Genomic DNA, 91,425 nt, shown 5'->3' on the forward strand with positions numbered 1-91,425 from the left:
AAGTTTCGCGGGTACGACCAAAGCCTGCTTGCATTCCGGCTAATGCTTGTAGTTCTAGGGCTACGTGTTCCACAATATGACCCATCATCGTGCCTTCGCGCACACGCATTAAAAAACCACCACGACAGCCAGGGGAGCAATAGTGACCCTCCAGACTAGGCAGTGCCTCAACTAATCCTTCGTAAAAGTCAGGGATTTCATTCGAGGGCGTCTCGGCAAGGTTTTCTAAATCGAGGCGCATGACGATCAACTTGTGGCGTCGAATGCTCCAATAGTTGGGGCCGCGTAAGGTCTGGATCTTGAGGATTCTCATGGGAATAGGTAGATGGAGATTCGGAACCAAATTTCTAGTTTCTTACTGAATTTGACCGCTAAACTGTTCATGGTAAACAGTTTTTTGTACTTAGATTGTATTTTTTTGACTTTTTTTACGTTTCATGAAGAAACTAGCGGTCAATTCAGTGTAACCTTAGCTACAGTCATCCGTCAGCTGATGCGGTACGCAGCGGGTAAAACAATGCGCTGGTACAGGTGAAAGCGATCGCCATGACTAAGGATATGTAGCCGTAAATTGTGTATTGTCAGGGGTTCAGTTGCTCCTACATGTGGCTCATTTGTGTGGGTCACCTCTGTGGGGTCAATAATTGTGACACTGCCTTTGCCCATAACTTGTAACCAGCCGTCGCGTTCAAACATAGCACAGGTATCTTCATCAATACCAATGCCCATGCGATCTGGATGAGCGGAGAGTGCGCTCAAAAGCCGCACCATGCGATTGCGATTGTGAAAGTGCTGGTCAACAATTATTTCTGGGATAAATCCCAATCCTGTAGCCATATCTACTAGGGAACGATTGGGTGATTCACCGCTACCGCCCCCTGCGATCATATGATGACCCATTACTGCTGCCCCTGCACTCGTTCCGGCTAAGGTCAGTTGCCCAGACCTTACCCGTTGCCGGATAATATCCATCGCTGGTGTATCTGACAGAACGCCACAGAGACGCAATTGGTCCCCTCCTGTTAAAAATACCCCAGTACAGGCTTCTAGAGATGCTTGAATAAACGTGGCTTCACACTGTTCTCGTTCGCGAATGTCTAAAAGCTCAACTTTATTCGCACCCATTTCTTCAAAAATGCGGATGTAGCGTCCGCCGATGATGCTGGGTTCGCGAGAGGCAGAGGGAATTATTGTAATATAGGCATCACTAGCACCAGCACGACCAAAAAAAGTCCGCAGGATCTCGCGTCCATGAACCTTGTCTTCTGCGCCTCCGATTACCAGAACGGCGGTTTTAGTTGCTTGGGGTGTCCTCATTTCCAGCGATTTAGCTTGTAATTGCTGCATTGTGTTTCTCCTGTCAACAACTTCAGGCAAATTAAATATGCCTGATTTTTCCTATAGCGCCTTCTCAATCGGGACAAATCGGTGCAGCCACCGAAGTTGTTAACTTGATCGGAATATTTAATTCAAATGGTAGATGTGACAATATTTAAACATAAATTAAGTGATTAGAAAAACTATCGTTCTCAATCAGGATCTATAAGATTTCCGGTACTTTTAGATACTAGAGATCAAGTTTAAGTGTGTTGTCAACTACATTACTCTTGTGTATCTCCAGACCATCCAATTTAAGAATAGTGTCCTCCAATACGAAATACTGTGCGCTTTGATATAGTTACGCTATTTCCTGACTGTTTTACCTCTGTACTAAGTTCTGGGTTGCTGGCTAAAGCCCTAGCAAAACAGATTGCACAAGTGCATTTGGTTAACCCACGGGACTTTACCACAGATAAGCACCGGAAAGTTGATGATGAACCCTACGGCGGTGGCGTGGGGATGCTGATGAAGCCAGAACCTATTTTCGCTGCTGTGGAGTCCCTGCCGATTCTACCCCGACGAGAGGTGATTTTAATGAGTCCTCAAGGACAAACAATTAACCAACCTTTGCTTAGAGAATTAGCAATGGGTTACGACCAATTGGTAGTCATTTGTGGTCATTATGAAGGTGTAGATGAGCGGGTGCTACATTTAGTTACCCGTGAGGTATCTTTAGGTGATTTTATTCTGACTGGCGGAGAAATACCAGCTATGGCTTTGATTAATGGTGTAGTACGCCTTCTACCTGGAACTGTCGGCAAAGCCGAATCCCTCAAAGTAGAAAGTTTTGAAGAAGGTTTGTTGGACTATCCCCAATATACCCGTCCTCCTGTGTTTCGTGGTTTAAAAGTTCCTGATGTTTTGCTCAGTGGTAATCATGCTGAAATTGCCAAATGGCGTTACGAACAACAAATTCAACGAACTCGCAAACGCCGCCCTGATTTGCTTTCTGACTAAATCCTGTACAGACGCCCCGGCGGGGCGTCTCTACCAAAATCCAAAATCTTAAATCATTATGAATATCCGCATTGGTAACGGCTACGATATCCACAGACTAGTGAGCGATCGCCCATTAATTCTGGGTGGAGTTAATATTCCCCACTCCTTGGGCTTGTTAGGACACAGTGACGCTGACGTTCTTACCCACGCGATTATGGATGCCATGCTGGGCGCACTATCCCTGGGCGATATCGGACATTATTTTCCTCCCTCAGATCCCCAATGGGCAGGAGCAGATAGTTTAATGCTACTTAATAAAGTACACCAACTAATTCACGAGCAAGGTTGGCAAATAAATAATATTGACTCAGTAGTAGTAGCAGAACGTCCAAAACTGAAACCGCATATCGAGAACATGCGCTCAAAATTAGCAAGTGTTTTGCAATTACAACCAAATCAAATTGGTATCAAAGCTACTACTAACGAAAAATTAGGTCCCGTCGGACAAGAAGAAGGAATTTGTGCTTACGCCGTTGTTTTGCTATTGAAAGAATAAATGAACCCCCCAACCCCCCTTTTTAAGGGGGGCTAGTAACAGATCATCATCAAGTTAATGAATAAATTATGAACACCCAAGCATTAGAAAAAACTGTCTATCGCATTGAGCCGGAAGTTGTCATTTTAGACAGCGATGAAATGATAGTTTTGTTGGTTCAAGCACAAGTTGCTCCAAAAAAACAAGGAGACACATCTGAAGTCATATCCTGGTTACAAGCTGGTAATGGAGCGATTCCCTTCGTCATGTTTATTGACTTAGAAAAAATTCAAATTTTCAAATGGGACAGCCCTAATTTATCAGAACCAGCTTGTGTCCTGAATACCGTTGATGTACTTACTCCTTATGGTCTTAAACTACCCGATCAATGGATATCTAACCGCTTCCTTGGCTCTCGTTCACAATCGTGGTTGAGTGACTTAGGCCATCACTGGAAGCTAGAAAAACCACCAGCAGAAGAACAGATAGCAGCTATCGGTTTGTTACCACTACTTAAAGATGGTTCAGTTCAACCTGAAGTAGAAATAAGGATTAATAGTAAATTAAAATACATTGTTTTGAGATATTATTACCCGCGTCTTGATGATTTTTAATTTGCATGATATTGTACGTTGAAACTAACTTCCTGATGAGTATTGCTACAGGACGCGATTCTCAAGCTAATATCTTGTTGTTAAATACACCAGAATCAGTTCATATAGCAATACCCAGCATTTGCTACATGGAAGCTTTGTCGGTATTGGAAGCCGACCGGAAGTCTCGCCTCCGTTTTCAAAATGAAGTGGACATTAGAATTAATGATGCACAGAGAAATCTGACTTCACAGTACGCTCAATCTCTTTTTTCCCACTTACAACAGGTTCGTGATGAAAATGAGCGATTACTTAAGGAGGTTGAGAAACTGCTCTTAGAAACTCTCAACCATCTGGCAACAAAAGCTGAGATGATTGGCTTAAATGCCGATATGGTTCAGGCAAGCTTGCAGCAAAATATCACGGCTGATTTAACAGATAATTTGATTTCGAACTGCATCCTAAACCATGCTAGCTTACATCCTACAGAAGTAAAGGTGTTTTTGAGTGGAAATACCAACGACTTTGGCAAGCGAGAAGTGCAAAGTGCTTTACAAGAGGTTGGGATAAATCATTATTTTGCTAGTACACAAGCATTCCTAGCTTGGTTAGTTAATAACAACCCAATTATAAATTAGGATGAAAATAAATGGTTAATAGCAGCAAAAATATAACTTGGTGGGATAGAGCAATGCAAGCAACAAATTTAGAAGATATAGATCGTCCTGATTTTGTAGCATTAGACAAAGATGAGCAAGTGATTCTCATTGCTGAAGTCAAAGGTTTTCCCTTCAATTTTAAAGAAGACAAAGCCAAGTATTATGCTAGATTACGACTTATTGATTTTTTGCAAGCAGCAAAAGCTTTGATTCCTTATGCGATGCTTGTTGATGTGGAAAAAATTCTGATTTTTCAATGGGATGGCAAAAATTTGTCCGAACCAATTCTGTGCCTTAATACTGCTGATGTGTTGAGTCATTACGAACCAAAATTCAGTAGCAAACAGATATATAGACTTTATCTTAGAACGTTGACAGAAGCTTGGTTGCGTGACTTAGCTTATCATTGGAAGTCGGAAGTACCGCCTTTTACAAAAGAGATAGCAGAAATTGGTTTGTTACAGCTATTATCCGAGGGAACAACCAAGTTTTAGGTAAAAGTGGTGATACTTTACGTAGAAACTAATTTTTTGATGGGCATTGCTAAAGGGCAAGATTCGCTCTTCAGCTATATTTACTAAAAAATATTAGAGCTAGTCATTATATATATATACAGCCCGTAAATTAATTTACGGGCTAATAGCATAAGTCTGTTAAAAAAGACTATAATTAAGTAATAAATACTAGGAAAACCGACTTGATATATTAGCTAGACAAGCTTTGTGCTTAGATGAATGAAATAATCTTGATAAATAAGGAGAGAAAACAATGGTTAATAGTAACAAACAAACCCTAACTTGGTGGGAAATTAGAGATATACAAGCTCAAGACTTAGAAGATGTAGATCGACCTGAAGTTGTGGCAGTAGACAAAGATGAGCAAGTTGTTCTCCTAGCTAAAGTTCAAGGTTTTCCATTTAATTTTCAAGAACCAAAAGCCAAAAAACATGCTACTTTGCGACTTATTAATTTCTTGCAAGCTGCAAATGATAAGATTCCCTATGCGATGCTTGTTGATCTGGAAAATATTTTGATTTTTCAATGGGATGGTAACAATTTGTCAGAACCAATCATTTGCCTTAATACTGCTGATGTGCTGAGTCATTACGAACCAGAATTCCGTAACAAAAAGATATATAGTCTTTACCTCACAGGACTGATAGAGGCTTGGATAAGTGATTGTTGTTATCACTGGAAGTTAACAAACCCACCAGCATCAAGAGAAATGTCACAAATCGGTTTGTTGCAGCAACTAGAAGGCGGTTATACTGAACCTTAGGAAATGATTGACGGTGATACTATACGTTGAGACTAATTTTTTAATGGGTATTGCTAAAGGGCAAGATCCGCAAGCAGAAAATTTACTACGAAATACGCCTTCATCAGTGCGCCTAGTAATACCCAGTATTTGTTTTGTAGAAGCTCTGACAACATTAGATCAAGAAGAAAAATATAACCAAGATTTTATCCGCAGGTTAGACATTCAAATAAATGAGGCAGGGCGAGTTCAATCTGACCAAAATGCAAAATTAATAGTTAATATTTTGAAGCAATCAAAAGTTAGCTTGCTTGACAGAATAAATGACATTAAACAGCAATTTGCAACAGCTTTTAACCAACTTACTAGTAAAGCAGAAATGATTACATTAAATCCAGATATTCTTCAGGAAAGCTTAGCTAGAAATATACTAACAAAACACACTATAGATAAATTAATTTTAGAGTGCATAATCTACCATGCACGCTCATATCCTCATGAAGTAAAGGTATTTCTAAGTAGTAATTCCAAAGAGTTCGGTCAACCAGAAGTCACAGAAATATTAACAAATGTTAACGTAGAGTACTTCAGTAAGACCAAAAACTTTATCGGTTGGTTACAATCTCAATCACGTTAATTGCTTCACCTCTGCGGGGGTAGGTCACATCGACGAACTGAAAATCGTAAAATATTCAAATAATTAAGTGATAAGCGTCACATTAGGATTTATGAAATTTGGTATTTCTCCCAAAATTTTACACCGGAGTTGGATTTTTGCATTACTAGCGTTTTGGATCGTGATCGCTCTCAACGGCTGCAACCCCAGTCAGTTTAAAGCCAAAGCTGCTCAAGTACCGCAAATGGTACAAACCATTCTCAGCGATCCCAAAACCTTTAACTCCGCCCTCAGCCAAGAGTCGCCGAATGTCTTTGGCTTAATTACCGAAGGGTTAACCACCCAAAACCCAATCACAGGTAAAGATGAGCCAGCTTTAGCAGAATCTTGGCAAATTTCTAATGATAAGTTAAAAATTGTTTTCACCTTACGTCCAAATTTGAAATGGTCTGACGGGCAGCCACTAACAGTAGATGATGTAGTATTTACTTATAATGATATATACCTCAATGAAGCCATTCCTACTGATGCCAGAGACGTTTTGCGGATTGGTGAAAGTCGAAAGCTACCGAGTGTGAGAAAACTCGATGAGCGTCGGGTTGAATTTACAACTCCAGAACCTTTTGCCCCATTTTTGGAAGTCACCGGATTGCCAATTTTTCCGGCTCATACTTTAAAAGAATCCATCACAACAAAAGACTCAGAAGGGAAGCCCTTGTTTTTGAGTAAGTGGGGTGTCGATACTCCTCCTGAGCAAATTATTGTTAATGGTGCATATAAAATAGAGCGTTACAACACTAGTCAGCGTGTAATCTTCCGGCGCAACCCTTACTACTGGCGTAAAGGACCTCAAGGCGAATCCCAACCTTATATTGAACGAATTGTTTGGCAAATTGTCGAAAATACAGAAACTTCATTGCTGCAATTTCGTTCCGGAAGTTTGGATGCTGAAGCGGTAACGCCGGAATACTTTTCTTTGCTCAAGAAGCAAGAAGAGCAAGGTAATTTCAAAATTTACAACGGTGGTCCCACAGCTAACAGAACGTTTCTGATGTTCAATTTAAATAAAGGTAAAAGAAACGGAAGGCCGCTAGTTGATCCAATCAAATCGCGTTGGTTTAATACTGTGGAATTTAGGCAAGCTGTAGCCTATGCCATTGACCGCCAAACCATACTTAATAACATTTTTCGTGGCTTAGGAACAGCGCAAAATTCACCAATTGCTGTGCAAAGCCCTTATTACCTTTCCCCCAAAGAAGGGCTAAAAGTCTACGATTACAATCAACAAAAAGCCAAGGAACTGCTACTGAAAGCAGGATTTAAATACAACGATAGAAATCAGCTAGTAGATGCGGAAGGAAACCGTGTTCGCTTCACTTTGTTTACCAATTCAGGTAATAGAATCCGCGAGGCAATGGGAGCACAGGTTAAACAAGATTTAGGTAACATTGGCATTCAAGTAGATTTCACCCCATTAGCATGGAGTACTTACACTGATAGGCTTTCTAACACTTTAGATTGGGAAGCTGGTTTGATGGGTTTGGGTGGCGGTTTAGAACCTAATGGTGGAGCTAACGTCTGGAATCCTGAAGGCGGATTGCACATGTTTAATCAGAAACCCCAAGCAGGACAAAAGCCGATAGAAGGTAGGGAAGTGGCTCCTTGGGAAGCCCAAATCGGTAAACTTTACATTCAAGGCGCACGGGAGTTAGATAAAGCAAAGCGCAAATTAATTTATGCCGAAACTCAGCGGATTACTCAAGAATATTTACCATTTATTCACATGGTTGCTCCCTATTCCATGTCAGCAGTACGCGATCGCTTTGAGAAAATCAAATATTCTGCTCTTGGCGGTGCATTCTGGAACATTTATGAAGTCAAACTAACTGAGCAGTAAAAGATTATTCCATATCATCAAGAAAGTCTCCTAATGGACAACTAGGAGACTCAAAAATACTCTTTTGCGATCGCAGCAATCACCAGCAAACCTTAATCAAATTATGTCTTGACAAAATGTCATAAATAATAAACTCAAGCTGTTGGATTACGAAAACCGTTGGACAGAATTAGAAGCCGCAGATAATCCTTTTGCCACTGTAGTAATGGCACATTTAAAAACACAACAGACAAGTAAAAAACCTCAACAACGCAAAACCTGGAAGTTTAGCTTGATTCGCCGACTTTACGAATTAGGCTTTCAACAACAGGATATTCGTAACCTTTATCGATTTATTGATTGGGTTATGATCTTACCAAAAGCATTGGAAGTACAGTTTTGGCAAGAGTTCAAACAATTCGAGCAGGAGCGTAGTATGAGCTATATTACCACAGGCGAACGCATTGGCTACGAGCGTGGAAAACAAGAACTCGTTCAAAGGCTATTACAAAAACGGGTGGGAGAATTACCACAACAAGTGCGACAAAGCATCCAAACCCTATCCTTAAATCAGTTAGAGGCACTTGGCGAGGCGTTGTTAGACTTTACAAAGCTTGAGGATTTGCTGAACTGGTTAGACGCCAATCAACCAGAGTAGCAATTTATTCTTCAATTGAACCACAGATAGACACAAATGAACACCGATGAAATATCTGTGTTCATCTGTGGTTCTATTAATAAAGTCCAAATTTTTGCAAGAAGTATAGTATTTCAGTCCCATGTTTTCCGCTCTCTTCCATTTTCGCAGTCGTTGGCTTTCGGTTGTGTGGACGTTAACTTTTGTGTTGAGTTGTCAGCTTGTTTTTACTAGTTGCAACCCAGCAAAGTTAAAAACTGAAGCAGCATCAGTCTCTCAAATAGTGCTATCCACCCTCCAAGATCCAAAAACCTTTAATCCCACTTTTAACCAAGAATTTCCCAATATTTTTCTGTTTGCTTTTGACGGGTTAGTTAGAGAAAACGGGGTAACGGGTGCGATTGAGCCAGCTTTGGCTGAGTCATGGCAGTTTTCTGTTGATAAAAAACGAATTGTTTTTACTTTGCGCGATCGCCTACAATGGTCTGATGGTGAACCACTTACAGCCGATGATGTTGTTTTCACCTTTAGGGATGTGATTTTTAACAAAAAAGTTCCCACAGATTTTAAAGATGGTTTGAAAATTGGTGTGAAGGGAGCTTTTCCTCAAGTGAATAAACTTGATGAGAGACGTGTAGAGTTTATTTTACCAGAGCGTTTTGCTCCGTTTTTGCCAACTATAGCTATGCCTGATGGTATTTCTATTTTACCACAACATATTTTAGGTGAATCGCTAAAATCTCTTGATTCCCAAGGAAATCCTCTATTTGTTTCTACTTGGGCAACAGATACAGACCCCGCAAAAATTATTGTTAATGGAGCATATAAAATTGAGAGTTATATAGCAGGGCAACGCCTAATTTTTCGTCGTAATCCTTACTACTGGCGAAAAGATGATCAAGGTAATCAACTACCTTATATTGAGCGAATTATTTGGGAATTTGTTGAAAATACAGATACACAATTACTCAAGTTTCGCTCTACAGATTTGGATGTGATGGGAGATGCACGTCCGCTACGTCCAGAGTATTTTTCTTTATTAAAACGAGAAGAAAAGCGCGGGAATTTCAAAGTATACAATGGTGGTCCTTGGTCGGGAACTACTTATATTACTTTTAATTTAAATAAAGCTAGGAATGATAAGAATCAACCGATTGTCGATCCCATTAAGTCTCGCTGGTTTAATAATTTAGCTTTTAGACAAGCAGTCGCTTATGCTATTAACCGGGAACGAATACTTACCAATATTTTTCGCGGTATTGGTGTAGTGCAAAATTCTCCAATTTCTGTACAAAGTCCTTATTATCAAAAAGAGGGATTAAAGGTTTATAATTATGTCCCCAATAAGTCCAAGGAATTACTGTTAAAAGCAGGATTTAAATATGATAGCCGTGGACAACTCTTGGATAATGAAGGAAACCGCGTTCGCTTTACTTTGCTAACTAATGCTGGTAATAAAGTCCGCGAAGGCATGGGAGCGCAAATTCAAGAAGATTTGGGTAAAATTGGTATTAAAGTTGATTTTAACGCGATTAATTTCGGTGTTCTGGTTGACAAAACTTCAACTACACGCGATTGGGATTGTCATTTGATTGGCTTTACAGGCGGGATTGAACCTCATAGCGGCGCAAATTTGTGGACGAGTCGGGGTGGTTCTCACACTTTTAATCTCGCCCCTCAACCAGGACAACCACCAATTACAGGATGGGAAGCTAGCGAATGGGAGCAAGAAATTGATCGTCTGTTTACTGCAGGCACTCAAGAAGTTGATGAAAATAAGCGTAAAGCAATTTATGGAAAATTTCAGCAGATTGTGCAAGAGCAGTTACCTGTGATTCACTTGGTTAATGACCAAGCTTTAATGGCTGTGCGCGATCGCGTTCAAGGATTAAAATATTCTGGTTTGCCTAGTTGGGGTTTATGGAACATTCCAGAACTTAAAATTGTAGAAGATTAAGCCATCAGATGCATCGCTGTGACTCAAACTGAATCTCTTCCTCATTTACTAGAAGCTGTAGCTCGGGGTGAAATATCGACCGAGGCAGCCCTTGACAAAATTAAACATTTAGCTTATGAACCTGTAGGGGAGTTTGCTAAGATCGATCATCATCGTCAGTTGAGAACTGGATTCCCAGAAGTAATTTGGGGCCCTGGTAAAACTCCGGATCAAATTGCGCAAATTATTGCAGTGATGCGCCAGCGTAATTCTGTGGTAATGGCAACACGCATAGAACCAGCAGTTTATGCTGCTCTACAACCGAAAGTTGAAGGTTTAAGCTATTACGAGGTAGCACGAATTTGTGCGATCGCTCCCCCGACAATCGAACCACAATATCCTGGTAGCATTGGCATTCTTTCTGCTGGTACTGCTGATTTACCCGTAGCTGAAGAAGCGGCTGTGGTTGCAGAACTTTCTGGTTTCCGCGTCCAACGTTTGTGGGATGTGGGCGTGGCAGGAATTCACCGCTTGCTTAACAACCGCCATGTGATTGAATCAGCATCGGTGTTGATTGTTGTCGCGGGAATGGAAGGTGCTTTACCTAGCGTAGTTGCGGGTTTGGCTGATTGTCCCGTGATTGCCGTTCCTACCAGCATTGGTTATGGCGCAAGTTTTGGAGGGTTAGCACCCCTCTTGACAATGCTCAACTCTTGTGCTGCTGGTGTGGGGGTTGTGAATATCGATAATGGTTTTGGTGCAGCAGTGTTGGCGGGGCAAATTCTGCGCACAGCCGCGAAATTGCGGATGGCATGAGCGGAATTTTCAGGTTATCACGGTGATGTCATGCGATCGAGAAGTTAAAAATGAAACTTTGGGTTATGCTGGCTGCATTTATCGTCAGCTTCTTGTTGACAATTCTTACATCATCTAATTTTGTGCTTGGTGCTAATGCGACGGTAGTAGCTCAACAGATTACCGATCCTAACATTATCGGTCAGATGCAAAAAGCCTTCAACCACTTTGTACAAACAGGTCAAGTTTGGGCGCTCTTGATTGGATTATGTATTGGTTATATGATTCGGAATCTGACAAGTTACGGTTAACGTAGAGACGCTCCGCCGGGGCGTCTGTACAGAAGTATCATTAATGTTACCTCCGTGTCAGAGCGTCCCCGTGTTCCCATCTTCCCTCACAATTATGACTAAACAAACTTGGAGTCAGCGATTTGAATCAGCACTACATCCTACCATTGCTCGGTTTAATGCTAGTATTAATTTTGACATCGAATTAATTGAATACGACCTCACTGGCTCCCAAGCTCATGCCCAGATGCTGGCTCATTGCGGTATAATTTCTCTAGAAGAAGGAGATATTTTAGTTACCGGGTTGGAACAAATTCGCTCTGAGTATCAACAAGGTGAATTTAATCCGGGTGTTGAGGCGGAAGATGTACATTTTGCCGTGGAACGCCGTCTTGTGGAAATTGTTGGAGATGTAGGTAAAAAATTACACACTGCTCGTTCTCGCAATGACCAAGTAGGTACTGATACTAGACTTTACCTACGTGACCAAATTCAACAAATCAAGAGTCAGCTACGGCAATTTCAACATGTTTTAGTAGGTATAGCCCAGCAACATATCGAAACTTTAATTCCTGGTTATACTCACTTACAACGCGCCCAGCCTTTGAGTTTAGCTCACCATCTCCTGGCTTACTTTCACATGGCGCAACGAGATTGGGAACGTTTAGGTGATGTTCAAAGCCGAGTGAATATTTCTCCACTGGGGTGCGGTGCTTTGGCGGGAACTACTTTCCCCATTGACCGCCATTATACAGCAAACCTCTTGCAATTTGAGCAAGTTTATGCTAATAGCCTTGATGGGGTGAGCGATCGCGACTTTGCGATTGAATTCTGTTGTTCTGCTAGCATCATCATGGTTCACCTCAGCCGTTTTTCTGAAGAAATCATTCTTTGGTCATCTGAAGAATTCGGCTTTGTTACCCTTAAAGATAGCTGCGCCACTGGTTCAAGCATCATGCCCCAAAAGAAAAACCCCGATGTTCCAGAATTGGTGCGGGGTAAAACTGGAAGGGTATTTGGTCATCTTCAAGCGCTGTTAGTCATCATGAAGGGGCTACCCTTGGCATATAATAAAGACCTACAAGAAGATAAAGAAGGTCTATTTGATAGTGTCAACACAGTCAAAGCTTGTTTAGAAGCAATGACTATTTTGTTGCAAGAAGGTTTGGAATTTCGCACCCACCGCTTGGCTGAAGCAGTCACGCAAGATTTTGCCAACGCCACCGATGTGGCAGATTATCTCGCAGCGCGGGGTGTACCCTTTCGCGAAGCATATAACCTTGTCGGCAAAGTGGTAAAAACTTGTATTGCTACAGGTAAACTCCTTAAAGATTTAAGCATTCAGGAGTGGAAACAACTCCACCCAGCCTTTGCGGAAGATATTTACGAGGCTATATCACCTCGTTCTGTAGTTGCTTGCCGTAATAGTTATGGCGGTACTGGTTTTGCGCAAGTAGAACAAGCACTACTTGCAGCACAAGAACTGATGAAAAGGTATTGATCAGTTGCAAGAAACCCGGTTTTTTGAAAAAACCGGGTTTCTCATCGTATGGACGTACATTTGTACGCTCATAATCTATGGCACCCCATGAGAGCAAAAATTTGAGCAGGCAATCTACTCAGCATCAACTGCTGCTGCGCCTTCATCTTCTTCACTCTTAGGCGGTCTTTGTTGGAATCTTCTCTGCATACGCCCTGTTGTGGTACGTTTACGAAACTTCCGGGCGTATGCCTGGTTCCGTAGCGCCTTTTCTTTTTTCGGGTTACGGCGCTTAGCCATGTTCACCTCATTTAATAAACAACAAAAAAGTAACTAGGTATATTACTCAAGCAATATCAGCTATCGATGCTATTTACATAGCGATCGCCTAGTACAGCTATTTACATATTTTAGACAGCAATCTAGTATACTGCATCCAAATTTGGTATGTCAACGGCAAATCAAAATTCTAAGAGCTAAAAATCTCAGATTAAGTTTGACTAAATAGACATATTAGTATAGTGTATGTAGATTGTGTGCCAAAAATTTTCCCTCACTAACATTAACGTATAATTTAAAACTAAAGATTTAGTAAATGTACGGTTGTAGGAAGTTGGGAATTGTCCAATCTAAAAAAGATATTTAAAGGTGAAACATTATTGCTTTCTTTACTGTGGCTGTCCAATCAACACGTAGCTTATGGCGCTTTGGACAAACTGTACTGGGTATTATTTTTCGTCATCCCGTCCCTGGCACAAGTATCATCCCGATTTTACCAGATGGTCGAATTGTGCTCATCCGGAGACGAGACAACGGTCGCTGGGCGTTACCTGGAGGGATGGTAGACTGGGGAGAAGACGTCGAGAATACAGTTCGGCGCGAATTAATTGAAGAAACAGGACTAGATTTGGTCAAAATCCAGCGTCTAGTTGGTGTTTACTCTGCACCAGATCGCGATCCCAGAATCCATTCGATTTGTATTGTGGTAGAAGCACAAGTGCAGGGAACGATGGAGGTTCAGGATACAATGGAAGTAATGGAAATCCAGGCTTTTCCTCTCAACTGTCTACCTCAAGAGCAGATGGCTCATGACCATAATCGGCAGTTGGAAGATTACTTAAAGGGTTTGACAACACTAGCGTAAGATGATTTTGGGAATGGGAAATGGTTAATTGCTAATTGTTAATTGTTAAAAACCATTCCCCATTTTCCAATTTAAAATCTGCTACAGTTAACTTTATAAATTCAAATGGATGCGCTATTCCGTAATCGGATAAAGCTATCACAGGGGCAATTATTTTGGAGTGAAGTTGGAGAAGGCACACCAGTAGTTTTCTTGCATGGTGCTTGGGGTGATAGCAGTCAATGGGTATCGATCATGGACTTGCTTGCCTCAGACTTTCATTGCTTTGCACCAGATTTATTTGGGTATGGCGAGTCAGAAAAACCTGACATTCACTACTCAATTGATTTGCAAATGGAAAGTATAGCTGAGTTTCTTGCCCTGTTGAAGCTAGAGAAAGTTTTTATTGTCGGACATTCATTAGGCGGTTGGATTGCCGCCAGCTATGCTTTAAAGTATCCAAGAAAAACTCATGGTGTAGTATTAATAGCGCCAGAAGGTGTAGAAATTGAAGGAAAAGACAAGCACAGACAGAAAATGCAGCTTTTGCTGAAAATTTCACCCCTCGTATTTAAAATACTGCGCCGACTCCGCCCAATCACTAAAATCCTCAAATTAGACGCCAAAATTGAACAAAATTGGCAATTTCGCAGGTTAATGCTGCAACATCCTGTAGGTTGCCAACTACTATTTCAACGCCAACAGCCAGAAATAGAAGCAGAGTTACTGCACAAAGAGTTGTACTCCATAAAAGTTCCGGTTCTTATTCTACAAGGTGGACTAGATACACCAGAAGCTATAGCTATGAGTCAAGCTTACGCTCAAAATATTCCCCATGCGTCACTCAAAACGATCGCTCATGCAAAAGGTGACTTACCAGAATCTTGTGCTGCACTTGTCGCTGACGATATTCGGGACTTTATCAAGATTTAGGAGTCAGGAGATAGGAATAGGAGTCGTAACTATTTCTCGTATTTATATTCCATCACACAGAGTGCGATCGCGCGGTTCTAGCTTTTGGTTAGTATTTGTATAATCGCGCACCCAATCGCAACTCTTTTTCAGTAGAACATTAAGTTCCGAGGTTAATTTTAAGTCTTTGAGGTTCCAAAGTTTTACTGCCCCATCAACACTAGTTGAAGCAAGGCTATTACCATCAGGACTGAAACTGACTAACATTACCCGATCTTTATGCTCTTCTAGTGTAGTAAGTAATTGACCATCGCGATTCCAGAACTTAATAGTTGCATCTGAACTACCAGTGACTGTGATTGGAATTATCGTGGGCGTAACCAACCATGAAATTAGATGCATGGTTGGATTAGAGCCGGAGACAAAGCCATGCCCTCTAGTTGCTCAAGAAGGTACTCCTTTATCTCCAACACTTGGAGCTTCTCCCAATCCTGCTATCAGTTTCATTACTCTTCCTGATGCTACTTGGTATGAGGGGCAGATTATCAATGGCAAGCCCAATGGTTTAGGAGTGGCGGCTTAACCCCAACGGCGATTACTATCAAGGAGAGTTTATTGATGGTAAAAAGCACGGCAAAGGTTTATGTATCTATGCCACTGGTTATCGCTACAAAGGAGAGTATCGCAATAATCAACCCAACGGTAGAGGCGTAATGCTTTTTCCTAATGGTATGCGTCAAGAAGGAATTTGGGTAAATGGAGCTTGGATTGGTAGCTAATTGCTCAGTGAAGAGTTAGCGATCGCATTCCCAAAAATATTAAATTAGGCTCCACAATCAAACTGTTTGCAATCTTAGGAAACTGGGATTGCAAATAGTTTATCAGTAAAGTGCGATCGCCTCCAGTAATCGCAACATTACTCTCAGGAAAATCCTGCCACCACGCTGCAACAAAATCTTTAATTCCCGCAAGCAAAGTATAAATCACCCCACTTTGCATCGCCTCTTGAGTATTCACAGCATATCGCCGAGGAAGCTGCTCAGGTAAATCAACAGAAGGTAATTGCCCAGTTTTTCCTGCCAAAGTAGCAAATTGCAAACCCAATCCCGGTAAAATCGCTCCTCCAACCAAATTATCGTTACAATCAGCACCTGTAAAAGTAAGTGCTGTTCCCGCATCAATCACCAACATCGGAAAACCCCAAACCTGCCCAGCACCCCACAAAGCTAAAGCTCTGTCAATACCCAAAGTCGGATATAAACCCGACAAAGGCACATTATTTAAAGTAGCAATACGCACATTTAAATAACTTTGCCACACAGCAGTTTCACTAGGAACCACCGAAGCCAAAACGAGAGGTAGGGGGGATATTAGGCTTTGTAGATTTTCATCCCAATTTTCCTTATAGTTGTCACACATCTCTACCCCCCAACCCCCCTTAGGAAGGGGGGCAGGAAAGGATCTTGTGTAGTTAATAACTGATCGCAAATCCTCAACAGTTCGACACCCAGCCAATTGCCGCACAACATCAGCAGAAAGATAACTCGTATCCCAAGCACAACATAACCCTTCCCCAACAAACAAACCCCAATGCAGCCGAGAATTCCCAATCATCAACCCCAACCACATCTCCTCTCTGTGTTCTCTGCGCCTCTGCGGTTCCATTTAATCCTCTTAAACCCAACTATAAGTTTTTTAACAAAAATTTACAAACAAAACGTGCCACAATAACAATAGGGGAAAAAATACTCAGATAAGGAGGGGAGTCATGGTAGCGCTCACCGAAAAAACCAAAAAAAGACTTACCATACAAACTGCCGACATTGCCGCAGAAACAACAACCATTCGCTCACTCGACTGGGATCGCGATCGCTTTGACATCGAATTCGGTTTACAAAACGGTACAACATACAACTCATTTCTCATTCGTGGTGAGCAGACAGCACTAGTAGATACCTCCCACGAAAAGTTCCGCCAACTATACCTAGACACCCTTACCAATCTCATCAACCCAGAAGAAATAGACTACTTAATTATCAGCCACACAGAACCAGACCACAGCGGTTTAGTTAAAGATATCCTACAACTTGCACCAGAAATCACCGTTGTCGGCTCTAAGGTGGCAATTCAGTTTTTAGAGAACATGGTGCATCAGCCATTTAAACGTAAAATTGTTAAAAATGGCGATCGCCTAGACTTGGGAAAAGGACACGAACTAGAATTCGTGATTGCTCCCAATTTACACTGGCCCGATACCATGTTCAGCTTCGACCACAAAACTCAAACTCTCTTCACCTGTGACGCATTCGGGTTACACTATTGCTCGGATAGCACCTTTGACGAAGACCTCAAAGCGATCGAAGCAGACTTTGAATTTTACTACGAATGCTTAATGGCTCCCAATGCCAAGTCAGTACTTTCTGCCCTCAAGCGCATGGCAGAATTAGAAAAAATCGACATGATAGCCACCGGTCATGGACCATTATTATACCACAATGTGGAAGAATTGACCGCACGCTATCGGACTTGGAGCCAAACACAAGCGAAAGCAGAAACCACAGTAGGGATATTTTACGTTTCCGATTACGGTTACAGCAATCGTTTGGCACAGGCAATTGCTAGCGGTATTACCAAAACAGGCGTGGCGGTAGAAATGGCAGACTTGCGTTTTGCCGTAGATTTACAAGAATTGCGGGAACTTGTCGGTCGCTGTAATGGTATAGTAATAGGGATGTACCCAGCTAATGGTGTAGGTGCGCAAGCGGCGATCGACACAGTATTAGGATCTGCCAAAGAAAAGCAAGCAATAGGGATATTTGAATCAGGTGGTGAAAATGACGAACCAGTTGATCCACTACTGAATAAATTCCGGAGTTTAGGTTTAACACCAGCCTTTGCACCAATCAAGATTAAAGAAACACCAGGAGAAAACATCTTTAAGCAGTGTGAAGAAGCAGGTACAGACTTAGCGCAATGGGTAACACGCGATCGCAGCATCAAACAAATGAAATCTCTTGGTGCTGACTTAGACAAAGCACTGGGAAGAATCAGCGGGGGATTATACATTATAACAGCCAAAAAAGGTGATGTATCCAGCGCGATGTTAGCATCTTGGGTAAGTCAAGCCAGCTTCAAACCCTTGGGAGTATCAATTGCCGTAGCAAAAGATAGAGCAATTGAATCACTAATGCAAGTAGGCGATCGTTTTGTCCTCAACGTGTTAGAAGAAGGGAAATACCAAAACTTAATGAAACACTTCCTCAAACGTTTCGCCCCAGGTGCGGATCGATTTGAAGGAGTGAGAACCCAGCCTGCAGAAAATGGTGCGCCCATCCTCGCCGATGCTTTAGCATACATAGAGTGTGAAGTTGCAAGTAGAATGGATGCTGGGGATCACTGGATTGTTTTCAGCACAGTCTATGCTGGAAAAGTTTCTAAGCCAGATGCCCTCACCGCAGTACACCATCGTAAAGTTGGTAACCACTATTAAGATAGAGAATTGCTAATGGCTAATTGTTAATTGTTAATTGTTTTCAGCCATTAGCTATTAACCATTAACCATTAACCAGTCTTCCATTAACCATGTCATCCACAAAACCCCGCGACGTTCAGGTACTCCCCATTGGTACTGATACAACAGTACTACGTTCTCGCAGTTGGACGCGGCTTAGGTTTGAAATCGAGTATGCTCTTGCCAAGGGTACAACTGCTAACTGTTATATAATTCAGGGAGATAAAACTGCCCTGATCGATCCTCCAGGGGAAACGTTTACAGAAATTTATCTGGCAGCATTGCAGCAACGGTTTGATATCAAAGCGATTGATTACGTGATTCTTGGGCACGTCAATCCTAACCGGGCAGCAACTCTCAAGGCTTTGTTAGAAATTGCGCCCCAAATCACTTTTGTTTGTTCTAATCCAGGGGCGATTAATTTGCGTGGCGCACTGGAAAACCCAGATTTACCAATTCTCGTGATGCGGGGAGAGGAAAATCTTGATTTAGGTAAGGGTCATAATTTACAATTTGTTCCGACGCCTAATCCTCGTTATCCAGATCTACTTTGTACCTACGATCCACAAACGGAAATTCTCTACACAGATAAGCTGTTTGGAGCGCATATCTGTGGAGATCAAGTTTTTGATGAAGGTTGGGAAATATTTAGCGAAGACAGACGCTATTATTATGATTGCTTGATGGCTCCCCATGCACGTCAAGTGGAAACGGCGCTAGAAAAGCTTTCGGATCTGGCGGTGAGAATGTATGCTACTGGACATGGACCTTTGGTAAGGTATGGGTTAATTGAACTGACAAAAGCTTACTATCAATGGAGTCAGCAGCAAACTTCTCAAGATACGACAGTGGCGCTGATTTATGCTTCGGCGTATGGAAATACGGCAACTTTAGCAGGAGCGATCGCTCGTGGTATCACTAAAGCAGGTGTTGCGGTAGAATCAATTAACTGTGAGGTAGCAGATCCTGAAGAAATTCGTGCTGCGGTAGAGAAAGCAGCAGGGTTTGTGATAGGTTCTCCTACTTTGGGTGGGCATGCACCCACTCCAGTGCAAACAGCTTTAGGTATTGTTCTTTCTACTGCTGCTAACACCAAACTCGCTGGTGTGTTTGGTTCGTTTGGTTGGAGTGGCGAAGCGGTGGATTTGATTGAAGGGAAGTTGAAGGATGCTGGGTATAAGTTTGGTTTTGATTCGATTCGTGTGAAGTTTAAACCGAACGATGCTACTTTGCAAATGTGTGAAGAAGCGGGAACAGACTTTGCTCAAGCGCTGAAAAAAGCGAAGAAAGTACGTGCGCCTCTACAACCTGCAACTAGTGTAGAACAAGCTGTGGGTAGAGTTGTTGGTTCGCTGTGTGTTGTGACAGCAAAGCAAGACGATATATCTAGTGCGATGTTGGCTTCTTGGGTTTCTCAGGCAAGTTTTAATCCTCCTGGTTTAACTATTGCTGTTGCGAAGGATCGCGCTCTGGAATCGTTGATGCATTCGGAGAATAAGTTTGTTCTCAACATTCTCCAGGAAGGTAATCATTTGGGTTTGATGAAGCACTTCCTCAAACCTTTTGCACCAGGGCAAGATAGATTTACCGAAGTTGCTGCGGAAACAGCCGATAACGGTTCTCCTATACTTAATGATGCTTTAGCTTACCTGGAGTGTACCGTAAAATCACGGATGGAAAGCGGCGACCATTGGTTGGTTTATGCCACGGTGGATAATGGCAAAGTTCTCAATCAGGATGGTGTAACTGCTGTGCATCATCGCAAGTCAGGCAATCATTATTAGTAGAGGTGGAGGGCTTTACGCCCCTACTGGAGAAAATTTAAACGGGGAACAAGGTAAGATAATTATCATCTTTATGAATATCGAACTTTGTTCATCATGGCGCAGCAAAACTAAATTATGTCAGTGATTAAATATACGAGAAAGCAAGCTTATGTTACCACTTCCCAAATAGCGATCGCCTTAGTCTGTCTTTATTCACCTTTGTTAGTAATAAATGCTACTTGGGCAAAGGTGACTGAGACACAAATTAGCTCTCAGGTTCAGCAGTTTAAGAACCCCCAACAGCGTTCTAGTGCGATAGATTATTTGGCAAGTGTGGGTAAACCTGCAGTGCCTGCCTTAATTACAGCTTTGCAGGATAGCGATGCCCAAGTGCGTTCTAGCGCAGCTATAACTCTTGGTAAAATTGGATCGGTGGCAAGTGAGGCTGTACCAGCGTTAATGCGGTTGGCAGATGATAAAGATGCTACAGTAGGTTCGCAGGCATTTCAAGCGATCGCGAAGATAGACAAGAAAGCCTTTGTTCCTCTACTTGTAGAAGGGTTGAATAGTGACAAGTCATGGCAACGCTATAGCGCTGCCCATGCTTTACGCGCTATGGGAAAAAATGCTGCACCTGCTGTACCTGCATTGATTCAAAAGTTAGAGGATGAAGATGTTTGGCTGCGCGTGAATGTTGCCACGGCTTTAGGTAGAATAGGTGTTGCATCTAAACCTGCTGTACCTCGGTTAGTTAACCTTTTGCAAGATAAAGATGTAACTGTTCGTCACAGTGCAGCTTATGCTTTGGGTGAGATTGCTTTGAGTTTGCAAGAGAATATTAGTCAGTTACCGACAAAAGAATTGGATATTCTTGTCACAAATTTGGAAAAAGCAATGAAAGTGGTACAAAACCCTTCACTAAAATTCCGGGAATACGCAATTACTTCTGTTAGCGATCCTCTGGCTATGTTGAAGAAGGAAAGATTGAGCAGATAAAGTTAGTGAGTTGACTTAGTTGGAAAGCATTTTGAAAATTTCACGCTTGACTTGAATGAGAAGCTCACGCACTTGATTTGCTTGCTCTGGGTTACCACTTCGAGCAATGAGTGTGACAGCGGTAGTTAAATCTGTTAATGCATTCCGTAACTCGATAAGTTCAGAGGATTTATCTGTGTTGCCGGGATTGTCTACAGGGTTTTTGTGTTGGTGGCGATCGCTTAATAATTGCCTGCCACTATCTGTTATAGTGTAAACTCGCTTACCTTCGATTTGCTCACTAGTAAGATAGCCTCCTTCTTCTAATAACTGGAGTGTAGGATACACCGAGCCTGGGCTAAGGCGACGAAAACCGCCATCACGAGTTTCTAATTCTTTGATTAGCTCATACCCGTGCCGAGGGCATTCAGATAGTAACCCCAGCAGAATAAATTTGATGTCACCCCGACGTGTACGAGGTTCTTCTCCCCTTCCTCTACCAAATCTTCCTCGCTCAAACCTCTCACTAGGAAAGAATTGATTGTCAAAATTTGCTCCCTCCCATGCTGGTGGATGGGAGTGGTGATGAAATTGCTTAAACATGTTAGCTCCGAATGATTTTAGTTTTCGGACATATCGCGATATATCGTTATTTTTAATATAACGCGATATATCGGAATTGACAACCGACTCCGGAAAATGAGGAAAACAAAGGATATGATTTGAGTGTGCGATCGCTCTTGAGCAAACTCAACCAAAGTACTGGAGCCATCTTTCCTCTGGTGTTAGACTGGTAGTTGAGAGCAAAAAGACCGATGGAAAAAGCAATTGACGAGTTTTACCCAAAGTTGGAAACACCAATCAAATACATTAGCTGCGCGGAGGGGTAGGTGTACAAATTCACATAGCGCAGAAAAGAGCCTCAATGGTATACACAGCAAGATTTTCATCCATTCCAGAGGGAATTCTCATCCGCGCAAATCCAGAAACGCTTGCTATATAAGGATTTCCATCGTTGAGAATTTCTTGACAGCTACCATTCGAGTGGCTATACTAGCGATTAAAGCGCCAGCCGCGCAACCGAACCTTGAAAAGTTAATACAGCAAGCTTTCCAAGCCCCAGCGGTTCCATTCAACATAAATCCCTATTAGGGATTGAAACTGCTAATTGCGACAGTTGGACAAAGACCAGATCTCGTTCCATTCAACATAAATCCCTATTAGGGATTGAAACTAGTGAAGTAGCGCTAGATGAATTAGATAATAACTGTTCCATTCAACATAAATCCCTATTAGGGATTGAAACGAGGCAGAAATATTACTCCATGCTTGCGCTGACGAACGGTAAAGCCACCAGCCACTTATTCATGAGAGTTTTATAATGGTAGCAGCTATCATAGATTGCAATAACTATTATGGCTTGGATATGAATTTAGAGCTAGATGCATTTCGTAAAACAGTTGAGCATATTGCTTTGGTGCAACGATTATTACTATCAGCCCAGATAGAGCTTGCTCGACGCATTACAACTCATGATCAAAGCAAGTTGCATTCTCCCGAATGGGAGATGTATCGAGAAATGACTCATAAACTTGAAAGTGTAACTTATGGCTCTGATGAGTATGAAGCTCTGCGTAGAGAAATGCTAGACAGTGCATTGGGGCATCATTTTGCTCACAATCGTCATCATCCCGAGCATTTTGAAAACGGCATCAACGGGATGAACTTATTTGATATTTTAGAAATGCTAATTGACTGGATGGCAGCCACTAAACATCGTGCCGATAGCGACATTGCCAAAAGTATTGAAATTAATTGCAAGCGATTTGGCATTTCTCCTCAGCTTGAGCAAATCATGAGGAATACATTGCCATGGATAGAAGACGAATTTTTTGCTCTAAAAACTCAGGCTGATATTACGCACAGTCGCTACCCTACGCAAAAAGCAAAGTAGTTCAAATACAAACTTCAGTTCCGTTGCTGATGATCGCTAATATGGAACCAGCGCAAATTCCAATACTGCTGTATTCACCCTATGAACCGCTTCTCCTATCCCATCGCTCAATCAGATCCACCCCTACCACCAGCACAAATTCTCCCGACGATGTATGATCTACCAAGTGAATACCCGGAGGAACCTGGTTTGCCAGATGAATTTCATGACCTTCAACCGCTACTACTGAGTTTGACTCTGCGCTTGTTCAACTATAATCGAGATCAGTTCTTCACAGGTACAGATTTAAATTTGTACTATGATGTAGCGCATACTTTATGGCACAAACGACCTGATTGGTTTCTCGCTGTGGGTGTACCACGGTTATACCCAGGAGGCGATTTGCGGCGTAGTTATGTAACATGGATTGAAGGAAAAAATCCCTTTGTTGTTGTCGAACTTCTCTCACCGGGTACGCAAAAAGAAGATCTTGGTCCTTATGCTGAAGAAGAAGCAGAAGCGGTAGAATCATCTCCACCGAGCAAGAGTGCAGAATCGCCATCCCCAGAAGAAAACCATACGCACTTAACAAAAAGTACTCCGCCCACGAAGTGGGAAGTATATGAGCAAGTGTTAAGAGTTCCATACTACATTGTATTTAGCCGCTACACAAATCGCGTGCGGTTTTTTCAACTCGAAGGAGCGCATTACAATGAAGTGGCGCTCGATAGAGAAAATCCCCGCATCTGGATTCCAGAGTTGGAAATTGGCTTAGGGTTGTGGTTTGGAGAATTATTTGGAATTACCAGACTCTGGCTGCGGTGGTATGATTCTCAAGGTATTTGGATTCCAACTGATGCTGAAGAACAACGAGAAGAGAAAGAACTCGCGCAAAACCAATTGCTACAGATAGTGCGCAATTTACTATCCTCAGGGATGTCAATTGCACAAGTCAGCCAAGTGACTGGATTATCCGAAACTGAGTTGCAAAATTTGCTTTAATCTAGCAGCAATACAGGCTCTCGGCTACACACCATGTTGCTGAAACCATGCCTGAAGCTTTTGCCAGCCATCAAGTGCTTCTTTCTCGCGGTAGGAAGGGCGATAATCGGCAAAAAAGGCATGAGGTGCATCTGGGTAGACGATGATTTCGGATTTGCTACTGCCAGACTTTAGACGCGCACGCATTTGCTCCACCGTATCAAGGGGAATGCCTGTATCCTTGCCGCCGTAGAGTCCGAGAACGGGGACTTTCAGTGTAGAGGCAATATCAATCGGATGTTTGGGTGTCAGTGGCGTGGTATCGCCCACCAGACGTCCATACCACGCTACCCCTGCCTTAACCTTTGGATTATGTGCAGCGTACAGCCAAGTAATGCGCCCACCCCAACAGAAGCCTGTAATTCCTAACTTACCTGCATTACCTTTGGCTGACTTCACGCCCCAATCCACCGTTGTATCAATATCGGATAGCACTTGAGCATCCGGCACTTTAGCTACTACTTGACGAATTTCTTCAATACTGCTTAACTTTGAGACATCGCCCTGACGCACGAACAATTCCGGAGCGATCGCTAAATATCCTAATTTAGCAAAGCGACGGCAGATATCCTGAATGTGTTCGTGTACACCAAATATTTCTTGAATTACCAGAATAATCGGCAAATTGCCACTTTTTGTTGGCATCGCTCTGTAAGCGGGAATTTCCCCATCTTTAACAGGAATTTTCACCGCACCCGCAACCAATCCTTTAGCATCAGTGTTGATGACTTGGGCAGAAATTGGTTCCACTGCTAGGGCAAAACCCGTTGCCAGGGTAGCCGTTGTGATAAATTGGCGGCGCGTTATCTCTTTCATCTTCCAGGTATCAGGGAGATCAAATATTTTTTAGATTATCTAACAATTAGTTTTACACAACTTTATTTACACTGTTATGAAAATTTGAAGCAGAATATGCGATCGCCAGAATTAACATTGATTAAATTTTAACGCCATTGTCCGAGCGGTCAAAACAGATTGTCTTGTGGGTTGAACCATCTAACTGATGTGCGATGTCGCTGTGAAGTTTTACATTGATGCAAGTCCTAGAAACCGTTCACAACTAACAAGTTGTGTCAGAGACATTTGTCAAATCCAATTTTCCATAAACAATAGTAAAGTAGAGCTATAACGCAGGAGTATTTTGCAAACAAATTGCGATCTCGCTATAACCAGCTGGTTTTGCACTAAATCATGCAAACATGAGCAAAGTCATCGCCAACCGCGTTCTACTAATCCTATCAATACCTCTCGGTTTCATAGTTGCGCTTATAACCTTTTTTACCACAGCGCTGCTGACAAGTAGCATTTTCCTACTCGTCATATCCGCAATCCTGGCGATATTACTGATAACAGGTGGGCTTTCCTTACTGATATCTAGGAAAGCTTGTCGTCGGTGGCGTTTATATTGGGGTGTAACTAGCAGCATAACACTGCTGATTTCTGGATTGTTTGCTAACCAGTTGTTCCGCCCCTTCAACCTGCCCTATCGTCCCAAAGTGCAAACTCCGGACATCCGCTTTTGGGTACTCTCTACGGGATCGCGCATAGCCTACACTCATGTGCCAGCAGTGGGTACACCGAAATCAACTCCTGTAATTTTCCTTCATGGTGGTCCTGGTGGCGACAGTACCACTGAACATCGTAAGGTCTTTGGTCGCTTAGCACAAGATGGCTTTGATGTCTATCTCTACGACCAAGTTGGTAGTGGACTCTCACAACGGTTGACAGACGTGCGAAATTATACTGTTAAGCGCCATGTAGCGGATTTAGAAGCGATTCGTCAGCAAATTGGTGCTGAGCGAGTAATTTTAATTGGTCACTCTTGGGGGAGTAAACTGGCAGCGCACTACATTGTAGCGCATCCAGAACGGGTGACACGAGTAGTTTTCTCTTCACCTCTAGCTGTGTGGCAACCTGGACTAAGAGAGTTAGGCGATAGCAATGACGGTTTGAAACCAGAATACGAAGCTCAATTAGAAAAATCTATTCTCCACCTCTATTTCCATCCTCGCTGGATTGTTCTTAACATCTTACTACAGATCAACTCAGAGGCAGCACATAACTTTGCTGGCGATCGCGAAATGGATAGCTGGTTAGATGCTTTAAACGAGTTGACTTTACCCAGTGCTTTTTGTAACCACGCTGTTCCAGTGAATATTCCCATAAACGGCAGCGGCTTCTATGCTTTCTCGGGCAGTTTGCGAGACTCCTCCCGAACTACTGATATCCGCCCAGCTTTAAAGCAAAATCGAACACCTGCCTTGATTTTACGTGGGGAGTGTGATTATCTCTCGTGGCAGAATGCCCACCAGTATCAACGGATTCTGCCTCATGCTACCCTGTTGCATCTGAAAAAAGCTGGTCATGCAGCTTACATTGAGCAACCAAAGCTATATTATACAGCAGTGAGAGCATTTTTGCTTGACCTACCTCTACCTATGTCAAGGAAAGATTTTCGTTAAAATACTGCAATGTATCTAAAGAACAAGCTACTGAGCGCTGATTTGGCTAAGCCAGAAAACGATTGCTGCTACCTTCCAACCAAGTTAGTAGTTTTACTTTAGTAAGGAAGCAGCCCGGTTTTCTTGCGGCTAACTTTCATCGTAGCTTGGACGGTACCAAAGTAGTTAACTACGTACAATGGGCTAGTATTGAAGCAAGTAGAGCAATTCACCACAATCCAGACATCTCTAACGCTTTTGCTAGTTATCAAGAGCTTGGTGTCAGCATGGATCTTCGCTACTACGAAACTGCTTTCACTCACAGACAATCGGCTAAGCAAATGTACTCTCACCTATACGTGATTGATTTCACTATAAATCCCTAGATATCTCCGCTCGCACATCTGGTGGTATCGCTCTCACTCTTGCGATAACTGCTGGGGGTGACTCCCGTGAATTCTCGAAAATATTTGCCCAAATGACTTTGACTGTTAAAACCGCACTGGAGGGCAATCTCTGAGATCGCCAGCTTTGACTTTTTTAACAACTGCTTCGCTCGTTCTACTCGTTGCTGAAGTAAATACTGGTGAGGCGAAATTCCCATCGATTGCTTGAATAGACGGCTAAAGTGAAATTGACTAACCCCCGCTAAATTAGCTAAATCAGCTAACTTAATTTCTTGATCCAGATAGGCGTTGATATACTCTGAAACTTGCAAGATCTTGCGATCGCCTAATCCCCCTTTATACACCGCGACGCGAGGCTGAGTGGTGGAATACTCGCGCAACAGATTTACAGCGAGAACATTCGCCAACGATTCTATATAGAGCCTTCCCACCCAACCACTTCTGTTATGCAATTCTGAGCGGAGGAGTATCAACGGTTGCTCAAGCTGGGGATCGCGAACGCGAAATTCTGTTAAGAGTTCAATGCGATCAGCGTCAAGTTCGATTGCTTCTTGCGCCACTTGTTGAAGGAACTGGTGAGGCAGTTGAATTGCAGCGAGGTAAAATCGCGATCGCACCTGAAGAACAAGGAGCTTGTCTTTGGTATCCTGCGGAAGTAGAAATTTTTAACGAGCAATTTGAACAAATGTTGGTGGAAATTGTTTCGATTTTCTCTCACTTTGCTGGTGAGGAATCGGGTAAACGCTTTGAGCATCTCATCCAAAAAATCAGTAATAACGAACCCAAACAAACCCATTGCGAAGTGTTTTTTATCGGCTTGAAACCGTCGGCACGGGGAAAAGGAATAGGAAAGATTTTGTTACAACCTGTTCTTGATTATGCTGATACAAAACAAGTTGGTTGTTATCTTGTCTCTTCTAATCCCCGTAATATCTCATTTTACGAACGACATGGTTTTCAGAAATTATGCCCAATTGAAATTAGCAATTCCTACTCAATGACAGGGATGTGGCGCGATGAGTGCTAATTAGTAGATGTAAAATATTCCATAGATACCCGACTTCTTCAAGAAGTCGGGTATCTATATCAAATTGCTTGACTGATGAGCAAAAATACTACTTGTATTGCCCCGACAACAAAACCCAAGATACCACCTAAATTAACGATCGCCTGCAATTCATTTTTCACAATTCCTTCAATTGCCCCTTCTAAATCTGCTGGTGAAGTTGACTTGACGCGATCAACAATTACTTGATCGATTGACAAAATCGGAATTGTTTCCGCGACAATTTTCTCTAAATCTTTTTCCAAATACCGCTCCAAAATTAAAGCCAATTCTTGACTCACAACTTCTAAAGAAGCACTAACAACAGGTGAGTGACTCAGGCGTTCAAGTAGCAACAAAGCAATATGATCCCAGTCCACAGATTCACTGAATCCTTGGAGTAAATCGCTACCACGAGTTTGGATATAATGACGGACACTATCCCTCGTCGTCTTGCGTAACTGCCGTACTGTTCCAATAGGTAAATTTTGTAAAGATAAATCTTGCAAAAATCTTTTAATGCGATCGCGCACTTGCAAATCTTGAATCAATTCCCGCAAGCGGGCATTGGTAGCATCTTTTTCATCCAAACAATAAGTCCGCAACCGAGTCAAAGTATTGCGTAAGCCTAACAAATTTGCTACCACCCAATAAGTACCACTGCTTTTTTCCCGAAAGCTTTCATCTATAGTCTGAATCGTGCGATCTGTCAAGAAATCAACGATCGCACTCCGAAGCACATCTGGTGGTATAACTACTTCTAAAAGCCAACCAGCAAGGCGACTGGCTTGTTCTTCAGTCAATTGAAATTCTAGCAATACCTGGTCAAAAACTTGATTGATTTGCGCTTCCAAAAAGTCCTCACGCTGGGCTAACACCTTGAGCAGCCGAGGTAACGATTCGCCTAACAAATCCCGTAAAATTCCTGATAGAATTTTGGCAGTTTTCTGCTCCTTGTCTGATTTAAGTTGGTCGATCGCCAATTGTAATAACCAGAGAATTGTGCCTTGCACTCGTTCTGTTTGCAAGAGTCGCCGCGCTAAATTTTGTAATTCCTCTGGTGTCAGCAGCGACTGCATGATTGTCTTAGAAACATTTTTAGCCAGACGTTCCTGGCTGCGGGGAATCAATCCAGGGGTAAAGGGAACTCTTCGTCCACCGATGTAAATTGCTTGGTAAGGACGAAACAACATTTTGATGGCTATATCGTTAGTGAAATAGCCAATAACTCCACCCACAACGGGGGGTGAGATATAAAGCCAAAGATGAGACCAATCCATTGGATGCGTGGATTTTTGATTTTGGATGACAGTTGACAGTTGACGGTTAACGGTTAACTGTTAACTATTTTCAATCTAAAATCTAAAATCTAAAGTTTATGTACTACTAGCACTCCCATCATACCGTTTGCAATGGGGTAATGTGTAGCAGTCGCAAAACCAACTTGACGAGCTATCTCCACTTGCTCTATACCTGTGGGAAAACGATCTAAGCTGGGACTAATATAGGCGTATTCTTCCTTTACACCCATTTGATGAGCAATGGGAACAACAAGATTGTCTAAATACCATTGCTGAAAGGCGCGAAGTTGTGGATTGCCGGGACGATGGAAGTCTAAAATAGCAGCTTTGGCATCTTTTTTCAGGACGCGGTGTATCTCCTGGAGACTGCGCTGAATATCTTTAACATTTCTTAATCCATAACCCATCGTCGCCGCGTCGAATTTGTTGTCTGTAAACGGTAAATCTAGCACGTCGGCTTCTACCCAAGTTATAGAAGGTTTGGGGTACTGGCTTTCTTGACGAACTCTAGCGATGGCTAACTGCCCTGGCGAAAAATCTACTCCATACACATGTCCTGTTGCTCCCACTCGCCTTGCGGTGCGCAATGACAAATCACCACTACCACAACATAAATCCAGGCAAATATCTCCTGGTTTGGCTTGGCTCCATTTTACCGTCATTTCCTTCCAAATCCGGTGTTGTCCCAAGCTTAACCAATCATTCAACTGATCGTACACAGGAGCAATCCGGTCAAAAATAGCGCGAATTTCGTTAGTCATGATCGAGTCAGGGGTAGAGACGCCCCGTCGGGGCGTCTGTACAGTGGGGCGTTGGTACAAAACTATTTAACTGCTTGATGGTAACAAGTGCAAGTAAGTGCGATCGCCACTTGTTGGGCTGATAAATGAATCAGTTTCAGTTCATCTTCTCGCAGTGTGCAGGGTTGAAACCACTGTAGTGATAATACAGCTAATACTTCTTCCCGATAGATGATGGGGATAATTACGTGTGCTTGAACCTTGTTTTCGGTGTAATGACTAATTCCAGCTAGCTTTGGCTCTAATGGTACATTTACACAGACTTGCATTTGGTGAGTGGCGATCGCCTCCTTTGTCAACGGGTCTTGAGCTAGCCAATTTTTTATTGTACCAGTACTACTGTAAACGCTGTGAGGTTCAACCAAATTATTGTCTTGGACTATTTGTAAAATACAACCATCAGAGGCAAAACTTTCACCAAAAGCCGTAGCAATTGGGTTTAAGGTGGCATCTAGACTGGAGCATTGCTGAGTCACCTGCACCAAAACACTCAGTAGCGCCATTTGGGCATTTGCACGCCGCAATTCTTCTGTACGTTGCTTGAGTAAATCGTAGGTTTCTGCTGCCCGTTGCACTACTGCTTTTAATTCCCCTGGGTCCCAAGGTTTCGTAATATACTTGTATACTTGACCAGCATTAATTGCTTCCACCAAGTCTTCTATATCCGTAAAACCCGTGAGGATAATTCTTACTGTATCTGGAAACTGAGGTACAGTCTTACTGAGAAACTCCGTTCCCTTCATTTCGGGCATCCGCTGATCGGAGATAATTACCGCCACTTCTCCAACTGATGCTAAAACTTGCAACGCTTGCACACCACTATCAGCCTTGAGGACATGAAAGTCACGCCGGAAGGTACGATAAAGCAGATCTAGGTTATCTGGTTCATCGTCTACCACCAAGATTTTTTGTTTTTTAGGTTTCTCTATACTCATTAATTGACTTCGGATTTTATCTAGTTCAGGAATTGAATTTTCCATAAAATCAATCCTTGAAATGTTAACCATTTTGTTATATTCCATACCAAGCTAAATTGAAAATAGCTGTCTGCTAATAGTGTTTGATATCAAGCTTTCAGCCATATAGAAGCTGACTCCATACGGATGTCTCCAAAATGTTTAGTTTTATATCTACGAGTAATTACGTAATATAACTACTATGAAATAGTATTATTTATTAATAACTCAAAATTGTAATCCACGGTAGAGTATTAAACACGAAATTCTAAAATAGTATTTGCCGCTCATAGTTAAACTATAATAGCCTTCGCCCTTAAGGATGGCTCATAAAATTATGACTAACTTACCACCCAATGCTCAAAATCCAGATCATTTGAGTAACGACGCAGCCCAAGAGTTACTGCGCCAACTCAGACAAAAGCAAGGCAACTGGGTGGAATGGGGAAGTGCGATTGCTAAACTACAAAAAGCAGGTTACAATCCCCAGGACATTTTTGAAGCGACTGGATTTGAGCAAATTCAGCAAAATCAAGTAGTTGTGGGCGCACAAGTTTACAATTCTTTAGTTTCAGCAGGAGCATCAGGAGCAGCGCAATCGCACTACGCCCAACGAGGAAGTGATGTTTTATACGAATTGCGCCTGCTAACTCAACAAGAACGCGCCGCCGCCGCCGAATTAACCTTTCAACACAAAATTGACGCCGATGAGGCGCGGGAAATTGCTAGAGCAATTAAAGATTTCTCCTATTTAGGTACACAGCCACCAGGATTCGAGAATCATCCCGGTGATGCGATCGCCTATCAATGTTGGAAATTAGCGCGGCAAAATACAGATTTACAACAGCGATCACGCTTAATCGCCAAAGGCTTGAAATTTGCTCACTCGCAAACAGCAAGGCAACAAATCGAACAGCTACTAACAGATTTTAGCGTCGTACCCAAACGCCCTGCCCCGACTTTACCCTTTTACCGTCTAGAATCAGAGGCAGAATTGCCCCGCGTTGTACCAGTAGTGGGGGAGTTGCCATTAACACCAAAAGATTTACAAGCAATTCCTTTAATCGAAGAAATCGGCTCGTTTCGGATGGTTAAATTTGCGGGGGAACAAGCTTGGGTGCCGTTACCAGGTTGGCAAACATTATTGAGCGCAGAAGATCCAGTGGCGATAATGTGTAATAGCGATCGCTTGCCCACCCAAACACCAACCACCCCAGAACCAGTGCTAGTAGTTGTCGATCGCGCCCAAAGACAATGGGATGCAGGCAGCTACTTCGTAGTAGACAACTCCAGTGAACTAGATTTTCAGTGGTTTGAAACCGCACCGCAAGTCCCCATCTTAGGAAGAATAATCGTAATTGTGCGTCCCAAGAAAATCCTCGATGAAGAACTCACCAAAGACTCCTGGCAAATAGACGAGTAGAGACGCCCCGGTAGAGCGTCTAGCGCTCGTGCCTTCAAGTGGGCTTGCCTACTGTAATACCAATTCTTCTTATAGTTGCTACACGTTTTTACCCCCCAACCCCCCTGAAAAGGGGGGCAAAAAGGGATCTTGTGTAGCTAGCTTTTAGAGAAATGGTATAATTTCATTCTCTAGCTGTTGTTTTACAAAAACTTATCAAGCGTGATCGGCAATTCTCTGATGCGCTTGCCAGTCGCGTTAAAAACCGCGTTGGCGATCGCTGCCGCCACCCCCGTGATACCGATTTCGCCAATCCCGTGCAAGCCCAAGGGAGCGTGTTCGTCGGGAATGTCGTTGTAAATAATTTCGATATGCGGCACATCCAGATTAACAGGAACATGATATTCAGCGAGTGAAGCATTCATAATTCGCCCCTTTCGCTCGTCAAATAATGTTTCTTCGGTTAGCGCCATGCCGATGCCCATAATAATTCCACCGCGAAACTGACTGGTTGCCGTCTTCGGATTGAGAATTTTTCCGCAGTCAAATGAACCGAGCCAGCGCGAAACGCGGACTTCGCCGGATTTTTCGTTGACGCGGACTTCGCAGAACTGTGCGCCGTATGAACCCATTGAATATTCTTGCATCTCCGAAGGCTCGCTTGATGTCGCTTCTGCTTCGACATAATCCTGACCGACGCGCTGCAAAATCGACGTGTAAGTTTCACCTTTCGATGAATCTTTCTTACTGAAAATGCCGCCGTCGCGTGCCTCAATATCTTCATATTTTAGACCAGCAAGGGGCGAATTATCTCCGACGAGCGCAAGCAGTTCGCGCAAAACCTTTTCGATAGTTGCCGCGATCGCCGCAACATTACTGGCGGTTTGATTCGAGCCGCCAGCAAACGATGCTGGCGGCAAATTTGAATCGCCGTATTCAAACGAAACTTGATGAATCGGCAACCCTAACCTCTGTGCCGCGTGTTGAATCTGCACCGTCGCCGTTCCCATGCCCATCTCATGCGTCGAGGTTTGAACGACTGCAGTGCCGTCGGCAGAAATTCGCACACGAGCGGTAGAAACGAAACGGTAATACGGATAATAAGCCGTCGCCACGCCCTGCCCGACAAGCCATTTACCATCTTTTTGTGATCGCGGCGTTTGATGTTTCCAGCCGAATTTTTCCGCCCCGCGTCGGTAGGCTTCGGTCAAATTCCGCATCGAAAATGCTACATCTCTCACCGGATCTTTGGCTGGTTCGTTGATACGTCGGAGTTCAATCGGATCAATTTTCAGCTCGTAAGCCAGTTCGTCAATTGCCGATTCCACTGCAAATGTGCCAATTGATTCGCCGGGAGCACGCATAAAAGTGTTCGCCACGGTGTCAAGATTGACGATCTTTTGCCCGATGTAAAAATTTTCCGCAGCGTAAAGATGTCGTACTGGAAAGGTGAACTGTTCGGTGAAATTGTTGTGCGTCGTTGTGGCGGTGATGCCGGTGTGAATGAGCGCAGTAAATTTTCCGTCACTTTCCGCGCCGAGCGCCACGCGCTGTTCAGACGGTGTGCGCCCGCCGACAAGGCGAAAAACACCTTCGCGTGAGATGGATAGCTTCAGTGGACGGTTGACAACTTTCGCCGCCATCGCGCAAAGTGCTGTATTCCACCACATCGTACCTTTGCCGCCGAATCCGCCCCCGACAAACGGCGCGATGACTCGCACGGCTTCGGGCTGAATGCCGAACATTTCGGCAAGCGTATAGCTCACGTTGTAAGTAGCTTGCGTACTGTCGAAAACGGTTAAACTTTTATCATCGTGCCAGACGGCGATCGTCGCGTGCGGCTCGATTGCGTTGTGGTTATAGCGCGGCGTGCGATAAATATTGTCAACCTTAAATTTCGCTGCATTAATCGCGGTTTCCGCGTCGCCGATTTTGATTTCGGTCGGCTCACCAAGAATATTCGCGGGCGGTTTGGCAATCTTTTTCAAAGCATCAAAAGAAACGGACGCTGCTGCCGTTTCATATTCGACTTCAACGAGTTTAGCGGCAGCTTCCGCCTGATCCTGCGTTTGGGCAACGATGACGGCGACTGGCTGACCGTTCCAATGTACATCTGCTTGCTGTAATATTGGCAGAGCGCTCGCCGCCGCGCCTTTGCCGCCACCTGGATTGAACAGCAACGGGTCATTTATTTTCGGCGCGTTTTCGTGCGTCATAATTACCAAAACGCCATGAGCTTTTTCGGCGCTCGACACGTCGATTTTCTTGATTTTTCCCTTTGTAACCGAACTATAAGCGATCGCAGCATAAGCCAGATTCTCAACTTTATACTCCGCCGAGAAAGGAGCTTCGCCTTTGACTTTCAATTGCCCGTCAACACGGCTCAAAGGTTTTCCGACGTAACCATGCTTATTTTGAGTCAGCGGATCGGGGGCTTGGTCAGGTTTATACTGCATGAAGGTTTCCATAATTTTCTGCGTGATGCTCATCGGTTTGTTCCTCCTTGTTCTGCCAGTTCCTTCAGCACGCTGACAATTATCCGTTTCGCCAATTCGATTTTGAAATTGTTGTGAGCGAATCCCCTTGCATTTTCTAATTCTGCTTCCGCCCCGCGCCGGAAATTCTCTTCGGTTGCAGACGTGCCTTGCAAAAGTCCTTCTGCCGCCAACGCCCGCCAAGGTTTATGCGCCACGCCTCCGAGCGCGATGCGCACGTTTTTGATTTCGTTATTTTCAATTTCCAAAGCCGCCGCCACACTAACCAATGCAAAAGCGTAACTCGCTCGATCGCGTACTTTTTGATAAAGCGAATTTTTCGCAAAATCATTGCGCGGAATTTCGACAGCCGTAATCAATTCGCCGTCTCGCAAATCGGTTTCAATATGCGGCGTGTTTTCGGGAAGACGGTGGAAATCATTGAAAGCAATTTCGCGTTTGCCGTTTGTGCCTTCGACCAAAACTCGCGCATCAAGTGCAGCTAGCGCGACGCACATATCCGACGGATGGGTGGCAATGCAGGCATCGGATGTTCCTAAAATCGCGTGAATCCGATTAAAACCTTTGATCGCATCACAGCCCGCACCGTTTTCGCGTTTGTTGCACTGCGCCGTGTCGTCATAAAAATAATAACAGCGCGTTCGCTGCAAAAGATTGCCGCCGACAGTCGCCATATTTCTGATTTGTCCCGACGCACCAAAGAGGATTGCCTGAGAGAGAAAAGGAAATTTTTCGCGGATCAATTCGTGATTAGCGAGCGCGGTGTTTTTCACCGCCGCGCCAATTCTGATTGCGCCATCGGCAGTTTCTTCGATGGTATTTGACAGATGCGTAACATCAACCAGCGCGTCCAGTTGCTCAATGTTTTCGCGCATCAAATCAACTAGATTCGTTCCGCCGCCCAAAAATTTTGCGCCCGCGTTCTGTCCGATTAAATTTAGTGCTGCGTCCACGCTTTCAGCTTTTTGATAAACAAAATTTTTCATCGTGCCGCCTCATCAAATGCTGTGTGAATTGCTTCTGTAATACCTACATACGCCCCGCAGCGACATAAATTTCCGCTCATCCGTTCTCTTATTTCTTCGTCGCAAAAGTCATATTCGCCGTTCATATCGAGTGAAACCGCACTCGGCAGATTGTTCTGAAATTCTTTGAACATTCCGATTGCTGAACAAATCTGTCCAGGCGTGCAGTAGCCGCACTGAAACCCGTCGTGTTCGACGAACGCAGCTTGCAGCGGATGAAGTTCGCCGTCATTCGCCAAGCCTTCAATCGTCGTGATCTCCGTACCTTCATACTGAACGGCGAGTGCCAAACACGAATTGATGCGATCGCCGTCAACCAGAACTGTGCAGGCACCGCACGCACCTTGATTGCACCCTTTCTTTGTTCCCGTTAGTCCGGCAAACTCCCGCAAAGCGTCGAGCAAAGAAACACGCGGCTCTATTTCTAAATTATAAGCTGCGCCGTTAATCTTTAAATGGACCGCTATTTTGATTGGCGACGAGTTTGTTTTGCCTGCAGCATTTCTGTCAGCTAGTTGTTCAATCATAAATATTCCCTTTCAGTATTGTTGACAGATTAAGCGGCGACAGCGCCGTAGTTTCTCCGGTCATTATACTGCGGATGATTTTTAATCAAGTCTGCCCACAGAGCTAGTTTGGGAATAAAATTGCACTCGCTTAACTGCTCTGTTTTATTCGCCGCTCACACGCAACACGATTTTGCCTAGATAATGCTTTTTCATCGCTGACTGCGCTTGCGCGGCTTCTTCAAGCGGAAACGTCTGCGCGATGCGAACTTGAAACTCACCGATGCTCACCAATCGGTTGAGTCGCTCGAACAACATCGGGTCAGCAAAGCCATCTACCTTCTTGAGTTCCACACCGTCGGGCGCTTTGGGTTCGGGCATAACGCCATTAGGAAAGGTGATGATTCCGCCCTGTCGCACCAAACTCAGCGTGGATTGAATCTCATCGCCGCCCACCAGTACCAGCGCAGCATCGAAGCCGTCAGGTGCAAAGGCGCGGGCGCGTTGTACAACGTCGTCGCTGCGTCCGTCTACCGCTTCATCAGCACCCAACTGCTTAGCCAACTCTACGCCATCTGTGCCCGATGCGATGGCGAAAACACTTGCGCCCATGCGCCTAGCTAGTTGAAGCGCGACGTGACCGACACCGCCGCTCGCGCCCCACAGCATCAATTTGGTCTGGTCGCCCGTCTCTAGCGCCTCCAAATTGCGTAGCGCCGTCGCACCGGCAATGGGCAGTCCACCCGCCATCAACATATCAAGACCATCGGGCATTGGTGCAACAGTCTTTTCGGATACGACGACGTATTGGGCATAGCTACCGCCCTTGTCGTTCATAAAGCTCTGTGCGTAAACGTGATCGCCGACGGCAAAACGCTCAACACCGTCACCGACAGCAGCAATGGTACCCGCACATTCGCCGCCCAGCACACGCGGAAAGTGGACTTTGTTATACACCAGATCACCTTCACGCTCCATCGCGTCCCAGATGCCAACTCCAGCGATCTCGATGCGAATCAAAACTTCGCCTGCGTCCACCGTAGGTACGGGTAAGGTGTGCAAAGTCAACTTGTCAGGGCCGCCGAACTCACCCACAGCCATTGCTTTCATTTGTTGGGGAGTATTTTGCATTTCTTAGGTTCTCCTGTAATTACTTCAGCCCCTTGAAGGGCAAAAATTGTTTCGTTTCAACCTTTCGTTGTAGCGATCGCGTCCAAGTCGGCAATCGTTTGCGGTGGAAGTTGCAAATTTGCGGCTTTGAGATTCTCGTGCAGATGCTCAACCGATGAGGTTCCCGGAATCAGCAAGATGTTGTCCGAGCGCTGCAACAGCCACGCCAGCGCAACTTGCATCTTGGTGGCTCCGACCGAAGCGGCTACCGTGTCCAGCGTCGAGGACTGAAGCGGGTTGAAGCCGCCGAGCGGAAAGAACGGCACGTAGGCGATGCCCTTTCCCGCCAGATCATCGACTAGCGCGTCGTCGTCGCGGTGGGCGAGGTTGTACTGGTTCTGTACACAGACCACTGGTGCGATCGCACGCGCTTCCTCGACCTGCGCCGCCGTCACATTGCTAAGTCCCAGGTGCCGGATCAGCCCCTGCTGCTGCATCTTGGCGAGCGCGGTGAATTGCTCTGCAATCGACCCCTCGTTCGGTTCCTCCCCCCATCGGCGCAGGTTGACGACATCGAGCACGTCAACCCCCAGGTTGCTCAGGTTGTCGTGTACCGCTTGGCGAAGCTCGGTCGGACTCTGCGCTGGATTCCACGATGCGTCCGCGCCGCGCACCGCGCCCACTTTGGTGACGATCACCAGATCTTCAGGATACGGGTGCAGTGCTTGTCGAATGATCTGATTGGTAACATGCGGACCGTAGAAGTCACTGGTGTCGATGTGATTGATGCCGAGTGCGATCGCTTCGCGCAGAACGGCAACGGCAGCATCCACGTTGCGCGGCGGTCCCCAAACACCCGATCCAGCAAGTTGCATCGCACCATAGCCCATCCGCTTCAGAGTAAAAGAAGTGCCTGGGAGCGTGAAACTACCGCCAAGGTTTACTTGAGCAATCATGTTTTTGTTCCTCCTAGATGTTTATCGGTTTGTGAAGATCTCAATGACTTGCAGTGGTAATGCCCACCTTCAACTGCTCCATGTTCCAGCGATCTGTATAGCGAACTCCATTAATAAACAATTGGCGCTTAACCGCTCTGCCCGAGCGGTCGAACAACGATCTCATTGACATCCACATCTTTTGGCTGCTCGATCGCAAAAGCAATTGCACGAGCGATCGCATCTGCCGAGATAACGGATTTGCGAAATTCTGCCGTCCACTGGGCCGCTTCAGCATCGCTGATTGTGTTAGACAGTTCAGATTCGGTATTTCCCGGCGAGATAATCGTCACCCGAATATCCGGAGATTCCTGCCGCAGTCCCTCCGAGATTGCCCAGACAGCATACTTTGTTGCACAATAAACCGCAGCAGTAGGATAGACAGCATGTCCTCCAATTGAGGATAGATTCACAAATTGCCCGGATTGCTGCTGCTTGAAAGTGGGAAGGGCAGCAGCGATGCCGTGAAGCACACCACGAATATTCACATCAATCATGCGGTTCCAATCGTCAATCTTCAACACCTCCAGCTTGGAGAGCGGCATCAAGCCTGCATTATTTACCATCACATCAATGCGACCAAACTTATCCTTTGCAAACCCCACAAAAGCTTGCACGTCTTCAAGGTTAGTTACGTCAAGGGCGCGGTATTCTGCTGAACCCCCTTGAGCGCGGATTTCAGAGACGATCGCTTCGAGTCTATCAGTCCGCCTTGCCCCCAACACAACCTGTAAACCCTTGTGAGCGAGTAACCTAGCGGTGGCTTCACCAATGCCACTGCTAGCTCCAGTGATGGCAATGACTTTTTTTTCAAAGTTGAACATATTGACCAATTAATGATTGAGCGCTTTCATTTGCTGTTCAGCATAGCGAGAGCCGACAGCGACTCCTTTGGGAGCAACCGCTTCAATTCGGCTCAACTCTTCAGAAGTCAGTACGATCTCAGTTGCGGCAATGTTTTCTTCCAGGTAGCTCCGCCGCTTCGTACCCGGAATCGGCACAATGTCATTGCCTTGAGCTAATAACCATGCCAAGGCAAGTTGGCTTGGTGTCACGCCTTTTTCTTTCGCGATCGCTTTCACCTGTTCTACCAGTTCCAGATTCTTGTAGAAATTCTCGCCTTGAAATCGCGGTGAATTTCTGCGATAATCATCTTCAGCGAAGTCTTCTGGGCTGGTAAAATGTCCAGAGAGAAATCCCCGACCGAGCGGGCTGTAAGCCACGTAGCCAATACCTAACTCGCGCACGGTTGGCAAAAGCTCATCTTCTGGATCGCGGCTCCACAGGGAGTATTCTGTTTGTAGAGCAGTAATCGGGTGAACTGCATGCGCCCGTCGGATCGTGGTGGGAGCTGCTTCGGACATACCCAGATAGCGGACTTTGCCTTGCTGCACCAGTTCTGCCATCGCCCCGATGGTTTCTTCGATTGGCACTGTTGGATCAACACGATGCTGATAGTAAAGGTCAATTACATCAACTCCCAAGCGTTGCAATGACGCATCACACGCTTGATGGACGTATTCTGGTTTGCCGCTCACGCCCAAAAACTGACCATCGTTGCCACGGACATTACCGAATTTTGTGGCTAGTACAACTTGATCTCGACGATCGCGGATTGCTCTGCCCACCAATTGTTCATTCGTGAAGGGACCGTACATATCAGCAGTATCCAGCAGCGTCACACCAAGTTCTAAAGCACGGTGAATTGTGGCGATCGATTCTTGGTCATCACGCCCCGCATAGAACTCAGACATGCCCATGCAGCCTAGTCCTAGTTCTGAAACTACCAGTTCTTTGCCAAGTTGACGTGTTTTCATTCAAATTCTCCTGATTTAACTTTCAATTTTCAGTCTTATTTGGTGGCATGGGTTTATCGTAAGCTTGATTAACTTTTGCTTAAATACATAAACCTCGCAGATGATTGCCTAATTCTCTCAAGCAAGGTGTTGGTAAGGGAGAAATCTTTCTTATAATGAGCGTAGGAGAAGGGTTAAAAAGGAACTCAGCATGACGATGGAGACACTCTCGCACGAGGCAGCAATTGGCAAATGTGAAGAACTGGCGGCATTGGTCGAGCAGTATACTGATAGCAAGGGAAACGGTGTTCATGGAACTGCGATCGCTCCGTTAGTCTTCGTGCGAGAATGTAATACTTCCATAGCAACGCATGATGTCAGCGAACCGCTGCTCGTCATTGTGGTACAGGGTAAAAAAGAAGTGTTGCTAAATGAAGAAATTTATCGGTACGGCATCGCTCAGTATCTAGTTGTATCGGTGGATTTGCCGCTGAAGGGATGTGTGATCGACGCAACCCCCGATCAACCTTATCTAGGATTTAAGCTCAAGCTAGATCCTGCCCAACTCTGTGAAATCATTGCGCAAACGAACCCAGGCATCAGTCAGAAAGAATCAGTGAGGGGCTGTTTCATCAGCGATGCCAAGCCATCGTTGATTGATTGCGCCATCCGGCTGACAAAGCTTTTAGAGACACCGCAGGATATCCCGTTTCTAGCACCGATGATCGTGCGTGAAATCTATTACCGTCTGCTGGTGGGTGAGCAAGGCGAAGCGGTTCGTCAGATTGCCACTTCTGGCAGCAATATGCAGCGCATCGCTGAAGCAATTAAACAGATCAAAGCAGATTTTACGAAGCCGTTGCGGATTGAAGATTTGGCAGAGCAAGCGAATATGTCTGCTTCATCGTTCCACCGCCACTTCAAGGCAGTCACCTCGATGAGTCCGCTGCAATATCAAAAACAATTGAGACTGTTGAGCGCGCGTCAAATAATGCTTGCTGAGAATGTTGATGCAACTCAGGCGGCTTATCAGGTTGGGTATGAGAGTACTTCGCAGTTCAGCCGCGAATATTCCCGCATGTTTGGTGCGCCGCCCATCAGGGATATTGAACGGTTACGGGTAGCCTGAAGATCGCCGCAGAAAACCACGAAACATGGTAACGCTGATGCGATAATGTTGCTCTAGATCTATTGTGCTAGCCAAAAAATGCGATCGCTACGTAATACGTAATATTAATAATGCGCTATCATTAGGGTATTGTCTGTCCATTCTAAGTTAAATCTTCATGCAGTTTGAGTGGGACGAAGCGAAAAACCTCAAAAACATTCGTAAACATCGAATTGACTTCGCAGACGTTCCTGAAATGTTCAACAATCCAATGTTGATCGAACTGGATGATCGGTTTGATTATGGTGAAGACCGTTTGGTTGGTATCGGGTTTCTCGGTAATGGCGTGGCGGTAGTCGTTTGGACAGAACGGGCAGAAAACGTGATTCGGATTATCTCGGCACGACGGGCAAATCGCTATGAACAGCAACGACTCGAAGAATACCTCTCGTACTGATTGGGCAGCATTGGAGGCAATGACAGATGACGACATTGATTACTCCGACATTCCACCCTTGACGGATGAGTTTTTCCAGAATGCAACGCTCAGAGTTCCAGCCACGCAAGCTCAAAACATGATTCAGCTTGATTCAGATGTAATGGCGTGGTTTCGCTCGCAAGGCAGAGATTACAAAGAGTTGATTCACTCGGTGCTGCGTTACCACATTGAGACAAATTCTCAAATCTAAAATCTCCACATCAATAAATTTGATAGGGAACGCCTATGCGAGAATGTTGCTGTGAGTATATTTTACAAGTGGTTTGCCTATAAATAGTTAACTCTTAACAGGGAACAGAAAAAAATTGTGTAATTAATTCTGTCTTATTACTTAAAAATAGCGAATACATAATGTCAGCTCTTTTGTGTTACAGTGCATAGTAACTATAAGGATTTTTTTCAAATGGCATTGTAACCTAAAACTTTTAGAACCTCTTATGATATCATCAAGGCTTTAAAAGATAAGGCAAAAGAGTTATACCAATTCTCTCTATCGAGGCAACAAATCTGATCCCCCCAACCCCCCTTAAGAAGGGGGGGCGTGAGAGAGTCTTGTGTAGCCAGATTTTGGAGAAACGGTATTAAATATATCTAAATGAGATATATTTAAACATTCTAAAAAATAGAATTGAGAAATTAATCAAACTTAACAATATTAAAGAGGCTTAATTATGAAAACAGAACACGAACGCGAACAATTAATCAAAGCTATCAATGTACTACTACACAGCGCTTATGACAGTACTCTAGATGAGATTTATGCATTATTAAAGCGGATAGAAACGGAAGAGGACGAAAACGATTTAAGAGCCTATAATGCTGCTAAAAGTGATGTAGAAAATAATAGTCTTATCTCATGGGAAGACATTAAAAAGGAAATTGCTCTTGTTTCAATCCCACAATTGCCTTTTACCTTAACCATCAGCAATCTTGTTGAAACATATTTACAGCAACGGCAGCAGCAAGCACAAGAAGTTCGCAAAATGAACTTTGAGTTCGGTAACAGTGTAAGTCATTGTTTTAGTCCTTATATATAGTGTTTGCGGTTTGAGGTTTGCAGTTGGTGTGGTTGCTTGGCGGTGTTTTCTTGCGCTTCACTGCGGTTCGTCTTGCGCTCACATTTCTAATATAAGCTTTACTACTCGATTATGCTAGTACTCGAATATCAATGTACTTAATGGAAGATGTATAATTAGATAAATAACGCTGATACTCGTATAGTCGAGTAGTATGTTAGTATTTAATATGTCAACGTATTAGATATGAGTAAAATAATGTTTTGCAAATTAAAACAATATATGGACGCGCAAGGATTAAACATAGCTCAACTATCTAGAGAGATAGGTGTTACTGAAAATGCTATACGCGGATACGTTAAAAATTCATTTAGCCGTATTGACTGTCAAGTAGCTATTAAAATATGTGATTACTTTCAAGTAAATGTCGGTGAAATGTTTGTAATTAAGGAAAATGTGTAACTATGACTAACGCAAACAACGGTAACAACAGTCAAGAAAATTAGCGCAATAATAAGGAGGTAAATGAATCTAGTGCCAACAACAGAACAATTAAAAACTTTCTTTCGTATATGTGTACAAGCTAGTAATCTACTGAGAAATATTGAGTTGACAAGATACGAGACACGCTCACAACGAATCGTTGTTTTAGTAGGTTCAGAAATTCAAGTCGAAATTTTGAGTAACGGAGAGGAGATAATTCAATGAGTGACACTAACTATCAACAATTAACAGAAGTTGAACTGAGAAATTATGTTAAACAACATCCTGAAGATGAGGACGCATTTCAACACTACCTTAATATTATGCGAGCAAAACCGGGTAGGGTTGTTGTTAGCACGGCAGAACAATCGTTAGCAGAATTTCAAAAGAGAATACAAGCACATGAGTATAAAAATCAAGCGTGATGAACGTTAAGTGTTTACTGTTTCACAATAACTATGATACAAAACAGACGGTGTAGAGACGCGCTGTTTGAAGTGTCTCTACAGGATTGATCTGTATTGTGATTAACGTGAAATGGGATTAAAGATGATTGTGAAAAAGTTCCAAAACCTGTTGCCATGCATCGAGTGTAGCTTCTTGATTAAAACTTGGATGCTGTACTAAAAAGGGGTATTTATCAATGAATAATCCACCAAAAAATCCATGTCCTGTGTCATATCGAAATACACGATGCTTGATTTGATGTTTCTGTAATTCTGCTTCGATTTTTTGGTTTTCTGACTGAGAAACTAATGCATCTTGCGTACCGAAAAAAGTATAGATAGTGCCTTTGATTTCCTTGGTTCGATTCAGTGTTGGTATTTCTTCTCCATAACTAGAAGTTGTAATTCCACCACCGTAGAACGAAGCTGTGGCTTTGATATCGGGTAAAGTTGCAGCCATATAAGCAACATGACCACCAAAACAAAAGCCAATGCAGCCAATAGAATCAGTTTTGACATTAGGTAAAGTTTTGAGATAGGAAATGGTAGCTTGAATATCGCTAAATATTTCCCAATATTTGACTTGTTGATAGTACTGTAGTCCCAATTGATAGGCTTCTGGACTGTAGCCTATATCTGGTTCACTAAATCCAAATTCAAAACCGGGAGCAATGCGTTGATACATCGCAGGTGCAATGGCGATATATCCTTGTTTAGCGATTAATTCGCTAATATCTCGAATATTTTCATTCACACCAAAGATTTCGTGGAAAACGATAACTGCACCAAAGTTTTTCTCTTGTAATGGTTGCGCTAGGTAAGCATCAATTTGTAAATCTTGACTAGGTATTTTGACTCTTGTCGTATTAATTTCAATATTTGTCATTTGTCTTTTCCTAGATTTTATCCCTGCTATTTTTCAACGCTGCTCGTATTTTAGAAAATTTGCATTTTCAGACTCTAGAAAAAAATTGCGCTTTATTATTAAATTATTGCGATTAATACCATTTCACGTTAATCACGATACTGTAGAGATGCGAAATTTCGCGTCTCTACACGTCTGTTTTGTATCATAGTTATTGTGAAACGGTATAACCTCGCGGGAATTGTCTTGGCGTGACACCAACAATTCTTTTAAAATACTGAGTCAGGTGACTTTGATCGCAAAACCCCACCGTGACAGCAATCTCAGCAATACTAAGTTCGCTATACTGCAATAAAAACTTTGCTTTCTCAATTCGACGCTGTAATATATATTGGTGGGGAGTTAAACCAATACTTTTCTTGAACAAACGTAAAAAATGGTAGGGGCTAATTTGAACAAGTGCAGCCAATTCTATTAGCTTTAAGTCTCGCTCAAGATGTTCGTTGATATATTCTTTTACTTGTTGCAATTTGAGAGATGACAATCCATCCTGGTAGCTATAAAGCTTTGGTTTTATATTGCAATATTTTCGTAATAAGTGAATCGCTAATGTGGTTTTCAGGCTGTCAATTAGCAACCTACCACCGATTTGACTTGACTCTAACTCGTCTTTTAAGGTTGAAAAAACACCTTGTATGAGTAAGTCTTGTTCGGACATAAACTGAGGAATTAGTTTCAGGCGATCGCTATCTATCAAATCTTCACCAACTTGTTTTAAAAACACTGGTTCAATTGCTAAAATCGTAAACTCAGCTTCCGTATTCCAATTACAGCGATGAGAAATACCAGCAGGAATAATTGCAATGTCTCCCCGTTCTCGTCTTTCTTCAGAGCGAATTCCATCCAACCAACGTTCTCCCAACGATGAACCTAGAGAACCATAGGCGATAGTGTGCCATGTATGTTGATGTTCGGCTACTTCAAACGCTGGTTGGTGGTGGTGTTCAAAATGAATATTGCTCCAACAACCAAAACTCGATAGGATAGGGAAATTCGGTACAAATGTTTTTGATGCATTTGCTTGAGTGTAATCGAGTTGGATATTTTGCTTTTGTGTCTTCATGGTTCGAGTATTTAAGTACAGCTTTTCATAAATTCGTAGCGCAACTACTTACCTTTAAAATCTTCACATCGATAAAGTTGATAAGGAATGCCTATGCGATAATATTGCTGTGTGTCTATATTGCAAGTGATTTGCCCAGAAACAACTACCTGCTGTGGGTAATCTCGGCGTCTTCTTCCAGGACCTACAACCCATAAATTTAGTTTAGATGTTTTTGGTGTAGGTAGTTGGGAAAGTTTTTGCCAAACAGAATCAAAATCTGGAGATTGCTTGAAAAAAGCAAAATTAGTAGTTGCCTTGGTTTCTCTAAGTGGTTCAAGTGCTAAGGCAAAACTTAACCCCAATGCTACATCTTGATAATCTCTATACCCTACTACAAGCATTAATGGAGTAGTAGGCTCTAAGTTCATGTTTTGGGCGACTCGCTCTGGCTGAAATGGTTTTTGAAACACTAAGTTAGAAATGACGAAAATACTACTAAGAACACTAACAAGAACAAGAATTAAGAATGAATTTCTTCTTACACCATTATTCTGTCTTTGAAAAAAGCTTGCTGCTATGAGGGCGCAGAAACTGGGATAATAGACAAAGTTATAGCGGGGAACTGTGGTAATATCTTTTTTTGATAAATAGACAAGGGCAAAGAATTCTAATAATACCCAACCAGAGAAACTCAAGAGAGTTAGTGTAGATAGATGAGTTGAAGGTGTACGCCACAATTGCTTTATCCCTTTGAAGACTTGCCACCCTAACCACACACTAAATAAAAGCATTAACAACCCAGATATCACTGTAATTGATAAGGGCTGATTTTCTACGGGGAGAGTAATTACCATCAGTATCCAGCCAATGAGAGTGTGATATAAGGGGGCGATGTAATTTGGTTTGTCTAACCAGTTAGTTTCCGAACGGTTAAAATGATTCAATACGATCGCCAACCAAGGAAGAAAACTGAGCGCAACTCCACTGACAGATAAAATCAGAGCAAGCCAAATTTTGCGCCCTCTACCCTCCAGCGAAGGCATGCTTCTTAGTCGTAGCCCCAACATTCTATGCTGAGTAGTAATCAATGTGGCAATTTGGGCAACAAAGGCAATGACAAAAAAGTAGTGGACATAAAGACCGATACTATTAATAATTGCCCAAAAAAGCCAAACGGGAAATCTTACTGTCTGACGCTGTTCGATATCCCGTTGAATTTGTACCAGCCCCAACAACGCTAAACTAATCAGTAGCATTGGCAATGTGTAGTGTCGAGCTTCTTGGGAAAGGTAAACGGCAAAAGGCGAGACAGCCATTAAAATTGCTGCCATGATCCCAGCAGTTGGGGAGAAGGCAATCCGATTGACAAAGTAGATGACGACGATCGCACCCACACCATATAATGCACTAAGCGATCGCATAGCCACTCCATTTTTTCCCAGACTCATCCACCCCAACCAACTGTGCATCCCGCAAAAAAAGAGCGGTGGATGTGTAGACTGATTCGCAATATTTTGGGCAATTTGAGCGCAACTGACTCCTGGTTTCCAAGTAAAAATCTCCGGCAACTGCGCTGCGGGAAACACCACATCCATTGGTAAATCAAGATAGTTTTTACCCAAGCTGAAGATGGCAGTAATCACCTCATCCATCCACAGAGGTTTTAAGTCCAAATGCCACCAGCGTAGGATAGCACCAAGTGCGATCACCCCAGCTAAACCTGTATAATGTAGAGAAAATTTGCGTGACATAAATGTTAAAGGCTAATAGCTAATGGCTAATAGCAGACACAATTGACAATTAGCGATTAGCAATTAGCAATTCCCATTCTAAAATTATATATATTAAGACACCAATCATACATACCCAGTGCCGCAAGAATCCCATTCTATTGAAGTATATCCTCAGCCAGAAACGTCAGTGTCTTCCCGGAGAGAGACAGCAAAAGCGCTGATCCGCAATCGCCTGCGTCCGGGACAGCAGCAAATGGTAGACTGGAGATCTGGTCCATTAGCTGTTTCCGCAGTTCCTGGTGCAGGCAAATCTACCGGGATGGCAGCGGCGGCGGCTGTGGCAATAGCGCGTCAGTATGAGCGTTCCTCCTCACAACGCAATACCCGTCGTCAACTGGTTGTTGTCACCTTCACTCGCTCTGCTGCTGCCAATATTAAAGCCAAAATCCGTCAGTACTTACGAGACGACTTATCTTTACCGCAAACTGGCTTTGTTGTCAATACTCTACATGGGTTAGCTTTGAACATTGCCAGCCGCTATCCCGATTTATCAGGGCTACAGCTAGAAAATGTCACATTAATTACACCAAACCAAAGTCATCGCTTCATTCGTACTGCTGTAGAGCAATGGATTGCTAACCATCCAGGTCGTTATTCTCGCCTATTAGAAGGTATTCAATTTGACGGAGAAGAAACAGAAAGGCTGCGTCGCCAGTCAGTATTGCGAACAGAAGTATTGCCAGATTTGGCGACTACGGTGATTCATGAAGCCAAAAGTTCTGGTTTGTTACCAGAAGATTTGCGGTTGTTAAGTACACAAACTACAGATGAATATGCAATTTTAAGTGTTGCAACCGGGTTGTACGAGCAATATCAAAACTTAATGCGCAAGCAAGAATTCATAGACTACGACGACATGATATTAGCCGCGCTGCGAGTTTTGGACAACGAAAATGCCCGTAGAATTGAGCAAAACCAAGTATTCGCTGTCTTTGAAGACGAAGCACAAGACTCCAGCCCTCTACAGACTAAGTTACTAGAAATTCTCGCCACTGATCCAGAGGATGGGGAGCAGGGGAGCAGGGGAGCAGGGGAGCAGGGGAGTGGGGGAGTAGGGGAGAAAATCAAAATCAATTTAGTGCGTGTTGGCGATCCTAATCAGGCGATTAACTCCACCTTTACCCCAGCAGATCCGATTTATTTTCGCTCCTTTTGTGAACAATGCAACGCTCAAGGGCTATTGGCAACAATGGATCAAGCAGGTCGTAGTACTAGAATCATTATTGAAGCTGCTAACTTTGTCTTAGAATGGGTCAATAGTCTGTATCTTCCCCACAGCCCCACTGACAAACTCCCCACTAGCCCCACTCCCTTTCGTCCCCAGAAAATTCGCTCTTGCGATCCTGACGATCCCCAAACTGATGCAAATCCGGAAAAGGTGGGACGAGGATTGGAACTGTGTACTCCTCGTGATATTCATCACACAGTAGAATTGCTGTCAGCAAGAGCGATTGAGTTATTTGCTCAAGATGCAAAGAATACTCGTGCAGCTATTTTAGTGCGGGAAAATCGTCAAGGAAGGTGGTTGGCAGAAGCTCTTGCCCCGGTGTGTAAAGAGCATAAAATTATACTATATGATGTAGGAGAACGCGATCGCCATTCCCATGTACCGTCGGAAATTTTGGCACTGCTACAATTTTGCGATCGCCCCCATTCGTCTGAATACCTGAAAGCGACATTAGAAACCCTTGTCCAAAGGCGGTTGATTGAAACCCAAGATCTCAACATCTTAGCTAGTTTACCAGAAGAGTTTTTGTATCCAGGTCCGTTGGCTCCTCCCCAAACGGAGCCAGTACAAAAAGCAGCACACTTGTGTCGAAGTTTTCTTCGCGCCCGGTTAGAATTACCCATCTACCAGCTAATATCATTCTTAGCCTTGGCATTAAATTACGATCAAGCAGAACTAGCAACAGCCGATAAATTAGCAGAACGGGTAAACCTGCAAATGAAAGGTAATAATTCTCTAGGGGCAATGCTTGCCGTACTGAGTGAAATAGTCAGTTCCGAAAGATTTGAACCTGTAGAAACAGAAGACTTGGAAGCACGTTACACCCGTCCAGGGCAACTTACCATTATTACCATGCACAAGGCAAAAGGGCTAGATTGGGACTACGTTTTTCTACCCTTTCTACACGAAAATTTAATTCCCGGTAGATTTTGGGTTCCTCCCCAAAGCCAATTTTTAGGTGACTTTACCTTATCAGAAGTTGCTCGCGCCCAAATTCGCGCTGCCTTGCACAATCAATCTACTTTACCCAGCACCGCCGCAGCTTGGGAACAAGCAAAATACTTGAAAACTGCTGAGGAATACCGTTTGCTTTACGTCGCCATGACAAGGGCAAAACGTCTGTTGTGGATATCCGCTGCCCAAAAAGCACCTTTTACTTGGAGTAAACCAAATAACTTACAATCTTCTACACCATGTCCTGTTTTTCCAGCACTTAAGCGCCAATTTCCCGAATGCGTAAAAGATTCTGGATAATGTACGTTTAAATTCGGTCGAGATCTAATAAGGTTATTCTTAAGGATCAAAGCCTTGGAGGTTTTTTAATGGTAGTTAACTTTAAGCAAAGACTGAACCAGCTTGAAACTCTGATTGGTGTTGTGATCACACTTCCATGTTCAGAAACTGCTGAAGCATTGTCAAAACTCGAATTTGACTGGTTTTGGATAGATATGGAACATGGAGTTCTCAGTTTAGAAACAGTCCAGTTAATTATGCAAGCAACTGGCGATCGCTGTGCAAATTTAGTTAGAGTACCTGGGAATGATAGCATTTGGATCAAGAGGGTACTGGATACGGGATGTGATGGGATAATTGTGCCTCATGTCATGACACCTGAAGAAGTCAAATATGCCCTTGATGCTTGCCTTTACCCTCCACAAGGAAGTCGGAGTGTTGGCTCTGGGAGAGCGCAAAACTATGGAATGAGTTCTCAAGAGTACTTAAAGACGGCAAATGAAAAAATAGTCGTTGTTTTACAAATTGAACACATTGATGCAGTGAAAAACATTGAATCTATAATTGATGTTCCTGGTTTCGATGCTATAATTGTAGGTCCATTTGATCTTTCCGCCAGTATGGGACTGATCGGTCAGGTTAATCATCCTGATGTACAAAAAGCAATTGGTTCTGTTCAAGAGGCATGTTTGCATAAAAAGATACCAATAGGTATTTTTACTGCTGATACTCAGAATGCTTTATCTGCAAAAAAAGCAGGATTTAGCTTGATTGGAGTAGGTGTTGACACAATGTATCTTTGGCGAGCGGCAAAACAAACTCTTGAAGAGATTAATTCAATCTAGCCTCACATGAGGAAGAAAAAAATGAGTAAGATCATTGCTGGTTATAACCTCATCGAAGTTTTTTCTGAAAGTGCCACTACCTGTGTTTATCTTGCTGTAGAGGAGTCAGGGCGATCGGTGATGATCAAAACTCTCAATGCTGAGTATCCTACCATAGAACAAATTACCAGATTAAGACACGAATATAAAATACTCCAACAATTGGACATAGAAGGAGTTGTAAAACCCTTAGCGTTAAAAAGTTATCAAAATGGTCTGGCGCTAATTTTATCAGATTTTGGTGGAGAACCACTCAACAATTTTATCACTAATCAAAACTTTAATTTAAGCAATTTTTTGCCAATTGCTATTCAATTATCTTCAACCCTTGCTCAGCTACATCAAAATAATATTATTCATAAAGATATTAAACCACAAAATATTTTCATTAATACAAACACAGGGCAAGTTAAAATTATAGACTTTAGTATTTCATCATGCCTATCAAGGGAAAATCAAACTGTTAGTAATCCCAATTTGCTTGAAGGCACCCTTGCTTACATGTCACCAGAACAAACTGGGAGGATGAACCGTTCAATCGATTACCGAACTGACTTTTATTCTTTAGGTGTCACCTTCTATGAAATGCTAACAGGACAACTGCCCTTTTCTGCTACAGATCCTTTAGAATTAATTCATTGCCATATTGCTAAAACACCAGTACCGCCTCTGGACATAAAGATAATTCCTCAAGCGGTGTCGGATATTGTCATGAAATTATTAGCCAAGACGGCTGAAGAAAGATATCAAAGTGCCTTGGGACTAAAAGCCGACTTAGAAGAATGTCTAAAGCAATTGCAAGCGAATGGTAAAATTGAAGAATTCACTGTTGGTCAGCTTGATTCATACAGCCAATTTATCCTTCCGCAAAAACTTTATGGACGCGAAAAAGAAGTTGCTACTCTAATGGATGCCTTTGAGCGAGTAGCAAACCCCCCTCAACCCCCCCTTGCCCCCCCGAATTTAGGGAGGGTTGGGGGGGTAGAAATGATGTTAGTAAGTGGTTACTCAGGTATTGGGAAATCGTCTTTAGTGAACGAAATTCATAAACCTATTGTTTGTAAACGAGGTTATTTTATTTCTGGTAAATTTGACCAATTTAAGCGGAATATTCCTTGTGCTTCTTTAATTCAAGCTTTTCAAGAATTGATGCGGCAGCTATTAACAGAAAGTGCTGAAAACATAGCAAATTGGAAAAGAAAAATTTTAGCAGCTTTAGGTGACAATGGTCAAATTATTATTGATGTAATACCCGAAGTTGAAAGAATTATTGGTGAGCAGCCAGATGTTCCTAAATTGGGACTTGTTGAATCCCAAAACCGATTCAATCGGGTATTTCAACAATTTATTCACGTATTTAGTCAAAGAGAACATCCGCTAGTAATCTTCCTCGATGACTTACAGTGGGCGGATTCAGCTTCTCTGAAGTTAATTCAGTTGCTCATGAGTAACCCTATGAGCAAATATTTATTACTCATTGGAGCATATCGGGATAATGAGGTAGAGACGAGAGGTGGCGCGTCTCTACATCCATTGATATTAACTTTGAAGGAGATTCAATCTGGAAGTGCGGTTGTTAACAATATTATCCTCAAGCCTTTGGAAATCCAAAATGTCAATCAATTAGTCAGCGATACCCTTTGTAGAGACGCGAAATTTCGCGTCTCTACAAATAAATCTCGCGTCTCTAAATTAACGATACAACCGCTAGCTGATTTAGTATTTAACAAAACCTTGGGAAATCCCTTCTTCTTAACTCAGCTACTCAAATCTCTCTATGAGGAAAACCTGTTGAAATTTAATTTCAATGAAGGTTGCTGGCAATGGGATATTGACATGATTGGTGGTATTGATATTACTGATAATGTCGTCGAATTAATGGTTAGTCAGATTCAGAAGTTGTCACCACGTACCATCAAAGTATTAAAGTTAGCCGCATGCATTGGGAACAAATTTACTTTAGACATTCTGAGCATTGTTAATGAAAAATCTTTGTCAGAAACTGCTGCTGATTTGTGGGAATCTTTGCAGGCAGGTTTAGTTCTACCTTTAGATGAATCTTATAAAATTCCTTTGGTTCTCAGTAATCAGTACGCTCAACTGACAATAGCATACAAATTTTTACACGATCGCGTGCAGCAAGCGTCTTATTCTCTCATTCCCGATTTGCAAAAACAAGAAACTCATCTAAAAATCGGTAAGTTACTACTACAAAATACTACACGGGAAGAACGAAAAGAAAATATTTTTACTTTAGTTAATCACCTAAATTATGGCATAGACTTACTGACGTCTGAGTCAGAAAAATATGAACTAGCAGAATTAAACCTTATAGCTGGTAAAAAAGCAAAAGCAGCGACAGCATATGACTCGGCTTTTGATTATCTCAAGGTAGGTTTGGGGTTAATGAAAGCGAATAGCTGGCACAATAAGTACGAGTTAACACTAGCGCTTTATGAGTCAGCGGTAGAAACAGCGTACCTCAAGGGCGATTTTGAGCAGATGGAGTCAGGGGCAACGGTTATTTTGCAACAGGCAAAAACTCCTATTGACAAAATGAAAGTATACGAGGTGAAAATTCAAGCCTGCATGGCACAACTTAAACCACTCGAAGCAGTCAAGATTGGCTCTGAAGCACTCTTACTGCTGGGTATCAGCTTTCCGGAGTCGCCTAGTCCCTTAGAAATCCAGCAAACACTTTTACAAACAGCGACAAATTTGACAGGCAAGAGTATAGAAGACTTGATTAATCTACCGTTAATGACAGAGGTAGATAAGCTAGCAGCCATAAGGATGCTCACAAGTATGGGTTCTCCTACCTATCAAGCTGCACCAGCACTGTTTCCTTTGGTTGTGTGTGAACAAGTAAACTTATCTATCAAACATGGAAATGCACCATTCTCAGCCTATGGTTATGTTTGTTACGGTGTGATTTTAAACGGGATAGTTCAGGATAGTGAGTCTGCTTATAAATTTGGTAAGTTGGCATTAAATTTAGTAGAACGATTCAACGCTATAGAACTCAAGACAAGTGTATTGTTTGTGGCTTCTTCATGTACGATGCATGGGAAAGTTCATGCCAGAGAAACTTTGCCTCTATTAATGGATGGATATCAAAGTGGACTGGAAAACGGACATTTTGAATATGGTGGCTATGCGGCAATGCAAAAATGCCAATATTCATATTTTATCGGGGAGGAATTAACAAGACTTGAACGAGAAATGGCAACAATTAGTAATGCTCTGGCTCAACTCAAGCAAGAAAATGCTTTGAGTTGGAATCAAATATTTCAGCAGTCAGTTCTTAACTTGCTGCAACCAGAGAACAATCCATGCCGTTTAATGGGTGAAGTCTACAACGAAGAGAAATCATTACCGCTGCTTCTAAAAGCTAATGACAGAACGGGACTCCACTACTTTTATTTAAACAAACTTATTCTTTGTTATCTGTTCGGCGAGTACCATCAATCAGTAGAAAATGCCGTTTGTGCCGAAAGATATTTAGATGGTGTGAAAGCATTTATTGTTGTACCAGTGTTCTATTTCTATGATTCTATAGCACACCTAGCCATATATTCATCAGTACCACATACACGACAAGAATACCTTTTGAGTAGAGTGATAAGTAACCAGGAAAAGATGCAAAAATGGGCAGACAATGCCCCAATGAATTTTCAGCATAAATACGATCTGGTGGAAGCAGAGAAAGCGCGGGTATTGGGTGAATTTTGGCAAGGGATGAAGTGTTACGATCGCGCTATTACTGGAGCTAGAGAACAGGGGTACATTCAGGAAGATGCGATCGCAAGCGAGCTGGCAGCAAAGTTTTATTTTGAGCGTGGCAGAGAAAAGGTGGCTCAAACCTATCTTACTGATGCATACTATGGATATATTCGCTGGGGAGCAACGAGTAAAGTAAAAGATTTAGAAGTAAAATATCCTCAGATCTCAAATAGGCAAAAAAACACAACTATCGAAGTAAGCACCATTAATTCTACTACTACAAGCAGTCAGGGAGTTCTCGATTTAGCCGCAGTAATGAAAGCATCTCTTGCACTTTCTGGCGAAATCGTTCTGGATAAGCTACTGGCTAAATTGATGCAAATTTTGATGGAAAATGCTGGTGCAGAAACAGGATTTCTAATTTTAGAAAAAGCAGGGCAGTTATGCATAGAAGCTGCGGCAAGATTCGGGCAAGATGAGAGCAGTAAGCAGCGCTCGACACCTGTAGAATCTAGCCAAGAGCTACCAATATCTATAATTAATTATGTACAGAGAACTCATGAGAGTATTGTATTAAATGATACGGACTTTGAGTCCGTTTTTACAACCGATAGCTATATCATCAACCACAAACCAAAATCTATATTATGTATGCCAATTATTAATCAATGTAAACTTATTGGCATCCTTTACCTAGAAAATAACTTAACAAAAAGCGCATTTACAAAAGAGCGGTTGGAAGTCTTACAAATTTTATCATCCCAAGCTGCAATCTCAATAGAAAATGCACGTCTTTATAATGATTTAGAAGAATATAATCGGACACTAGAAGCAAAAGTCCACGAGCGCACACTGGAGTTACAAGCTAAAAATTTACAACTACAACAGGAAATAGGCGAACGTCAGCGAGCAGAAGAAGCAGCCAAAGCCGCTAATAAAGCGAAGAGCGAATTCTTGACTAACATGAGTCATGAACTCCGCACCCCGCTCAATGGTATTTTAGGTTATACTCAAATCTTTAAGAAAGATCAAACTTTAACTGAAAAGCAAAAGAATGGTATTAACATCATTCATCAATGTGGCGAACACCTACTAACATTAATCAACGATATTTTAGATCTATCCAAAATCGAAGCTCGGAAAATGGAAATTTATCCCAAAGAGTTTCATTTTCCTAAATTTATTGAAAGCATTGTGCAAATCTGCCGTATCCGTGCCGAACAAAAGGGAATTTCCTTAATTTACACACCATCTCGACTGCCAAAAGTCATTGGAGCCGATGAAAAACGGTTGCGTCAAATCTTGATTAACTTACTTAGTAATGCCATCAAATTTACAGAAAAAGGAAGTATAACTTTTAAAGTAGGTTATCAAGAGAAGAAAATTCGGTTTGCAGTGGAAGATACAGGTATTGGCATTGCACCGGAGCAATTAGAAGAAATATTTTTGCCATTTCAGCAGGTAGGTGAAAATAGTCGTAAGACTGAAGGAACCGGATTGGGATTGGCAATTAGCCGTCAATTAGTACAGATGATGGGCGGTGAACTATATGTTAAGAGTACTGTAGGTAAAGGCAGCATTTTTTGGCTAGATTTAGATTTACCGGAAATTTTTCCAACAGAAATGAAAGGCATTGTTCAACGTAACATCATTGGTTTTGTTGGAACACAACGGAAAGTTTTGGTAGTAGATGATAAATCGGTAAATCGCTCTGTTTTAGTCAATTTACTTACACCTTTAGGATTTGAAGTACTTGAAGCTATAGACGGCTTAGACGGGATTAACAAAGCGCGTGAATTTAACCCAGATGTGATTATTATGGATCTAGTCATGTCCGTAATGGATGGCTTTGAAGCCACCCGTCGCCTCAGAAAGTTACCAGAACTTAAAGACGTGGTGGTAATTGCAGTATCGGCTAGCGTTTTTGATTTTGAACAAACTCAGAGCCGAGAAGCCGGTTGCAATGATTTTCTCCCCAAACCAATCCGAGAAGCAGAGCTTTTAGAAAAATTACGGGTTCACTTGGGGTTAGAATGGCTTTACGAAGATGCACCAAGCAACAAGCAACTAGAGGATGTTAATCCAAAATCTGCATTCTGTGGCGGGAGTCTGGGAACGAGCCAAAATCCAAAATTGATTGCTCCTCCACCAGAGGAACTCTCAGTTTTGCTCGATTTGGCGATGAAGGGCGACATCAGAGGTATTGCACAACGAGCCGCAAAACTAGAGGAGTTAGATGAACAATTGATCCCGTTTGCTACCCACTTGCGTCAACTTGCCAAAAGTTTTAAAGGGAAACAAATTTTGGATTTTATTAAAAATTCGTAGAGATGCCCCGGTGGGGCGTCTTTCCAGGAGTCAGGAGGTTTTATGAATTCTACTAACAAAGGTGTCATCTTAATCGTCGATGATACTCCTACCAATTTAGAAATGTTGTTCGATTTTTTAAGCAATTATGGATTCACAGTCTTAGTTGCTGAAGATGGTGAAAGTGCTATCTCCAGAGCGGAATATGCTCCACCCGATCTAATTTTATTAGACATACTTATGCCGGGAATGGATGGTTTTGAAACTTGCTGCCGTCTCAAAGCTTCGGAATTAACAAAAGATATTCCCATCATTTTCATGACGGCACTTTCGGAAACAGTAGATAAAGTAAAAGGCTTGAATCTTGGCGCAGTTGATTACATTACTAAACCATTTCAGCATGAAGAAGTTTTAGCTCGCATCGAACTCCATCTTAGGCTGCAAAACTTAACTAAAACACTCCAAGAGCAGAATTTGCGTTTGGAGGTAGAGATTTCCTCTCGTAAACAGATAGAGGAGAAAATTCGCGAACAAGCTGCTCTGTTGAATATCACTACAGATGCAATTCTCGTGCGAGATTTAGACAATCTCATCCGTTTTTGGAACAAAGGGGCTGAAAATTTGTATGGATGGAAGGTAAGTGAAGCAATTGGTAAAGATGCCAATCAGCTTCTGTATCAACCTAACACTTTATATCAACTGCAAGATATCCAGAAAAGTTTAGATGAACGTGGCTCGTGGCAGGGTGAGTTAAGTCAGGTAAACAAACAAGGCAAGGAAGTTATTGTTGCTAGCCGATGGACTTTGATGCGCGATCGCTCTGGGCTACCTAAATCAATTCTTACCGTTAACACTGACATTACAGAGAAAAAACAACTTGAAACCCAGTTCCTCCGCACTCAACGACTAGAGAGCATTGGTACACTTGCTGGCGGTATTGCACATGACCTCAATAATATCTTAACACCAATTCTGACTGCAGCACAACTGCTACAAATCAAACTGCCCAATGTTGATGAGCGTAGTCAGCAAATGTTTAAAATCATTGAGGTTAACACTAAGCGCGGAGCTGCTTTAGTCAAGCAAGTATTGCATTTTGCTCGTGGAGTTGAAGGCAAACGTACAATGGTGCAAGTTAACCACCTGTTTTCGGAAATTCAGCAGATTGTTCAAGAGACATTTCCTAAATCCATTGAATTCTCTATGAATATACAGCCAGATCTTTGGGCTGTGATTGGAGATGCCACACACTTGCATCAGGTACTGATGAACTTAGTTGTCAACGCTTGCGATGCTATGCCCAACGGTGGCAATCTGAGTATCACTGCCGAAAATATGTTCATAGATGAACACTATGCCCGGATAAATCTTGATGCTTGTGTCGGTCCCTACATTGTAATTACTATAGCAGATACAGGAATCGGTATACCACCAGAAATAGAAGATAGAATATTTGAGCCGTTTTTCACCACTAAAGAAGTTGGCAAAGGTACAGGGTTAGGTCTTTCTACCGTCAGGGGTATCATTAAAAGTCATGGTGGTTTTGTTAACTTGTCCAGCAAGGTGGGAAGTGGAACTGAATTTAAAGTGTTCTTGCCAGCAGTGTCGGCATCAGCAACGCCGCTAGTAGAAAACCTCCAACTGCCAAAAGGAAACGGAGAATTGATTTTGGTTGTGGATGACGAAGCCGAAATTCTCGAAACTACTAAAATCTCGCTTTTAACTTATAACTATAGGGTGTTGACAGCCAGCGATGGGATTGAAGCGATCGCACTGTATGCCCAGCACAAAGATGAAATCAACGTGGTATTGGTGGATATGATGATGCCGTTAATGGACGGTGCAACCACTATCCGCACATTACAAAAAATTAATTCTGATGTCTTAATTATTGCTGTCAGCGGTTTGGTAGCAAGCTCGCAACTGAAAGGAGATGCGGTTGTCAAAACATTTATTTCTAAACCCTACACAACTAAGGAATTATTGCAAACTTTACACAGCGTTCTTCGTCAAAGATCGAGAAACCCTGTGATTTATTAGCAATATATGAATACGATCAAGCCATCTACTTTAGCTACAAGCACCCTCAAGTCTTCTCAAGTTGTTACATTAACCCTAATGACGATACTAGTGTGTGGAATCGGACTGACTAGCAACACTGCTGCTGCTTTTCACCCCCAGCGCATCAGTCAGTCATCCCAGGTACAAAAGAATCCAGATAGAATACCTAAAATAATTGTCAGATCCATACTACGCGATGCTGCCAAACGCTCAGGTGTACCAATCCGTAACTTGCAAATTACCTCTGTTAAATCAAAAACCTTTAGCAATCCCTGTATCTTCAGATTTGGTGAAATTTGTACAAGAGAATACAACCCCATTCAAGGTTGGGAAGTAATTGCTAAGGTAAAAGAAGATTCTTGGACTTATCATGTTGATAAATCTGGCTCGCAAATCGTTTTAGATCCGAAAGTGAGCGTGTCACAGACTACCTCACTACCCGAAGAAATCCGTGATTCTATTTTACGCGATGCACAACAAAGATCTGGGGAAGCGATCGCTAACTTACAAATTACCCAAGTAACACCGAAAACCTTTGGCAATCCCTGCGAGTTCAACTTTGGCGAAATTTGCACCAAAGAGTATAACCCTATAGAAGGTTGGGAAGTATTTGTACAAGTGCGCTCCTCATCTTGGACTTATCATGTCAACAAATCCGGTGAGCAAATCGTTTTAGATCCAAAAATCGGCTAACTACGAGCTGCTATGCTTTGTATCTTAGTGAAGTACACCCCTCCCAACCCTCCCCTTGCAAAGGGGAGGGTACGCGACAGCGCGGGTGGGGTATTTTTGTACTTCATTAAGTTGAAATCTACTATGTCTACCAAATTGTCTCAATATCTGATGCTGGAATTTTTGTATCACAAGTTACCAATGGTAAACCTAAATAACGAGCAGTCGCTGCAATAATTCTGTCCGGCATATCAGGAACTACATGACAATGATGGTGTGCGTATCTACAACTAAAGATGCCATCAAACAGACTCTCTGGGAAAGTTACCCCACATCTCGCGCCGCACTTGAGCAATATCTTCGGAAGTTATATGAACATTTAAATCAGCCCAAAGTCCCTTAAGAGAACGACGTGGACGCTTTACATGATTTTTTTGTGCTAAAAATTCAACAAAGTCTAATACAACTTGGCTGCTTTTGGGTTGTTGCTCGCGCATTTTCTCTAATACACGTTGCTCTATATCCAACTGTTGTTGCATAAACTTTCCCGAATACACTACTACTCAAATTGTAAATCCAATTTGGGCAGTGCTACAATTTTGCGATCGCTCCTATCCAAAAGCTCAGGTCTTGCACCTTACCCAGTACCAAAGTAAAGGAATATTAACCTGTGCTGCGATTCCTAGATAATATATAAGAATCATCAGCCTTTAAACTGTGCTGCGGTATCAAATTAATCAGTCTCAACGCGCTCACATGGTAAAGTCAAAAAAGCAGAGGTTTTGATATGGCTCAAGCTTTACCCAAACTGTTTACCTTTGAAGAATTTATTGCATGGCTGCCGGAAAACACCGGGAAGCGTTACGAGTTACACGATGGCATAATTGTAGAAATGTCTCAGCCGAGTGGAAAACATGAAAAAGTCACGGGATTTCTAGCAGGGGAAATTACTGTTGAGTATAAGCGCTTATACTTGCCATACTTTATACCCAAAACAGCATTAGTAAAACCACCGAGAAAATCGTCTGGTTATTCACCGGATGTGGTTTTAATCAACGATGCTAATCTACACAACGAGGAATTGTGGGAAAAGGAATCAACCGTAACTCAAAGTGAATCGATTCCTTTAATTATCGAAGTTGTGAGTACAAACTGGGAAGATGATTATTACACCAAACTAGGGAATTATGAAGCAATGAAAATTCCTGAATATTGGATAGTAGATTATGCAGCTTTGGGAGCAAGAAAGTTTATTGGTAATCCCAAACAACCAACCATTTCTATTTATTATTTAGTTGATGAAGAATATCAAGTTACTCAATTTCGGAATTGGGAACGGATTATATCTCCTACTTTTCCAGATTTGAACTTGACTGCTAATCAGATTTTTAATGGTGCTTTGTAAAGCATGAATTGTGGATATGAGTTACTAACAATTTGTACACCTTACGAACTTATAGGAGAATAATTATTATGTGGAAAGACGAGATTTTAGAGGAAATTCATCGCATCCGTGAAGAACACGCAAAAGCTTTTAACTACGACTTAGATGCAATATTTGCTGATTGGCAGAAGCGACAAGCAAAGAGTGGAAGAAAAATGATTTCAGTACCTCTGAAAAAAATGAATCGATCTCCGCAACAAACCAATACAAAACGTAATGAGGAATTAATGACTCAATTACTCATAGACGTGCAGTCTTCTTATATCTACCAAATTGTCTCAAGATTTAGTGTATGCTTCATCAATTGCCCTTGTTGCACGAGCAGATATATTAGTAGAACCCTCTAGATACCAAATAGACATCTCCAGAAATTAATTGTGCGTTGTCTACAACCGTTGTAGAGACGCGAAATTTCGCGTCTCTACATGTTTTTCGGAGATGTCTAATGATGGTATGCGTATCTACAACTAATGATGCCATCAAACAGACTCTTTGGGAAAGTTACCCCACATCTCGCGCCGCACTTGAGCAATATCTTCGGAAGTGATATGAACATTTAAATCAGCCCAAAGTCTCTTCAGAGAACGACGTGGACGCTTTACATGATTTTTTTGTGCTAAAAATTCAACAAAGTCTAATACAACTTGGCTGCTTTTGGGTTGTTGCTCGCGCATTTTCTCTAATACACGTTGCTCTATATTCAACTGTTGTTGCATAAATTTTTCCGAATACACTACTACTTAAATTGTAAATCCAATTTTGGCACTGCTACAATTTTGCGTTTGCCCCTATCCAAAAATCAGCGAAACTACAAGCATGTTAGGCGGTTGCATAGTGTAACGCACCACGAGCAAAGGTGCGTTACAGCACTAAAATGAGGGCTAAGATTGAAAAATTAACAACTTAACTCCTATGAGTGAAAGTGTTTACCAAGAAATGACTGATGTGTCGGTTAGTACTTTAGAACTGAAGAACCTTTTCTTTGTCCCATAGCACGTAATATGATAGAGAGAGTACGAAAGAGAAGTTTTTTAAGCTTATAGAAACTTTTTATACATCTTACCTTTGAGATTTCCTGATAAAATAGTATGAGGATTCATTCTCTACCTCTATTCTGGTTGATCGCACGAGGGAAGAAAACAATACACGTACATTATGAAAGTAAAACTGCGTAAGCAATTGAAGCATTCTAGTTATTCTGTCTCTAAGGTACGGGGCAAAAAAACCTTTCTTACCAAAGAAAAACAAGGTAAAGGTTCTGGATTTTCTTCTGACGAGAGTGATACAAAAAGTGTAGAAGAACAAAAAAGGAAATGTATGGACAAAAAACTTCAATCACCCCATAGAGAGCATGATAATCGCTTTGAGCGTGAGGAGGAAGTTATGCTTTCAAAACAGAGCATTACCGCACATGCCTTTTTGGACTTACTTGACCACGATATCACCCACAATCCAGAACTGATGAAACCGCTTTCAGAAGAGTTATTCCGTCGAGCGGAAGTCCTTACGAAAGGAATGAACACAGATCTTGATGAAGAGTTACCTCAAGACTTTGTGTTTGCATGAACTCCTAATCAATCCCCAGACTTCTAAGCAATATGCGATCGCTAACCCCTCCTTAGTTTACCGAGTCCCAAGTATGGAATAAATTGTAGGGGCACAACAATGTTGTGCCCCTACGAGCAACCTGTATTTTATTCAATTAAGTCAAGAACTCTGTAGCGCTGATGATAGTTTCCGTACCAAAGTAAAGGGATATAAAAAAATTCGGTCAGTAAGATTACACATTGTCTACTTTTTGTCAATACGTAAGTCCTACATTTGTGAATTTATGAGAAATCAGTATTTACTCTAGTGGCATTTATAAAAAAAGACAGCCACCATATATAAAAGCATTATCTAATACTTTACCCTAAGGTAAATTTACTAGACGAATGTGAAGTTAGAGTTAGCTATTTACCCTACTGAGCGTGAGATTAATTGCTTATCCCTGAGATGAAACATGAAGGCATTTGGCTTTGTTCTGGCAGCAGTATTGTGCAACTATCAACAGGCAATTGCCCAAACACCTAATCCTGGCTTACTACCGTCAGATAGATTAGAAGATATTCCCACAACTCCCTTACCATCTGATGTGCTACCACAGCCATCAAAGCAACAATTACTTCCTCCTCCCATACCAGAATCGCAAAGTCCACCAGAGGATCTGAATGTTAAATTCAAAATTGATCGCATTGAAGTTGTTGGCAGTACAATTTTCAAACCCAAAGATTTTGCGGCTGTAACATCTTCCTTTGTCGGACGAGAACTAACATTTGCAGAATTATTGCAAATTAAAGATGCCATTACCAAACTCTATACCGATAAAGGTTATGTGACTACGGGGGCTTTAATTACACCGCAGACAGTAGAAGCTGGGACGATCCAAATTCAGGTGATCGAGGGCAGTTTGCCAGAAATCAAAATTGTTGGGAATCGGCGATTACAAAGTAAGTATATTCGCGATCGCATCCAACTTGGTATCGGTAAACCCCTAAATGTACCCCGTTTACTTGAAAACTTACAATTACTTCGCCTCAATCCGCGCATTCAAAATTTATCAGCTGAGTTGCAAACGGGTGCGAAAGCGGGAACTAATGTGTTACGAGTCGAAGTTGAAGAAGCAGACACCTTCAACCTGACAGCAACCTTGGATAATGGGCGATCGCCAAGTGTGGGTAGTTTTCGTCGCGGAGTTGATGTTGAAGAAGCAAATTTACTGGGCTGGGGCGATGCTTTGAGTGTTATTTATACTAATACTGATGGTAGTAATACAGTCAATACCAACTACACCCTGCCGATTAATGCCCGTGATGGCACTGTATTTTTTAGTTTTAACCAAGGGTGGAACAACGTAATTGAAAAACCATTTAGTACCCTTGATATTCAGTCCAATAGCCGTTTTTATGAATTGGGATATCGGCAACCCCTAATCCAAAAGCCTACCCGGGAATTAGCTGTGGGACTATCTTTTTCGCGCCAAGAAAGCCAAACTGAATTAGGGATTGATGATATTGGCGGGTTTCCGTTATCACCTGGTGCTGATGCAGACGGCAAAACCAAAATTTCTGCTCTACGCTTTACCCAGGAATATACCCAACGCAGCAGCAAGCAAGTTTTTGCAGCGCGATCGCAATTTAGCGTTGGTGTAGATTGGTTCGGTGCGAATTTCAATGAAGATGCTCCAGATAGCCGCTTTTTCGCTTGGCGGGGACAGGCTCAGTGGGTGCGGCAGTTGGCATCGGACACTCTGTTTTTAGCTAGGGGTGATTTACAACTTGCCGCCGATTCTCTAGTGCCGTTGGAGCAATTCAGCTTGGGTGGACAACTAAGTGTGCGAGGCTATCGTCAGGATATATTACTAACAGACAATGGTATGTTGTTGTCAGCTGAATTCCGGTTGCCCATTGTCCGTGTTCCCCAGATTGGAGGCGTGCTACAACTAACACCCTTCATTGATATTGGTAAAGGCTGGAATCACAATGGCAAAAATCCATCACCAAATACGCTGGTAGGTAGTGGGTTAGGGCTGCTGTGGAAAGGCGATAACTTTTCAGCTCGCTTCGATTGGGGTATTCCCCTAATATCAGTGGAAGGTGAAAAGCGATCGCTCCAGGAAAATGGACTGTACTTCTCGGTGAACTATTCGCTCTTTTAAAGAATGTTATAAATAATGTCATTTAGGGAAACCTAATTATAAATAAAAAATTATAAATCAATACAACAGAATGAATACATTTTCTGTTTGCTTAGGTTTAGTGAATGGTATCTTGACGGCTGGAATGATGTTAAGAGCAATGGCTCAGGTGATACCTGATGGAACTACTAACACCACTGTCAACCCAAATGGTAATAATTTCACAATTCTTAATGGTATTGAAAAAGGTAACAATTTATTTCATAGTTTCAGTAATTTCTCTGTGCCAACAGGTGGGTCAGCGACCTTTGATTTAGTAAATACGCCAAATATTACAACTATATTTAGTCGAGTTACGGGTGGAAATGTTTCTAATATTGATGGTTTGATTCGTACAGTCAATAGTAGTAACCCGGTAAGTTTATTTTTGCTCAATCCTGCGGGGATTGTGTTTGGGCAAAATGCTCGCTTGGATATTAGTGGATCTTTTGTGGGAACCACGGCGAATAGTATTAAGTTTGCCGATGGCTTAGAGTTTAGTGCAGCGAATTTGACTAATCCGCCTCTACTCACAATGAGCGTGCCGATTGGTCTTCAGATGGGCACCAATCCCGGTAGCATAACTGTTCAGGGAACGGGGCATGGAGGCACTAATCCCAGCAATTACTTTGCACCGCTCTACCCTAATGTGATAAACCCGCAATTGCAATTGCAACCCGGAAAAACTCTGGGATTCATCAGCAACGGCGTTACTTTAGATGGCGCAAAGCTATCTGTTCCAGATGGACGGGTAGAAATTGGTAGCTTTGCCGCGAATCAAACCGTTCCCCTTCGTGTGTCACCAACCTTGACATTTGACTATACCAACCTTCAGAATCAAGATATCACTCTGAAAAGAGCCGCGCTTGATGTGAGCGGTAACAATGGCGGTGGACTTCAAATCCAGGGGAAACGAGTGAGTTTGACCGAAGGGACAGAACTGTTAGCTCACACGTTAGGAACCAATGGAACCGGACAAGGCATCATGCTTCGTGCTTCCGAATCCCTAGAATTACTTAGTGCCAAGGGCGCGGGTCCAATTAGCAGCATCATGGCATCGGTACGACCGGGAGCATCGGGCAAAGGCGGAGATATTACGATTGAAACACCCAATTTCAGAATGGCTTATGGTGTCTGGTTTAGGGCTGATCTTCTCGGTAGTGGGCAGGCGGGAAATGTCACCTTCCGCACTCAGAATTTTGAAATGATCGGGGCGGATGTCTCTGGTGGAGGCGAGGATGTTCTCAGCGATCTGTCAGTCGGATTATCAGGGAAAACTACTTTCGGCAAGGCAGGCATTCTCACAATTGATGCAGAACGGGTACGAATTGCTAATGGCGCAAGAATTCGCTCAGATATGTCAAACGGAGCAACTGGGCAACCTGCAAACATTCGTATTCAAGCAATTGATGTAGATGTAAGTGGAAGTCAGATCGAGGGCAATTTTTCCCCACCTCGCCATCTTAATAGTTGGATCTCGTCTACGATCGAACCGGGAACATCCGGTAGAGGAGGAAATATTACCCTTGATGCACAAAGACTCCGCTTCAGCAACGGTGGTAGTATTCGAGCCGATGTTTTGGGGACTGGAATAGGGGGAATCGTAACCTTGCAAGCACCTGATATTGAAGTTTCTGGCTATAATGTTACGGCAAGCCGCGTAACTCGCATTTCTGCTGCGGTGAGAGATGTGAATGCGAGCGGCAAAGGTGGCGACATATTAATTGAAACACAACGGCTACGATTGCTCGACGGTGGACAAATTAATGTCGGGACACAATCAAGACAGAATGGGGAGGCTGGCAAGTTAAAAGTGAATGCGGAGGAGTTTATTGAGATCAACAGTGCCTATATACGACCTGCGGGTGGCATAGTAACGAGTGGATTGCAGGCAATTGTTACTGAAAACTCAAGAGGGCGCGGTGGAAATATCGCTGTAACGACCCCTCAACTGCGCTTGATCAATGGGGGAGAAATTACCACCAGTATTTTTGGGAATGGGGATGCGGGCAACATTACCATTCAAGCTGGGACGGTGGAGGTCGCTGGTCGCACAATCGATGGACTCCAGCCCAGCCGTATTGCCGCAGCAACCAATCCTACCCTCACGAATTCAACTGGATCGGCTGGTTTAATCACTATACAAGCAGATCGGCTCACGATCAAAGATGGAGCTGAGATTTCAGTGAGTGGGCAGCAGTTGGGTGAAGCAGGTAACTTGAACATTAATGCAAATTTGCTGCGGCTAGACAATGCAAGCAGTCTGCGGGCAGAAGTTCTATCAGGCAGTAAGGGAAACATTACAATCAATGCAAACGCCGCAATCCTGCGTCGCGGAAGTCAGATTACAACCAATGCTGGAGCGAATGCAAACGGGGGCGATATTACGATTAATTCTCCGCTCGTTGTTGGTTGGGAAAATAGTGACATTATTGCCAATGCAATCGCAGGTCAAGGTGGCAATATTCAAATCACCACTCAAGGTATATTCGGGTTAAAATTCCGCAACCAACTTACTCCAGAAAACGACATCACAGCCAGTTCCCAATTTGGCGTTAACGGTACAGTTGATATTAATAATTTTGGCGTTGATCCCAATTCTGGCTTAGTTTACCTGTCTGACAACTTAATCGATTCATCACAGCAAATTGCCACAGGTTGTGCTGACACAAATGGTAGTAGTTTTGTCGCAACCGGACGTGGTGGTATCCCACAAAATCCCCATCAGCAGCTTTGGAGCGATCGCACTTGGGCTGATGTGCGCAATCTCTCCACTTACCGGAAAACGGGCGAAATTAGCGCACAAATTCCCACATCGCCTGAAATTGTTCAAGCCACTTCTTGGCGACGTAATGCGAGCGGCAAAATTGAGTTAGTTGCAGATACGAACCCTCCTCAAATGCAACGAGCATTAACCTGTGTTCTGCTTCACGAAAGTTAATGATGTTATTAATCATGCCATTTGGGGAACTCTATATTTAAATCAAGTAAAGGAAGTTTTTGGTGCTCAAAGCCTTACTCTTTCTATTTATATTCACAGCTGGGTTATTAACTCAAGGAATGCTGTTAACTGCAATGGCTCAGGTAACATCAGATGGGACTACTAACACCACTGTCAACCCAAATGGTAATAATTTTACAATTATTAACGGTACTGAAAAAGGTAGCAATTTATTTCATAGTTTCAGTAATTTCTCTGTACCAACAGGTGGGTCAGCAACCTTTGATTTAGTGAATACGCCAAATATTACAACTATATTTAGTCGAGTTACGGGTGGAAATGTTTCCAATATCGATGGTTTGATTCGCACAGTAAATAGTAGTAACCCGATAAATTTATTTTTGCTCAATTCAGCTGGCATCTTGTTTGGCGCCAACGCCAAGTTAAATATAGGCGGTTCATTTGTTGGCAGCACTGCTAACAGTATCAAGTTTGCTGATGGTGCAATATTTAGCATTTCCCCAACCTCTGACACACCACTTCTGACTGTTAGTGTGCCGATTGGGTTGCAGTTTGGGACAAACCCAAAACCGATTCAAGTTGAGGGTACAGGACATAACCTGACAAAGATAAGTCCTTTGAATCAAGGTTCGCCCATTAGTCCACAAAGCCATTTGACAGGACTACAGCTAGGAGTAAAGCCAGGAAAAACCCTAGCGCTGATCGGTGGAGAAATCAGTTTAGTCGGAGGTATTCTGGAGGCTATTAGCGGACGAATTGAGGTAGGGAGTGTTGGTTCTGGGATAGTCAGCTTAAACCCGGTAGCTCAGGGCTGGACATTTGGCTATGATGATGTGCAGAGTTTTCGGGATATTCGCTTCTCACAAAAAGCTTTAGTTGATGCCAGTGGTTTTGGTGGGGGAGCAATCCAAATCCAGGGAGCAAATGTAAGTTTAATTGATGGCTCACTTGCTCTGATCCAAAATCTGGGATTGCAACCTTCTAGAGGTATCAACGTCCGAGCTTCCGGATTGTTTGAGTCGATTGGAGCTACTCCCAATGGAACTATAGGTAGCGGTTTACGGAATGAAACCTTGACAAATGGTAATAATGGGGATATTACAGTTACCGCTAGGCAGTTAATGCTTTCCGAAGGAGGAAGAATTAGTTCCTCAACGTATAGTTCTGGAGCATCTGGGAACATCACTTTAGAAGTCGCTGATTCATTGAAAGTGCTGGGCTTCTCACCTGTTTCTATTACTTCCAGCAGCACTATTAATAACACAACCTATGGTTCTGGTCATGCAGGTGATATCACTATATTAACTAAAGAGTTAACTGCTCTTAATGGAGGATCAATTTCAGATGCAACCCTCAGTAGTGGTGCTGCTGGAAATGTGATCATTAAGGCAATTGAGTTAGTAGAATTAAGTGGATTTATACCAGGCTCGTTTGTCCCCAGTTCGATCAGTTCTCCGTCTCTGTTGACTGGTAATGCTGGTAATGTAACCATTGATACTAAAAAACTCATTGTCAGAGATGGAGGTAGAATTGATTCCTCTATTCTTGTAAGTGGTAAAGGCGGTAATTTAGTGATTAATGCTACTGACTCTATTGAAGTCAGAGGTATTGTGCCCGGTTCTCGCAATCCTAGCTTAATTACCTCCTCTGCTAGTATCCTAGATAAATCCCTACGCCGACAATTTGGACTCCCAGATTCACCCACTGGGGACTCTGGCAGCTTGACAATTAATACAGGTAAATTAAGTGTGACAGATGGTGCATTAGTCAATGTCCAAAATGAGGGAAGCGGGAATGGCGGAGCTTTAGACATTAACGCTGACTCTATTTTCCTAAGCGATCGCGGCAAAATCACCGCCTCGGCAAAGTCTGGTGAAGGTGGTAATATCAACCTGCAAGTGCAAAATACTGTGCTAATGCAACGGGATAGCCAGATATCAGCCGAATCAGGTGGACAAGGTAACGGCGGCAATATTACAATTAATGCTCCCTTTATTATTGGACTGGAAAACAGCGATATTATAGCCAACGCAATCCAAGGAAATGGCGGCAACATTAATCTTAGCACCCAAGGTATTTTTGGCTTAGAATTCCGCAACCAACTCACACCAGACAACGACATCACCGCCAGTTCTCAATTTGGTGTTAACGGTACAGTTGATATTAACAATTTTGGGGTTGATCCTAGTTCTAGCTTAGTGGAATTACCTGTAAACTTAGTCGATTCATCACAACAAATTGTGACAGGTTGTGCAGACACGAATGGTAGTAGTTTTGTGGCAACGGGACGAGGTGGTGTTCCACAAAATCCTCATCAACAGGTGATGAGCGATCGCACTTGGTCTGATACTCGTGATATCTCCGCTTACCGGAAAAATAGCTCCGTCACGGCACAAATTCCCACAACTTCACAAATCGTTGAAGCTACTTCTTGGCGACGTGATGCCCAGGGCAAAATTGAGTTAGTTGCAGATAAATCTCCTGTAAATATACAAAAAGCATTAACTTGTGCTGCGGTTCCTAGTAGTTAATAATTATTTATGATTTCCCGAATTAAACTAAGTCGTTGGCTATATCTCAGTCTTAGTATTTTAAGTTTGTGTTTAGCATTTACCATTACACCAGTAAAAGCATCTCCACCAGTCACAACAACCCCAGTTTCTTCTTTCCCATCGACTAACTGGCTAGAGGAGGGACGGAAACTTTACAGTTTTGGGCGTTTTGCAGAAGCTATTACAGCTTGGCAAACGGCAGCAAAGCAATATCAAAAACAAGGCGATCGCCTGAATGAAGCCTTGAGTTTAAGTTACCTCTCTCTGGCACAACAAGAACTTAATCAGTGGGAAGCTGCAAAAAAATCTATCGAGCAAAGTGTAAAACTTTTGCAAACGGCTAAACCTTCTGGAGATGCGATTATCTGGGCGCAAGTACTGAATACAAAAGCAAATTTAGAACTACGTATCGGTCGTGCTGAAACTGCCCTGACAAACTGGCAACAAGCTCAAAAATATTACGAGCGCTCTGGGGACACAATGGGAAGCCTGGGCAGTCAAATTAACCAGGCACAAGCATTACAAAGTTTAGGATTTTACCGTCGCTCTCGACAACAATTAGAAGAACTAACACAAAAATTGGCAGCAATGCCAGATTCGGACGTTAAAGTTAGTGGGTTGCGATCGCTTGGTTTAGCTTTACACGCGATTGGGGATGGTAAAAGCCAGCAAGTCTTAGAACAAAGTTTAGCGATCTCGAACAAAATTGCAGCTAAAACCCAGCTAAGTTCTATTCTCTCAACTTTAGGAAAAGTTGCCTCTGACAAACAAGACCCGGAAGCAGCATTAAATTACTTTGAAGACGCAGAAACGGCAGCTACGAATCAGAATGAATCTCTACAAGCACGTTTGGCTCGTTTCAAATTGTTGGTAGATTACAAAAAACTTGAGTATGCTATTGAACTCGCACCTCAATTGCGACAACAGCTAGAAAAACTACCACCCAGCCATACTTCCCTTTATGCTGCGATTAATTTTGTGGCTACCTTAAATCGATTAGAAAAGCCCGACCAAATTCTACCAATACTAGACTTGGCAAAACTTATGGCAGCTACAGTCAAGTCTGCACAACAGATTCAGGATGCAACAGCAGTTGCTTATGCACTGTATCAATGGGGACAACTTTACCGTCGCACTTCTCAGTTGTCTGACGCTAAGGAATTAGCCCAGAAATCCTTGAATGTTGCTCGTCAACTGCAAGCTGACGATATTATTGCTCAATCGGCATGGCAGGTAGGACAGTTGTATAAACAACAGGGCGAGCGCCAGAAAGCTATTTCAGCATATACCGAAGCAATTAAGTCATTAAAAGCACTACGTTCCGATTTAGTTGCCGTTAACCCTGAGATGCAGTTCTCTTTCCGCGAAAGTGTGGAGCCTGTCTACCGGGAACTGGTAGGTTTACTTCTTTCTGAGCAACCAACCCAGGTAGAACTAATCCAAGCCCGTGAATTGATTGAGTCACTGCAAGTCGCCGAACTCGATAACTTTTTCCGGGAAGCTTGTTTAGATAAAGCGCAGCAGATTGACAAAGTTGATCCAAAAGCAACGGTTATTTACCCGATTATCTTAAGCGATCGCCTAGCGGTGATTCTCTCCAAAACTGGAGAACCTTTGCGTTATTATGCGACTCGCAAACCCCAAGCAGAAATTGAGCAAACTCTCGATCATCTGCTAGTTGCCTTCAACCCCGTTTCAGATTTCCAGGACAGAGAGCGACTTAGCCAACAAATCTATGATTGGTTAATTCGTCCTGCCGAACAAGAACAAGTTTTTCAAGATACCAAGACATTGGTGTTTGTTTTGGATGGGAAGTTACGTAACATTCCTATGGCTGCTTTATACGACGGTAAGCAATATCTGATTGAGAAATATGCTGTTGCCCTCTCGCCTGGATTGCAACTCATGGCTGCCCAATCGCTTCAACAAGACAAAATTAATGCGATCGTCGGTGGTATCAGTCAATCTCATGCTGGTTTTGCTGCCTTGCCTGCGGTGGAATTGGAAGTAAACCAAATTTCCCAGACAGTGCCATCTGTCATATTACTAAACCAAAAGTTTACAAGTCTTGCTCTAGCTGAGCGCATGAAGTCCAGTCGTGCCGATGTCATCCACCTCGCAACCCACGGACAGTTTAGTTCCCGTCTTGAAGATACCTTCTTACTTACGTGGGATGGACAAGTTAATGTGAAGGAATTGTCCGAAATGCTGAAAAATCGGGGTGAAAATTCATCGAAAGCAATTGAATTGCTAGTATTGAGTGCCTGCGATACCGCAACAGGGGATGACCGCGCTGTCTTGGGACTGGCAGGTTTAGCAGTCAAATCTGGTGCCCGTTCCACCATCGCCACTCTATGGCCTGTTAAAGATCGGGCAGCCCAAATGCTGATGAATCGCTTCTACGAGCAACTACGACAACCCAATATTACCAAAGCCGAGGCACTGCGACAAGCGCAAATAAACCTGATTCGCCAAACAGATTTTCGTGACCCGTTCTTTTGGTCTGCTTTTGTTTTGGTGGGGAACTGGCTTTAAGACAGTAATATTACGTAAATAAAAAGCCGAATTTACTATATATTTTTACAGCAGTAAAAATAAAAATCGCCTATAAATAATAATATGAATACCTTATATAGCAATCCTAATTGAGTTATGAACCGCCAAGACGCCAAGAACGCCAAGAAAAGAAAGACTTATGTTTACAAATTATTTAGGACTGCTATAGACATAGCAGTGAAAAATAATGTACAGACGTTCTATGAAACGTCTCTACGAGGATTGTAGACAATGTATTTTTTGCTCAATGGTTAATAAAAATAACAGGTGAATTATGAGTCGATATTTATTTAGTGCATTGAGCGTCATCGTAGTTGCTAATAGTTTATGTTGCAGTGCTTATGCTGTAACATTTACTCCGCCGACTAATAATGGCGCTCCTAGCGTTGCAACGGGAGGGGCATCGCGAGGTAGTTTCTTTACTCCAAAGAAAGGAAATGGTGTTCCAAGTCAAGCAACGGGAGGTGCTTCGCGAAGTAATCTCTTTACCCCAGTCAAAGGTAACGGCGCTCCCCAACAGGCAAGCGGAGGGGCTTCTCGCGTTGGCACTTACCACTTGAATCCTTCGATAGTAACAACAGCCCCAGCCACGCTAATTGCACTCCTACCCCAAAGTTTCTCTGGCACAACGGTGTCTGCTCGTCCGACTGTGATGGTATACATCCCAGCTTCCAATGCCCAAGAAGCTGTATTTAGCATTAAGGATGATGGTAAAACCCTGTACAAAATGACGATTCCAGTTGCCGGAAAAACAGGGGCGATGTCTACGACGGGCTTCGCCTACGCAATTAAATTACCTGCTGATGCACCAGCTTTAGCCGTTGGGAAAAACTATCAATGGTTCTTGGCGCTGAAAGTCAACGGACAACTTAGTCCGAGTACGCCTTATGTTGATGGTTGGATTCAACGCATTCAACCCAATGCTGAACTAGTAACGGCAATGCAACAGCAAGATGCATTGCAGCGAGCAACTGCGTTTGGTAAACATGGAGTTTGGTATGACTGCGTAGCAACGCTTGCGGCATTATACGCAGAAAAACCTAACAATGCAACTATTACTCAGCAATGGGAAGAACTTCTGACTTCAGTTAGCTTGGAAGAGATTGCCACGGCTCCAATAGTGATATCTGCAAACTAAGTCACAAGGTATTGGTGGGGCAATGCCTCACCCAAACTAACCAAAGTAAATTAACTGTATGACATGTGGCGCAAATTCCAAGCTTTTATTCAAAGCACTCGCAGCATTTTGATGATTACTCCTCGTGTTGCCCTAACAGTTATGATTGGGCAATCGTTAGGACTTTTCAATTTGCCAGAATGGAAACTCCGCGATCAATGGGTACGACTTAAATCGCAATCAGAAATAGCTGATGAAGTTGTAATTGTCACCATTGATGAGCGCGATATTCAGTCGGTGGGTAAATGGCCTGTTCCTGACTGGTCACTAGCAAAATTATTAAAAAAAATCAAGGAACAACAACCCCGTTCCATTGGTTTAGATTTATATCGGGATTTACCAGAAGGAAGCGGTTATGAGCAACTTGTGCAAGTTTTCCGAACTACTCCCAATTTGATTGGAGTAGAAAAAATTACTGGCGAACGAGTCAATCCCCCACATGTACTTAAAAAAAATGGTCAAGTAGGATTAGCTGATTTGGTGCTAGATGGCGATCGCCATGTGCGTCGTGCTTTGCTGACAGCGGTCGATGCTCAAGAAGAGGGTAAAATTAAAGCAGGATTAGCAACTCATGTCGCTCTCAAGTACCTAGAAGCCGAAAAGATTACCTTAGAAAGCATTGACGAAAAACAGCAGAAGTTTCGATTGGGCAAAGCAGTCTACCAACCACTTAGAAATCAAGAAGCAGGTTATAGTGAAGCCGATGTCGGTGGTTATCAAATTCTGCTCAACTGGCATGGTTCCGAAACTACTTTTCGTAAAGTCGCCATGCGCGATGTGTTAGCGGGAAAAATTCCGGCAAATTTAATGCGCGATCGCATGGTGTTTATTGGTTCAACTGCTGCTAGTACTAATGACTTCTTTAGCACACCCTTCAGTTCTTCCTTAATATCAGCTCAAAAACCGACTCCTGGTGTAGTTATCCATGCCAATATTGCTCTCCAACTGGTGCGAGGAGCAAAAACAGGGAAAACCAATCTCCACGGAATTTCTGGGATCTCGTCGTCACTCTGGATTGTTTTCTGGTCTATCCTTGGTTCTGGGAGTATGTGGTTAGGTAAGGTACACACTCGATGGCTTCTTCCCGGTGGCAAAATTCTTTGGGCAACTGTGGGCTTGAGTGGAATTTTGATCGGGGGTAGCTACTGCATGTTTTTATCTGGTGTTCTGATTCCGGTTACGCCTGCCTTAGCTGGGTTTATTAGTAGTGTAATTGCAACGACAAATGCTTACAAGCAGCAAAAGTTAGAAGAAACGAACCAGCAATTAGAAATAGCCAACAGTCAACTTTTAGATTATTCCAAAACCTTGGAGGTAAAAGTTGAAGAACGAACTCATGAACTGCTCAAAGCCAAGGAAGCTGCTGATGCTGCCAACCAGGCAAAGAGTGAGTTTCTCGCCAATATGAGTCACGAGCTACGTACACCACTGAATGGTATCCTTGGTTTTGCCCAGGTACTAGCACAATCTCCCAATTTAACAGAAAAAAACCAGGAAGGAGTCAGGATTATCCATCAATGTGGTTCCCACCTGCTCATGCTAATTAATGACATTCTCGATCTTTCAAAAATTGAAGCTCGAAAATTGGAATTAGTCACCAATACTGTGCATTTGCCGAGTTTTTTACATGGTGTAACTGAGATTTGTGGTATCCGCGCCGAGCAAAAAGGGCTGAGTTTTAATGTTTTAATTAGCGATCGCCTACCACTTGCCATTCAAACAGATGAAAAGCGACTAAGACAAATTTTAATTAATTTGTTGGGTAATGCAATTAAGTTCACAGACAACGGTAGCGTGACATTCAAAGTAGAGATAATAGGGAATAGGGCATGGGGCATGGGGCAAAGGGAAATTAGTGATGCCCATTGCCCATTGCCCATTGCCCAATCCCCAATCACTACAATTCGCTTCCTCATTGAAGATACTGGTGTGGGAATGTCACCAGAACAACTGGAGAAAATCTTTTTGCCTTTTGAGCAAATGGGTTCCGCAAGACAGCGTTCTGAAGGTACAGGCTTGGGATTGGCGATTAGTCAAAGAATTGCCGCATTGATGGGAAGCAAAATTGAGGTACAAAGTCACTTGGGCGAAGGTAGTTTGTTTTGGTTGGATGTGGCAGTAGTAGTACTACCAAACCATGATTGGCACAAAGAGGTTACTCCAACCTATCAGAAAATAAAAGGGATTAGAGGTTGTACCCCTCAGATTCTGATTGTCGATGATGATGACATTCATCGTTCAATGTTGACTAATCTGTTGCAGGAAATTGGCTGCTCTTACCTAGAAGCTGTTGATGGTAAACAGGGATTACAATTGGCAACTGAACATCAGCCAGATATAATTCTGCTCGATTTAGCCATGCCCAATATGGATGGCTTTGAGTTAATGGTTCACCTGCAAGGGCATTCACAAACCAGTTCTATTCCCATCATCGTCTCTAGTGCTAACGTATTCGAGTCAAATCGTCAACGGTGTTTACAAGCAGGAGCAACAGCATTTGTAGATAAACCCCTGCAAATAGATGAATTACTCAATACATTGGAATCTGTGTTAAAACTTGACTGGATATATGTCCAATCAGCACCTCAACAGTCATATAAGCAGGAGCAAGTAACTAATAGTGAATTAATTTTGCCATCTCAAGAAGTGTTACAACAACTATATCATCTAGCCATGATGGGGGATATACCAGGGATTGAGGGAATATTAGACGAACTCCCAACGCAAAATAAACAGCTAGCTCCTTTTGTGACTGAGTTGAGCAAACTCACTGCTGATTTCCAAACAGCAAAAATACGTAAAATGCTCAAATCTTTTGTAACTAATGAATCAGGGCAATGATAAATGATCAATGATTCTCTCTCGAAGCCAATACATATCCTTTTAGTAGATGACAATCCAAATAATTTGAAGGTGCTATCAGAAGCGATTCGGGGAAATGGCTGGAAAGCCCTCATGGCTACAGATGGAGAATCAGCAATCGAACAAACAGAATACGCGCCTCCCGATTTGATTCTCCTTGATGTGATGATGCCTGGTATTGATGGATTTGAAACTTGCCGCAGGCTTAAAGCCAATTCGATTACAGTGAATATACCTATAATTTTTATGACTGCTTTATCCGATTCTACTGATAAAGTGAAAGGAATAGAAATTGGTGCAGTTGACTACATTACCAAACCTTTTCAGCACGAAGAAGTAATTGCCAGAATAAAACTACACTTAAAAATTTCCTATCTTACCCGTACTTTAGAACAACAGGTGCAAGAACGCACCGCAAAATTAACCCAATCTTTACACCAGTTACAGCAAACCCAACTACAAATGATCCAGAGCGAGAAAATGTCAGCACTGGGTAATTTGGTAGCAGGGATAGCTCACGAAATGAATAATCCCCTTGGTTTTATCTCAGCTAGCCTCAAACAAGCAAAACCAAATCTTGGTGATATTATTGAACATTTGAAGCTTTATCAAGAAAGTTTCCCTTCACCTAGCCAAGAGATTATTAATCATGCCAAGGAAATCGACTTGTATTATTGCATAGAAGACTTATCTAACATGATTGATTCAATGATATTAGCTTGCGAGCGTATCACAAATATTAGTAATAGTTTAAGGACTTTTTCGCGCTCCGATCAAGAAGATAAACAATTATTTAATTTACATGAAGGAATTGATAGCACAATTTTAATCCTCAAACATCGGCTCAAAGCTAATAACAAACGACCAGCAATTGAGGTAATTACAGAGTATGGAGAGCTACCTCAAGTTAAATGTTTTCCTGGGCAAATAAATCAAGTATTTATGAATATTCTGGCAAATGCCATTGACGCTTTGGATGATTCTCTCGGCGAACGTAGTTTTGCAGAAATCACAGTTAATCCTAACCGTATTATAATTACAACACTCGTAGCCGCTCAACAAGTAAAAATAATTATTGCTGATAATGGTATTGGTATGAGTGATGAAGTAAAACAACGTATATTTGACCACTTATTTACTACCAAAGGCGCTAACAAAGGTACGGGTTTGGGATTAGCGATCGCAAAACAAATCATTTGTGATAAGCACAATGGACAAATTGACTGTTTGTCAAAGCTGGGTGAGGGGACAAAGTTTGTAATTACACTACCAATTTAAAATTCAAGCATACTGCTTAAGCTTCTACAGCAACGGTGGCTTTTACCGGAATAGAAATCACAAACTCCGCACCTTGAGATGGAGTTGAGTTTACTAATAGAGTCCCACCGTGTTTGTCAACTATGATCGACTTTGCGATCGCCAACCCCAACCCCGTTCCCTGCCCCACGCCTTTGGTAGTAAACAGATGCTCAAAAATCTTTTCCTGCACCTCAAATGTCATCCCCACCCCATTATCTTGAATTCGGATCACAGCGTTTTGTCGATCTTGAGATAGCTCTGTCTTGACAATAATTCGATTGGGATTAGCAGTGATTTCTGCGAAACTGCGACCAAGATTAGAGTCTTCTAAGGCATCGATTGCATTTGCCAATATGTTCATAAATACCTGATTGAGTTGTCCAGCGAAGCACTCTACTTGGGGAAGATCCCCATAGTCTTTGTTGACATTGATTTCTGGGCGAGATTCGTTTCCTTTAAGGCGATGCTTGAGAATCAGAATAGTGCTGTCGATCCCGTCGTGGATATTGCAGGCAACGGGAAGAGCGCTATCGGCACGAGAAAAAGTTCTCAAACTGGTACTAATGTCGCGAATTCGCTTCACACCTTCGCGCATAGAACCCACTAATTTTGGTAAATCATCGCGAATGAATTCTAAGTCAATGGCTGCTATTTCATCTTGAATGGCTTGAGTTGGCTGAGGATATTCCTGCTGATAGAGGTCAACCAACCCAAAGACATCTTTAATAGAATCCAGATCTGGGTTAATATTACCATTGAGGAAAGCAACTGGGTTATTGATTTCATGAGCGATCCCAGCAACTAAATTACCTAGCGCTGACATCTTTTCACTTTGGACAATTTGTAGTTGCGCTTGTTTAAGATCGGTGAGTGCCTGTTGGGCTTGTTGGTAGAGACGGGCGTTTTCTAAAGAGATGGCAGCTTGGACACAAACCAGATTGAGGACTTTGACTCGTTCACTCGTAAATGCCCCAATTGTCAAATTATTTTCTAGGTATAAGATTCCAATCAATTTGCCGGAGTGCAAAATTGGGGTACATAGGATACTTTTGGGACATTGGCGCTGAATGTAAGGATCTGCTACCAAGGTAGGATGAGTTACCGCATTCCCAACGATCAAGGGTTGCAGGGTATGTTTAACTCTGTTGATCAAGGAAACCGGAACTAGTGGAGTGCGTTCAATGGACACAGATTGAAGAATGACGGACTGTTGTCCAAGTTGAGAAAATGCTTCAATCACCCACTGTTTATTCTTTGGCATCAATAAAGCACATCTGTCTGCCCCGGCATTTTCCTGCACAACGTGAAGCAAAACCGAGAGCAATTTTTCTAACTCGATTTCCCCAGAAAGAGCTTGGGAAGCTTTGAGAATTGTGGTTAAATCCAGCCCCTCGTCCGTACTACTGCTAGCATCTGTGGAAGCTTTGGTGGAGTGAGAACTGAAAGTAGGGATAGTTTCAGTGGCAGTGAGATCCGGTTGCATCCGTTGTAAAATCGGTGCTAGCAGTTGTGGGTAGCGCTGTTCTAAATCGTCTACTTTGGCTTTTGCTCCCCAACGACTGTAAGCGTAATACGCCGAGAGCAGGTAAGTTTGAGCGATCGCTTCTTTGCCCCATTCCAAGTAGAACTTTGCTGCAAGTTCGTTGGCGAGAGCTTCTTCGTTGACGTATTCGTTCTCTTTGGCAAGTTGAATGGCGCGATCGTAGTGGTCGATTGCTATAGCTTTGTCACCCAAGACGCGATATTTTTCTGCCTCGACTAGAGTGTATTTGTGCAAGTAATTCATTGGTGCATGATGCGCCCAGATTTGCATCTTGATTTGATTGGCAACTATCTGGTTTAGAAATGTAGTTTGTTCCTGTTGCTCTATATGAGGATACTGAGCGAGCAGAGCTAAAGAATAGTAAAAGTTGTGTTCGGCAGTCATCAGCTGCCCAGTTGCAGTTTTTGCGTATTGTGCTGCTTCTTGAGCATAGGCGAGCGCTAATTCTAGTTCTTGAAATAGATAGGAAAGTAAAGATTTCGACACATAAACAGCAAACACAGTTGTCCCACTTTGTTGCTCGATTAAAGCGGGTAACATTTGCGTTTCATTGAATGCCTGTCCAGTCAGAGATGACGGGTTTTCAGCAATACCTAATAAATTGTAGAGAGTTTGCTGCCATACTTTACCATAAAAAATGTGATAGTCTAATTTCTGTTTTTGAAGTAAATCGATATAATGTTTATTTTTCTGCTCAACATATTTCAAGGGCTGCCCTGTAAAAAACAAATGGCTGCAATGATGAAGAATGGCATAACCAGAAAATATTAATTCGCCTGCTTCAAGCCTATTATGAAAAGCTTTTTGTAGCGGTTTGAGAGTTTCCTTCACGTGTTCTTTCCAATGCCTGGTTGCACTATTAAATACTGCTAAAACTACGGTTCTAACTTCAGCATTATCGAATTGTTCTACCAGTTTCACAGCCATTTGACCTAATAAATAGCTACTCTCTAGATTACCCTCATCATATAATATCAAACTGTAAAAACTATATAAATAAATTCCCAAGGCTGAATTCCCATACTTGGTACAGAACTTAAGACCAGTGAAAACGCCTTGGCGATAAAGTCCAGGATTACTTATATAAGCGGCATGAGTAATAGTACCTAAGATTCGTAGAACTGCAACTTGATGCGGCTGTGTCATTTCTGGCAAATGAATTAGTTCCTCAATCTTGAGTTCTTTAGGAGCTTCTGTCTCTAAATCGACTTCGAGCATACCTAGTACGTGCAACGCTGTATCGATTGCTTTTTGTAAATAAGTTTGGGCAATATAAGCCTGAATCCTTACCTCGTACACACTCACTTTTTCCAGCAGTGTTTGAGTATGTTGCAGGGCAATTTCAGTCAGAGTTTGAGATTGCTGAAAATTAGAGCTTAAATATTCGGCTTCCGCTGCAGCTAAATAAAAACTCAACGTTAGATTATAGTGACAAATCCAGCTATCTGCGCCTAAAAGCTCTATACCCACCATGAGGTATTTGACTGCCGCAGCATAAGCAGTAGAAGCTTTTGCTTTACGTGCAGCAACTAAATTCAACTGCGCCAACTCATCGCGTTCAGTCTGTTGAAGAATTAGTTCTATTCCAGCATTCAACTGGTTAACAATCTCAAAGATTTTCTCATCTCGCTCGGCAGCAGTTGCATTTTTGAGCAAAAGTTGCCCAACTTGCAAATGAGTTGCCTGTTTGTGATTCTCAGCAATCAACGAGTAAGCGGCTTGTTGAACGCGATCGTGCAAAAAGCGATAAATCGGATTCGCCGCTGCATCAGAAATCGCTACAGTATCCGATTGCGTAAAAAATTTATATATTTCCGTCGTCGGAATAATTAAGCCTTCCTGCAATGCTTTCCACAGAGCAGCAGCCGTCTCTTCTTTTGATTGCTCACAGATTCGCGCCAGCGTATTTAAGTCAAATTGTGCGCCAATACAAGCCGCTAATTTAAGTACATCCTGAGTTTGTGTCGGCAACTTCTGCAACTGTAGCGCCATAAACTCTACCACATCATCAATGGTTGCCTTAGCTCTTACCTTAGCAAGATCGCACTGCCACCCCACCCCCCTTTCATCAAAGCGAAGTTCGGGGGGACACAGGAGGGTGGGAGACTGAGTGTTAAAAGTAATTTGTCCATCCTCGTGTAATGACTTGAGAAACTGAGTAGCAAAGAAGGGATTGCCTTTCGTTTTTTGATAAACTAATTCTGTCAACGGTTGAGCGAGGAGGCATGAGCAGTTCAATGTATCCGCTATCAACTGATTCATATCCACTCTTCTTAACGGTTGCAGAGTGATGGTATGCACCGTTGCGCCTTTACCAATCTCATCCACCGTCAGCATCAACGGATGAACAGGCGACACCTCGTTATCTCGATAGGCACCAATCACCAACAGGTATCCCATATCTTGCATGAGTAATTCTAGCATCTTCAGTGATGCTGAATCTGCCCACTGCAAATCGTCGAGAAACAGCACGAGCGGATGATCTGCCGTAGTAAACACCTGCACAAACTTCTGCATCAACAGATTGAACCGATTCTGCGCCGCACTGCCTGATAATTCTGGTGCAGGACGTTGAGAACCGATAATGTGTTCCAGTTCTGGAATCACCTCAATCAGCACTTGTCCATTCTCTCCGACGACTTCTAGAATCTGAGTTTTCCAGTTTTGCAATTGGGCATCTGATTCTGCTAGTAATTGCCCCATCAGATCGCGAAACGCTTGCACGAAGGCGCTGAAGGGAATATTGCGCTGGAATTGGTCGTACTTGCCCTTAATAAAATAACCGCGCTGTCGGACAATTGGTTTATGAACTTCGTTCACCACTGCTGTCTTACCAATGCCAGAAAAACCAGCCACCAGCATCAGTTCTACCCCCCTGAATCCCCCCTTACCAAGAGGGGACTTAGGGGGGTTGGCAACTCGATCAAAGGCTTCTAGTAATGTCTGGACTTCCGATTCTCGTCCATAGAGTTTTTCTCTGATGAGGAAGCGATCGCAATGATCCCGCGCTCCCAACTCAAATGACTGGATTGTTCTTGAGTCTTTGAATTGATGCAAACAGCGTTCTAAATCATACTTGAGTCCCAAAGCACTTTGATAACGATCCTCGGCATTCTTCGCCATTAGCTTGCTGACGATTTCTGACAACATTAATGGGACATTTTGATTAAGTTGATGGACACTAATCGGCTGATGAGCTAAATGACAATGCACCAACTCCATTGGATCATTTGAAATAAAGGGCAACTGTCCCGTTAACAGTTCATAAAAAGTGATGCCGAGCGAATAAAAGTCACTGCGATAGTCGATGCCGCGATTCATGCGCCCCGTTTGCTCTGGTGAGAGATATGCCAATGTTCCCTCTAGCGTATTCGCATTCTGAATCTCTTGAGTTTCACGGGGTAGCACTGAGGCGATGCTGAAGTCAATTAGCTTGACTTGTTTGCTGTCTGGATGAATCACAATATTAGCAGGTTTGAGGTCCTTGTGGATCACTCGATGTCGATATAGTCCATCCAAAGCGTCCGCAACTTGAACCGCAATTTGAAGGAATTCACTTAGGGTTTGCCCATTGTGTCCCATGTTTCCCTCTTGCTTAAGCATCTTCTTGAGAGAAATGCAGCCATTGTCTTCCATCACCAGCGCATAGGCGTTTTGATAAGGTTCGAGCGCCAAAGGTTTAACAATGCTCTGTAAGTCAAGATTTTTGGCGATCGCATACTGATTGCGGAACTGCACCAATTCACTAAAGCTAGGAAATGGATTTCTCAGCAGTTTGATCGCCACTGGAGTGCGATCGCACTCTCGGATACCACGATAGACTAAGGTGCGAGTTCCTGCATAGAGTTGTTCCGTGATGCGATACCCTGACAGTAGAGCGATACTATCCATGAACCAGTCCTCAAAGCCACCTGTACGTCACTACACCCCATAGTTTGCCCAACCGACCTGGAAAAATCTCAATTGTCAACCGTGCTTTACAAAGCTTTAAATTGGGGTAAAAGACAAAGATGAGTATGGTTGTGTGAATAATTACACGCAAATACGGTTCGTTAAATTCCATTATTTTATCCTATAATAGGGGATTGTGTCGTTTCATGCAGCAGCCCATGCCTAAACTAAAAACTCGTAAAGCAGCGGCGAAGAGATTCCGTGCCACCGGCAGCGGAAAAATCGTGCGTCGCAAAGCTTTCAAAAACCACCTGCTAGAACATAAGACTTCCAACAAGAAGCGTAATATGTCGAAAATGGCAGTTGTTGATGAGCGCGATGAAGAAAACGTGCGCTTAATGCTCCCCTACTTGTAAATTTTCTAGGAATTAAGTCATGACAAGGGTAAAACGCGGTAACGTTGCTCGCAAACGCCGCAATAAAATTCTCAAAATAGCTAAAGGTTTTCGCGGTTCTCACTCAACTTTGTTTAGAACCGCCAATCAACAAGTGATGAAGGCGCTGCGGAGTGCATATCGTGATCGCAAAAAGCGCAAACGCGATTTTCGTCGTCTGTGGATTACCCGCATTAACGCGGCTGCACGTCTACATGGCATGAGTTACAGCCAATTTATTGGTAATCTGAAAAAAGCCAATATCCTACTCAACCGCAAAATGTTGGCGCAGTTGGCAGTTTTAGATCCAGCAGGCTTCAGCAAAGTAGCCGAATTAGCAGCAAGCCAATCCAGAGGATAAAGGTGGTAACGGATGTATGACAACGGACATAACGGATGATTAATTGGTTGGTGCAACAGATCAAACATCTACCACGTCTGGCACTGTTCGTGCTCATATCCGCTACCATCTTTTTCTGCATAATTTATGTAAATTATAATACACAATTGTCAGCGTCTGCCGCAGAACTGCCAAAAATTCAGCGGCGGGGCTACATAAGTATTGCTGTAAAAAATAACTTGCGTCCGTTGGGATTTAGTGATGCCAACGGAAATTTACAAGGTTTAGAAATTGACTTAGCTACTCAGTTGGCAGTAGACTTGCTAGGTAAGTCAAATGCTGTGAAATTTCAACCAGTAGCAAATCGCGATCGCCTGTCTTTCGTTTTAGATCGCAAAGTTGATCTGACTATCGCTAGAGTCACAGCAACATCTTCACGCTCTCGCTTAGTCAGTTTTAGTGTGCCTTACTACTTGGATGGCACTATGATAATCACCAAAAATGCCTCATTTCAAAGGCTGGTGGATTTAAGCAAGCAAAAAGTTGCTGTACTCAAACACTCTAGCACTATTGGAGTAATACAATATTATATCCCAAATGCTGAATTAGTGGGAGTTGAATCTTATGAAGAAGCGCGATCGCAAATAGAAAATAACACAGTAGCAGCTTTTGCCGCAGATGCTAGCTTACTGAGTGGGTGGGTACAAGAAGATCCTAAGTATCTAATACTACCAATAAAACTATCTACAGAACCTTTATCGGTAGTCATGCCCAAAGGATTACAATACGATGAGTTGCGACGACGAGTAAATGAAGCGATCGCTCGTTACATCGCTTCTGGTTGGCTCAAAGAACGTGCCACCTATTGGGGATTACCATAGAAAAAGTAAAAAGTAAAAAGTAATATATTTTTTGCCTTTGAACTTTTATGACTACTCCCCTGTCTGCTAATAATAAAAATAGAAGCTACTTTTAGCAAAGACAATGGATAACAATCTAGCAGTTATTTATCTATCTATTCTGATTGGTTTACTCTCATTTACAGTCATTAGCATTTTTCGCCAAGTTTTTAAAACTCGCAGATTAGAAAACGCATTTTCCAAGTTGCGAAAGAAGCTAACCAAAGAAAAGGGAACAGTTCAAGAATACTACGAATTAGCTAGTATTTATTCAGAGAAAAAACTTTTTTCCCAGGCAATTCCCCTATTTCAAAAAGCCCTTAAAGCGGCAGAAGAAGAGGGAGAAGAAAATACTGCCCCCATATACAATGGATTAGGCTATGCTTACTTTGCTCAAGAGCAGTATGATATAGCAATACGTACCTACAAAGAAGCCCTCACTATCAAACCTGATTATGTAACAGCATTGAATAACATTGGTCATGCTTACGAGCGGAAAAAATTAAACGCTCAGGCGCTGCAAGCTTACGAAGAGGCACTCAAAATACAACCAAATAACGCTACAGCTAAACGCCGCGCAGAATCTATGCGTCGATTAGTCTCGGCGTAATCTTATCGTTCACAAAACTATAGATAGGAGGAAGAGTGGAAATAAAAGCAGCAGTAGCCCATAGCTCAGGTAAACCGTTAACGATTGAAACAGTTCAACTTGACGGACCCTGTGCTGGGGAAGTTATGGTAGAGATCAAAGCTAGTGGAGTGTGTCATACTGATGCCTACACTCTTTCTGGTAAAGATCCTGAAGGTTTATTCCCAGCAATTTTAGGACATGAAGGTGCTGGCGTTGTTGTGGAGGTAGGGGAAGGCGTCACTAGTGTTAAGGTAGGCTCGCGCGTTATCCCTTTATATACTCCAGAATGCCGTCAGTGTGAATATTGCCTGAGCTTCAAAACCAACCTATGTCAAGCAATCCGTGCAACTCAAGGGCGCGGTATCATGCCCGATGGCACTAGTCGTTTTTCCATCGGCGGGGAGATGATACATCATTACATGGGTACATCCACCTTTGCTAATTATACAGTGTTGCCGGAAATTGCCGTAGCTAAAATTCGCTCTGATGCGCCGTTTGATAAAGTTTGTTATATTGGCTGCGGTGTAACTACGGGTATTGGTGCAGTTATTAATACAGCTAAAGTGGAACCGGGAGCGAATGTAGTAGTTTTCGGTTTAGGCGGTATTGGCTTAAACGTCATCCAAGCAGCGCGGATGGTGGGAGCTAATATGATTGTGGGGGTGGATATCAATCCCAATAAGAAAGCTTTGGCAGAAAAGTTTGGCATGACTCACTTTGTTAACCCCAAGGAAGTTGAAGGCGATTTGGTTCCTTACTTGGTTAACTTAACTAAAGGTGGTGCTGATTACAGCTTTGAATGCATCGGCAATGTGAATATCATGCGCCAAGCATTGGAATGTTGCCATAAAGGTTGGGGTGTGAGCGTGATTATTGGTGTTGCTGGTGCTGGGGAAGAAATTAGTACTCGTCCTTTTCAACTGGTGACTGGGCGTGTTTGGAAAGGTTCGGCATTTGGTGGAGCTAGAGGACGCACTGATGTGCCGAAGATTGTTGATTGGTATATGGAAGGGAAGATTAACATTGATGATTTGATTACCCATGTAATGCCAATTGAGCGTATCAATGATGCTTTTGATTTGATGCATAAGGGTGAATCGATTCGTAGTGTGGTGACGTTTTAGTTTAGGGTGTAGGGGGTAGGGTGTAGGAAGTAGATTTTTTCACTACACCCCACACCCCATACTCTATACCCTTTTAATCATGAGTAATCTTAATCTTGGAGCGGAATATAAGTGCTTTGGCGGCAAACTCGGTTTTTACAGTCATTCCTCCCATACATGTAATGGAGAAATGCGCTTTGCTGTCTACCAACCACCGCAAGCTACTCAACAGCCAGTGCCGATTCTCTATTTTCTCTCCGGTTTAAGTTGTACAGAAGAAAATTTTATGATTAAGGCGGGAGCGCAGCAGTTTGCAGCTAAATATGGTTTGATGCTTGTGGCTCCTGATACTAGCCCCCGTAATACTGGCATTCCCGGTGAGGATGATGACTGGGACTTTGGTACTGGTGCTGGTTTTTATGTGGATGCTACTGTTGAACCGTGGGCTTCTCGCTACCGAATGTATAGCTATGTGGTTGAAGAATTGCCTACTTTAATTACTGAGCATTTCCCCGGCAAAGCAGATAAACAAGGGATTTTTGGTCATTCGATGGGTGGACATGGTGCGCTTGTTTGTGCTCTGCGCAACCCTCAGCAATATAAATCAGTATCAGCGTTTGCAGCGATCGCCGCACCAATGCAGTGTCCTTGGGGTCAAAAGGTGTTCAGCCGCTACCTGGGTGAAGATAAAGAAACTTGGCGTGCCTACGATGCTACTGAATTGGTAAAGCAATTTGGATATCACAGCCCCATTCTCATAGATCAAGGTACTGCGGATAAATTTCTCACTGAGCAGTTGCTACCAGAGGTGTTTGCTGCCGCTTGCAACGAGGTTAATCAGCCCCTGACTTTACGTTATCAAGAAGGTTACGATCACAGTTATTACTTTATTGCCAGTTTTATTGAAGATCATATCCGTCACCATGCCACGAACTTAGGTGTTGATAGTTAGAATATGAATTAAACAGTAAACCTGTACCGATTAAATATATGGTTCAAACGGTTCAAGCAGATGTTCACAAATGTCTGCCCTATCCTCAATTCCGTTATCATCAGAGAAGCTTCTGTGCGGAGTAAGCCAATGACGACTCAACTTAGAACAAGCAAAATGCTTTGACTCACGAAGAACGGACGGAATTAGATGGCATCTCTGAATTATCGCGAATTTTTACCTTGATTAATGCTCAACTGGCAGCGCTAGAAAATCCTAGTTCACGAACGGCATCAACCGCTTTCAGGGCTTCTGTTCCAAATGGAGTACAATCACATAGCTCTCGTAACTGGGCTTCACTTATATCCACTTCAAACGCAGAAAGCATCATGCGCAAGCAAGCAGGGACACACGAGTAAGGTGTTTCTTGTTTATGGAAAATGAGTCTGGATTGCATCCCAGTTTGCTTCTATGAGCCTAAGTCCTGTTTGCTTTATTTCTTCAATTGGCGTGTGTGTGAGAATCGCTTCTGATTTTTGAAGCTTACCACTTTTGGTACTTTAAAAATCAAGGATGCAACTAATACAGGATTTATTGCAAAATATGTGATTTAAACTTTGAGATTGCTGCCTTTTAACCTTTGACTTTTCCACACTTATTATGTAATCATATTTGATTTGCCAGTGTTATAAATAAATAAAATGTAGTCATGTTAAAATGATATTTGCTGTTATTGTTTTTAGCCATGATAATTACTAATCAAAACTTGTCTGTGGTTAAAGAAGCGATCTTAACCAATGAGCAAGGAAACTTAACATTAGGAGAAGCAGCCAAAGCAAAAGTATATAGAGTGCTAACCAATGATGCTGGGCAAATTTTGCGCTTACCCTATAGATTTAGAAAGTATTCCTGAAAACCAAAGATGGTTATGGCAAAATCCAGAAGCCTTGACGATGGTGCTACGGGGTTTGCAAGAAGCAGCGTCCGGGAAGGGGCGTTACTTAGGGTCATTTGCTCAATATGCGGACTTGGAGATTGATGATTATTGGAGTAATGATTTTCGAGGCTAACTATTAGAAGCAATTACCTCTTTGTGTTCTTCCTTCTTCACATTTCGCCTTCCCCAAGGTTTAAGAACTGAGATCACAATAATGGCTAAAACAAAGGAAGTTTGAACGATCGCACCAATAATCATTGCCTTCTGATCAAAAAGATATAACGGATTTTGCAGTGCTTGTAATCGTTCTGCCTGAGAAATAGCCGTCATTGCATTTGTCCACGGACCTAACCAAATAGTACCAGTGACAATGAGTGTTACAGTTGCAATCCATTTGACAATCACCCAGTAGTGTTTGAAAAATCCCCAAATCGTTAGCCAGCAAAGCAGTCCACCTGTTAATAACGATAAGTTGGCAGCGGGGATAATCACAAAATCATCTAGAAGTTTCAAAACTGAGTTGATGGCGTACAGTTCATCGCCATTGGGAGTGTTACGGTTATTCCAAGCTACAATCACCATACATAAAGCAGTACCAAACCAAATTCCTCCAAAAGCGACGTGCGCAGACAGCAACCAGTTTTTTTGCTTAACACTTAGCTTCTTCATTCTGCCTTCCTATGGATATCAAAGTTAATTGAGCCTTAACTAATTAGCTAGCTTATAGTTAGGCTCCTAATTATAATCTTACAGTAGATAAGTCCTTAAGACAATGAATTAAGCTTCAAGCATTGCCGGGGTTCCAGCCCTTACCTTGTTTAAAAGCTCAATCAAGGTTTTCTTTTCAGTGTTCGTGAGATGAGCCATCAAATTTGTAGTGCGACAAAAATGATCTGGAAGCATCCCACAGAGTAAGTCTCGTCCCTTGTCTGTTAAATGTACACAAAGCATTCGCCGATCTGCTGGATAAGGCTGACGTCTCACCAATCCATCTCTTTCTAATCCATCCAAGAGTCCTGTAATAGTTGCTCTAGTTACACCTGCACGTTCAGCACATTCTGATGGCGTTAACCCTTGCTCATCAGCATAAAGCAACTGCATCAGCAAAGTGAATTTACCCATTGAAATACCATATCGGGCAAAATGAGCATCCATTGCTGCATACACATCAACTGTGGTAGAAAGAAAAGCTAAACAAGTCTCGACAGAAGCGATGTCTAATTCAGGGTAGCGATCGCCTAAATTTTCTAAAGTTTTCCGATCAACAAAAGGGCGTAGTGTTACCACTTGAGGAATTTAATTTAGTGGACTAAATCTAAAGTAACGCACAAGGAATGTAATTGCGCACAGAGCGCAACTACTAAACTAATCCAACTCCCTGCGTCCTTCCAAAGCTCTTGCTAGCGTTACCTCGTCGGCGTACTCCAAATCCCCACCTACAGGTAAACCAAAAGCAATTCGCGTCACCCTCGTAAAAGGCTTGAGTAATTGACCAACATATAATGTCGTCGTCTCACCTTCCACACTTGGACTAATTGCCAGAATCACCTCATGAGGTTGATCCTTACTCACCCGCCTTACCAAAGATTGTACAGTCAACTGTTCTGGACCAATTCCATCTATAGGCGAAATCACACCACCCAAAACATGATACTTCCCTTTAAACTCGCGGGTTTTTTCTAAAGCAATCACATCACGGGAATCAGCCACCACACAAATAGTACTGTTATCGCGGTTAGGATTGCGGCAAATTTCACATACAGGTTCAGAAGAAAGGTGAAAACAAACAGAACACAAACCCACCTGACTTTTCGCATCAAGTAAAGCTTGTGCCAAAGCCTCCACTTCTGCTTCCGATCTTTTTAAAATATGCAAAGCCAAACGCTGAGCAGTTTTTGGACCAACTCCAGGTAAGCGTTGCAACTGCTCAATTAACCGTGCTAAAGGACGTGCGTAAACCGTTGTCTTATCTCCAAATCTTACTCACTTCATCACTATAATGACATCTTCTTGGCGTCCTTGGCGTCTTGGCGGTTCAAACCAAAAAGCACCCTCCAGTTTTGGGGGGTGCTTGTGAAGAAGACGCCCCACCGGGGCGTCTCTACGTTGTCGGTGTGATTAACCGTTGATAGCAGGAGCTTCAACTGCTGCCAAATCTAGAGGGAAGTTGTGAGCGTTGCGCTCGTGCATTAC

80 protein-coding genes and 3 pseudogenes (1 of these 83 cut by a window edge) are annotated in these 91,425 nt (G+C 42.8%); 55 read left to right on the plus strand and 28 right to left on the minus strand.

All coding sequences use genetic code 11. The annotated features are described in order from the left end of the window. Positions 1-313: the 5' end (the start) of a cyanophycin synthetase gene (gene cphA, locus ICL16_RS12325; protein WP_190827911.1), read on the minus strand. Its footprint begins 2,390 nt before the window's first position; the window shows 313 of its 2,703 coding nt (coding positions 1-313); it begins with the start codon at positions 311-313; its stop codon lies beyond the left edge, outside the window. 173 nt (positions 314-486) lie between these two features. After that, positions 487-1,347: a cyanophycinase gene (locus ICL16_RS12330; protein ID WP_190827913.1), complete on the minus strand. Its 861-nt coding sequence runs from the start codon at positions 1,345-1,347 to the stop codon at positions 487-489. Positions 1,348-1,662: 315 nt separating this feature from the next. Between ICL16_RS12330 and trmD the strand changes: the two genes are divergently transcribed. The 13 genes and pseudogenes from trmD to argH all read left to right on the plus strand — a co-directional run bounded on the left by trmD (position 1,663) and on the right by argH (position 13,014). Next, the gene (trmD, locus tag ICL16_RS12335) at positions 1,663-2,337 is read left to right on the plus strand and encodes a tRNA (guanosine(37)-N1)-methyltransferase TrmD (protein ID WP_190827915.1); all 675 of its coding nucleotides are present in this window, start codon (positions 1,663-1,665) and stop codon (positions 2,335-2,337) included. Positions 2,338-2,395: 58 nt separating this feature from the next. Next, the gene (gene ispF, locus ICL16_RS12340) at positions 2,396-2,875 is read left to right on the plus strand and encodes a 2-C-methyl-D-erythritol 2,4-cyclodiphosphate synthase (RefSeq protein ID WP_190827918.1); all 480 of its coding nucleotides are present in this window, start codon (positions 2,396-2,398) and stop codon (positions 2,873-2,875) included. A 68-nt stretch (positions 2,876-2,943) separates the two neighbouring features. Beyond that, a complete protein-coding gene (locus ICL16_RS12345; RefSeq protein ID WP_190827920.1) occupies positions 2,944-3,468 on the plus strand; it encodes a hypothetical protein in 525 nt (174 codons plus the stop codon). A 5-nt stretch (positions 3,469-3,473) separates the two neighbouring features. Next, complete coding sequence (locus ICL16_RS12350; protein ID WP_190827922.1) at positions 3,474-4,085, plus strand: PIN domain-containing protein; 612 nt, start codon at positions 3,474-3,476, stop codon at positions 4,083-4,085. Between the two features lie 11 nt (positions 4,086-4,096). Continuing rightward, on the plus strand, positions 4,097-4,600 hold the full coding sequence (locus ICL16_RS12355) for a hypothetical protein (RefSeq protein ID WP_238360742.1): 504 nt from the start codon (positions 4,097-4,099) through the stop codon (positions 4,598-4,600). A 274-nt stretch (positions 4,601-4,874) separates the two neighbouring features. Beyond that, entirely contained in the window at positions 4,875-5,384 is a 510-nt protein-coding gene (locus ICL16_RS12360) for a hypothetical protein (protein ID WP_202895509.1), read from the plus strand. Positions 5,385-5,397: 13 nt separating this feature from the next. Continuing rightward, positions 5,398-6,000, plus strand: coding sequence for a PIN domain-containing protein (locus ICL16_RS12365; RefSeq protein ID WP_190827924.1), 603 nt, complete (start codon positions 5,398-5,400; stop codon positions 5,998-6,000). Between the two features lie 91 nt (positions 6,001-6,091). Further along, entirely contained in the window at positions 6,092-7,876 is a 1,785-nt protein-coding gene (locus ICL16_RS12370; RefSeq protein WP_190827926.1) for an ABC transporter substrate-binding protein, read from the plus strand. A 133-nt stretch (positions 7,877-8,009) separates the two neighbouring features. After that, positions 8,010-8,513: pseudogene (locus ICL16_RS12375) on the plus strand (DUF4351 domain-containing protein); the annotation flags it as partial. A gap of 121 nt (positions 8,514-8,634) precedes the next feature. Further along, a complete protein-coding gene (locus ICL16_RS12380) occupies positions 8,635-10,449 on the plus strand; it encodes an ABC transporter substrate-binding protein (protein ID WP_190827928.1) in 1,815 nt (604 codons plus the stop codon). 18 nt (positions 10,450-10,467) lie between these two features. Then, positions 10,468-11,244 carry a nickel pincer cofactor biosynthesis protein LarB gene (gene larB, locus ICL16_RS12385; RefSeq protein ID WP_190827935.1) on the plus strand — a complete coding sequence of 259 codons (777 nt, stop codon included), beginning with the start codon at positions 10,468-10,470 and terminating at the stop codon, positions 11,242-11,244. Positions 11,245-11,294: 50 nt separating this feature from the next. After that, on the plus strand, positions 11,295-11,534 hold the full coding sequence (locus ICL16_RS12390; RefSeq protein WP_190828068.1) for a hypothetical protein: 240 nt from the start codon (positions 11,295-11,297) through the stop codon (positions 11,532-11,534). A 94-nt stretch (positions 11,535-11,628) separates the two neighbouring features. Further along, positions 11,629-13,014 carry an argininosuccinate lyase gene (gene argH, locus ICL16_RS12395; protein ID WP_202895510.1) on the plus strand — a complete coding sequence of 462 codons (1,386 nt, stop codon included), beginning with the start codon at positions 11,629-11,631 and terminating at the stop codon, positions 13,012-13,014. A gap of 114 nt (positions 13,015-13,128) precedes the next feature. Here argH and ICL16_RS12400 read toward each other — a convergent pair whose 3' ends face one another. Beyond that, positions 13,129-13,293 (minus strand): hypothetical protein, encoded by a 165-nt coding sequence (locus tag ICL16_RS12400; RefSeq protein ID WP_016860072.1) that lies wholly within the window; start codon positions 13,291-13,293, stop codon positions 13,129-13,131. Between the two features lie 373 nt (positions 13,294-13,666). On the opposite strand from ICL16_RS12400, the gene ICL16_RS12405 reads away from it, so the two are divergent. Further along, positions 13,667-14,137, plus strand: coding sequence for an NUDIX hydrolase (locus ICL16_RS12405; RefSeq protein WP_337906989.1), 471 nt, complete (start codon positions 13,667-13,669; stop codon positions 14,135-14,137). Positions 14,138-14,242: 105 nt separating this feature from the next. Continuing rightward, positions 14,243-15,049, plus strand: a complete 807-nt coding sequence (locus ICL16_RS12410) for an alpha/beta fold hydrolase (protein ID WP_190827937.1) — start codon at positions 14,243-14,245, stop codon at positions 15,047-15,049. 42 nt (positions 15,050-15,091) lie between these two features. On the opposite strand, the gene ICL16_RS12415 is transcribed toward ICL16_RS12410, so the two are convergent. After that, the gene (locus ICL16_RS12415; protein ID WP_190827939.1) at positions 15,092-15,430 is read right to left on the minus strand and encodes a WD40 repeat domain-containing protein; all 339 of its coding nucleotides are present in this window, start codon (positions 15,428-15,430) and stop codon (positions 15,092-15,094) included. Here ICL16_RS12415 and ICL16_RS12420 point away from each other — a divergent pair. Both ICL16_RS12420 and ICL16_RS47680 read left to right on the plus strand, forming a co-directional pair. Beyond that, a complete protein-coding gene (locus tag ICL16_RS12420; RefSeq protein ID WP_190827941.1) occupies positions 15,429-15,611 on the plus strand; it encodes a hypothetical protein in 183 nt (60 codons plus the stop codon). The genes ICL16_RS12415 and ICL16_RS12420 overlap by 2 nt on opposite strands. 19 nt (positions 15,612-15,630) lie before the next feature. Beyond that, positions 15,631-15,807, plus strand: a pseudogene (locus tag ICL16_RS47680) (hypothetical protein); the annotation flags it as partial. A 4-nt stretch (positions 15,808-15,811) separates the two neighbouring features. Here the strand turns inward: ICL16_RS47680 and ICL16_RS12430 are convergent. Beyond that, complete coding sequence (locus ICL16_RS12430; RefSeq protein WP_273038641.1) at positions 15,812-16,693, minus strand: pantothenate kinase; 882 nt, start codon at positions 16,691-16,693, stop codon at positions 15,812-15,814. Between the two features lie 103 nt (positions 16,694-16,796). Between ICL16_RS12430 and ICL16_RS12435 the strand changes: the two genes are divergently transcribed. The 3 genes from ICL16_RS12435 to ICL16_RS12445 all read left to right on the plus strand — a co-directional run bounded on the left by ICL16_RS12435 (position 16,797) and on the right by ICL16_RS12445 (position 21,301). Then, positions 16,797-18,518: a diflavin flavoprotein gene (locus ICL16_RS12435; protein ID WP_190827943.1), complete on the plus strand. Its 1,722-nt coding sequence runs from the start codon at positions 16,797-16,799 to the stop codon at positions 18,516-18,518. A gap of 92 nt (positions 18,519-18,610) precedes the next feature. Continuing rightward, complete coding sequence (locus ICL16_RS12440; RefSeq protein WP_190827945.1) at positions 18,611-20,323, plus strand: diflavin flavoprotein; 1,713 nt, start codon at positions 18,611-18,613, stop codon at positions 20,321-20,323. A 117-nt stretch (positions 20,324-20,440) separates the two neighbouring features. Beyond that, positions 20,441-21,301, plus strand: a complete 861-nt coding sequence (locus ICL16_RS12445; protein ID WP_190827947.1) for a HEAT repeat domain-containing protein — start codon at positions 20,441-20,443, stop codon at positions 21,299-21,301. 15 nt (positions 21,302-21,316) lie between these two features. Here ICL16_RS12445 and ICL16_RS12450 read toward each other — a convergent pair whose 3' ends face one another. Beyond that, entirely contained in the window at positions 21,317-21,883 is a 567-nt protein-coding gene (locus ICL16_RS12450; protein ID WP_190827949.1) for a PadR family transcriptional regulator, read from the minus strand. 778 nt (positions 21,884-22,661) lie between these two features. Between ICL16_RS12450 and ICL16_RS12455 the strand changes: the two genes are divergently transcribed. Next, positions 22,662-23,234, plus strand: coding sequence for a DUF5662 family protein (locus tag ICL16_RS12455; RefSeq protein ID WP_190827951.1), 573 nt, complete (start codon positions 22,662-22,664; stop codon positions 23,232-23,234). A gap of 81 nt (positions 23,235-23,315) precedes the next feature. Beyond that, complete coding sequence (locus tag ICL16_RS12460) at positions 23,316-24,215, plus strand: Uma2 family endonuclease (protein WP_190827953.1); 900 nt, start codon at positions 23,316-23,318, stop codon at positions 24,213-24,215. A 24-nt stretch (positions 24,216-24,239) separates the two neighbouring features. Here ICL16_RS12460 and ICL16_RS12465 read toward each other — a convergent pair whose 3' ends face one another. Then, a complete protein-coding gene (locus ICL16_RS12465) occupies positions 24,240-25,070 on the minus strand; it encodes a dienelactone hydrolase family protein (protein ID WP_190827955.1) in 831 nt (276 codons plus the stop codon). A gap of 383 nt (positions 25,071-25,453) precedes the next feature. Between ICL16_RS12465 and ICL16_RS12470 the strand changes: the two genes are divergently transcribed. Further along, positions 25,454-26,716 (plus strand): alpha/beta fold hydrolase, encoded by a 1,263-nt coding sequence (locus ICL16_RS12470; protein WP_190827957.1) that lies wholly within the window; start codon positions 25,454-25,456, stop codon positions 26,714-26,716. 62 nt (positions 26,717-26,778) lie between these two features. Further along, the gene (locus tag ICL16_RS12475; RefSeq protein WP_190827959.1) at positions 26,779-27,081 is read left to right on the plus strand and encodes an antibiotic biosynthesis monooxygenase family protein; all 303 of its coding nucleotides are present in this window, start codon (positions 26,779-26,781) and stop codon (positions 27,079-27,081) included. On the opposite strand, the gene ICL16_RS47210 is transcribed toward ICL16_RS12475, so the two are convergent. After that, positions 27,078-27,662 (minus strand): helix-turn-helix domain-containing protein, encoded by a 585-nt coding sequence (locus ICL16_RS47210; RefSeq protein ID WP_337906990.1) that lies wholly within the window; start codon positions 27,660-27,662, stop codon positions 27,078-27,080. The genes ICL16_RS12475 and ICL16_RS47210 overlap by 4 nt on opposite strands. On the opposite strand from ICL16_RS47210, the gene ICL16_RS12485 reads away from it, so the two are divergent. Beyond that, positions 27,647-28,129 (plus strand): GNAT family N-acetyltransferase, encoded by a 483-nt coding sequence (locus tag ICL16_RS12485; RefSeq protein WP_238360743.1) that lies wholly within the window; start codon positions 27,647-27,649, stop codon positions 28,127-28,129. The genes ICL16_RS47210 and ICL16_RS12485 overlap by 16 nt on opposite strands. 59 nt (positions 28,130-28,188) lie before the next feature. Here ICL16_RS12485 and ICL16_RS12490 read toward each other — a convergent pair whose 3' ends face one another. From ICL16_RS12490 to ICL16_RS12500, 3 genes are all read right to left on the minus strand, one after another. Beyond that, entirely contained in the window at positions 28,189-29,427 is a 1,239-nt protein-coding gene (locus ICL16_RS12490) for a DUF445 domain-containing protein (RefSeq protein ID WP_190827963.1), read from the minus strand. 89 nt (positions 29,428-29,516) lie between these two features. Further along, a complete protein-coding gene (ubiE, locus tag ICL16_RS12495) occupies positions 29,517-30,209 on the minus strand; it encodes a bifunctional demethylmenaquinone methyltransferase/2-methoxy-6-polyprenyl-1,4-benzoquinol methylase UbiE (RefSeq protein ID WP_190827965.1) in 693 nt (230 codons plus the stop codon). Between the two features lie 62 nt (positions 30,210-30,271). Beyond that, positions 30,272-31,228 carry a response regulator gene (locus ICL16_RS12500; protein WP_190827967.1) on the minus strand — a complete coding sequence of 319 codons (957 nt, stop codon included), beginning with the start codon at positions 31,226-31,228 and terminating at the stop codon, positions 30,272-30,274. A gap of 313 nt (positions 31,229-31,541) precedes the next feature. Here ICL16_RS12500 and ICL16_RS12505 point away from each other — a divergent pair, with 313 nt between their 5' ends. Then, positions 31,542-32,627, plus strand: a complete 1,086-nt coding sequence (locus ICL16_RS12505; RefSeq protein WP_190827970.1) for a RuBisCO accumulation factor 1 — start codon at positions 31,542-31,544, stop codon at positions 32,625-32,627. A gap of 182 nt (positions 32,628-32,809) precedes the next feature. On the opposite strand, the gene ICL16_RS12510 is transcribed toward ICL16_RS12505, so the two are convergent. The 7 genes from ICL16_RS12510 to ICL16_RS12540 all read right to left on the minus strand — a co-directional run bounded on the left by ICL16_RS12510 (position 32,810) and on the right by ICL16_RS12540 (position 40,554). After that, entirely contained in the window at positions 32,810-35,095 is a 2,286-nt protein-coding gene (locus tag ICL16_RS12510) for a xanthine dehydrogenase family protein molybdopterin-binding subunit (RefSeq protein ID WP_190827971.1), read from the minus strand. Then, positions 35,092-36,087 carry an FAD binding domain-containing protein gene (locus ICL16_RS12515; RefSeq protein ID WP_190827972.1) on the minus strand — a complete coding sequence of 332 codons (996 nt, stop codon included), beginning with the start codon at positions 36,085-36,087 and terminating at the stop codon, positions 35,092-35,094. Before ICL16_RS12515 ends, ICL16_RS12510 begins: the two co-directional genes overlap by 4 nt. Beyond that, entirely contained in the window at positions 36,084-36,653 is a 570-nt protein-coding gene (locus ICL16_RS12520) for a (2Fe-2S)-binding protein (RefSeq protein WP_190827973.1), read from the minus strand. Before ICL16_RS12520 ends, ICL16_RS12515 begins: the two co-directional genes overlap by 4 nt. A gap of 144 nt (positions 36,654-36,797) precedes the next feature. Beyond that, a complete protein-coding gene (locus ICL16_RS12525; RefSeq protein ID WP_202895512.1) occupies positions 36,798-37,763 on the minus strand; it encodes a quinone oxidoreductase family protein in 966 nt (321 codons plus the stop codon). Positions 37,764-37,819: 56 nt separating this feature from the next. After that, positions 37,820-38,698, minus strand: a complete 879-nt coding sequence (locus ICL16_RS12530; protein WP_190827976.1) for an aldo/keto reductase family oxidoreductase — start codon at positions 38,696-38,698, stop codon at positions 37,820-37,822. Between the two features lie 128 nt (positions 38,699-38,826). Further along, positions 38,827-39,561 carry an SDR family oxidoreductase gene (locus ICL16_RS12535; RefSeq protein ID WP_190827977.1) on the minus strand — a complete coding sequence of 245 codons (735 nt, stop codon included), beginning with the start codon at positions 39,559-39,561 and terminating at the stop codon, positions 38,827-38,829. A 9-nt stretch (positions 39,562-39,570) separates the two neighbouring features. Then, positions 39,571-40,554: an aldo/keto reductase gene (locus ICL16_RS12540; protein WP_190827978.1), complete on the minus strand. Its 984-nt coding sequence runs from the start codon at positions 40,552-40,554 to the stop codon at positions 39,571-39,573. A 190-nt stretch (positions 40,555-40,744) separates the two neighbouring features. On the opposite strand from ICL16_RS12540, the gene ICL16_RS12545 reads away from it, so the two are divergent. The 7 genes from ICL16_RS12545 (at position 40,745) to ICL16_RS12575 (ending at position 44,064) form a co-directional block, all read left to right on the plus strand. Further along, a complete protein-coding gene (locus ICL16_RS12545; protein WP_190827979.1) occupies positions 40,745-41,662 on the plus strand; it encodes an AraC family transcriptional regulator in 918 nt (305 codons plus the stop codon). A gap of 157 nt (positions 41,663-41,819) precedes the next feature. Further along, positions 41,820-42,098: a BrnT family toxin gene (locus ICL16_RS12550; RefSeq protein ID WP_190827980.1), complete on the plus strand. Its 279-nt coding sequence runs from the start codon at positions 41,820-41,822 to the stop codon at positions 42,096-42,098. Continuing rightward, on the plus strand, positions 42,061-42,330 hold the full coding sequence (locus ICL16_RS12555; protein ID WP_190827981.1) for a BrnA antitoxin family protein: 270 nt from the start codon (positions 42,061-42,063) through the stop codon (positions 42,328-42,330). Before ICL16_RS12550 ends, ICL16_RS12555 begins: the two co-directional genes overlap by 38 nt. A 481-nt stretch (positions 42,331-42,811) precedes the next feature. Beyond that, positions 42,812-43,177 (plus strand): hypothetical protein, encoded by a 366-nt coding sequence (locus ICL16_RS47215; protein WP_337906991.1) that lies wholly within the window; start codon positions 42,812-42,814, stop codon positions 43,175-43,177. 225 nt (positions 43,178-43,402) lie between these two features. Continuing rightward, positions 43,403-43,618 carry a helix-turn-helix domain-containing protein gene (locus ICL16_RS12565; RefSeq protein WP_190827983.1) on the plus strand — a complete coding sequence of 72 codons (216 nt, stop codon included), beginning with the start codon at positions 43,403-43,405 and terminating at the stop codon, positions 43,616-43,618. Between the two features lie 63 nt (positions 43,619-43,681). Further along, a complete protein-coding gene (locus ICL16_RS12570; protein WP_190828070.1) occupies positions 43,682-43,864 on the plus strand; it encodes a DUF6888 family protein in 183 nt (60 codons plus the stop codon). Next, positions 43,861-44,064: a DUF6887 family protein gene (locus ICL16_RS12575; protein ID WP_190827985.1), complete on the plus strand. Its 204-nt coding sequence runs from the start codon at positions 43,861-43,863 to the stop codon at positions 44,062-44,064. The genes ICL16_RS12570 and ICL16_RS12575 overlap by 4 nt, the downstream gene beginning before the upstream one ends. A 118-nt stretch (positions 44,065-44,182) precedes the next feature. On the opposite strand, the gene ICL16_RS12580 is transcribed toward ICL16_RS12575, so the two are convergent. From ICL16_RS12580 to ICL16_RS12590, 3 genes are all read right to left on the minus strand, one after another. Next, complete coding sequence (locus ICL16_RS12580; protein ID WP_190827987.1) at positions 44,183-44,971, minus strand: dienelactone hydrolase family protein; 789 nt, start codon at positions 44,969-44,971, stop codon at positions 44,183-44,185. A 190-nt stretch (positions 44,972-45,161) separates the two neighbouring features. Beyond that, entirely contained in the window at positions 45,162-46,073 is a 912-nt protein-coding gene (locus ICL16_RS12585; RefSeq protein ID WP_190827988.1) for an AraC family transcriptional regulator, read from the minus strand. A gap of 44 nt (positions 46,074-46,117) precedes the next feature. Further along, positions 46,118-47,806: a glycosyltransferase family 39 protein gene (locus ICL16_RS12590; protein WP_190827990.1), complete on the minus strand. Its 1,689-nt coding sequence runs from the start codon at positions 47,804-47,806 to the stop codon at positions 46,118-46,120. A gap of 118 nt (positions 47,807-47,924) precedes the next feature. Between ICL16_RS12590 and ICL16_RS12595 the strand changes: the two genes are divergently transcribed. The 5 genes from ICL16_RS12595 (at position 47,925) to ICL16_RS12615 (ending at position 59,977) form a co-directional block, all read left to right on the plus strand. Beyond that, a complete protein-coding gene (locus ICL16_RS12595; RefSeq protein ID WP_190827992.1) occupies positions 47,925-50,330 on the plus strand; it encodes a UvrD-helicase domain-containing protein in 2,406 nt (801 codons plus the stop codon). Positions 50,331-50,398: 68 nt separating this feature from the next. Beyond that, the gene (locus ICL16_RS12600) at positions 50,399-51,154 is read left to right on the plus strand and encodes an HpcH/HpaI aldolase family protein (RefSeq protein WP_190827994.1); all 756 of its coding nucleotides are present in this window, start codon (positions 50,399-50,401) and stop codon (positions 51,152-51,154) included. Between the two features lie 21 nt (positions 51,155-51,175). Continuing rightward, positions 51,176-57,244 (plus strand): hybrid sensor histidine kinase/response regulator, encoded by a 6,069-nt coding sequence (locus ICL16_RS12605; RefSeq protein ID WP_190827996.1) that lies wholly within the window; start codon positions 51,176-51,178, stop codon positions 57,242-57,244. Positions 57,245-57,286: 42 nt separating this feature from the next. Further along, positions 57,287-59,263 (plus strand): ATP-binding response regulator, encoded by a 1,977-nt coding sequence (locus ICL16_RS12610; protein WP_190827998.1) that lies wholly within the window; start codon positions 57,287-57,289, stop codon positions 59,261-59,263. Positions 59,264-59,269: 6 nt separating this feature from the next. Next, positions 59,270-59,977, plus strand: coding sequence for a hypothetical protein (locus ICL16_RS12615; protein ID WP_190828000.1), 708 nt, complete (start codon positions 59,270-59,272; stop codon positions 59,975-59,977). Between the two features lie 281 nt (positions 59,978-60,258). Here the strand turns inward: ICL16_RS12615 and ICL16_RS12625 are convergent, their stop codons facing one another. Next, positions 60,259-60,495, minus strand: a complete 237-nt coding sequence (locus ICL16_RS12625) for a hypothetical protein (protein ID WP_238360744.1) — start codon at positions 60,493-60,495, stop codon at positions 60,259-60,261. A 248-nt stretch (positions 60,496-60,743) separates the two neighbouring features. Between ICL16_RS12625 and ICL16_RS12630 the strand changes: the two genes are divergently transcribed. Both ICL16_RS12630 and ICL16_RS12635 read left to right on the plus strand, forming a co-directional pair. Beyond that, complete coding sequence (locus ICL16_RS12630) at positions 60,744-61,361, plus strand: Uma2 family endonuclease (RefSeq protein WP_190828002.1); 618 nt, start codon at positions 60,744-60,746, stop codon at positions 61,359-61,361. 68 nt (positions 61,362-61,429) lie between these two features. Next, positions 61,430-61,747 (plus strand): hypothetical protein, encoded by a 318-nt coding sequence (locus tag ICL16_RS12635; protein WP_190828072.1) that lies wholly within the window; start codon positions 61,430-61,432, stop codon positions 61,745-61,747. 132 nt (positions 61,748-61,879) lie between these two features. Here the strand turns inward: ICL16_RS12635 and ICL16_RS12640 are convergent, their stop codons facing one another. After that, on the minus strand, positions 61,880-62,116 hold the full coding sequence (locus tag ICL16_RS12640; RefSeq protein ID WP_238360745.1) for a hypothetical protein: 237 nt from the start codon (positions 62,114-62,116) through the stop codon (positions 61,880-61,882). 439 nt (positions 62,117-62,555) lie between these two features. Between ICL16_RS12640 and ICL16_RS12645 the strand changes: the two genes are divergently transcribed. From ICL16_RS12645 to ICL16_RS12680, 8 genes are all read left to right on the plus strand, one after another. Continuing rightward, positions 62,556-62,966 carry a type II toxin-antitoxin system PrlF family antitoxin gene (locus ICL16_RS12645; RefSeq protein WP_190828004.1) on the plus strand — a complete coding sequence of 137 codons (411 nt, stop codon included), beginning with the start codon at positions 62,556-62,558 and terminating at the stop codon, positions 62,964-62,966. A gap of 436 nt (positions 62,967-63,402) precedes the next feature. Then, a complete protein-coding gene (locus ICL16_RS12650) occupies positions 63,403-65,097 on the plus strand; it encodes a ShlB/FhaC/HecB family hemolysin secretion/activation protein (RefSeq protein ID WP_190828006.1) in 1,695 nt (564 codons plus the stop codon). 70 nt (positions 65,098-65,167) lie between these two features. Continuing rightward, positions 65,168-68,056, plus strand: a complete 2,889-nt coding sequence (locus ICL16_RS12655; protein WP_190828008.1) for a two-partner secretion domain-containing protein — start codon at positions 65,168-65,170, stop codon at positions 68,054-68,056. A 62-nt stretch (positions 68,057-68,118) separates the two neighbouring features. Next, positions 68,119-70,608: an S-layer family protein gene (locus ICL16_RS12660; protein ID WP_337906992.1), complete on the plus strand. Its 2,490-nt coding sequence runs from the start codon at positions 68,119-68,121 to the stop codon at positions 70,606-70,608. Between the two features lie 9 nt (positions 70,609-70,617). Further along, positions 70,618-73,164 (plus strand): CHAT domain-containing protein, encoded by a 2,547-nt coding sequence (locus ICL16_RS12665; protein ID WP_190828010.1) that lies wholly within the window; start codon positions 70,618-70,620, stop codon positions 73,162-73,164. Positions 73,165-73,456: 292 nt separating this feature from the next. Continuing rightward, entirely contained in the window at positions 73,457-74,323 is an 867-nt protein-coding gene (locus ICL16_RS12670; RefSeq protein WP_190828064.1) for a DUF928 domain-containing protein, read from the plus strand. Positions 74,324-74,386: 63 nt separating this feature from the next. Beyond that, positions 74,387-77,203: a CHASE2 domain-containing protein gene (locus ICL16_RS12675; protein WP_190828012.1), complete on the plus strand. Its 2,817-nt coding sequence runs from the start codon at positions 74,387-74,389 to the stop codon at positions 77,201-77,203. 3 nt (positions 77,204-77,206) lie between these two features. Beyond that, complete coding sequence (locus tag ICL16_RS12680) at positions 77,207-78,502, plus strand: hybrid sensor histidine kinase/response regulator (RefSeq protein WP_190828014.1); 1,296 nt, start codon at positions 77,207-77,209, stop codon at positions 78,500-78,502. 16 nt (positions 78,503-78,518) lie between these two features. Here ICL16_RS12680 and ICL16_RS12685 read toward each other — a convergent pair whose 3' ends face one another. Next, the gene (locus ICL16_RS12685; RefSeq protein ID WP_190828016.1) at positions 78,519-83,957 is read right to left on the minus strand and encodes a trifunctional serine/threonine-protein kinase/ATP-binding protein/sensor histidine kinase; all 5,439 of its coding nucleotides are present in this window, start codon (positions 83,955-83,957) and stop codon (positions 78,519-78,521) included. A gap of 218 nt (positions 83,958-84,175) precedes the next feature. Between ICL16_RS12685 and rpmI the strand changes: the two genes are divergently transcribed. From rpmI to fghA, 6 genes are all read left to right on the plus strand, one after another. After that, the gene (gene rpmI / locus ICL16_RS12690; RefSeq protein WP_190828018.1) at positions 84,176-84,373 is read left to right on the plus strand and encodes a 50S ribosomal protein L35; all 198 of its coding nucleotides are present in this window, start codon (positions 84,176-84,178) and stop codon (positions 84,371-84,373) included. 19 nt (positions 84,374-84,392) lie between these two features. Next, the gene (rplT, locus tag ICL16_RS12695; RefSeq protein WP_190828020.1) at positions 84,393-84,752 is read left to right on the plus strand and encodes a 50S ribosomal protein L20; all 360 of its coding nucleotides are present in this window, start codon (positions 84,393-84,395) and stop codon (positions 84,750-84,752) included. Between the two features lie 35 nt (positions 84,753-84,787). Next, the gene (locus ICL16_RS12700) at positions 84,788-85,612 is read left to right on the plus strand and encodes a transporter substrate-binding domain-containing protein (RefSeq protein WP_190828022.1); all 825 of its coding nucleotides are present in this window, start codon (positions 84,788-84,790) and stop codon (positions 85,610-85,612) included. Between the two features lie 103 nt (positions 85,613-85,715). After that, complete coding sequence (locus ICL16_RS12705; RefSeq protein WP_190828024.1) at positions 85,716-86,240, plus strand: tetratricopeptide repeat protein; 525 nt, start codon at positions 85,716-85,718, stop codon at positions 86,238-86,240. 35 nt (positions 86,241-86,275) lie between these two features. Further along, on the plus strand, positions 86,276-87,385 hold the full coding sequence (locus ICL16_RS12710; RefSeq protein ID WP_190828026.1) for an S-(hydroxymethyl)glutathione dehydrogenase/class III alcohol dehydrogenase: 1,110 nt from the start codon (positions 86,276-86,278) through the stop codon (positions 87,383-87,385). A gap of 79 nt (positions 87,386-87,464) precedes the next feature. Beyond that, positions 87,465-88,316, plus strand: coding sequence for an S-formylglutathione hydrolase (gene fghA, locus ICL16_RS12715; RefSeq protein ID WP_190828028.1), 852 nt, complete (start codon positions 87,465-87,467; stop codon positions 88,314-88,316). Between the two features lie 232 nt (positions 88,317-88,548). Here fghA and ICL16_RS47685 read toward each other — a convergent pair whose 3' ends face one another. Further along, on the minus strand, positions 88,549-88,752 hold the full coding sequence (locus tag ICL16_RS47685) for a cysteine peptidase family C39 domain-containing protein (RefSeq protein WP_190828030.1): 204 nt from the start codon (positions 88,750-88,752) through the stop codon (positions 88,549-88,551). 403 nt (positions 88,753-89,155) lie between these two features. Between ICL16_RS47685 and ICL16_RS12725 the strand changes: the two genes are divergently transcribed. Beyond that, positions 89,156-89,365, plus strand: a complete 210-nt coding sequence (locus ICL16_RS12725; RefSeq protein ID WP_202895514.1) for a hypothetical protein — start codon at positions 89,156-89,158, stop codon at positions 89,363-89,365. On the opposite strand, the gene ICL16_RS12730 is transcribed toward ICL16_RS12725, so the two are convergent. From ICL16_RS12730 to recR, 3 genes and pseudogenes are all read right to left on the minus strand, one after another. After that, a complete protein-coding gene (locus tag ICL16_RS12730; RefSeq protein ID WP_190828032.1) occupies positions 89,362-89,901 on the minus strand; it encodes a hypothetical protein in 540 nt (179 codons plus the stop codon). The two genes, ICL16_RS12725 and ICL16_RS12730, sit on opposite strands and share 4 nt — an antisense overlap. Positions 89,902-90,009: 108 nt before the next feature. Then, complete coding sequence (locus ICL16_RS12735; protein WP_190828034.1) at positions 90,010-90,519, minus strand: MarR family transcriptional regulator; 510 nt, start codon at positions 90,517-90,519, stop codon at positions 90,010-90,012. Between the two features lie 78 nt (positions 90,520-90,597). Beyond that, positions 90,598-91,194, minus strand: a pseudogene (gene recR, locus ICL16_RS12740) (recombination mediator RecR); the annotation flags it as partial. Positions 91,195-91,425 lie beyond the last annotated feature (231 nt).

It is taken from the genome of Iningainema tapete BLCC-T55 (assembly GCF_014698965.1).
Classification (GTDB): Bacteria; Cyanobacteriota; Cyanobacteriia; order Cyanobacteriales; family Nostocaceae; genus Iningainema; species Iningainema tapete.

Excerpts from the sequence above, each read along its gene's own strand:
- ICL16_RS12470 (WP_190827957.1), top strand. The coding sequence starts at position 25,454 with ATGAGCAAAGTCATCGCCAACCGCGTTCTACTAATCCTATCAATACCT.
- ICL16_RS47685 (WP_190828030.1), bottom strand. The coding sequence starts at position 88,752 with ATGCAATCCAGACTCATTTTCCATAAACAAGAAACACCTTACTCGTGT.
- ICL16_RS12680 (WP_190828014.1), top strand. The coding sequence starts at position 77,207 with ATGATCAATGATTCTCTCTCGAAGCCAATACATATCCTTTTAGTAGAT.
- ICL16_RS12500 (WP_190827967.1), bottom strand. The coding sequence starts at position 31,228 with ATGGAAAATTCAATTCCTGAACTAGATAAAATCCGAAGTCAATTAATG.
- ICL16_RS12460 (WP_190827953.1), top strand. The coding sequence starts at position 23,316 with ATGAACCGCTTCTCCTATCCCATCGCTCAATCAGATCCACCCCTACCA.
- ICL16_RS12490 (WP_190827963.1), bottom strand. The coding sequence starts at position 29,427 with ATGGATTGGTCTCATCTTTGGCTTTATATCTCACCCCCCGTTGTGGGT.
- ICL16_RS12700 (WP_190828022.1), top strand. The coding sequence starts at position 84,788 with ATGATTAATTGGTTGGTGCAACAGATCAAACATCTACCACGTCTGGCA.
- ICL16_RS12725 (WP_202895514.1), top strand. The coding sequence starts at position 89,156 with ATGATGCTGGGCAAATTTTGCGCTTACCCTATAGATTTAGAAAGTATT.
- ICL16_RS12515 (WP_190827972.1), bottom strand. The coding sequence starts at position 36,087 with ATGAAAAATTTTGTTTATCAAAAAGCTGAAAGCGTGGACGCAGCACTA.
- ICL16_RS12455 (WP_190827951.1), top strand. The coding sequence starts at position 22,662 with ATGGTAGCAGCTATCATAGATTGCAATAACTATTATGGCTTGGATATG.
- ICL16_RS12355 (WP_238360742.1), top strand. The coding sequence starts at position 4,097 with ATGGTTAATAGCAGCAAAAATATAACTTGGTGGGATAGAGCAATGCAA.
- ICL16_RS12530 (WP_190827976.1), bottom strand. The coding sequence starts at position 38,698 with ATGATTGCTCAAGTAAACCTTGGCGGTAGTTTCACGCTCCCAGGCACT.
- ICL16_RS12410 (WP_190827937.1), top strand. The coding sequence starts at position 14,243 with ATGGATGCGCTATTCCGTAATCGGATAAAGCTATCACAGGGGCAATTA.
- ICL16_RS12435 (WP_190827943.1), top strand. The coding sequence starts at position 16,797 with ATGGTAGCGCTCACCGAAAAAACCAAAAAAAGACTTACCATACAAACT.
- ICL16_RS12555 (WP_190827981.1), top strand. The coding sequence starts at position 42,061 with ATGAACAGCAACGACTCGAAGAATACCTCTCGTACTGATTGGGCAGCA.
- ICL16_RS12675 (WP_190828012.1), top strand. The coding sequence starts at position 74,387 with ATGTGGCGCAAATTCCAAGCTTTTATTCAAAGCACTCGCAGCATTTTG.
- ICL16_RS12565 (WP_190827983.1), top strand. The coding sequence starts at position 43,403 with ATGAGTAAAATAATGTTTTGCAAATTAAAACAATATATGGACGCGCAA.
- ICL16_RS47215 (WP_337906991.1), top strand. The coding sequence starts at position 42,812 with ATGAAAACAGAACACGAACGCGAACAATTAATCAAAGCTATCAATGTA.
- rpmI (WP_190828018.1), top strand. The coding sequence starts at position 84,176 with ATGCCTAAACTAAAAACTCGTAAAGCAGCGGCGAAGAGATTCCGTGCC.
- ICL16_RS12550 (WP_190827980.1), top strand. The coding sequence starts at position 41,820 with ATGCAGTTTGAGTGGGACGAAGCGAAAAACCTCAAAAACATTCGTAAA.
- ICL16_RS12430 (WP_273038641.1), bottom strand. The coding sequence starts at position 16,693 with ATGGAACCGCAGAGGCGCAGAGAACACAGAGAGGAGATGTGGTTGGGG.
- ICL16_RS12415 (WP_190827939.1), bottom strand. The coding sequence starts at position 15,430 with ATGCATCTAATTTCATGGTTGGTTACGCCCACGATAATTCCAATCACA.
- ICL16_RS12380 (WP_190827928.1), top strand. The coding sequence starts at position 8,635 with ATGTTTTCCGCTCTCTTCCATTTTCGCAGTCGTTGGCTTTCGGTTGTG.
- ICL16_RS12465 (WP_190827955.1), bottom strand. The coding sequence starts at position 25,070 with ATGAAAGAGATAACGCGCCGCCAATTTATCACAACGGCTACCCTGGCA.
- ICL16_RS12650 (WP_190828006.1), top strand. The coding sequence starts at position 63,403 with ATGAAGGCATTTGGCTTTGTTCTGGCAGCAGTATTGTGCAACTATCAA.
- ICL16_RS12400 (WP_016860072.1), bottom strand. The coding sequence starts at position 13,293 with ATGGCTAAGCGCCGTAACCCGAAAAAAGAAAAGGCGCTACGGAACCAG.
- ICL16_RS12360 (WP_202895509.1), top strand. The coding sequence starts at position 4,875 with ATGGTTAATAGTAACAAACAAACCCTAACTTGGTGGGAAATTAGAGAT.
- ICL16_RS12520 (WP_190827973.1), bottom strand. The coding sequence starts at position 36,653 with ATGATTGAACAACTAGCTGACAGAAATGCTGCAGGCAAAACAAACTCG.
- ICL16_RS12645 (WP_190828004.1), top strand. The coding sequence starts at position 62,556 with ATGAAAGTAAAACTGCGTAAGCAATTGAAGCATTCTAGTTATTCTGTC.
- ICL16_RS12685 (WP_190828016.1), bottom strand. The coding sequence starts at position 83,957 with ATGGATAGTATCGCTCTACTGTCAGGGTATCGCATCACGGAACAACTC.
- ICL16_RS12450 (WP_190827949.1), bottom strand. The coding sequence starts at position 21,883 with ATGTTTAAGCAATTTCATCACCACTCCCATCCACCAGCATGGGAGGGA.
- rplT (WP_190828020.1), top strand. The coding sequence starts at position 84,393 with ATGACAAGGGTAAAACGCGGTAACGTTGCTCGCAAACGCCGCAATAAA.
- ICL16_RS12420 (WP_190827941.1), top strand. The coding sequence starts at position 15,429 with ATGGTTGGATTAGAGCCGGAGACAAAGCCATGCCCTCTAGTTGCTCAA.
- ICL16_RS12505 (WP_190827970.1), top strand. The coding sequence starts at position 31,542 with ATGACTAACTTACCACCCAATGCTCAAAATCCAGATCATTTGAGTAAC.
- argH (WP_202895510.1), top strand. The coding sequence starts at position 11,629 with ATGACTAAACAAACTTGGAGTCAGCGATTTGAATCAGCACTACATCCT.
- ispF (WP_190827918.1), top strand. The coding sequence starts at position 2,396 with ATGAATATCCGCATTGGTAACGGCTACGATATCCACAGACTAGTGAGC.
- ICL16_RS12655 (WP_190828008.1), top strand. The coding sequence starts at position 65,168 with ATGAATACATTTTCTGTTTGCTTAGGTTTAGTGAATGGTATCTTGACG.
- ICL16_RS12390 (WP_190828068.1), top strand. The coding sequence starts at position 11,295 with ATGAAACTTTGGGTTATGCTGGCTGCATTTATCGTCAGCTTCTTGTTG.
- ICL16_RS12445 (WP_190827947.1), top strand. The coding sequence starts at position 20,441 with ATGTCAGTGATTAAATATACGAGAAAGCAAGCTTATGTTACCACTTCC.
- ICL16_RS12510 (WP_190827971.1), bottom strand. The coding sequence starts at position 35,095 with ATGAGCATCACGCAGAAAATTATGGAAACCTTCATGCAGTATAAACCT.
- ICL16_RS12370 (WP_190827926.1), top strand. The coding sequence starts at position 6,092 with ATGAAATTTGGTATTTCTCCCAAAATTTTACACCGGAGTTGGATTTTT.
- ICL16_RS12600 (WP_190827994.1), top strand. The coding sequence starts at position 50,399 with ATGGTAGTTAACTTTAAGCAAAGACTGAACCAGCTTGAAACTCTGATT.
- ICL16_RS12640 (WP_238360745.1), bottom strand. The coding sequence starts at position 62,116 with ATGCAACAACAGTTGAATATAGAGCAACGTGTATTAGAGAAAATGCGC.
- ICL16_RS12350 (WP_190827922.1), top strand. The coding sequence starts at position 3,474 with ATGATATTGTACGTTGAAACTAACTTCCTGATGAGTATTGCTACAGGA.
- ICL16_RS12580 (WP_190827987.1), bottom strand. The coding sequence starts at position 44,971 with ATGACAAATATTGAAATTAATACGACAAGAGTCAAAATACCTAGTCAA.
- ICL16_RS12625 (WP_238360744.1), bottom strand. The coding sequence starts at position 60,495 with ATGCAACAACAGTTGGATATAGAGCAACGTGTATTAGAGAAAATGCGC.
- ICL16_RS12345 (WP_190827920.1), top strand. The coding sequence starts at position 2,944 with ATGAACACCCAAGCATTAGAAAAAACTGTCTATCGCATTGAGCCGGAA.
- fghA (WP_190828028.1), top strand. The coding sequence starts at position 87,465 with ATGAGTAATCTTAATCTTGGAGCGGAATATAAGTGCTTTGGCGGCAAA.
- ICL16_RS12545 (WP_190827979.1), top strand. The coding sequence starts at position 40,745 with ATGACGATGGAGACACTCTCGCACGAGGCAGCAATTGGCAAATGTGAA.
- ICL16_RS12630 (WP_190828002.1), top strand. The coding sequence starts at position 60,744 with ATGGCTCAAGCTTTACCCAAACTGTTTACCTTTGAAGAATTTATTGCA.
- ICL16_RS12615 (WP_190828000.1), top strand. The coding sequence starts at position 59,270 with ATGAATACGATCAAGCCATCTACTTTAGCTACAAGCACCCTCAAGTCT.
- ICL16_RS12535 (WP_190827977.1), bottom strand. The coding sequence starts at position 39,561 with ATGTTCAACTTTGAAAAAAAAGTCATTGCCATCACTGGAGCTAGCAGT.
- ICL16_RS12635 (WP_190828072.1), top strand. The coding sequence starts at position 61,430 with ATGTGGAAAGACGAGATTTTAGAGGAAATTCATCGCATCCGTGAAGAA.
- ICL16_RS12570 (WP_190828070.1), top strand. The coding sequence starts at position 43,682 with ATGAATCTAGTGCCAACAACAGAACAATTAAAAACTTTCTTTCGTATA.
- ICL16_RS12665 (WP_190828010.1), top strand. The coding sequence starts at position 70,618 with ATGATTTCCCGAATTAAACTAAGTCGTTGGCTATATCTCAGTCTTAGT.
- ICL16_RS12590 (WP_190827990.1), bottom strand. The coding sequence starts at position 47,806 with ATGTCACGCAAATTTTCTCTACATTATACAGGTTTAGCTGGGGTGATC.
- ubiE (WP_190827965.1), bottom strand. The coding sequence starts at position 30,209 with ATGACTAACGAAATTCGCGCTATTTTTGACCGGATTGCTCCTGTGTAC.
- ICL16_RS12440 (WP_190827945.1), top strand. The coding sequence starts at position 18,611 with ATGTCATCCACAAAACCCCGCGACGTTCAGGTACTCCCCATTGGTACT.
- ICL16_RS12730 (WP_190828032.1), bottom strand. The coding sequence starts at position 89,901 with ATGAAGAAGCTAAGTGTTAAGCAAAAAAACTGGTTGCTGTCTGCGCAC.
- ICL16_RS12330 (WP_190827913.1), bottom strand. The coding sequence starts at position 1,347 with ATGCAGCAATTACAAGCTAAATCGCTGGAAATGAGGACACCCCAAGCA.
- ICL16_RS12610 (WP_190827998.1), top strand. The coding sequence starts at position 57,287 with ATGAATTCTACTAACAAAGGTGTCATCTTAATCGTCGATGATACTCCT.
- ICL16_RS12605 (WP_190827996.1), top strand. The coding sequence starts at position 51,176 with ATGAGTAAGATCATTGCTGGTTATAACCTCATCGAAGTTTTTTCTGAA.
- ICL16_RS12575 (WP_190827985.1), top strand. The coding sequence starts at position 43,861 with ATGAGTGACACTAACTATCAACAATTAACAGAAGTTGAACTGAGAAAT.
- ICL16_RS12705 (WP_190828024.1), top strand. The coding sequence starts at position 85,716 with ATGGATAACAATCTAGCAGTTATTTATCTATCTATTCTGATTGGTTTA.
- ICL16_RS12540 (WP_190827978.1), bottom strand. The coding sequence starts at position 40,554 with ATGAAAACACGTCAACTTGGCAAAGAACTGGTAGTTTCAGAACTAGGA.
- ICL16_RS12585 (WP_190827988.1), bottom strand. The coding sequence starts at position 46,073 with ATGAAGACACAAAAGCAAAATATCCAACTCGATTACACTCAAGCAAAT.
- ICL16_RS12525 (WP_202895512.1), bottom strand. The coding sequence starts at position 37,763 with ATGCAAAATACTCCCCAACAAATGAAAGCAATGGCTGTGGGTGAGTTC.